Here is a 114,066-nt window from a genome sequence, read left to right on the forward strand (position 1 = left end):
GAATTTAGCTGTTTGATCGACCATGACGTCCCCCTAACTTTAAGTTCGCTATGTATCTTTACTCTGCGAAATAAATATAGACAGTCGTGTAAAGCAAGCCCTGAGTATTCGTTGTAGAGTAAAGGTGCTTGCTGCTTCGAAGGAAAAGCGGAGATCATTAAAATGATGCTGGCACATTAGTCGTAAACAGCAAGCACATACCTGAACACTATTGAGTATAAGTGACCAGGGTCGAATGACTATACCTGGCACAAAGCTGAAGGTCAGCCATGTGCCAAGAACGCACCTCTCAGCTTTATCTCCTCTTCGCTCTTAGCCAACTAACCGAAAAATGTGGCTAGCGAAAAGTTTCAACTTTACGTTCAACCGATCATGGCGGTTTAACCAAATTGTCCGACTACCAAGCCATGATTTGTTGCTAATTTCGTGTTATTTGTAGTTGTTATCAAGTCAGTGGTCTTGGACCAACTATTAAATGTGATAGGCAATGAAGCGAAGATCGTATAGCGAAACTATTCACTACATCCTTGGCGTTAGCGGCTGTTTGACAGCCATTGCTTTACTTAAATCTATTACACAGTCAAAGCCGCTAGCGGTTATCGTTGTTGTGAGCACTGCATTGATTTTGATCGTTGCGGCACTTTTAATACCATTGGGTGAACCCAACGCCTCGGAAGTGGATGGTCAGCCGATATATTCAGCGGAGCAAACCAGTCAAACTATTGCCAGAGTTGACAGCAAATGGCGGTTCGATAAACGACCAAGATACTATTAAGCTTGGTCACTATATATGTAGCCAACGGCGTTGCCGCTTCGGGGGGCGTCAGTTTGTATCTGGCCGGTGTAAATCGATCGGTAGGTGAGGGTGCTCACGTCGGCGTCACATAACTCAATTTACTGGCTATCTGAGCGCGATCTCGAACGCTTCAAAATCACCAACAAGCATTTATCGACCAACTTGCGTATACCTTTTCCCGAGCAGTTCAAGGATGAATACGAATCGACTTGCCATAACTGCCCTTAATGGATGAGAGTTTGGGTTCAAGTTTATCGTTTAGCTAATACGTGCCTGTTTAAAAGGGCGAGTACACTCACGCTCTCATTCAGGCATCATGGTTAGGCTACCGGTCTGTGAACTCGTACTCGAACTCGTAAAAATGCTTGCCGCCTTCTATTTTAATAAGCATCGTTCCTGAGAGGCCCGTTAATTCACCAGAACCAGAGTCTGGAACAACTTCAAGTACTAAACGATTCTTACCTCTATTCATGGTGCCAAAATGCTGAAGTACAAAGCTGCCTTTTTTCCCCGACAACGACCCGGTGACTTGTTCAATCGCAACATAGCCTGCTGAACCTTCGGTTGGCGTCATGGCACTTAGCATCTCGCCTTTGCTTGTTGCGTCTAAAGCGCCTGAAAATGTTTTGTCGATGGACATTCTTCCAAGAGTAATCCCCTCTGCGCCTTGCGCAGAGAAATCCATTGGTTCTAATTTAACTTGAAACTCTCCAGAGACTTTCATTTTGTTTCCTATTTCAGAAGAATATGTGGCAGTCGAAATAATAAGTAAGATAGCCGAGATGAGAAATTGAATCTTGCGCATGATGGATTCCGTGTATCGAGCTAATGGCGAACTTAGGACTCTGTCTATAAACCTATGCATTGATTCTATACTAACTCATAAAGACAAAAACAATGTATAAATATTGTTTAAATGTTAAAAAATCTGATAGGTTATCACTTCGTCAAACTTAAGCAAGTTGAGCGATTCGATAATGTCAAAAACAAACTTTATTCGTTCTTTTTCTATCGGCGCTATAGGGCTTGGAGCTCTCTTTTTTGCCACCAATAGTTATGCACAAACGCAACCCGAAAAGAACGTGCAGGCTCATACTTGCGAAGACTGTAGCTTTAATGAAGCAAAAAGGCTCGTAGAAACTAAGAGTTATCCACCTTTGCGGTGCGAACCGACAGATGGTAGCCAGGTTGTCTCCATTAGTAATCAAGCTTGTTATAGTACGCCGGTTTACGCTGCTGTATTAAATGAGTCGAGCGGCGTGCTTTGGGGATTCAGGATTAGTCATTCTAATCAAGGCATGTATCCCCCTTTAATGCAGTTACAAATCAACACATATAACCATCCGCAATTCGTCCAAGAGGCGATCCGAGATGGAGTCGATTACACCAATAGCCTAATCGCACATTTAGAACGTATGGCCAATACCATAAGTGAGACTTTCGAGACCTCGCAAGAGTTCTATGATTGGATTGATGGTCGAGCACAGCAAACAGCCAGTGCACAATTAATTAATGCTCAAAAAGGCAACTCAGGCGAGTTTTCATGCGCTGAAGACAGCTCAGAGTATAATGCCGTGCAAGCTGCACTAGGCGCAGAATTTAGATTCAAATTACGAGAGCTCATTAATGAGCAATTTGCTGAGTGGGACGGTATACCAGGAGAGTCTTTTGACGAAGTCGAGTTGACTGACCTAGGTTTAGGCATACAAGTACGCGGATTTTATGTATTTCTGACTTGGGATAATAAACAGACAAAGAAAAATCTCATTTTCGACTTTCCTTTTCCAGACCAGTTAGCGGTGGAGGGCAATGGCAGACCCTCAAGGGTCACTTATACTCTAGATCCGTCGCCAGGAGCTCATGTTGACGTTTCGTTAAACCAGAGCTTGACTAATATTGGCAACAACTACTGGAAGGATTTAACCGATCCTGCGGTGGGTAAATCGGAGGTGTCACCGTGTGTAGAAGTTGCGTTCAAAGAAATTTTTGGAGCAGACAGAGTGAATAAGATCTCTACCAGCACTAGCTCTGGAGGAGGTTATAAACCGCTTACTGGAACAGGCGGAGGCGGCCGGGATAGCCAGGTGTGTGAACTCCACATTTACGATTATAATGACAAGCCTATGATGACACTAAAAGTTCGCTGCTAAATTGTAGTCCCAGCAACCTTCTCATGTGTATTAGCCTCATTTTAAAACGGACACTCATTAGTCACGCGATAGGCATAAGCCTACTTAAAAGGAGCGTCTACCGAGCTCCATAATATTGCAAATTTACATTATTGTGTCTGAATATTGACGGTACAGTGCTTTTTCCCACTATTGTATGCGTACTCTTGTAGAAACCTGAGTGTCTGCCAAGGCATTAACCTGCAGAACCTAATTATAAACACGTTTTTAAGGAAGAATAATGAAGTTAGTTGGCTTGTGTTTTGGTCTGATATTTTCCGTAGCGGCTTTAGCCAGCCCCGATTTTGTGAAGGTTAAAGGGTACGATCTCGAGTATGAGGTAGCCGGAAAGGGCAGTGAGGTTATTCTGCTGGAGGCGGGGGGCGGATCGGGCATGTCGGATTGGGATCCGGTGTTTAAAAAAATGTCGGAGCACGCCAAAGTGATTCGTTATTCGCGGGTGGGTAATGGTCATTCAACAGCTATTAAACAGCACTTTACGTCTCGGGATTATGCCGACCATGCGAGCATTCTGCTGACCGAGCTCGGGGTTCAACAGCCGGTTATATTTATCGCGCACTCATACGGCGGGAGTGTTGCCCGAGATTTTGCGGCGGCTTATCCCGAGCAGATAAAAGCGTTGATGATGCTCGATCCTTCGTCTGAGCATGATGTGGATATTTTACGCGCCATCGATTTAGAAAAGGGCAATCAAGAAATTGCTGAAATAAAGCTCGCCGACATGAAAGAGGGCATGTCTAATCAATACTTGGATTTTTGGAGTAAGCGTCCGTTACCCGACTACCCCGAAATTAAGGATATGCCTGTCACGGTGATTGCTTCGGTGAGAACAATGGAGAACCCGCCTAACTTGTTCTTTACCGATCAAGGACGAAAAATGTGGGGTGAGTTATGGCAAGCGTGGGCGAATGCTTTTCCGCAGGGCAAGTCGGTTTTGACCGAAAAAAGTGGCCACTTTGTGCAATTTGATGAGCCTGAATTAGTCATGAGCGAGCTTTTGGCGTTGATGCAGCGGCTTTAGGTGTCGCGCTAAGTTCTGCTAAGGCTTTTGTATCTTTATCAATTAACGCTCGCATGGCGGAGGTCAGTGCATCGTAATCGGTGTACTTTTTGCCGTATGTAAGATTGAAGTTATAGTCGAAGTCGTCTGGGTTTTTGCCCTGTGTGTGCTGCAACATGGTTTCAATTTTATCAAACGCCTTTGCCAGCTTGGCTTCCTCGGATGATGCGTTCTCATAGTCGTCCCACAGCGCGAGGATTTCTGAGCGGAGATCTTCTGGCAGTGGCTGTATAAGTTTTTGAAGATCGCTTCGCTCCTGAGCGCCCTTATCCATGCCTTCTACTTGGTCAACGGCGGCGATATCTCCACTTATTGCCTCGCCTAGATCATGAATAATGCATATCTTGATAAGTTTTAGAATATCGAGCTCGGGGTACTGCTTTTCAAACAATAATACCATTAGGCATAAGCGCCAGGTGTGCTCAGCCGTGCTTTCCTGTCGACCATTTGATGTTCTTGATGAACGAAGTGTATTTTTTAGATCTTCTGCGGCCCGAAGAAAATTTAGGATGCCTTCTAAGTCTTTATCTTTCATCTTGGGTTCTCCTTTGAGCGCGTGATTATTTGTTATTCTTTTTATCAATTAAACTTATTTCAGCGGCTATAATCGCATAATTCTGTCGTTTGTTGATATGGATTTAATGAGGGCGGGTTATGGAAAACGGGTTAAGTGAAGTTGAGTTAAAGGGTGAGCGTGTGACGTTGTTGCCGATGCGGGCTGAGCACGCGGCTTCGTTGGCTGAGGCGGCTGCAGATGGTGCGTTGTGGAATTTGTGGTACACATCGGTGCCTGATCCGAGCTCGGTTGATAAGTATATTGAAGATGCTTTGGCAGAAAAGCAAAAGGGTACGGCGCTACCTTTTGTTGTGTTTCACAATCACGCTCAGAAAATTATTGGTACAACGCGCTTTTGTGCGATTGAAGCCGCCCATAAACGGGTCGAGATTGGATACACCTGGTATAGCGAGTCTTTTCAGGGCACTGGGGTGAATACCGAATGCAAATTGTTGTTACTGTCGCATGCTTTTGAGCATTTAGATGCGATTGCGGTGGAGTTTAGAACGCACTGGCACAATCAGAAGTCGCGCGCGGCTATTGCTAAATTAGGTGCCAAGCAAGACGGTGTGCTGCGGAATCACCGTCTTGCGGCGGATGGTAGTTATCGCGACACGGTTGTGTTTTCTATCATTGAACACGAATGGCCGGCTGTGAAGGTCGCGTTACGTCACAAACTGAATCGATAGCGTGACCGGCATTGGCTTTACGCGGTAGGCACGGTGCCGCCATCAATGACAAACTCGGCACCAGTAATGGATGCCGCGCGTGGCGATGAGAGAAATGCGATAAGATTTGCCACTTCGATGGGTTTTGACGGTCGTCCGAGCGGAATACCGCCCAGTGATTCCATGATGATCTGCTTGCCGCCTTCGTAGTCTGTGTCTGCTTGTTCGGCAAGGCGTTCGGCGAGGGCGACAGAGGCTTCGGTTTCGACCCATCCGGGTGATACGCGTAAAACGCGTACGCCATTTGGCGCTACTTCTTTAGACAAGCTTTTGCTATACGTGGATAGTGCGGCTTTCGCGGCTGCATAGGCGGTCGTTGATTCGGGGAGCGGTAATTCGCGTTGAATTGATGTCACATGAATAATGACGCCGTCACCCCGTGCCTGCATATCGGGAAGCAACGCGCGGTCTAAACGAACGGCGGGGAGTAGGTTTAGGTTGAGCTCGTGTTGCCAGATGTCCTCGCTGAGTGCTGCGAAGCCGCCTGCTGGCGCGCTTGAACCGCCCAATACGTGAACAATAATATCGACGCCACCGAGACGTTCATTCACTGCGTCCACCACGGTATTGCAGCCTTTAATTGTGGTAAGGTCTGCCTCGACAAACAGCTCTTCGGGGAGTGAAGCGGGGCGGCTACGTGCTGTGGTTAGCACCTTTGCTCCGTGCTCCCGAAACAAGGTGACAACGGCGTGACCTATACCTTTGGTGCCGGCAGTGACCAAAATTCGTTTGTCTTTTAGCGTTAAATCCATAACCATTGTGAAACCTCCAGAGTTCGCGTTTTTTGCTTTAATCATGCACAGATGCTGTGTTGCTGTGTTGGAAGTTTCCGATTAAGCTTTCTAATAATCAAGAACGCACAAAAAAGTAAGTGGCTTACCGATGAGAAAGATTTATACGCCTGCTAGCGCAGCGGCTGAAACGCTTGAAGCAATTAAATTACTCGAAGGTCGATGGAAGTTAATTATTTTGTTTCATTTGTTTGATGGAAAAGTGCAGCGTTATTCTGATTTTGAAAAACTTATACCAGGTATTTCGCAAAAGATGCTGGCACAGCAGCTACGAAAATTAGAGGCTGACGGTATTGTCCACCGCAAGGTTTATCCGCAAGTACCACCGAAGGTTGAGTATAGATTAACTGAATGGGGCCAGGCGTTGTGCCCCGCGCTGGATGCTTTGTTAAATTGGGCGGAACAGAAAGATGTTTAGGTAGGTACGTGCGCAAAATGCGCACGTTATCGTGATTTTGGATGCTTATTCTGATTTATTGGCGACTTTTTGCAGATTTTCGTGAATTTTAAATAATACGATAAGCAATTCGCACCAGATCCTCGCACCAACAGCGCCAAAAATAATAATACCTAACCCGGCAAAAAAGCCCCCGCCAAATTCGCTGAACATTGTCGTTAACCCTGAAACTAAGCAGCCTAAAAGCATAAGCCAATAAACAAAGGTGATGATCTTAGGTGTCAGCATTGAGTCAAATACGAAAATACTTTTCATAGCGCGTTCCTTTCATCGTTATTGTTGTAATTAGCGTGGTGGTAGGTCGCGCCTTTGGCGCGACGTTGGATTTGCCCGTGCGCAAGATGCGCACGATACGGCTTGGTGATACGCGCCTTGGGCGCGACATTGGATTTGCCCGTGCGCAAAATGCGCACGTTATGTCGATGTGGTAGGTCGCGCATTTTGCGCGACATCGAAAGCTGTATTAAAAAGGATTTGTTGTGTTAAAAAATAATCGCTACATAATTATTGTTGTTTTATGTGTTGTTATTCCTCTTTTGGAAAGCTTGAGTCCAGGAACGCTTTGGGGATTAAATTTTGAGTCGCCTTTGGTGATGGCGAATCTTGGGAATATTATTCTTTTTATTAAAATTGTGAGCGTTGCTGCGGCGGCTTATTTATTGTTTTATCAGCAGCGGGCTATTGCTGATGCGTTTAACCGCACTGCTTTTAAAGTCGCCTTTTTTAGTACGTTTTATATACTCGCAGCGCTGCAATTAGCGGTACTTTTTATGGGGCTGGTTTCATTTTTAATATCACCCGCTAATGATTTTTTTCACTACGAAAAAACGATAGCGGATCAAACATTTTACGTTCACAACGATGACGCTGGCGCGTTGGGTGGCGAGCTGCATGTTTATTTGAAGTGTCCACTTGCGCTGAACCGCTACGAATTAGAGCCAATAGGCTCGGTTGAGTGGCTCAAAAACTTTGAGCTGACGGTCGTCGACAACAATGTTGTGCTACGCTCGAGCGATACCCATGACGGAGCCGAGCAGGTTCAAAAGCTGCCAATTGGCGGCGCATTGTGCGCGAAATAGGATGCCGCGCGTGCGATGTGGCCCGTGCGCAAAATGCGCACGATACGGCGAGGGTGGAGATATAAATGGATAAATATGAAGGTTCTTGTTTGTGTGGTGCTGTGACGTTTGAGGTGCAGGGGCGGTTTGATAGCTTTTATTTGTGCCATTGTCAGCATTGCCAAAAAGACAGCGGCTCGGCGCATGCTGCTAATTTGTTTTCTCAATCGGCTCAGTTAGTTTGGCATTCGGGAGCTGATGCGGTGACTTCTTTTACGTTGCCCGGCACGCGGCATCATAAAAGCTTTTGTAAGCACTGCGGATCGGCCGTACCGAACACACAAATCGCTGGTTTGCTCGTGGTCCCAGCCGGTAGCCTAGACACAGATCTCGATATATCGCCGACGGCTCATATTTTTTCATCCAGCCGCGCGCAATGGGATAACCCCAACATCGAAACCCCCGTGTTCGACCGATTACCCCGGTAGGTCGCGCCTTGGGCGCGACGATCGATACCGCCCGTGCGCAAAATGCGCACGCTACTGCTTGAAACTTTTTTACAGACTCACAGTCAGAATTTTCCCGAATACATTTAGTTAACATTGTTATTTGATAATTTAGGATGCACTGTGAATAAATTAAAAATGCTTTTGGCTGTGAGCTTGATAGCACTTGTATCTGCGTGCGGCAGTATTCCGCTAACGACCATGGTCAAATTGATGGATATGAATCCTTTAGAGGCGGACCCGAACCAGATTATCGTGGCTGTGAAATCTCCGAATGGAGTCAGTGTCAATGACGGTGATGTAGTGCTAGATTTTAGTTTTAGAACAGGGGAACCTGAGAGCAGCTTTAATCATACCTTTCCGGTTATAGTTGATTCCGATTACGCGTTACCCGCGGAGCTGAAAGACGAGCTTGAGAACGACGAACAGTTTACCGTAATGCGTTTATCTGAAGCTGACGCGAAAACCATGAGCGCTGGGCAGGAAACGATTCGTGAGTATCGCCGCCAGCACGAGGAAGGTGGCGCAGGAAGTATTAACGTTAGATTGGTCTCGGCATGCCAAAGCGACGAATTTACTTGGCATGACTCTGAATTAGACGTGTATTTAAAAATCGATCAAACCAATGAGTTTTTATTGTTTTTGGACGATATTGACCTCAACGAACTAGCGCTCAAAAACGGTTGTTCGTAGGTCGCGCCTTGAACGCGACATCAGATCTCCCCCCGTGCGCTCAAGGCGCACGGTATCTAAACCAAAAAATTACGAAAAATTGACGCCCTTCGACTATTCCATTCTAGAGATTTTACGCTGCTAAACACTAAATTCATGTGGTCTGCTCATTTAACGAGGATACTCACATGACTTGGTTTTTATTGTTTATCGGCACTGCGCTACTTGCTTATTTGGCTGTAGCGATGTTTGTCCCTGATAAGTTTTAAGGGGGGCATATGTTTGAAATTATTTTAATTATGACGATGGCTATCGCGCTAGCGTACCCCCTGGGTCGTTATATGATCGGTGTGTTTTCGAGCGAAGCGCACTTTTCTGATCGTATATTTAATCCGATAGAACGTATTATTTATCGCTGCATTGGGGTGAATCCACATACTTCAATGAACTGGAAAAGTTATGGGCTCGCATTTCTGCTCAGTAATTTAATGCTGGGTATTATCGCCTTTTTGATACTCAAGTTTCAGCACGTCCTGCCGCTGAACCCGGACAACATTGGCCCATTAAGCTGGGATTTGGCACTCCATACTGCTGTCTCTTTTCTTACCAACACCAACCAACAGCATTACTCGGGACAAGCACAGCTTTCCTACTTATCACAAGGCACACTTATCGTGACGTTGCAGTTTGTTACGCCCGCGATGGCGCTTGCGGTTTGTGTGGCGATACTTCGTGGCATGATGGGTGGACGTAACGAAAAATTAGCGAAAGAGGGCGCCGAGCGTGATTTAGGTAACTATTACGTGGATACCGTGCGAGGTATTGTGCGCGTGCTGATTCCGCTCGCTGCTGTTGTCGCATTGATACTGTCTTCGCAAGGTGTACCTAGCACGTTTAAAGAGGCCCAAACCGTCACAACGCTTGACCAAAGTAGCGCTGTTATCGAGCAAACCATTCCCGTTGGTCCTGTTGCTTCTATGGTCGCAATAAAACAACTCGGAACCAATGGTGGGGGCTGGTACGGTCCCAACAGTAGCAACCCTCTTGAGAATCCAACGCCGTTTTCAAATGCGATAGAGACCATTGCTATCGTGCTAATACCAATCGCCATTGTTTTTATGGCGGGCGGAATGCTTCGACGCAAGGGCTTCACTGCGATGTCGTTTGCGGTGATGGCGCTGTTTAGTGCCAGCTTTATTGGGTTTACTGTCTACAGCGAACTGCAGCCTAATGCAGCCTTTAACGAGCTCGCCGCATCTGGACCCAATATGGAGGGTAAAGAGACTCGTTTTGGTCCGGAATTATCAGCACTCTGGGGAACACTCACTACACAAACCTCAAATGGCTCAGTTAATGCCATGCACGACTCGTTTAACCCGGTTGGCGGTTTAATAACGCGTTCTGGAATGTTGATTAACGGCATTTGGGGGGGCGTTGGCTGTGGTTTTGTGAACTTTATTGTTTATATCTGGATTGCTGTGTTCCTCTCTGGGCTCATGATAGGTCGCACCCCCGAGTTGTTTGGCAAAAAAATAGAAACCCGCGAGATTACATTGTTAGGGACACTCATCGTTTTACCTACGCTTGTGATTTTAGGGTTTACAGCGATTACCGTAGCTTTACCGTCGCTCACAGGCAACAGTAATCCAGGTTTCCATGCTATTTCGCAAGTGTTCTATGAATACACGTCCGCGTTTGCCAATAACGGCTCGGGTTTTGAGGGCTTGGGTGATAACACCGTGTGGTGGAATGTGAGTTGCGTAATCACTTTATTGTTGGGTCGTTACTTACCCTTGGTTATTCCCCTCGCCATTGCCGGAATGATGGCAAAGAAAAGAACCGTTCCTACAGGTGTCGGCAGCCTGAGTGTGGGTAACGTCACATTCGCTGTAACGCTAATTGCCGTAATTTTAATTCTCAATTTCCTTTCTTTTCTTCCTGCTGCAGTAATTGGCCCGATTGGTGAGGCATTACAGTTGGCAACTACTGGAGTGGAGGGCTAATCATGACTAAGCAAGTAAAAACGCTCACCGCAGATACTGTGAAAGATTCACTCATTGATGCATTGAAAAAAATGACGCCAACCAACATGGCTAAGAATCCTGTCATGTTTGTCGTTTGGGTGGGTACGGTTATTAGTATTTTGCTCACTGTTTTTCATATCAGTGCTGGCGAACCTTTTGGCTTTGAACTTTGCACAAGCTTTATTCTATTTATCACACTTTGGTTTGCTAACTTTTCCGAATCAATTGCTGAGGCGCGAGGTCGTGGACAAGCTTCTAGTCTGCGAGCCACAAAAGCATCACTTGTCGCCTTTAAGAAGAACGGAGAAGACTTTGTCGAAACCGATGCGGCGAACCTTAAAAAGGATGATGTCGTAAGCGTACGACAAGGCCAGTACATCCCCGCAGATGGAGAAATCATTAAAGGTGTTGCAACCGTGAATGAGTCTGCAGTAACGGGCGAATCGGCAGCGGTTTTGCGTGAAGCCAATACTGATCACTCGGGTGTCATTGGTGGTACAAAGCTGCTTACTGGCGAAGTACTTGTGCGTGTATCCGATGATCCCGGTAATAGCTTTCTGGATAAAATGATTGGTTTGGTAGAAGGTGCTGAGCGTAAAAAAACACCTAACGAAGTTGCTTTAACGGTGCTTTTGGCTGCACTCACTGCGGTATTCTTGCTCGTTGTAATGACGCTACCGGCGTTGGCATCCTTTGTTAATGTTGAGCTCAATTATGTGATGCTTATTGCATTACTCGTGTGCTTAATACCCACTACCATCGGGGGCTTATTGCCGGCTATTGGCATTGCTGGCATGAACCGTGCGCTCAGTGCGAATATTATCGCTAAATCGGGTAAAGCCGTTGAGGTTGCGGGTGATATCGACATCCTTCTACTCGATAAAACGGGCACGATTACCTATGGCGATAGGCAAGCGACTGATTTTATCCCGGCTCATGGGGTGAGCAAAGACACGCTGGTTCAAGCCGCTTATTGGGCCTCAGTCGAAGATCCAACCCCGGAAGGCAAATCTATTGTTGAGCTTGCTCGAGAAACTGGAGGGCTTGACGAGACCTATCCTGAGAACGCTGAATTTATTCCTTTTTCACCTTCGACACGACTTTCGGGGCTTAAAATCAGCGAGAGCAAATACTATGTAAAAGGCTCCGGTGACGCGGTTCGACTCCTTGAAGAGGAGCGTGGCGTTGCTTGGTCTGATGGGATGAATGCTCATATTGGCGCGGTCGCAAAGCAAGGTGGAACACCACTGGTGGTTGCCGATCACGAGCGCGTACTGGGTGTTGTCGCGTTGACTGACGTTATAAAGCCCGGCGTTGCCGAGCGTTTCGCTCGCTTGCGTTCACTGGGTGTAAAAACTGTGATGGTAACGGGTGATAACAAAATTACCGCAGGTGCCATCGCGGCTGAAGCCGGGGTTGATGATTTTATCGCTGAAGCTAAGCCTGAGGACAAACTGAGTCTGATCCGCGAAGAGCAAGCAAAAGGGCATTTAGTCGCTATGGTCGGTGATGGTACCAACGATGCTCCGGCACTTGCGCAGGCGGATGTTGGATTGGCAATGAACTCGGGCACTCAAGCGGCAAAAGAGGCCGGCAACATGGTCGACTTAGACTCCGACCCGACAAAACTTTTACAAGTCGTTGAAGTGGGTAAGCAACTGTTGATTACCCGTGGTGCTATGACCACATTCTCGTTAGCCAACGATGTCGCTAAATACTTCGCTATTATCCCTGCTGTTTTTGCTAGCGCACTACCGTTTATGTCGGTCCTTGATGTGATGCGACTTGGAAGCCCTCAGTCTGCTGTGATTTCGGCTCTTATTTTTAACGCCTTGATTATCCCTGCGTTGGTACCGCTGGCTTTACGTGGAGTGAAGTTAAAAGCCGAGCGTGCAGAGAAGATCTTACGTAACAATATGCTGATTTTTGGGTTAGGCGGTGTGGTACTACCGTTCGTCATTATCAAGCTGATTGACATGCTCGTCAGTGCGTTTATTTAAAAGGGGATCGTCATGGGTATTAACGAATCTGTAACTAAAAACATATGGATTGGACTGCGTTTTGGCATTGGCTTTTTAGTACTGTGTGGTGGGCTTTATACCGCTGTGATTACGTTCGTCGGAGAACAACTATTTCCTCACCAAGCACGAGGGAGTGTCATTGTCCATGATGGCCAAGCGGTTGGTTCGACTTTGGTGGCACAAGCGTTTGCCGATCCTCGCTATTTCTATGCTCGACCCAGTGCGGCTGGTTATGATCCGACGGCCACCGGAGGCAGTAACCTTGCGCCTTCAAATCCTGAACTGCGTGTTCAAGCACGCGCTCGCAGTGAGCAAATCCAAAGCAAGGAGCAAGTTATCGCGGCTGCGATACCTGTTGAATTAATTGCGGCTTCTGGAGCAGGGCTTGATCCTCATATTAGCCCCGACGCTGCGCTATTTCAGGCAGAACGTGTTGCTGCGCAACGAAACCTGACAAACGAATCTGTCACCGCTTTGATCGCGCAGTACACAGAGAAAAAGCAATTTGGTGTTTTTGGTCAAGCCCGAGTCAATGTGCTCAAGCTCAATTTAGCACTTGACCAAATGAAAGATAAATAAGGAATTTGTGATGAAACATTTAATTCGAAGCGGTGTAGTGGTCTGTGTGGCATTGTCAGTACAAAGTACGGTTGTTGCTGCCGAAATTGAAACCTCGAGTAACGTAACACTGGTTAGCGATTATATATTCCGAGGTATCTCCCAAACAAATGAAGACCCTGCTATTCAAGGAGGCATCGATTTAACGAGTAACGCGGGTTGGTATGCTGGTGTGTGGGGATCCAATATCGGGTTTGGAGACGGTAGCCTTGAAGCGGATATCTATGGCGGCTGGCGCTACATAAGCGATGCCTCTTGGTCGTTTGATGTAGGCGCGATACGCTATATCTATCCAGGCGGCAATAACGCAGATAGCGAGTTCAATTACAATGAGGTTTATACTCACCTTAGCTACCAGGACGCCACACTCTCGGTCGTTTATTCTGATGATTATTTTGGTGCGGGAGTCAATCAATTTGTCTATGTTGCAGTCGCCTACAGTTATCCGATAGCCGAACAACTGAGTCTTGAACTGAGTACTGGTTTTAATAAATTTGAATCAGGCGCAGAGTTAACTCGATTTTTAGGCGGTGAGCCCACATCAGATGACTCGTATTGGGATGGCTCTTTAGGAATTAATTATCAACTCAGTGATAAGTTAAGCGTTAATTTAACGTATATTGCTACAGATATGAGTGATTCAGCATGCAGCGAAGTCTGCGATAATCGACTGGTGTTTGGCGTGCGTTCAAGTTTCTAATCTGAGTAGGACCGATAGATGATGGATTCCCAGCGCGATAAAAAAGCAGATGCCATTTTACGGCAAGTTGCTGAGTCACACAGTGGTAAACTGACTGTGTTTTTAGGGGCTGCGCCAGGTGTGGGTAAGACCTATGCAATGTTAGCTGCTGCTAAGGAACGACAACAGGCCGGTGTTGATGTCGCTATCGGTCTTTTAGAAACCCATGGGCGCTCTGATACGCAGGCGATGGCAGATGGCTTTGAACAGCTGTCGTTGCAGCACATCGAGTATCATGGAACTCAACTCAATGAATTTGATATTGATGGCGCATTGAATCGACAGCCTCAACTTCTATTGGTCGATGAGCTAGCTCATACCAATACGCCGGGGAGTCGTAACAAGCGGCGTTACCAAGATATCGAAGAGCTGTTAAAAGCGGGTATTGATGTTTATACAACAGTAAATATTCAGCACATGGAAAGCGTCAATGATCTCGTACTGCAAATGACCGGTGTGAGAGTTAAAGAGACCGTGCCAGATCACTTCGTTGATAATGCGTTTGAAATTCGTTTTATTGATTTACCGCCCGCAACGTTAATTGAGCGCCTGCAACAAGGCAAAGTGTATCTACCGGAGTACGCGCGTTCGGCGTTGTCTTCGTTCTTTTCTTCCTCGAACTTGACTGCACTGCGTGAGCTAGCGATGAAAAAGGCGCTCGAGCGTGTTGATGCCTCGATGCTTAAAGAATGCTCTATAGAGCAAACGTCGGGCCTGGGTGTTTACATGGATAAGTTGCTAGTGCTGGTTAGTGCTAATAGTGACCACCGTTATTTGGTTCGAGTCGGCCGACAGATTGCCGAGCGGCGTCAGATACCCTGGGTGGTTGTATGGGTCGATACAGGTAAAACACGAAGCCCTGAAAAGTCACAACGGCTTGATGCAACGTTGTCGCTGGCAAAGGAGTTGGGTGCTGAAACCAAGGTTTTAAATGGACCGACGACCTTTAGTGTTGTCGCGGACTTTATAGAGAGCAATGCGGTTTGCACGGTACTAGTGGGGGCAGGTAGTCGAGGACGTTTTACGTGGCGACGTAAGCGGTTGTATCAGCAATTAATAGAGCTTGAACTACCTTTTGAGGTTACGGTATTCCCCGAGCGAGAGCGATCCTCTGAGTCGAGCCTTTTTTCTTTTGACTTGAAGGGTCTTAAGGGCTTGGGTTACTGGCATGGGTACTTCGGTGGGATTATCGGAGTTACTATCGCTTCGTTGGTTGCGGTCGCGTTGGAAAACTTTTTGGATGTTGGCAACTTAGTCTTAGTTTACACCTTGGCGATTATTACGGTGGGACTTAAATTTGGATCCCGCTCAGCGCTGTTCACTGCGTTAATCTCATTCTTAAGCTTTAACTTTTTTCTGACTGAGCCTCTCTATACATTTACAGTTTACAGTCAAAACGATGTGACGACACTGATGTTTTTGTCAGTGATAGGCTTGATCTGCGGCCCCGCAGCCTCGCGCATACGGCATCAATTTATTCTTCTTAAGCAAGCAAATAGCTATGCCGAAACGTTACGCGAGCTAGCACAAGAACTGGCTACCGTGAACGAAGAAAGAGCGATGTGGGAGCGGTTAATACGGCTATTGAGTCGCCTAACTCATACAGAATGCACAATAGCGGTGAGAGGTGATGGGACGGAACTGGATTTTATCAATGAGGTCGCTGCGATTAAGCACAAACTGACTGAAGCCACGGTACGTTGGAGTTTCAAGAACAAGGCGCAAGCGGGGGCTCATACAGAGACGCTCTCGAGTGCACTGGTAACCACGTTTCCTATTATTGTTGATGGTGATGTGGTGGCAGTGGCCGGCGTCCCAAACGTATTTGATAACACCGAGAGTGAGCCTTACAACGTCAGCCTTATATTGGCAATGCTGAATCAAGCTTCGGGAGCCTGGCGGCGCATTAAACTTGCTGCCGATTTAGAAAGCGCGCGCGTTAAGACAGAAATGGAGCAGTTACGATCGGCATTGTTATCCTCAGTGTCTCATGACTTAAAATCGCCACTATCAGCGATGATGGGCGCGGCGGAAAGTTTAAAGCTACTTGATGATAAGTTATCGGCGGATGATCGAGTAGAGTTGATGGATACTATTATTTCTGAAAGCCGTCGGCTCGATAGCTATATTCAAAACCTGCTTGATATGACGCGGCTTGGTCATGGCACTCTAAAAATAGAGCGTGATTGGGTGTCGATCGAAGATATCGTGGGGAGTGCACTGAGGCGTTTAAGGCGTTATTGGCCTAACACGCACGTGCAGATCGAGCACACTAACGCCGTGCCTTTGCTTTACGCGCATGCAGCCCTTGTTGAGCAGGCTATTTTTAATATTCTTGAAAACGCAGCAAAATATAGTCCGGAGACGGCGCCTATCTTTGTTGAAATGCAGGTGCAGCAAGGTGACTGCGTTATAGCAATTGAAGACCGTGGTCCGGGTATTCCCGAGGACCAACGTGACAAAATTTTTGATATGTTTTACATCGTCGCAGATGGTGATAAGAAGAAGCAAAACACAGGCATGGGCTTGGCGATTTGCAAAGGCATGATTGGCGCGCACGGTGGTAATGTGGTTGCGCGAGCTGGACTCGGCGGCGTGGGTACGCGCTTCGAAATTAGCTTGCCGATTGAACAGGGCAATGACCAGAAGAAGGATAATTAGGGTTGTGGCAACACGCATTGTGGTAATTGACGATGAAAAACAGATTCGACGGATGCTTAAAATCGCACTGTCGAGTGCGGGTCATGAGGTGACTGAGGCAGAGAATGGTGAACAAGGACTAAATAGTGTAGCTCGCCAGCAGCCTGATTTAGTGATCTTGGATTTAGGCTTACCCGATATGGACGGCAAAGAGGTACTTCAGCAGTTGCGCGAATGGTCGTCTGTACCGGTAATCGTGCTATCAGTGCGAAGCCAAGATCGGGAGAAGGTTATTGCGTTGGATTATGGTGCGCAGGACTACGTCACTAAGCCCTTTAGCGTTGAAGAATTACTGGCGCGGGTACGAGCTAACTTACGCGATCGTCTCAAGACGACCAGCAATCCGATTATTGAAGTGGACGATTTGGTATTTGATTTATCACGCCGACTTGTAAAAAAGGCAGGCAAAGTGATTGAACTGACCCCGAAAGAGTATGCTGTTGTTTCAACATTAGTGAAGCAACCCAACTGTGTGATTACTCAAAGCCAGCTTTTGCTCGAAATATGGGGGCCTAGTCACAAAGAGGATACTCATTATCTTCGTAATGTGATTAGCCATCTCCGCCAAAAGTTGGGTGATAACCCCACCGAACCCAAATACCTTCGCACCGAACCCGGCATCGGCTATCGCTTTTGCATCGAGTAGGTCGCGCCTGTGGCGCGACATCGGGTTTGGTCCGTGCGCAAAATGCGCACGTTACGGTGAAACGGTTAAAATTTATACCGGAAATTCGCCATGATGGTGCGTTGTTGACCGTAGAAACAGTCGCCGCGACTTAAGCATGACGTAAGCACCGTTTTGTCGGTCAGGTTATCGATGTCGACACTGACCGAATATTGGTCCCAGTCGTAGCCGATCATCGCATCGACAAGCGTGTAGGTTGGGGTCTCGAGTAACACGTTGTTGCCGTTGTAAACGCCATAGCCACCGGAGGTATGTCCCACATACCGTGCGCCTGCGCCGATTTTAAAGCCACCCCAGCTATCTGGGCGGTATGTTGCCCAAACAGATGCCTGATGGTCGGGCGTGGCTGTCAGAATATCGGCGGCATCGTTATAAGCGTAGCTCGCATAAACATCCATAAAGTCCCACGCTAACTGCGCTTCGAGCTCGACACCTTCAATCTCGACTTCGCCCATTTGCACTTGACCACTTGGATTAGGTGCCTCGGGATCGTTGACTTGTACCTGTAGGTTTTCTTGCTTGATACGATAGACCGATGCGGTAATTAAATGCTCCGTGCCTTGCGGCTGGTATTTCACTCCCGCCTCCCATTGCTTACCTTCGATAGGTACGAATGGGTTGTTATACGCATCGCGACCGAACACTGGTTGAAAGGATTCGCTGTAGCTTACGTACGGCGAAATACCACCGTCAAACAGGTACATTAATCCTAAACGACCCGTCGTAGCATATTGCTCATTGGCGGCGCTGTTTTCGGGATTGGTGGTTGCGCGATCACGACGTAACGCGGCTGAAACGAGCCATTTGTCGTCAATGCGCATGTTGTCTTGTACGTATAAGCCAAGTTGGTAATTCTTAGTTGACGCAAAATCAGTGATATCCGCCTCGGTGGGTAAGCCCGTGGCTTCACCGTAGACCGGGTCGTACACGTCAAGCGTGTTATTAGCACCGTAAGCGTAGTCGTTATCGGTGTAGGCATCTTGGAAATCGAGACCAAACACTAAATCGTGCTCGATGAAGCCCGTTGTGATGGAGCCGTGAAGTTGAAGATCCGATGTCCAGGCACGCGCATTGGCTCGTGAGAGGTACGAGACTCGGTCGACAGTACGGTTATCTTCTGCAAATTTAGGGGGCCAGCCGTACATTGTGTTGTATTCGGCGTTGCTCTCGCTGTAACGACTGGCTAATCGAATATGCCAGTTCAAGTTGATGTCATGTTCGATGATTGCAGTCAATGCGTCTTGTTCGGTGTCGTATTTGTCGAAACCCGGCTCTGAAACAAAGGTTGAGCTATCAATTTGACCAAACTCATTGGGAAACAGGGTGCCTTGCCAAGGGAAGAACTGCGTGCTTGAGCCTGATTCATTACGTTGAATATTGGCAATTAAAGTGACTTTAGTCTCGTCTGATGCGTGCCAAGTCAGCGATGGATTCAATACGAGGCTATTATCCGGAACATAGTCGGTTTGTGTGTCGCTGTCACGATAAAGTCCAACTAAACGGCCTGTGAGTGAGGCATCGGAATTAAGTGCGCCTGTAATGTCTCCAGCGACTTGCTTGCGAGAGTAATTACCGAGTTGACCCCAGAGCTCGCCTTGAGTCTCGGCTTGGGGACGTTTACTGACCAGGTTGATAATACCACCGGTTGAGCCCTGACCGTAGAGTACAGAGCTCGGGCCTTTTAAAATTTCAATCTGGCTGAGTGAATAAGGATTAATGCGGACGTTGTTGTAGTAGCCAAAGAGTGATTTTAAGCCATCTAAGTATTGTACCGGCGAGACACCACGTATTTGTGCCCAGTCGCCTCGTGTATCAACGCCGTATGGGCCATTGTAAAGTCCTGCCACATAACCAATGGCGTCCTGAACGGTGACAGCGCCTAAGTCTTCAATACGCGCCTCCGTCAATACGGAAACTGAGAGGGGAGTTTCGATGATAGGTGTATCGGACTTGGATCCGGTCGCACTGACGTATGAAATCAGCCCGCGTGAGCTTACTTCAATCGTCTCCATCATGTCTTCTTTTTCTTTTTTTGTTTGCTGCTCTTCAGCTACAGCATAGCTGCTTGCTAATGCAATGAGAATGCTTGATGCCAATACTGTTTTTTGAATCGTCATATCCCTGTCCACTCCTGAATGTGTATTCACGAGTGAATCATAAATGAAAACAATTCGCATTTAAACAAAAGTTTTTATTTCGTCCGTAGGTTGCGCATTGTGCGCGACATCAGATCTCGGCCCGTGCGGTAGGTCGCGCATTGTGCGCGACATCAGATATCGCCCCATGGCGTAGGTCGCGCCTTTGGCGCGACAATCAATCCCACCCGTGCGCCAAAGGCGCACGCTACCACATGTCGTAATCGGCGAAATTGTCGTCCACCCATGCGTCGGTGATGTGCCGCCACGATTCTGGATAACGACCTTGTTTTAAATAGGCATTGAGGGTGGAGTACGGCCATTCCAATGCATTGTTAACGTAACCGTGTTTGACAGGGTTAAAGCAGCAATACAGGGTATACATGTAGAGCTCTTGTTCATTACGAATGATGCGATCGTAGAATCGATTGTGCCAAAGGCTGCCTTGACGTCGACGGCGTTTGGAAAAGTTAGGCTGTGAGTTCTTATAAGAGAACTCGGGTAAGGCACGTGTGGTAAGGGCTTTAATCTTTCTAACGCGCAGATCGACTTTTTGGTCGGCAACGCCAATCAAAAGATGCATATGATCGGGCAATACAACCCACGCCTGGATATCAAACGGATGCGACGCCATGGTCGTGCGCACAGCATTGCGCAGCGCCTGAATAACCGGCTGGCGCGTCAGGTGGGGCTTACGACCTTGAGTAGCGACGGTAATAAAAAAATAATAACCGTCTTCGAAATAGCGGCGAACATTTTTCATGCCGGCTATTTAAGACCAAAAACCGCATTACAGCATTTTAAAATCGTGTACGTAGGTCGCGCATTGTGCGCGACGATGGGGTTGGCCGCGTGCGCCCAAGGCGCACGTTACGTCGGTGCGTAGGTCGCGCATTGTGCGCGACGTGGGGTTGGCCCCGTGCGCCCAAGGCGCATGTTACGGATAGGCTTTATATTGGTAATCGGTTTTGTCCATGTGTTTTGTGAAAATGTCACGTGAGATGGCGATTATTTCGGCGCCTTTTTTGTCGCTTATTTCGTCCGGAAGCTTCATAACCACCGCGCCTAAGCCACTACCACAGTCGTTGTCGTTGGTGTTAAAGCTTACACCAAAGCCTGGACGACTATCTGTTCTTACCCGATATTCGCGCAGCATATCGTTCACGACTTTTGAACCTGCGGCGACGGCAGCTTGCTCTGTTGCATAACAATAGGTTGCCACAACATTTTCTTTAGTTGTTGTGCAAGCTACTAAATTGGTTAATAGTAAACTGATAATAAAAATACGTAGTTTGAATTGATTAATCATTATATTGGGTCACTTATATAACAAATATAATTTTTAACATAGCAACTTTGTGTGGCTATTAAAATAAGTGGAGTTTATACATTGAAAAAATATTTACTGTTTTTTTTCTTGGTGAGTTATTCGGCATGGAGTGACGTAATTCCAGAGGCTCCACATATATACGTAGAGGGCTATGCTGAACAAAGTGTTAAACCAGAAATTATCGTATTAAGCGCTTATTTAGCGCATACCGACAAAGACGCTTCAATTGCCAAAAATGAAATCGATCGACGGTCAGTTGAACTGTTTGAAGTGGTCAAAAATATGGGGATTGCCCGAGAGGATATTCGAGCGACGCCACTTCGAATTTCGCCTCACACTGAGTATAAGAATGGTGAGGAAGTTAATTTAGGCACGCGCGTCGTGCGCAGTATTGATATTACGTTACGCGATCTTTCCTTATATAGCGAACTCAATCAATCGCTGGTTGATGCAGGGGTGTCAGAGACTTTAGATGCAGAAGTTAAGGTTGAGAACCCGCGCGAGATTAAGAAACAAGTACTGTTTGAGGCACTAAAAAACGCGCGCGAGAAAGCCGAACAACTTGCCGAGCTTAATGGTAAAAAGATAAAGGATGTGTACTCAATCTCAGAGTTTAAAACACGTGATGAAAGTGCTTACGATTTAATACCTTCTCAAGAAATTTATGGTCAATCGTCTAGCGAGCTCGCTGGTTTATCGGTACGACGTCGTGTTCCACCCCCGCAAAGTGGGCTGTTAGAAATAGGTGAAATGACCGCATCCGCCACGGTATATGTTGTCTTCACCATACAGTAGGTCGCGCATTGTGCGCGACACCAAATGCATTAGGGGGCAGATAAGCTTATGTTTCGAAAATTGACTTTGATTTGCTGTGTTTTAGTGTCTTCAATTGGTTTAGCCCAAACTCAGGCTGAAAGCCAATTGAATGCTCTAAATGAGTTTATAACTGCTTTTAACAATCACGATGCCACACTGATGGCTCAGTATGTCTCTGACGATGTTCAGTGGCTGTCGGTGAGTGGTGATGAGCTGTCTGTAGAAGTAGAGGGTAAGCAGGCGCTCATTGATTCGATGCAAGGCTACTTCAAGTCATGTTCTTCCTGCCAAAGCCAAATTGGTTCTCCTATCATCACCGGAAGCCGGATCAGCGTTGTTGAACACGCGCACTGGCAACAGAATGGGAAGAAGCAATCGCAACAGAGCCTCGCTGTTTACGAATTTGACAACCACCTCATTTCGCGAGTTTATTATTTTCCCACAACAAAGTAGGTCGCGCATTGTGCGCGACGTTGGGGTTTGCCCCGTGCGCCTGTGTTGGCTATATGCTCGCACGTCGAACTTTTTATGTTGGGTATGCGTATTTAGTTGAGGTTCCTGATTCGAGGTGTGCGATGTTCGGTCTATTTAAATCAAATCCAACTAAAAAAATGCGCAAAGAGCTGCAGCAGTTACAGCAAAAGGCGATGGAAATGCAGCGTAATGGCAATATCCGAGATAGTTCGCATATTAGCCAGCAAGCCGATGAATTGTGGAAGAAGATCCAAGAAATGGAGAAGAAGTAGGTCGCGCCTTTGTGCGCGAGGTGGCTATTTAATCGGTTTTTCCATGATGAAGTTTTGTAGTTCTTCGCCGCGCACTTTGACGTGTTTTGATGTGGTTATAATAAAACCGAAGCGCTCGAAAAATGGGCGCGCGGTGATGCTAACGTGTGAGTAAATCTTAATGAGTCCTCGTGTCTGCGCGTTAACTATTATGTGCTGCATGAGCGCGCCGCCTAAGCCCTTTCCCTGATATTTGTGGTGACAGAAGAAATGGTCGATAAGGCCGTCTTGCTGAAGATCTGCGTAACCTGCGATATCGTCGTTTAACTCTGCAACGTATGGCGCGATTTTATTCATCTTGTGTTCCCACTCTTGTGAATCGTAATCGCTTGGTGCCCATGCTTCGACTTGTGCTTGTGAGTAGTCTCTGATGTTGATGTTTCTCACGGTGCAGAAAAATATATCTCGTAGTGCTGCCGCATCGGTCGGTTTATAGCTTCGTATTTTGATGTCATACATGTGTGTGTTGTCCGTTTTCAATGGATACCGCCGCCGTGGTAGGTCGCGCATTGTGCGCGACACTAGATATCGCCCCGTGCGCCCAAGGCGCACGTTACGCCGGTGGTTGATACCGCCGCCGTGGTAGGTCGCGCATTGTGCGCGACGTCAGATGCCGCCCGTGCGCCAAAGGCGCACGCTACGCCGGTGCTCGATACCGCCGGTGTGTAGGTCGCGCATTGTGCGCGACGTTGGGGATTGTCCCGTGCGCCCAAGGCGCACGTTACGCCGGTGGTTGATACCGCCGCCGTGGTAGGTCGCGCATGGTGCGCGACGGCCGATTTCGCCCCGTGCGCCAAAGGCGCACGTTACACCGGTGGTCGGTACGGCCGTCATACGTAGGTCGCGCATGGTGCGCGACGTCAGATATCGCCCCGTGCGCAAAATGCGCACGTTACGCCGGTGTTCGATACCGCCGCCGTGGTAGGTCGCGCATGGTGCGCGACGTCAGATATCGCCCGTGCGCCCAAGGCGCACGCTACGCGATCGATCCAATCGGTGGATGGTGCCGTAGGAATATGTGTACGAAATTTAAAGGAAGGAGGAATCATGAGCAATACTGAGAATGCAAAAGTCGCTGGATTTACTGCACCTGGTTTAAAAGAGGATGCTGCTCAAAAGGCTATCGCTCTACTCGATGACCGCTTAGTTGCGCTTATCGATCTTCAGCTTACTTTAAAGCATGTTCACTGGAACGTGGTGGGTCCGAACTTTATCGGCGTGCATGAGATGCTCGACCCGCAGGTCGATGCGGTACGCGAGATGACGGATACGATCGCGGAGCGGATCGCGACCTTAGGTGGTGTGCCAGAAGGAACACCCGAAGCGATTGTTAAAAAGCGTTCGTGGAAAGATTATTCTATCGGTAAGGGCTTGGTCGCTGAGCATTTATCGGAACTCGATAAGGTTTACAACGGCGTAAATGGCGATCACCGCAAAGCGATTGAAGCGCTGAGCGAAATTGATCCTGTATCGGAAGATGTGCTGACTGGCCAACTTGGTGATTTAGAGCAGTTCCAATGGTTCGTACGTGCGCACATCGAATCGTCTTCGGGTGAGTTGAAGCGGTAACGCAGCGTGCGCATTTTGCGCACGGGGCAATCCGCGTGTCGCGCCAAAGGCGCGACGTACGTCGACGGGCGGCGCGACCTACTCGTAATATTGGACGCCGATTTCGATGCGCTTGCGGTCGTTTTTCACGCGCCAACGATTGGTGTCGCGTAGTGAATATATGCAACCGCAGTATTCTTGCTGGTAAAAGCGTTCGCGCTTTGCCAGCTCTACCATTCTGCTCGAACCGCCTTGCTTGCGCCAGTTGAAAGTCCAGTAAGTGACGTCGTCATAACGGGCTGCCGCGCGCTCGCCGCAGTCGTTGATTTGTTGCATGTTTTTCCAGCGCGAGATACCTAAGCAACTAGTGATCACATCAAAACCATGTTCATGAGCGTACAAGGCTGTACGTTCAAATCGCATGTCAAAACAGACGGTGCAACGCTCCCCACGCTCTGGCTCCCACTCTAATCCACGCACGCGCTCAAACCAGTTTTGGCTATCATAGTCGGCGTCAATAAATGGAATGCCAAGCTTTTCGGCAAAGCGAATGTTTTCTTCTTTACGAATTAAATACTCTTTCTCTGGATGAATATTGGGGTTGTAGAAGAAGATCGTGATGTCGATACCGGCATCAACCATGCGTTGCATGACGTCGCCGGCGCAAGGTGCGCAGCATGAATGTAGCAATACTTTATTGGATTCGGTGGGTGCTTCGAGCACGATGCTTTCTTGCTTTGCCATGAGGGCTTCCGTTATTTTGAGCAGATGCCCTGTATTGTGCATTTTTTTGCGAAAAAAGAAAGTTTGGGCTGTCGCGCCGAAGATGGGCTGTCGCGCCAAAGGCGCGACTTACGCCGGGCGGTGATATGGAGCATGGGCTGTCGCGCCAAAGGCGCGACCTACAGTTCTGCTTCGAGTTCTTTCATTGCTTTTTGGGCGCGGAACTCTTCGTAGAGTGCTTCTTTTGATTGGGGATCGATGGTGCGTTTTGAGGCGTCGATAATTGCATCAAAGGTATCGCGTGTTTCGTCGAGTACGACTAAGGCACAGAGGTATTTTTTGCCATCAATGCGCGCCATTGACATCTCTTCGGGTGTGCTACCAACAAGCGTCTCGCTGGCGACTTGTTTTGAGACCTGCTCAAACGTAGCGCCTACTGAACTGCCATCTTCGGCTTGCACTTTACGGTTGTAGAGCTTATCCAATACGCTGGCTTTAACTTGAATCTGTTGTGTCAGATCGGCACGTGCAGCGGCGATCGCCTGCGGTTTATCAACGGCCATATTGCCCGACCAATCAACACATGAAGAAGCGGCGAGCCCTTTATCCGATTGAGGGTTGAAAACCCAGCCTGGCGCAGTGTCATTGACGTTGCCTGTAACTTTTTGCACATCGCGATTGGTTTGCTGTTGTGCTTGTTGCTGCATTTGCTGCTCGGTGGGTTGTTGCGGTTGTGATGAACAGGCTGCTAATAGTCCTGTTACGCTAAGTACAAGTAGAGTCTTTTTCATTAGAAGGCTTCCATCATTTGTTGATAATTGATTTGGCGCTGCGTAATTTTACGCAGATAATTTTTAGTTTCTTGTGCGGGCAAGTATGTCATTAAATGTTGATAAGCTTGCTCGCGCGTCATTTGATTAGCGGCTGCACTCGCCTCAGCAAGAGAATAGTCGCTGCCAAAAGTGCGGGCGACGTTGCCCGGGCCTGTATTGTAGGCGGCAATAGATAAGAGTTCTCGCACTTCGTCGTTGCGCACGGCTTTAAAATAACGGCGACTGAGCAAATAATAATACACACTACCCGCTTGGATATTATTATCGGGATCAAACAAATAGGCAGGGCTGAACAGCTGCTGCTCGCCGTATAAAAAGTCACTGATATCCTTACCTGCTGAGGTTGGCACAATTTGCATCAGACCAAACGCCGGAATATGCGAGCGGGCCATTGGATTAAAGCTCGATTCGGTATGAATAATCGCCAAAATTAACGCAGGTGATAAGCCATGCTTTTGTGCGTAGACCTCGACTGTTGGCAATACGCGCTTGATGCGTGCTTGTTGACTCGTGGGTGGCAACTGAACAGTGATTTTGCTGGTGCTAGCCGTGGTCTCGAGTTGGTCTTGAGCGGGTTCTTCGCGACTCGCTTCGGCTTCGGTTTCGGTTTCGATGATTGGCGTACTGTTTTCGACTGTGATCTGTTGTTGTACGGGCTTTGGTAACTGTTTAATCACCGGGTCTGACTTAAGCGCGCTGCTCACGGTGGTACGCGCGAGTTTAGTGAGCTGCTGTTGCAGTTTTTGGCGAAGTTGTGCCTGAGTTAGGCGACCTTGCACCTCGACGGTTACCGTGTTGGCTTCATAATCGACGACTGTGCGTTCTGAGACGTCGTCGCTGTACTGAATATAACGCGTTCTATCGCTGAGTTCGGGATCTTCCCAAACTTCCGCAAGTTGCTCTTTGTAGGCTGCCTCAGCCTCACGCCACTCGTTGACGAACTGTTCAAAGGCTTGCCAATGCTCACGCTCAAATTGCTCGAACTCGGCTTGCTGCTGTGCGGCAAATTGTGCGAATGCATCCTCTTCAGCCGCCGTGTCTTGTGCTAACGCGGAGAGTGCAAGCGGATTAAGGATTAAAATAGCTGTCCAAGTCGAACGCTTTATCGGCATCTTGTTGTTCCTTCTTTTGCTCTGCTTGCACGCGTAACCGCTGACAGTCGATACTTTCGCAGGTCGATGCGATAGTGATACTTTGCCCGTAGTCTTGCTGATTAAAATATAATCGTGCGGCACTGTATTTGGCAGTATCCAAGGTAAGCTGCTCGGGCTGTAAGTTCTGTTGTAGATAAGCAAACTGACGCGGCTCGGGGGCGAGGTGTGCAATCAGAGCCACGGCATCGGCACTGCTGTACGACTCACTTAAACTTAATTGTAATAGCTGCTTTAATTGCGTCTGATCCAATTGACCTTGCATTTGCCAGGCGGCGCGCACGGCGAGTGCAGCTAAGTTAAGTGCCTTATTTTCAACCACCACGTTGCCACTGCAATGTTGCCAGCCATCGGCTGTCCAGAGCTTTTCGTTATCGATACGACCGGCAAAAAAACTTACATTGTCGGCAATTTCAAAGCCCAGCGTCTCGCTGAGTTCGGCTTTTAACTGAAGGCGTTGAGGTTTACTTAACAGCAAACGGCAGGCTTTTTGGTCAACTTGTGCCGGAAGATCTTGTTCAGCCTTGACTGCCACGCCATCCGATGTCGTTTGTTGTTGATAACGGTTTAAAAGGGTTAGCTCATTGGCAGTGGCGGATGAGCTGCTAAGCGCAACCCACCCGCAAACCGCAAATATCGCTGGTTTTATCAAACAATTCGCCATTACAAGTTATCGTCGTCAGAAACTTTACCTGACGCGCCTTGTGGGTTGGCTGCTTTGTCGTTATCACCACCATAAACGTTGATAGCGCGACCTGAACTGTCCTTCTGCGCACTACCGCGTCCTTGCATTTCGCGTTGTGCTTCTTTTGCGATCGCTTCAAAGGTGGGTGAGTGCACCGCAACGGTGTATTGCCAATGACCGTCGGCGCTGACAAAGTTACGTGTTTGCACGCCAGCAGGGAGAGTACCTCGAGCAATCGCTTGGTATTCATCACTTGCTTTTAATTGGTTCATGAATTGTGTGCGATCATTGTCGAGCTTTTTCACACGTGTTGGATCGTCTAAGTTGGGATCGGTATACTCAAATTGTTGAGTGCTTTCGAGCTGCTCCTCGTTAAAGCCACCTTGCCAATAGACTTCTTCACCTTTCATGGTGCCGAGTAAGGCCGCACGTGCGCGGGTTTCCGATTGACGCTTAGCAACATCTTTAAGACGTTTTGCAACACGAGGGTTATCGTTGTTGCGAACGATCGCTGAGCCGTAGCCCATCAAAATGACTTCGCCCGTGTCAGCGTGCGTCAGGATCTTTGCGCCCATGGGGGGCAACACACCGGTGTTAATATCGGTAACGATCTGCTTGAACAGTTCGTTAGGATCACTGGTCACAATCGCTGCGCCTGCATTTTCACGCACTTGCGAACGCGTTTTGGGTGTTGAAATTAAGCTAATGCGTACTTGGTTGCTCTCGACATCATCGTATACGTCATATGTCACGTAGCCTGCCAATGAACCGTTGACTGATTCGACACATCGTTCTTTCATCGCGGATGTTTCGTTCGCCACTGAATCGGTGCCGGTATCGATAGCGTCCATGGTCAGTTCAGCTAAGTTATTACAGGTTACGTCGACGCCTTTACCGTTAGATACGAGCTGACGTTTCGCAATGAGTGCCGCTTGGTTGTATGCTGCTCGCTTAGACAACAAGGTGGCGTTCATATTGTCGTACGTTTGGTAAAACGCGCTACCAATCGACAAAATGCCTGTGCCACTACCGACTTGGATTAGACGGATACCATCTTCGCTATTATCGACTAATTGTTGGTGTGCGACAGCAACGGCTTCTTTTTCGTCACTCCCCACCACGACATTGCCTTCGGTGACTGTTGATGTGCTCTCAACTTCTTGCCCAGGGCGTGCTGGCGTTAAGTCGGTTAAGTCAAAATCTTGTGCTTGGGCGGCGCCGCTGATGCCTGCGATAATCGCGAGGCCAAGTAAGGTGCGTTTCATATATTGTCCTTTATGGTCTTACTAATTAAATCGTATGGTGAATTCATTGGCGATAACCGCCTTGGGCAATTCTGTCGCGGTGATAGGCTGCAAAGATTGCTGTAAGGCAGCAACCAGGTCACCCGTTTTACCGCTAAAACGCAGTTGCGCTTTATAGAATTCACCGTTGTTGGAGATGCTGACATCCTGCGCGCCTCCAAGTGTTGATAGCACGCCAGATAAACGTTCGGGCTGAGCTAAATAGCGACTGTTGATGTACACATCATGTACGAGTCCGCCTTCTTGTACGACACGCATGAATGCATCACCTAGTTGTTTGCTCAGAGCTTGTTGTTGTGGCTCTAAAGCGAGATGAACATCGATGAGGTCGTACAAAGCGTTCGGTCCGTTTGGCAGTGACAATAAAGCGGGGTCATTTTGCCACTCACCGTAAACATTTCCTGCTTGGTCGGTTACTTGCACACGCAGATCAAGACGCGCTGTTCCGGCACGCTCTATCAAGCGAGGCTTGGCACGCAGTATGAGGTTGGCATTGTCGCTCAACTCCACTCCTTGCTGCGACAACCAGCGCTTGAGTTCACTGTCGAGCGGCGCCGGGGCTGCTACAGCGACACGCGGAGAGCCGATTTGCTGCATGATATGGGACGTGGCGAGTTCAACTTTTTGTTTTTCGACATCGGCACGGATGGTGACCTCAATGCCGTTATTGGCGAGTTGTTTTGAATCGATTAACTGCCATTGTTTGACCATTCCGGCGGATTTTGTTTGCAACTGACGGGCTACAAAATCATTCATGGCGAAGTTGTCACTGGTATTGTTCGTGTGACTCACGGTATTTGAGTACTGTGTGCGTTGCTCTGTAAGCCATACGCCGACAACCTGTGAGATGGCACGACGCAGTGCGTCTAGCTCAGCGACTTCGCGTGCGCTCATACCTTGTTTATCATCGCGCCAGCCCTCACCAACGACAGTCACTGAGACGGTGGTTTGCGCATCATCCCAGCTACCGCTGTCGGTGCTTGCGGTGCCCAGTGGTTGCTTGTTGAGGCTCACGGTTACACACGTATCTGAACCTTCTAAGCGGGGCTTTGAGGTATTGGTTCGCAGACCGCGCATATCATAGCCTGCTTGTGCCATGTCGCTTAACTGTTGAAGCCAAGTTGAGCTTGCCGTATCCATTTGTTCATAGGTATTAGCAATGCTAAGCACTTTACCTGACTGAACTGCGCGAGCAATTTCAGCCAGCGCTTCGGTTTTTGCTTGCTCAATGGCACTCGCACCGCGCCCGTAGGCACAGTGCTCTGCCTCAATGGCGCCGTTGAGCAGCACATTTAGATCTTGCGCCTGTACACTCACCGCAGGCAAGCCAACGGCGAGTGTCAGCAACGCGGATTTAACTCCGGTTGCTTTAATCATGTACGGTTCTCCAAGAAGTTCGCTGGCGTACCGACGGATACAGCAAAAATCTTAGCACTATTGGAGGGGCGATAAATGCCGGCTTCTGCCTGCGCAGAAATCGTGTCGGCGAGCGAGGAGTCCTTCCATAATGTCATTTCGCCCATTGCACTGTTGCGTGATGGGTTAACGTTGGCAACCCCGATAGGCTCAACAAACCCGGCGCTGTATTGAAAGATGATCATGGTTTCATTAGGGAGCACACCCGCGTTTTGACCGCGATCGAGGCTGATTTGATTGCCCTTGATCCCGAGTACTTGGGCGGTTGCCGGCATTTCTGACAGCATACGTGTGAGCAAAATATCGATGCCGCGAGATGCCATATCGTTGATCACCGCGTTGACATGTGCGCTATCGAAGTAGCGGTAACCACTGACATAGCGGTTGTTTGCCATGACATACTTGAGCTCGCTGCGGTCACGCACATCCTCGGATTTAACGCGGATTTTGCCAAGGTTCGGGTAAGACAACATTTCACGTGTGTAGGGGTCGATGGTTGCTGCCGTTAATTCGAGGGTGTAGTCCATCCAACCTGTGATGCTGCCCTCATTTTTTACCGTACGAAGGGTATCGAGTTTAACCACATAGTCAGGTTGTAAAACACGACGTTCAGCAGCTCTGTTCGCCACCGACGTAGCGCCTTGCTGCTCAAGTTGAAGTTGTTTTTCTTCGCTTATAACGCTGTCATCTCGAGTCACGATGCGGAAGCGGTTGATGCCTGCGAATTGGTTTTCGAGCATTTTGAGTAGCTGACTGTCATCGTATTCGCGCAGGGCATCAACGCCTTGACCTTCGCCGCCAACATCGGTGCCGCTAAAGTACATGCGTACGATGGGTTTTTTTAGCGGGCAATTGTCGTTTTCGTTGCTGCGATCAAACGTACAGTTCGCTAATCCTTGAGTATCAAAGTAAGCGGGTACTTTGATGTCGTCATCTTCAAACCGATAAGCACTTTTTGCGATGATCGCGTTGGAAGCACGATTACTGACTTGACCTGTTTGCGTTTGTTGCGCGGGTTGGGTGGTTTGGCAGGCCGATAACACCGCGACAGCTGCAAGGGATAAGGCAATTTTTAACGTGTTCTTCATGAGGTTTTCCTATTCTATACTGGCGTCGAACAACCAGTTTGAAACGGGTTGTGCGACCATTGCTTTAAGTTGATTCTGAGCATCGGTAGCCGCGTCTTCGGGAGTCGCTCCGGTGCCGATGACTTCGATAATTTGTTGGTGTAACTGACGAAAGGGCGACTGTGGCTCGGTAACCGACGCAATTAACTGTTGGCGGTGTAAATAACCCGTATTGCTTTGGCGTTGTTGTGCCTGTTGCTCAAGTTGCAGCCATAAGTCAGGTTGACTCTGCGATGGGGTGTTTCGCTGAATCACGCCCGCTATGACGTTTAAATCTCGGCTCGCTATCACTCGCAGTCCCAGTGATTGTTCAACGCGTGTTAACTCAACCAGCTGCTGGTTAAATGGGTTATCTGTTTGCGAGGGGTCGAGCTGTGCTAACGCAAGGGCGTAAGCGTTGGCCGTCTGCAACGGCTGCTTGTAGCGAAGCAACCATAATAACTGTTGTTGCGAATCGGCTTGTGTCGGGAATCGTAATTCGCTGTATTGATCAATTTGGTTCTTCAGGAAATCGTGAACAGCGGCTTTTTTAACTGCCACTTTGACACTGACTGTGCCGTCGGCGTGGCGGTAGCTTTGTTCGGGCGCTATATTACTGAACTGCAGCGGCACTGATTGTCCAGCCACCGTCAGGCTGAATTGGCTTTGCGTATCCGTGCCCTGTGCGCTGGTTTGCTTGTCGTATACACTCAATGACTCGCTGCGCAAGGACACGGCAACCTGCTCTGCAATTGCAGCGAGCGCGGTTTGTGTTGCTTGCGCATGAGTTTCAGCGGTCGCCACAGCCCGATAAGTGTCACGATCAGAAGAAGGCAGCTCAGTGACCCACTGCGGTTGATCTTGCGCATGCAGTGGCGTACTGAACGCTAACAGTGACACCACTGCTAGCGTTAACGCAGATATACGCACGTTTAGCCTTTGGCTTCGAGTTCTTCTTGCAAGCCATCGATAGCCTCGATGGTTTCTTGCTCTAACGAAATTAATTCGTTTGCATCCGAAGCCAGCTCTAACTGGTCTTTAGCACGCAATATCGCCAAGGCAACATCATTGTCAGCGGTGCGCTCGTCATCTGCTTTCATCATACCGCCAAGCCAATTGGCCGCGGTCGCTTTAGCAATTTCACCACCGTACTGACTGGTTAGATAACCCAATTTGATTAGCTGTGCAGTAAGCTCGATACCTAATTGGGTATTACGCTGAGTGACCTCATCAATCGAGGCTTGATATGCCACAATTTTAGGACCAATTTTGTCTTCCTCTGAAGTCGCTCCCGCATCGAACTCGGTGATAGCTAATTGCAGCTGTTCGGGGGTTTTGCCTTGGTGAGCATACAAAAAGGCTTGTACATCAGCGTGATTTTCTGCTTGTGTGCGGTATTCATCCATCACACTGTATTGGCGCTCTAAAATTGACGCGCAAATATTTAGCACTTCATCGACACCAGGACTGACCTCGACCCGATTGAAGCCAACTTTCTCAATGTTTTCAGATAATGTAGCGATAGCATCAACACGGTTCATTGTTGCTGCCTGTTCGTTACCTGACCCGTTAGACATACAGCCGGAAGTTGCAAGAATTGCGGCAAGCGTAGGCGCCAAGATCCATTTGTTCATAATTAATCCCTCGGGGTTAAAGAAACTAGCAATAGGTGTTTATTAATAAGTTGTTATCTAATATTTTTGGCTAATGTAAATTTTATGTAAAGATAGTTCAACAGTTTTTTATGAACTTTTTGATACATTAAAAAGACAGATTGGTTGTTGTGCTCGCCTGTAAGCTTTGATAAAAGTTACGTTGTTGACATAGGTCAATCATTTTTTGGCAACTTTAGATTTTGCTTGTATACTTCTCGATCCCAAAAGGATTTGGGAATTAGCGATATGTTGATAGATGTATCTGCTGACCTCGGGAAATAGCAACGGACTGGACGTTGGAGTTGGATGAGTTACGAGAAAAAATTATTGGATATTGCTGACGAATTTGTCGCTTACATTGATAAAGACAAAATTTATCGCTATATCAACCCCGCTTATGAAAAGTTTTTAGACCTCGAAGAGCCTATCGAAGGAAAACACGTCGCTGATATTTTTAGTGAGGACTCACTTGGCGATGTATTTGAATTTCAGAATCGAGCCTTAGCCGGCGATAAATGCCATTTTTCTAAGCACATTCGTTTGCGTGATGGGCGTGTACGCTATTGGAGTGCCCGATATATTCCTTATATTGATCACGACGCGGGTGTGGTCAACGGTTTTTTTGTACTCATCTCTGACGAGACGGCTAATAATGCGGTGCTGCATTTATTGAAGCGAGTGTATACCGCAGCAACCCACGAAAACCGAGGGCCCGATCGCAGCGAGGCGATCAATATGGTACTGCAAGAAGGTTGCGACTATTTGGGGCTGGATGTTGGTTTGGTCAGCAAGGCGATCGACGACTGCTATATCATTAAATGGGTCCACTCTCGCTTAGCTCCGATTGACCCCGAAACAGAATTAAGCTTGGGGCAAACCTATTGTTCAGTGACGCTAAATAACAAGGCAACTACCTACACGGTAAAAGCCTCTGAGTGCCCAGTGTATCGTAACCACCCGAGCTATCAGCAGTTTAATTTTGAAACTTACATTGGTGCACCCTTGTATTTAAATGGTCATTTATGGGGCACCTTGAGTTTTTCGAGCCCATCGGCTCGCGAAAATGAGTTTAGTTCGCTCGAGTTAGAAACGTTTCAGATCCTGACTAAGTCGATACAAATGCTGTTGAATGAACATAAGCTCGTGAAGTCGTTGCACGCGGAAAAGTCGGAATTGGAGGTTTTTGCTCAAACCGATGAGTTAACAGGTTTAGCGAACCGTTCGTTTATTACCCGTTACGTAACGAAGCAGCTGTTTATCATGCAACCTGGTGAGTTTGTATTTGCGCTTATCGATATTGATTATTTTAAGCGTGTTAATGACAGTTACGGCCATGAGGCGGGTGATGAAGTGTTAATGCAGCTGGCGCAACGTGTAAAAGAGGGCTTGCGTAAAACGGACATTATTGCGCGGCTGGGTGGGGAGGAGTTCGTGGTTATTTTGAACGAGAGTAACACCACCCGTGCTCATGCTACGCTTAATCGTCTCCGTCAGTTGGTTCAACAAAAGCCGTTTAAGCTCTGCCAAACAGAAATAACCACCACGGTGAGTATTGGTGCTACATTCAACGTCGAGGGCGATGATTTTCGTGCCATTTACAACCGCGCCGACGAACAGCTTTACAAAGCAAAATATCGCGGCCGTGATTGTTTAAGCAGCGATTTCGCGTAGGTCGCGCATTGTGCGCGACGTGGGGCTCTTTTCGTGCGCAGGATGCGCACGCTACGTCGGTGTGGTAGGTCGCGCATTGTGCGCGACGTGCAGATCTTTTCGTGCGCAAAATGCGCACGTTACGTCGGTGTGGTAGGTCGCGCATTGTGCGCGACGTGGGGATCGGACCGTGCGCAAAATGCGCACGCTACGCGCGACGTGCAGATTGGACCGTGCGCAAAATGCGCACGTTACGCGCGACGTGCGTATCTTTTCGTGCGCAAAATGCGCACGCTACGCGATGTTGAGGTCTGCCAGGGGCATGGGTTTGTAGAATTTAAAGCCTTGTAAATAATGGCATCCTCGGGCACTAAAATAATCGTGCTGCACTGCATCCTCTATGCCTTCCACAACAATTGTTTTGTTGAGCTGTTGCGCCATATAAATTATCGAGTCAACTAGCGGATACTCGGTATTTGCCTGTGTGACTTGGTCTGTGAACGATTTATCGATTTTGAGAATGTCGATAGGTAAATCGCTCAGGTAGGACAAACTGCTATACCCCGTACCGAAATCATCAATCGCAATTTGAATACCCGCCTCATTTAAGGTTGTGAGCTTCTGTTTTACAAGTTTGATGTCTTTGGCGACTACACTTTCGGTGAGCTCAGCGCACAGATCTGACGGATTGAAGTGATATGTTTTGCACAGATTAATCAGGTCTTGTGCTATATCGGTCTGATGAAACTGCTGCACAGACAGGTTGAGTGACAGACGGATACCGTGCTTTCGGCACATAGGTGCCATATCGCGAATGGCTTTTGACATCACGAATTGACTCAGTTGTGTGATCTGTCCTGTTTGCTCGGCAACCGGTATAAACTTACCTGGCGAGATAAAGCTGCCGTCTTGTTGCGGCCAACGCGCCAGTGCCTCAACGGCTTTAATTCCTCCCGACTGGGCATCGATAATGGGCTGATAGTGCACATCTAACTGGTTGTTATCGAGAGCTATCTGCAAGCGATTACGTAAACAGAGGGCTTCGTGGTAGTGCTTCGCCATTTTATCCTGATAGAGCACAAAGTTATTGCCACCTAATTTTTTAGCTGAACTCATCGCAACATCGGCGCGTTGAATGGCGTCTTCGGCACTGGTTTCACGGTTTTCGATGCGATAAACACCCAAACTTGCGGTGACATGCAGGTAAAACTCATCGATGGCGATTTTTTCACGGATGAGGTTTATTAACTGTTGGCAGTAGTCTTCAACTTTAAAGTCTTTAACGGTTTTTACGAAGATGATGAACTCATCACTGCTAAAACGAGCGACTTTGGCAAAATGAGGTTTGTCGTCGAGCAGCCGCTTTGCGATGGTTGTAAGAACAATGTTTCCGGTGCTTTGCCCGAGGCTATCATTGATTGGTTTGAAGCCATCTAAGTCGATAAATATTACCCAGCCGGAGTGACCGTGATTATCTAAGTGGTTTTGAATGTACTGTTCGAGATAGGAGCGTCGGTACAGGCCTGTAGTGCTGTCATGTTGCGCGATATAACTAATTTTGTCTTTTTCTACGCGAAGACGTGTGTTGGTAAAAAATGCGAAGGTGAGCACGATAGAAAACACGAAGCCGACGAAGTAAACCATTAAGCTGGTTTGCGCGGCAATCAGAATCGGGTCGCTCATGGTGATGAAGTCGCCGACCTCTAAAATCTTGTTGATTTGGCTCGTTGATACGTAAGTCCAAAGACATGCGACGGTGAACTGTGTCAGTGAGATGGTCAGCCAACTGGTCGGTGAAAGCATGGTGTAGTTATATTCGTCTGACCATTCCATCGCCAGCAGTGTCGCGGATACGACCGTGATGACAAACGCACATAAGGAGACCTCGAACACATTTAGCTGGCTGGCGAGGGTGGCGTCCATGGTGAACAGACAGTACAAGTCGAATACACCGACGACAAGACCGTAGATACTGGTTGCCAGACCGAGCGCGCGATAAAGTCCGGCGACTTTAAATACGCAAAACGTGGCGCCCGCCATTAACACAAATAACCGCATGGTGAGCGGCGGCATACCGTTGGATAGGGCGAGGGTGATGGGCTCAACGAACAGTAGAATTATCCCAAAGACAAACAGCGCGGCGCCTGCCAGTCGGGTAAGCCAATATTTTTGCAATACATAACCGAAGTAAATGGCGCTGACCATAAAGCCTGCAATAACGCACGTGGCGGATAGCAGTGGAAGTTGGCTGGGGGGCAGGAAGTAGGGTTGCACCAGCGTTGCTATTGCGCCGAATAACGTCGCTACCGCAACGTTAATAATGACCGAAGCTGAAATCGTCCGTTTTAGTTGCATAGTCACATCAAATTAACGCCAAACCTAAATGCTAATCGATTTTATCCAATATGACTATACAAATGTTATCGCAACGTGCAGATTGGATCGTGCGCAGGATGCGCACGTTACGTCGGTGTGGTAGGTCGCGCATTGTGCGCGACATGCAGATTGGACCGTGCGCAGGATGCGCACGCTACGTCGGTGCCGGATATCGTCCCATGGGCGTAGGTCGCGCATTGTGCGCGACATGCAGATTGGACCGTGCGCAGGATGCGCACGCTACGTCGGTGCCGGATATCGTCCCATGGGCGTAAGTCGCGCATTGTGCGCGACGTGCAGATCGGACCGTGCGCAAAATGCGCACGTTACGCGCGACGTGCAGATTGGACCGTGCGCAAAATGCGCACGTTACGCGCGACATGCAGATCGGACCGTGCGCACAATGCGCACGCTACCGGGTGAATTGTGGGGTGTTTTGGTCTAGCACGTGGCGGGGGGCTTTGCCGAGCACATCGCCTTCGACGATAATTTTGTGGTCGGGGAGTTCTTGCCACACGCCATCAATTGCGAGTTGTGAAAAGGCATCCGCTTGGCAGTTGCCGTTTAGCGACAGGACAATATACTGTTCGCGGGCAAAGGTTATGGTCGACCAAGGTGATTCATCACTGAGCTCAAGTTGACACCGATCGGAACCCGCTTGTAACACCAACATTTGCTGCGCAAAGCGTTGTAGCTGATCGAGATTATTGTTGAGTAGCTCGCCACTGATTCCGGCTTCGGGCATCCACGCCTGATTCAATGCGACGAGATCGTGAAAGGTCAGTTGCCAGCGAATAGTGAGGCCTTCGGCTTGCGCTCTAATGTTAATAAACGACGTGCTGAAGGTGTGCGCTTGCGTTGTCGGTAGTGCGCCAGTGAGCAATACCAGTGCAAAGAAAACCCTGCGAACAGCATTCATGGTGCGGACTCCTGGTTGGGTTGCAGCGCTTCGGCCGCTGAGAGTAGACGATAATCGAAGGGCTCCTGTGCCACATCGATGTTTTGTTGCGCCCAGTACATTGCTTGTTCAGCGTCGGGCTCAACATACGTAAAGTAGTAAGCAATGTCGGCGCTGTGCAGTTTTTCGCCGCGCATTACACGCAATTGCATACGCTCGCGCGCATAATCTTGCCAACACTCACCGTGTTGGTTGCGTTTTTCAGCCCAGGCTAAACGGATAGTAATGCTATCTACCGGAGTGTGTTGGCAATCGGCGATGAGCGATTGAGGCACCTGCGCATCGGCGTCCCAGAGGTAACTGTCTAAGCGGCGTTTTTGATCCACCACATGCAAGGGTGCCGGCATCGCTGCTGTCCATTGTTGTGCCGCCTCGTAGTCACCTAATAATAAGGCTTGCTCGGTTAAAATCTGTAAACGCCAGTGAGCGATCGCTGATTGAGCCGCCTTCGGTTGTTGCTGATGTAATTGTTTGAGTTGCGTGTAGGCACGTTCAAGATCGCCAGCGCGTCCTTGAACCTCAAGCAAGCAGGTCGAAACAATCCCTAACGCCGTGCTACCTAGCAATGCGGTACAGTGTTGTTGAGCGACATCGGTTTCGTTAAGGGTGAGTGCGATGCGTGCCAGCATCAGGTGTGCACGGGTATCGCGGGGCGTCTCGCTCAGCACGCGATCCAGCACGTTACGCGCCTGTGCGAAATTATGTTGGTACTGCAACGTATCGGCGACGGCAATCAACCAATCGCGATCCGTGTGTGTTGAACCGACGTCAGTAATCAATTCATTGGCACGATTAAGAAAATAGTGCCCTTGTTCTATCCGCGCCTCGCGCAAGTATTTATCAAGCAAATCGGCCGCCAAATCGATATTATCGGGTTGTTGCTGGTAGGCCGTTTCAGCCTGCGAGATATCGGTAGGCACTGTGGCAGCCTCAGGCTGCCACAGTAATTCGCTTTGATCCGATGGTGCGCTGATAAGGCCCGTCATCAAAATCAAGGCACTTAACATCATTGCTGACCCTCCGACACCAGATCGGCAAACTCAGCGGTATCGGCGACATCATCGGTAAACTCACGTCCGTTAACGGATAATGGTTCATCACGAGGATCTTGGGTAAACGCATCACGCACATAGTTGGCGGTTGATACAGTTTGTGCTTCAACCGTGATGGTGACATTACCGGTATCACTAAACTCACCGTCGGTTACGCTGTAACTAAACATCGCCGCGCCAGTGTATTCAAGCGGCGGAGTGTAGCTAAACGAACCGTCTTGGCTCACCGTTAATTCGCCAACATCAACATCGGAAGCGACAGAGTAGGTCAGTTCATCGTCATTACCGTCAAAGCCATTCAACTGCTCCATCAATGTGGTGTCGGCTTCGACCGTATAGTTAGCGTCGCGTGCTGCCGGTGGCAGGTTATCGTCGCTATCGCCGCCGCAGCTGGCAAGAAGCACAGCTGCAGCCGCGAGAGAGAGCGTATATAACGTTTTCATAATTTATCCCTCCTCAGCTTACTGGTTAGGTGAGCCAGCAATCGGGGTTTTTAAGTACGGGAACTGCGTATCGATATAGCTCGCATCAATCGGGGCACCATCGGTAAAGGGTACGTTGCCGACAGGCGCTTGATCCGGTGTACAGAAGCCTAGATTGGTTGGTTCGCCGTTAACCGGGATGTCGTGACACAAGGCACCCATAACCACACGTAAGGCGATATCCACCACGTCATCACCCGGGCGACGACCATTTGGGAAGCCTGCTAAGTCATCACCAGCAACACCGAACGCGGATTGTTGATCGGCCGGTGTGGCTGGAATCGCGGTGTTTAAGCGCAACATCTCTGATGCCGTGACCGATGCTTGTTGGTTCACACCTTCAAAGCCGGTTAAAAACGCCGCCACTAGATCGGTACGTGGGTAATTGCTAGGTGCAAGCGACTCAATACTGGTTCCCAATGTGGCGTTCACTGGCTCGTTGAACAGCACATCTAAAATAACCGGTAAGGTAGGATGGGTGACGTAATCGGCAAATTGACCGTCTTCGCTCGGATGTGCAGAGTTGAATGTGTCTTTATCATCAATGCCGATGACGAGTTCGTTGACCAACGGCGAGCTCAAGCGTGAAACTTGCACCAGTGCACCCCCGTTTACTTCGGGTTTTTCGAAGTTGGCATTTGGGTTTTGTAAACGTGCTTGTGGAACATGAGCGGTGGTCCACGCACCGACAACACCGTTGCCGTCGCCTGTCACACAGCTTTTAGGCAGTTCAAGTGCAATGGTATTGACGTTTTTGTCGGCGAGGTCGTCGTTGGCGTCACTTTGCTCGATACCACCCGGGAAGGCGCCCGCTTCGATTGGAACATAGTTGACCAAGTCGAAGGTTTCACCCAAGTTAACCACAAAGGGGTCTTTGCGTTGACCAACAAATAGACGGCCCGGAGCTGAACAGTTAGGCACGTTAATTTCATACACGTACTGGTTCGCGTAATCTGCGTAACCGGCTGCACTGCCAAAGGTTTTCTCACCGACAAAGGCAATCGGCTTAGTGAATGATTCTGCGCCGCCGGTGGTCGTTACCGGTGCTGAGGTACCCGACATTTGGCCACCACTGATGACATTAACCTGATACTGCTCATTAAAGTTCAGTGCGCTTTGGTCCATCGCCGATACTTGACCGATTAATTTGAGTGGAACGCTGACGGTTTTATCACCGACAGGCAATTTGACGCCGCCATTAGGTAAGGTGTGGTCAAATCGGAACTCAAACGTGAGGTCTTCTTGTGCGTCGCCATCACTGTCAAAGTGGATCGCATAAACCGCAGCAGGATCCATCGCGAAGTAGTTAGGACCGCCATAGGCGTCTTGCAAAGGGACATAGTTGGCGATCGCTGTGATGTAGTCCTCGCGTCCAGGTTCATAGCTGTTGAATAAATAGAAGTCGGTTGAATCGAGTGCTGGAAAGCGCGAAATGTTAGGTGCTTCGCGGTGACTGGATGCATTTACGTTAAAAGTAGCAACAACGCCCACGGCGGATACGGTCAGTGCGATAGCGCCGGCGAGTGCAGACTGTTTAAATACTGTGTTTTTCATAACAACCCTCTCTGATTTTTATAGGTATTCATTACCTATCCGAACCAGAGAGGGCTTTGGATGCAAAAAATCTAAATTATTTTTACAAAGTTATGATATCTGTTGTGTAGAGCACGGGTCCCGTGGGTGCGCCGGTGGTCGAGCCGCCGGTAGGCTCAAGACTGACCGCTAAAGCGCCCACTTGTGCTAGCTGAAATTCCGCTGGTGGGTCCAACGCCTTTGCCGTCGACGATTCGGGTAGTAGCCCCAGTGAAACGGGGGCGCTGCCGTCTTTAGGCAACATCCATAGCTCGTAATCTTTATCGTTACGTGCCTCGACATTGGGCTGCGGGGTTACCTTGATGCTGTCGGGCTTTACGTTGAGTACCCATAATGTGAGCTGCTGCTCGTCTTTGATCAGGGCAATGCGATCAACTACTGGTACTTCTGGGATTTGCGTTTGTAGCTGAATCACTACAATTAATAAAACAGCAGCGGTGACGGCGGCGAGACCGCCAAAGATACGCCAAAACGGATTACTTGTGCGCGTTGTAGTAAACAACCGTTGCTGAATGTTTTGCCAAACCTTCGGTTGTGGCTGCATTGGTTTGAGCTGATCGGCAAGCCCATTGAGGTGCTGTTCCCAGAGGGTGACTTGCTGTGCGATACGCGGGTACTCGCTGACTAGACTACGAAAGCGTGCGCGTGCTTGACCACGCATCAATCCGGTCACGTAGCGCTGAGCGAGCCCTTCGATGAGTTCATCATTATGGTGATAGTTCATGATTGCAGGCACCTCTTTAAACTCTCGAGACCTCGGCGTATCCAACTTTTTATCGAGCCCAGCGCTTCACCTAAGTAATCACTGACTTCGCGATGACTGAGTCCATACAAAAATGCCAGATGAATGGACTGGCGTTGCGTGCCATCAAGGTCGGACATGCAATGTTCCAGTTTATCGGTGTCAGCGGCGGTTACTGGCAGCGCGTCGCCACCCTGTTGATCGAGCAGTTGCTCGATATCCTGACTGGTTAACGGCTGGCGGCGGGCGTGTCTGAGCATATCAATGGCGCGGTAACGCACCATGCTGGTGATCCAACACATCACTGAACCGGCATCACTGCGGTAATCGGATGCGGCATGCCAGATTTTTAAGTAGGTATCTTGTAACGCTTCTTCTGCTAATGTGCGCTCGCGCAATATTGCATAACTGACGCTCATGAGCCGCGGAGACGTTGCTTGATAAAATCGTTCGAACGCTGAATTATCACCGAGCGCGATGCGGTGTAAATCCTTTGAAAGCTGATATTCAGTCATAACAATCCAAATGAAGTTAACATTCAAATAACAACATAGCAGATAATTATGTATAGATCGCGTTTTTTACGCGCTAGCCGTTATGGCTCGTTGTTTTTCTCAACTTGTATACGTTGATAGACTTCTTCGCGGTGAACTCGGACCTCTTTGGGGGCTTCAATACCCAAGCTTACTTGAGAGTCTGTGGCATTCACAACGGTGATTTTTACATTATCGTTTATGATTAAGGTTTCGCCAGCACGTCTACTTAAAATTAGCATGATCGAGTCAGTCTTCTGAATGATTGTGAAAATGTACTATAAAGAAAAACTAAACAAAACATGATGAATAACTGCTATAAAAATGACTAACGTGTCAATTAACGTCACAAAATGTTCATAAAGTGTTATTAAGACTTCTATTTGACTATGACGGCTGGTAATGTAATCACTACTATATGTTTATTTTTTTGGGGCTCTCATGACCGATGATTGTCGGGATGTAACTGTTATTGCAGGTAAAGTGGCAAAACGCCAATTGATTATCTTTCTCCTACGCAGCGTAGGTGTGGGCATCTTCTCGCTGTTCCTTTTGGTCGGATTTTTCTCGCTATTTGGGTTTGGATATATTGATTTCTTTGGTACTCGCTATAGGGGATTCAGTGGGTTTCTAATGTCACTACCCGCGGGATTAATCGCCGGTGTCGGACTCACTCTTTTCTTCGGTTGCGTGGGGTTACTCGGGCTTTGGGTGACAACGCGGTTAAAGCCGCTAAAACTGTCGTTTAGAGATGTGGTGCGATCAACCAGTGATAACTCATCTAATTAAGGCGTCGCGGGCGCTGGATGCATCATTATAAGTATTTTTACGTATAGTGCTTGGCTGATATTTTTTTTATCCTTTATCAATATTGAATGTTTATACTTTTAGATAAAGGAATATGCAGTGCGGTATTACGTTTTGGGCATTGGCCAATTAGATAATGGACAAGTGATGCGGTTGGTGCACCAGCAGGGTTGTGCTAAAACCAAAGATAAGGTCGGAGTCGTTTCGTTGGGCAAGCAAATGACGATTCAGCACGCAATGATTGAAGCGCAAAAGCTTTACCGCGACATAGAAAAGTGCGATCAATGTGCGTTTAAGTGAGCATAAAACAGCCTGTTTTTATTCTAGCCATTGGGCTATGATGCTGAATAGGTTGTTTTAACGCCATGGAAACGATTGACGGGATGTCTAAAATTTATAAGCATCAGCAGCGAATGATTTCGTCTCAGCTGATTATTGTCGCTATCGGCTTCTCAATATTCGTGTTGTTGTTGGTCGGGCTTCACGTCAATAAAGAACGCGAAGTGGCCTATCGCATTCAAACGCTTGAGCTTCTTGATGTAGCCGCAGATGACTTTGGCAGCGGTTTGCTTGGGTTGTCGATGACGCCTGATTCTAATCCCCTTCGGCAAGCGTATTATGTCGATCGTATTCAATCTGCGCTTTATAGCTTCACCACGGTAAGCGAGCGGCTCAACAACATTGACCTAAGAGATAAATTTCGTGCCTTGTTGCGTGACTTTCAGTCAGAACTGAATGATGAAGATGACTCCCTCCACCTAAACGACGAAGCGTATAGCTTCCAAGCGCAAGTTCATCTCCTCGAACGTCAACTCATGCGCAACCTGATAAAAGACCGTGAAAACCAGCAGCTTTGGTTTTTCGTATCATTGCTCGGTACGATTTTGGTCATGTCCTTTATTATTCTTGCCATGCTGCGCTCAGAGTACCGACGTAATCGCGTGGAATTACAACTGCGGCAAAGCGAAGGTCGGTTCTTGGAGCTCGCTGAGCGAATTAATGAGATCTTTTGGTTGGAAGATTTGCAGCTAAAGAAGCTCATTTATCTCTCACCTGCGTTTGAGCGTGTGTATGGGCGTCCTGTTGCTGACGTTGTTAAAAATACCAATAGTTGGTTTGACAGTGTGCATCCTGATGATAAAGACACTGTATCGGCGTTACGCGAGCAGAGTTTATACAAGCCTGTCGTCATGGAGTACCGAATTGTTCGTCCCGATGGCTCGGTGCGGTGGATCAGTGATCGCGTGTTTCCGATTCACCTTGAGAGAGATGACCCGAATGGTAAAGCAAGCCGTTTGGCTGCCGTGGCGTCCGATATCACCGAGCATAAAGAACTGACTCAGCAGTTATTTGTATCACAAAAGATGGAGGCATTAGGTCAATTAACGGGCGGTATTTCGCACGACTTTAATAATCTGTTAACGGTGATAATGAATAATGCGGAGCTGCTAGCTTGGCAACTCGCGGATGATGATCGTTTAAAGCGTACAGCTCAGCTCATAATAAAGGCCTCAGAGCGAGGCGCGCGGCTTAACCAACAACTGCTGGCCTTTGCCCGAAAACAAGATCTGCACCCAGAAATAATCGAAATGCGAGGGTTGTTAGAAGAAACGGTTGAGTTACTTGAGCGTACCCTGCCTGCGCGTATTTTGGTTAATGTCGACATTGATTACGATACGGCCTATCTATACGTTGATGCAGCACAATTTCAGTCAGCGCTGATGAACTTATGTTTTAATAGTCGAGATGCGATGTCCGAAGGTGGTGAGCTCACGATTTCGAGCACAATCCTGACAAACTCACATTGTGTAGAATATTTATCTATTTCAGTTTCTGACACCGGTCACGGCATCGATGAGACCGAGATAAATAAGGTTGTCGAGCCATTTTATACCACCAAATGTTCGGATAAAGGCACTGGACTCGGCTTAAGTATGGTGTACGGCTTTGTTACTCAATCTGGCGGGTCTCTTGATATTAAGAGCGAGTTGGGAGCCGGAACACGAGTCCATTTGACGTTTCCCTTATCTGCGAACACACATCAATTATTGCAGGCAACCGAGCCTGATGAACAGCTGCTAAGCGTTGACTTGCGCGGAAAACGCATCCTCGTTGTTGAAGATGAAGAACTGTTACTTGAGACCACGGCTAAAACATTGTTGCGCTATGGCTATGACGTTGCGACCGCATCTACTGGAGCAGAGGCGCTGCAGCTGTTGCAGACCGATAATCAGTTTGACTTAGTCTTTTCAGATGTCGTGATGCCAGGCGGTGTTTCTGGGTTTGACTTAAAACGCCACTGTGATCAATTTTATCCGCACCTTAAAGTTGTATTGACCAGTGGTTACAATGACTTCAATAACCCTGAGGCAATAGATGTGCTGCAAAAACCGTACACGCAAGAACAATTGAGCCAAGTGGTGCATCAACAACTAGCGAGTTGAGGCATTTATTGGGTGCGGCTTTAACGCTGTTAACTGGGTTTGGATATTGGTCAGCTCAATGCCGCTAAAGGTTGCATACTCGGTCTGCTCCAGCTTTTCTGCTAGTTCAGTATGGGCGAAAAGACGTTCGCATAGGGCGTTAATTTCTGGCGCCATGACTCGATGTTGAAGCGTAACCAGTAACGTGGTTTCCGATAGCGGTGTGATAATGTCCCACGGTCGTATTTGCTGGTTAAGTACCTTACTATTGAGCTGATTCGCCTCGGATGTGGCGAAGGTCAGGCGGATCATTGTTAAATGAAGCCTCAGTTGCTTGGCAATATCTATGATTTTGTTAAGTCGCTTAACAGCGATCGCAAGCTGTGCTGGCTGTCCTGCTGTGGATAGTGTTCTATGCGCTACATCAAACTCAACTAATCGTGCCAAGCTATCGAGTACGCTGAGCTCCCGTTGAGTGAGTTGATAAGGCTCAGAGCCCATGACGCAGACCGAACCAATAAACAATCTATTGTCGCCCCAGAACGGAAAGCCCGCGTAGAATTTAACTTTATCACGCATCGAGGAAAGCATACTCTGGGTGACATCAGGGCGTTGCGTTAGGTCCTCGAATACGGTCACCGCATTATTGTTCATCACATGAAGGCAAAGGCTGTTTTCCACTGCGACACACTGATGATCCAGCCCGACAGGCGCTTTGATATATACGCTATTCTGCTCGAGCAACGACACTAGGGCGATTTCAAAGCCCATAAATTGATGAATAAACGCGGTAATATAGTTAAACTGAATGGTTTGGTTTTCGGTGATCTCACTGAAAATATCACTGCGGCGTGCTGATTCGCTACCGAGCTTCTTACTGAACCAATCTTCGGCTTGCGCTGGCTGCATCGGCTTGGCGTAGTAAAAATCCTGTAGCAACTCGCAACCGAGTGCTTTTAACTGCTGTATGGTCTGATGATGCTCCGTCTCATCGCTCACCTTCGGTAGGTCAAGAGCAACTTGAAACCCGTTTTGACGCAATCTGGTCAGGTGTTCTAGTGCCGATACATGGTTGGCGATAGTTATCGGCGCCTCGATGACAATTTGTTCGGGTTTAAGTTTATGTCGAACGCAGGTTGAGTGTAATACGTTACCTAGTTCAGCCTTGGCGAGTACATGAATGGAGATACTAATAGCCATGGTCATTGACGTGTTGGCGATGCGAGACTGCAGGTTAGCCAACCATGCGAGTGACTCGTTGATTTCATAATAGGTTAACGAATCGACGACTGCGAGCGTTTCGGCGATAGCAAGAAAGTCCTCTGAATGCAGCACGCCATTGTCCGGACGCTGCCATCGTAGCAGGCTCTTAAAGCCGATCGTTTTATCGGTCAAAAGACATATCTTAGGTTGATATACGCAATAAAACTGCCGTGCTGATAAAGCAAATTTAATATCCACTGCATCAAAACTCAGGGTATTTGATGAACTTAATGTTGGCGCTAAATTGGGGCGAGATTTGTGCTTAATGATCGCCAACAATGCCTCTTTTGAAAACGGCTTGCTCAGTGTTCCTAGTACCTGTAAACCTTGTTCTTGGGCGTTGACGGCAGCCGTTTGCAGAATAGAGGCATCGCCACCGCTCATAATAATAATTGGTAACTTACAGCGCATCCGTGTGAGCATCATGATGACTTGTTCGCTCGCCATATCAGGCATTAACAGGTCGATCAGCAAATGAGTAAACTGTCCACTGGCGATGAGACCAAAAAACTTACACGGTTTAGTGGTGAACTCACACTCGCATTCACAGCCCGATAAAATATGCTTGATCGCTTGACCAATGAAAGCCTGGTCGTCGAGGACTAAGAGGCGAGGGGGCTGGGACATAACATGCAAACTCCATTTGTTAACCCCTCTATATTACCTGTAAAAATGATTTTCGGATATTCGTGAAAATACCGAATTTTAGTGGTGGGTGTCTGCTAACGCAAAGTACTGAGCCAAGGAAGCGACGGAGTTGATGCCAAGTTTATTAAAAATATTTGATTTGTGAGCCTCGGCAGTACGCGGACTTATAAACAATGTTTCGGCTATTTTTTGTGCTGACAACCCTTGAGCGGCAAGCCTAGCCACATCACACTCACGCTTTGAAAGTTTATTGATCTGCTCTTGTGCCTGTTTGACGCGTTGACGTTGCCGCTGTGCTGTCGAAAACTCGGCGACCGCTTTTTGTACTGTTTTAACCAGCGTCGTTATTGATACCGGCTTTTGTAGCAAGGTGTAGGCACCTTGAGTCAGCGCTTTGACGGTATGGGGAACATCCGCGGTTCCTGAGTAAATAATAATGGGTATCGCCACGCCGAGCTGAGTTAACTGAGTTTGGACTTCTAGCCCATGCATATCCGGTAGGCTTAAATCTAATACCAGAGCCGCTTGGTCGGGCAGTTCGTGATGTTGTGAGTGTGATAAAAAATCTTGAGCGGTAGAGAAGCAAGCGACTGCAAAGTCGTGTTGTTCAAATGCCAGACTGAGAGATTCTTGAATAAGCTCGTCGTCGTCCACGACGTACACGGTCTGCTGCATAGTTTCGTCCATTGGTTATGCGTTAACGTCCTTTTTAGCAAGTATACAACACCTGTGCAACATTCGATAAAGTTTTAAAAATAGGTATTTTCACGAGTAGGACAACTGCGCTGCGCTGGGTACTATTTGCCAAGCTTCTAAGACAGGGCATTGCTATGGTAATTAGACGTTTTCTTTTTTTATTTGTACTCAGCGCAGGTATTTGCGCGCTGCTGATCGAAGCGCCATTGAGTTCAGCACTGGTGCTTGCATTAGCGGGTGTTGCGCTTGTATCGCTATTCTGGTTAATGGAGCTGGATCATTTGACGGCGCAGAGTCATGTCTCAACGCTTTGCGAATTGCGTGAAGAAAACCAAACGCTGCGCGCGGCGCAAATTAACGAAGATGAGTTTAAAGCCTATGAGACAGGTTTGGTCGATTCGCTGAGCTATATCCTTAAAACGCTGGAAGCCTGTCAAACAGATATTGATAAGTCGGGTAACTCGTTGAGTGTCAACTTCTCGCAGATGCACCAGATGTTATCAGACGTCTCCGAGTCAATCGATGAATCGTCGGTCAACGCAAGACATAACAGCATCACTCAGGTGCTACGCGGGCTGTCTACTGCATTTAGTGACCTTTGGCAAAAGCTCGAGGAAGCCTCGCGGCATGAACATCAGGTGATAGGCGCTTTGGAGAGCATTGATAACCGCCTCAGTTCATTGTCCAGTTCATCTGCTGAAGTAACAAAGATTGCCGAACAAATTAACCTACTGGCACTCAATGCGGCTATCGAGGCTGCCAGAGCTGGCGAGGCGGGACGCGGCTTCTCAGTTGTTGCTGATGAGGTGCGCGTGTTAGCGAACCGTTCGGCGCAAGTAGGGGACAGTATTGATCGGTCGGTCGCGCAGTTCTCAGATACGATTGATAACCTCAGCTCGATGGTTAAAGCCGAGTTTGCCGCTGCGCGAGACAGTCGTGAAGCGTTAAAAAGCGAGCTCGATAGCCTTTTGGCGGATGTGAAAGGCGGCTTGACGAGTATGGAAAACGATACGCAAGTACTTTTGCAGACCCAGAGCCAAGTTGATCACGCTATCGCCGACGTGACTTATCACCTGCAATTTCAAGACCGTGTGAGTCAGATTCTTGATCATCTGATGTTAACGCAACGCGATTTAATCGGCGTGATACGGCGGTCACATAGTTTTGTCGACGGTGCTGTGCCGGATGTTCGGTATATCCGTCAACGCTGTATTGAGCGCGCGACAACAGATATTGAGCGCGAGTTACTCGGTGTGCGTGCTACAGCAGGTAACCCATCATCTAATGAAGTTGAATTTTTTTAGGAGTGAGTCGTTATGAGTAAATCAATTTTGGTAGTTGATGATTCTCCTTCAGTTCGTCAAGTTGTTGGTCTATCGCTTAAAAATGCGGGCTATCAAGTGGTCGAAGCCGAAGATGGTATGAAGGCTTTAGAGGCGCTTGATGGTCGTCGGTTTCATTTGATTATCTCCGACGTCAATATGCCAATCATGGATGGTTTGAGCTTTGTAAAGCAGCTTAAGCAAAAAGATGCCTACCGTTTTACCCCAGTGTTAATGCTAACCACTGAATCGGGCGACGACATGAAGCAAGCAGGCAAAGCGGCCGGTGTAAAAGCCTGGCTAGTCAAGCCTTTCAAGCCTGATGTATTGCTAAGTGCCGTGAGCAAGCTGGCTTAGGGGTTGTCTATGAAACATTGGGTCGCGCCTCTACAACTGACCATTTTTGATGTTCGTCGTGTGCAAACAGAGCTTGAAGAGCACCAGCTACTCGTGGCTGATTGTGCTGTTGATTTGAGCACTATCGAAGAACTTGATACCAGCGGTGCACAACTGCTGTTGTACTGGATACAAACAGCTGCTCGATTACAAAAGCGGTGGAAGCTAATCGGTCACAACACCTTGGTGGATAGTACCTTTGAACTACTGGGTGGTTATCCCGCCAATATGGAGCATGCGACTCATGTCTGATGCTGGTCAAGACATCTTTCAGCTCGAGGCGCGAGAGCACCTACAACAGATAGAGCGTTCATTGCTTGAGTTGGAGCGTGATCCATCGCAACGCGATGAGCTTGACGCGCTGTTTCGGTCGATGCACACCATCAAGGGTTCGGGGGGCATGATGGGTTATCAGCACTTAGCTGACTTTTCCCATCATTTTGAGTCGGTACTCGATAAAGCGCGCAAAGGGACAGTGAAATTTACGGAGTCGCTTGCTTCTGTGCTTTTGCTGGCGAGCGACCATATCAACCACTTACTCGACGATCCGCAGCCAAGCGCGGATATCCGGCAGCACAGCGATAAGTTGTTAGCAGAGCTTAATCGGTTAGTGGGGGATAGTAGTCACTCCCATGCGTGTGACGATAGCGATACTGAGCATCCGACTGCGCGACTGTGGCATATCGGTATTAAACCCAGTGAGTCTAGCTTTCGAGATGGCTTTGATTGTGTACCGGTGTTGCGCGAGTTAGCGAGCTTAGGGCACTTGTCTGTTACTCGAACCTTAACAGCGCCGGAGCACGGCTTTGATGCTGAATCCTGTTATTTGCAATTTGTTTGTGTGCTGAGCGCGGAAACGACTGAGGCAGCGATACGGGATGCGTTTATTTTTGTAGCTGATGACTGGCAAATCGACATATCGGCGGCTGCTCCTGAAAGCGCGAGTGAAGTGGCAGCACCGTCAGCTGGACAGAGCGAGTTACCGCAATCAAGCAGCACCCGTAAAACTAAAAAAGTTGAAGATCAACTGATCCGCGTGCCTTCAACTAAGCTCGACTATTTAATGTCGTTAGTTGGTGAATTAGTGATCGTGAAGGCTCGACTAGAGCAACTGGCGAGTCAGTCTCATGATGAACACCTAACGGAGGTTTCAGAAGAGCTTACACGGTTGAGTTTAGAGTTACGCGATAACGCCTTTGATATTCGCATGCTGCCGATAGGTTCAATTTTTGGTCGGTTTCAGCGCTTGGTGCGCGACTTATCAAAGAGTTTAGGTAAGCAGGTTGAGTTTATCACCGAAGGTGAGGAGACCGAGTTGGATAAAGTGGTACTCGATAAGTTGAGTGACCCTTTAATTCACTTGATCCGAAATAGTCTTGATCACGGACTTGAAACACCGCAGCAGCGGCTATCTGCAGGTAAACCAGAAGCGGGCACAATAAAGCTGAAAGCGAGCCACTTAAATGGCCAAATTTTGCTTGAAGTGAGCGATGACGGTGCAGGCATCAATACTCAACGAGTGCTTGAAAAGGCACGTGCGAATGGCCTTTTAAGTGAGGGCAATGAGCTTACTAATGAACAAATTTATGGCTTGATATTTGAGCCAGGGTTCTCTACCGCTGCGACGGTCTCTGACGTTTCAGGGCGTGGTGTCGGTATGGATGTTGTGAAACGGTCAATTGAAAGTTTACAAGGACGCCTCTCGGTACATAGCGAGAGTGGTCAAGGAACGACCATCCGTATTCTTTTGCCAATGACCTTAGCAATCATCGAAGGCTTGATGGTGAAGGTTTCAGACAGCCAGTTTGTCATTCCTTTGGTTGCTGTCGAGGAGTGCATAGAGACTTCCTCTACCCAAGATTCAGGGCAAGATGGTGCACGATTAGTGGAGTATCGTGAGCGCTTAACACCGTGCTTACGGCTCAGAGACACGTTTGCGATTGCGGGCGCACGTCCAAAATATGAGCAAACTATTGTTATCAAGACTGACGATAAACCTTTTGGCATTACCGTTGATGAGGTTGTCGGACAGTACCAAACGGTTATTAAAAACTTAGGTCCACTTTACCAAATGACGCCTGGGGTGATGGGGGCGACCATTACTGGTGACGGTGGAGTCGCAATGATTTTAGATGTTAACCAACTCGCAGAAGACGCACGTCCGATGCAATTCGAGGCATAACCCAGTAGGTATACTATGTTAAAACGAATTAACCTTAAAACCATGGTGATCGCGGCGTTCTTCGTGTTGATCGCCTCGCTCATATTGACCAGCTTTCAAGGGCTTCGAGCAACGGACAATATTAACAGCTCGATGACTCGTCTTGTGAACGGACCTGCCGAGCAAGCGCGTAAATCGGCTCGCCTAGAACGCGATATGCAAGAGCTTTCGAGTCTTGCTAAAAGTTTCATCTTGGAACGCGATTTATATGCCATGCAGCAGCTTAAAAGCGATATCGCGACTAAAGCGGATAGTATGCAGGAACGTGCGGCAAGCATTAAACCCTTGCTATCAACTGAAGAGCTGAATCAATTTAGCTTGACTGAGCAGAGCATTGCACGGTATCGCGAGGTGGTTGAACAAGTCATATCGTTATCGTTATTGAACTCTAATGTCCGTGCGAGAGCCATTTCTAACGAGCAAATCGAACCGCTTATGGCGTTTTTTAAACGCAACATCGGTACGCTTGATCTGAATCTAGAACAGCAGCGGTTAATGTTGGTGGCGTTAGGTGATATTCAGGCGTTACAAAAAGAAGTGATTCTAGCGCAACAGCAGTCCACCATGCGGGCGTTACAAGAGCGAATTAATGAAAACCTACAACGTATCAGCGATTTAATGCGCGAGTTACCAGCGTCAACTTCAGTCACGCAATACAACGAGCAGCTCGGCGTGTTGGCAGAGCAACTCGAACTGTTGGCAGCAGCGAGTCAAGAGAACGGCAACAATCGTGCATTTGATATGTTAACCGGTGAAGGCGCTCAACTACTAAACGAAGCTCAGGCCCAGTTGGCGCAATTAGTCGAGCGCAGTAACGGGAAAATGAGCCAAGCGGTTGCTCAGACCGACGCAGATTATCAACAAACGCGAGCAGTTCTGCTTACTTCGGTGATTACAGCCATCAGTTTGGGCATATTCGCAGCCATTATTGTGATCGTGCGCGTCAATGAGGTCAGTCGAATCGCGCAGGTTATTGGCAGCGGTAATTTGAACCAAACGTTTTCTAGCGCGGCGGGGGATGCGGATATATATGGTGTGTTACGCAATATGAACCAACGTTTGCGCGGTATTGTTGGCGAAGTAAAAGAGTCGGCAGGTAATGTTTCGTCTGGCTCGATTCAGCTATCCAGTACGAGCCAGCAGGTGGCACAAGGCGCAACCGAACAAGCGGCATCACTCGAGGAAATTTCTTCATCGATGGAGCAAATGACTGCCAACATTGGGCACAGTGCTGATAATGCTAAGCAAACGGAACAAATTGCGCGTCAGGCAGCACTTGATGCTCAAAAAACGGGTGACGCGGTTAAGCAGTCTGTCACTGCGATGCAAAATATTGCTGAAAAAATTGGCATTATTGAAGAAATAGCACGGCAAACCAATTTGTTAGCGCTTAACGCCGCTATTGAAGCGGCACGAGCTGGTGAGCATGGTAAAGGCTTTACTGTTGTCGCAGCCGAAGTCAGAAAACTGGCAGAGCGCAGTCAGATCGCCGCGGGTGAAATTGTGGAAGAGTCACGTAATAGCTTAGCGATCTCAGAACGAGCCGGCGAAATGCTATCCGCTTTAGTACCCAATATCACTCGGACGTCGGATCTGATTCAAGATATCAGCGCGTCAGCACTTGAGCAGGACAAAGGCGCTAGCGAGATTAACAAAGCCTTACAACAACTCGATGAAGTCGTGCAACAGTCGGCTGCTGCCGCAGAGGAGCTAGCAGCGACGGCAGAGGAACTCTCAGCGCAAGCGGAGCAAATGAATACAGCGATGGAGTTCTTTACCGTTGATGAGCGCTCACAAGGCGCAAACTCTGGCACCCGCACGTCATCAAGTCATGCCAAAAAGGCGATGCAAACGCGTCGGGTTCAAGCAAAGCCTGAGTCGCACGCTCAACAAGCCCCTGGCTTTGCTATCGACTTGAGCGATGATACTGAGTTCGTGCGTTACTAAGGAGAGATGCAATGTCTGCAACAAAACAGATTCTCTCGTTTATTTTACACGATGAGCACTTTGGTTTGGCGATAAGTCATATCCAAGAGGTGTTGGAGTACCGCCGTGTGACGGCGGTACCGCGCACCCCCCAGTTCTTAATCGGTGTTACCAACTTACGGGGTCAAGTTGTACCTGTGGTTGATTTGCGTGCTTTATTCGGGCTGACTCAAAACCCGCTCACCATTAATAGTTGCATCATTATTGTTGATATTACGATAGGCGATGATCAGGTTGCGGTCGGATTGCTCGCCGACCGCGTGTGTGAGGTGATAGAAATCGATGTCGCGTGTCTCAATCAACCGCCGCGACTCGGTAATCAAATTAATACCGACTATATCGAGGCGATTGCTCGACACGAAGATGATTTTATTATCTTACTCGATCTTGCACGTGTTTTTTCAGGGGATGAAATTAGTTCGGTTACACAGGCGATGGAGCTTATGGGAGTGGACATGGATGAATCTAGCGAAGTCAGCAGCTGATAAGCTCACTACCGCAACGCATGAAAAGTTAGCCCGCTTTATTGACGCTCAGGTAGGTATTCAACTGCCTGCGCATAAAAAGAGTTTGATCGAAGCTCGGCTGAGAAAACTCCAATCACAGAGCGACTTTGGTAGCTTAGGTGAATACATCGATTATGTGACTCAGCGGGGCAGTAACGCTGAGGTGCTAACGATGATTGATGCACTCACCACCAATAAAACTGATTTCTTTCGGGAGCCAGCGCATTTTAAGGTACTCACGGATGAGTTACCGCGTCTGATTCAAAAGGGCAGACCACTTAGAATTTGGAGTGCCGGATGCTCTTCGGGGGAGGAGCCGTATACCATTGCCATGGTGATGGAAGAGTTTTGTCGTAACCATAGCAGCGTGGATTTCGAAATTGTTGCTACGGATATCTCTGCGCAGTGTCTGGCGACTGCACAGCGTGGTATTTACCCGAGTGCACGTATTGAGCCGGTGTCAGAAAGCTTACGCAAGCGATACTTGTTGCGCAGCCGTGACCCAAGCAAGTCATTGATAAAAATGTCAGAGACACTTCAGCAACGGATTACCTTTAGCTCGTTTAACTTTATTACTGGGGATTTTAGTCAGTTTAAAGCCTTTGATGTGATTTTTTGTCGAAATGTGATGATTTACTTTGATGCCGCGCAGCGTGCACGGCTACTCAATTTGTTTCGTCAGCAATTAGTGATGGGAGGCGTGTTTTTTCTTGGCCTATCAGAAGGTATTTCTGCTGAACGTAATCAGTTTGAGCAACTCAGCCCAAGTGCTTATAAGCGAGTGATCTAATGAGTTCAATAATCAAAGTACTTATCGTTGATGACTCTGCACTCGTGCGACGCACGTTGGTGGAGATTTTATCTGAGCACTCGGATATTGAAATCGTTGGTGCCGCGACAGAACCGTTTGCCGCGGTCGAGATCATAAGACGCTGCGTACCGGATGTCATTATTTTAGATGTCGAAATGCCGAAAATGGATGGTCTGACGTTTCTACGTAAGATAATGGCACAGCGTCCGATTCCGGTGGTGATATGTTCAACGCTTGTGGGCGATAACAATGAAACTCATATGCGCGCGTTGGAGTACGGTGCGGTTGAGATCATACAAAAGCCAGCACTCAACACACAGCAGTTTTTACGTGATGGCGCAGTTAGATTTATTGATGCGGTTAGGGCAGCAGCACATGCCGATTTAAGAAAATTGAAGCGCCAGTTTGCCGCCCCTGCCATACGTGCAACATTTAAACCTCGTAGCGCCGCGATGGCACGTACCACGGAAAAAGTCATTGTGGTGGGGGCTTCTACGGGTGGCACCGAGGCTATTAAGCGATTTTTAGAGGCGATGCCATTAGATTGCCCCGCGATTGTGATCGTTCAACACATGCCGGAGAACTTCACGCGGAGCTTCGCACAGCGCATGAATCAGGTCTGCGGTATTGCGGTAAAAGAGGCTGAGCATGGCGACTCGTTGCTCCGAGGCCACGCACTTATTGCTCCGGGTAACTTCCACATGATGGTTGCACGGAGTGGAGCCCGCTACCATGTGGACGTAAAGCAAGGACCCTTGGTATCTCGACACCGTCCCTCGGTCGATGTGTTGTTTCGCTCGGCTGCTCAATATTTGGGTGCTAATGGGGTGGGGGTTATTTTGACAGGAATGGGTAATGATGGGGCATCAGGATTACTCGCCATGCGCCAAGCTGGCGCCACGACGTTTGGGCAGGACGAGGCGACGAGCGTTGTATACGGAATGCCTAAAGCAGCGAATGAGTTAGGGGCGGTGATGAATGAGTTGCCGCTAACACAGTTGCCGCAGGCCGTATTGAATGTCTGTTAAGTGAGGATGTAGGCTATGAACATAAAGCAAGAAGTTATTCATAGTGGTGAACTCGTTTTTGGGCGTGGACCGCGAAAAATTTCGACCCTGCTTGGCTCTTGTGTCGCGATTGTATTGTGGCACCCGCAATCGGGATACGGTGGTATGTGTCATTTCGTGCTGCCGACGCAACCAACCACTGAACCCGATAATGCACCGGCTCGTTATTGCGATAAAGCCATGGCGTTGTTTGCCAAGTTAGCCGAGGAGCGTAACTTATCATTAAGCCAGTTTGACGGGCGTATTTTTGGTGGTGGTCAATTGACAGCGGCCGAACGCATGCGGAGCGTTCTAGGTGCCGAGCAGTTGCGGCCGGTGGGACAAAAGAATGCGACCGCGGCGTTTCAAGCGCTGCTGCAGTACGGAGTTAACATAAAAGAGGCCGATGTCGGTGAGTTTGGCTACCGAAAAGTCCGTCTAAACTTATTAAATGGTGAATGTGACGTCCAGTTTGAGGCGTGTTAAGTCATTCGTTGATTTGTATAGTCTCTGTAAAGGCAAAGCCCGTGGCTTGTAGCGGGTTCGCAATGATGGTATTTTGTTGCGCCTTTTTATAGCTGTAGGTAAATAGGATGAATCAAGACTCACGGGGCTTCGCCTTTGAATCGTAAATTGATCATACTCGTAGTATTTATTACGGTGGTGGGCATATGGCTTCTCGACGATCCGAGCCAATCAACTCAATCCACATTAATACCTCAGCCTGTTCAGCCTTTCTCGGCTGAGTTAGATGCGCGCTACGGTGAGCTCAGCGCATTAGAGCGTCGATATATCCGGCCGGCGCGTACGGGGCGCATCATAAAACTCAATAATGGCCAGAACCTCACTTCCTTGTTAGGTAATCAAGGTATCTCGCAGCGCCAAGTCGCATTATTGGCGATGGCGGCGGAGCCTATTATTGACCTTGGGCAGTTACAAACAGGCGTTAACATCGAAATCAGTCATCCTCAGCCAGGTCAGCACCGTGTGCGCTTGGCGCGAGAGTACGGCGAATTAGTGCAAGCGACCTACAAAGAAGGTAGTTGGCATGTAGAATTATTGCATGTGCCTACTGAACAGCTTGCCGAAGAGCATGATTTAGTGATTCATAACAGCTTGTACCAAGATGCCGACCAAAACGGTATTCCCAATGGTGTCATTAATAGCTCGGTGATGGCACTGTCGCATTTTGTTGACTTTCAACGCCAAGTACAACCGGGTGACATTATGGAAGTGCGCTTTGAGCGTAGCGAAGTGACCTCGTTTAAATCACTGTTTAACCATCTGCAAAACCCACTGTTACTGACGTACCTACGCTTTACTAATTCGGGCGAAGATTATCGCTTAATTCGCTACAAAGGCGCGTTTTACTTTCCCGATGGGCGGTTAGCGCAGAGCTTCTTACTTAAAACCCCACTCAATGGGGCGCGGCTTTCGTCTTATTATGGCAACCGTCATCACCCCGTTTTAGGCTACGACCGTATGCATAAGGGGATCGACTTTAGTGCGCCGATTGGTACGCCGATTATGGCTGCTGGACGCGGTGTTGTGAAGCGTGCCAGTCGTTACGGTAGCTTTGGTAACGCGGTGGTGATTGATCATGGCGATGGCTATGAAACCCTCTATGCGCATTTGAATGACTTTGCCAGCGGACTCAAGCCGGGTGACCACGTGAAGCAGGGTGACGTGATTGGTTACTTGGGCAAAACCGGTTTATCGGCGGGCCGGCATTTGCATTACGAAGTGCACCATCACGGGCGCGCGATTAACCCGTTAGATATCAAAGCGCCCGCCCAAGCGCGGCTGCAAGGCGCGGCACTGGACGGGTTTAAACAGCAATTAGCGCAACTGAAGTCGATGGACAGTCAGTTGGCGAGTTTATCACCTTAGTAAGCCCCCTCGCTGTACGTTAATTCGTAGCTGTGGCTGTAAATCTCTAGGATATTACCGAACGGGTCTTCCATGTAGATCATACGGTAAGGCTTTTCACCTGGGTAATAATAGCGTGGTTTTGCCATCCGCTTCTTGCCGCCAGCTTGTACGATTCGTTCGGCTAACTCTTCGACGTTGGGGTCTTGCACACAAAAGTGGAAGATGCCTGTTTTCCAGTACTCAAAGTTATCCTCTGGATCTTGCTGGTTGTCGAACTCAAAGATCTCGACACCGATACGATCGCCAGTCGACAAGTGGGCGATTCGGAAGCGCTTCCATCCTTTGCCAAAGACGTCAGTGCACATTTCACCGATCGGGCTATCGTCTTCAGTAATTTCGGTAGGTTTCATAATTAAATACCAACCGAGCACTTCGGTGTAAAACTTCACGGCTTTATCAAGATCCGGTACGGATAAACCGATGTGAGAAAATGTTCTGGGAAATACGTGACTCATAGTGACCTCCGTTGTTTGTGACGCTTGTAGATTACAAAACAACCTGACATCATGTGAAATTATTACTTTTTATGTTTTCAAGTACAAAACATTATGGTTAATCCGGTTTGGTTACGTACCTTTGTTAGTTTGGCACGGACACAGCACTTTACCCGCACTGCCGAACAGTTATTTATGACACAGTCGGGTGTCAGCCAGCATATTAAGAAGCTTGAGCAGCAGCTCGGCGTGACATTGATTGCTCGAAATTCGTCGGCATTTGAGCTCACCGAGGCTGGACAACGGCTGTTGCAAACCGCTGAGGATCTGGTTGAGACACTGGATTCGTTAGCGACCTGGGTGGCGGACGACCCGGATGATTGTGGCGAAGTGCGCGTGATGTCACCGGGTAGCGTCGGATTAAAACTGTATGATGCGCTGCTGGGTTTACAGCTTGAGCACCCTGGGTTGGTGATTGATTATCGGTTTGCACCGAATGTTGATGTCGAAACGCGTGTTGCTGATAAACAGGTTGATATTGGGCTGATGACGCAAGCGCCTCAGCGCGAGGGTTTGCAGTTTCATCAATTGAGTCAAGAGCAGTTATTGCTGATAACACCGGCGGCCTATCCAACCGTGGATTTCATGACGTTGCGTGAACTTGGCTTTATTGATCACCCAGATGGCTATCATCATGGTAACTTACTGCTGAGTCGAAACTTTGTCGAGTTCTCGCATATGAGCGAATTTAACAAACGCGGCTTTTCTAACCAAATTAACTTGATTCTGGAGCCGGTAAAACGTGGCTTAGGCTTTACGGTATTGCCCGAGTTTGTTGTTGAGCAATCGCAACAACGCGACGCACTGCAGGTTCATCCGCTCTCCCATCCTGCGTATGAACCTGTGTATTGTGTGACACGAAAAGCGCCACAACAGCCTCGTCGAGTGGCGCGTGTTAAACACTTTATTGAGACTAGCATACAGCGACGCGTGGCTGGAGATTGGTTGGCTTGATACGCTAGACCCATGTGTCGGTTAATCAATCACGCGCAGCGAACGGTATTCATCGTATGCAAATTGGTCGGTCATACCGCTGATGTAATCTTGAATGAGACGGCAGCGGTGATAGCGCTCCCATAACGGCGAGCACCCGTTATCAGTGGCTTTAATGTAGGCGCGAATGTGCTTGCCTGATAGCTTGTGGCATAAGCGGCTTGCCAGCGGGTGAGCCCGTTGTATCTTTGGTTGCTCTAAGACAAGTCCTCGAAAGTCAGTCAATGATAGTTTAAGTAATGGCGCATAAATATCGAGCAAGCCAAGAATAATCGTATGTCCACGTAGCTCCTGTTGCTCGACTTCGGGCTGGTTAAAGACGCGTGTTAATGCCAGTTTTTGCAACGCTTCACTGAGCTGATGGGCGGGGCTGTCATCCTCGAGTAGTGCTGCATTAAAGTGGCCATCGACCACCGCATCAAAGTTATCAATAAAGCGTTGTGCTGCATGGTTGACCAAAATGTTGTGGACATAGACGCGCAGCCAAATGAAAAACTGATTGTTGCTATCAATGCTGTTTTTGTCTGCGTAATCGTTGGCTATTTCGAGGATGCGGTTGACTGAGATATCGTCACCGTTGTAGCACAGGTTGGCGATCGCAGGATCGCCACCGAGTGCGCTGAATTGTTCACGAATGCCTTGCGTGACTTGTTCACGGCTGAGTATATGCTTTTCTACCGCGTCTTCTAAATCTGCTATGCCGTATGAGGTATCGTCCGCTGCTTCCATGATATAGCTAAGAAAGTGGCGGTGACCTGGCTTTAAATCGAGTTTTTTATACAGATCATCGATCAGTGATTGTTCGGCTAAGTAGTAGCCCGGCTTTTTGCCTAGATAGCTCAGTGGTTGGTCTTTACTGGGCTTGGGGTCACTGGCTAATCGTGTGTATTTTAATACCGCCGCGATCTGTGTGTAGGTTAGGTTGAGACTCATCAACGAGTGAATTAAGCGTATCGCTTGGGCGTTACCTTCAAAGCTTTGCAGTTCATTCTTAATTGCCACCGCTTCGGGTTCGTCAAAGTCGTTAAATAGTGATTCATTATGCGTTGCAAACCAGCTACTTATCGCCGCTTCACCAAAGTGTCCAAATGGTGGATTACCGATGTCGTGCATGATGCACGCCATTTCGACGCAGCTTTCGATGACGCGGAATAACTCGTGAGGGGAGGTGCCGGTTGCCTCAAGTGTTTTGAAATGACCTTTGCGTTTTAGTCGTTCGCCGATTTCACGGACAATGTAGCGCCCGTTTTGCTGCACTTCGAGTGAATGTGTGAGACGACTGCGTACCGCCGCATTGCGCTCAAGTGGGAATACCTGAGTTTTTTGTTGGAGACGTCGTACCGCCGCGGAGTTGATGATCCGTCCGCGGTCACTCTCAGCGGCGATTATCCAATTACTGGTGTTACGAGAATAGGGGCGATCGGCTCTCATTCGGTTAACAAGACGACGTAAATCCACACGCGGCTCCATTGGTCTTTAAGTAGAGCCCTGTTTTATCAGCCTGTTAAGCCTGAGGCAAGTGCCTTATTACGTTAGTTACATACATCGTCAACCAGTGCTTTTAGACGCTTAATGCGCTTTGCATCACCTGCGCTTTCGGCTTTAGCGAGGTCGATTTGTGCCTGCTGGCATGCTTCTGATTTATCCGTCTTCATGCGTTCAAGCTCGTCTTTTTGATACTGCTCCATGCCTTCTAAGCCTTTATACTCATCTCGCGATTCTTCTGTGCGATCCTTTTGATATGGCTCAGTTTGATGGCTCTCACAAGCTGATAAGCTAGCGGCTAGTGCTAATACGAACAGGATCTTTTTCATGGAGCGTCCTTGATTTTGTAATCTCGTTCGTACAATATGGATGATTGTTATTTTAATGTAAATGTCGGGTGAGGGATTCACTCAACTATTTTCCAAGTGTTTACATATTCATTTAAAAAACAAACAACAATAGTGTCGTATGTTGAACTTAAAAGTATTGCTGGTGGCGCTCAATGCCATTAGATGGGAAATCAGCTTAGTTTCAGGTGTGGTATTATTGGCACTTGCGGTCAGTGCATCACACTTGCCCCTTGTTATGTTTGTTGCATTACTGGTTGGCGTAACAGGATTTACGCTTGCTGCTTATATTTTTATCAGTTTGCTCTTGCTTCGACATAAGCTCATCAAACATAATCTCTATCAATTATTTTTGGCGCAAAGCGAACATGCCCGCGGGCAAGAGATTGCTGGCTTTTTTAAAGGCTATTAATCGCGCTTAATTGACTGGAGAATTTATGGCTGAATCGACCAAAGGTGCATGGCTTAAGCGTGCGCTGTTTGAATTATTTATTGTCTGCTTTCCGCTGATCATTTTTGGTATGGTGGTACTTGCTGATGGCTCGTTTCCGACCATGGCGGGCTACATCGTCGTGCAGCTTCTCACGTTGATGGGCTATATCGTCTTTAAAAATAAAGCGGTTAGTCGCTGATTAAACAACAACATATAACATTCTGCTGAGTATTATTATTTGTCTTTAATGAGACCTTTCGCTATTTTTGAACGTATGATTCAATATTATTGAAATATCTTACAGTCAGCGATTGGTGTCGATGTGAAGAAAAAGCAGTATGTTTTTGGTTTCATTCTTTTTTTAATTTATTCCGTTGTTGCCGTTCAGGCGACCAATCTGATCGTTGGACTGTTGCACGAGCGCGAGCTGAATAAACAAAACGATCGCTTGCGCGAAGTGATTACACTTGCCAAATCAAAACTTGAAGCTGAACTGTATCGTGATGTTTTTTTAGCGGACAGTTTGGCGACCGTTATTACCATCGATCCCCCGTTAGCGCTTCAAAATTGGACCAACCTGGGTAAAACCTTAATGGAGAAGTCGACCCATGTGCGCAATGTGGGTGTGGCACCGGATGATATTATCCGTCTGAATTACCCCCCTGAAGGTAATGAACGCGCGATTGGTCTGGATTTTAGAACGGTACCTCAACAGTATCGTACGGTGATCAAAGCGCGTGAGCTGCAGGATGTATATCTATCGGGACCGCTTGAGCTGGTGCAGGGCGGCATGGCGGTGATCGCACGGTTTCCGGTGTTTAATGACTTTCCTACCAATAATGATTACTGGGGCAGCATCAGTATCGTGATTGACTATGATTCACTGATGCAGGCATCGGGTTTTAATGCACTTATTGATTCGCCTGTCGCTATCCGAGGGGTTGATGGCGCCGGTATGAACGGTGACGTGTTCTTTGGTGATGCGGTGATTTTTGAGCAGCCCGATTTTACCAGTGTGATCACGATTCCCAATGGCGAGTGGGTGGTGAGTGCACAATTTGATAAAACGGTGCCGAGCGGCTTAGCACGGCAGCTTTTGGCACTACGTATTAGCTTGATAACGGTCGCCCTGCTTATCTTTACCGCCGTGTTTGCTCTATGGCGCTCTTATCGGGTCGTCCGACGTTTTGCGCATGAGGACGAATTAACGGGGTTATATAACCGCAGATACGTGATGTCACACTTGGATAAACTCGCCGACACGCCGAATGGTCAGCAAATGTTTGCCGTTATCAATATCGACTTAAACGGCTTTAAGGGAGTCAACGATGATTATGGGCACGAAGCGGGCGATCAGTTATTAAAATTGGTGGCGACTGAAATCGTCAGTAGTGTGAGAATGACCGATATCGTAGCGCGTTTAGGCGGTGATGAGTTTATCGTGATTATGCACCGCATTGACAGTGAAGCACATGCCGCTCAACTGGCTGATTCATTGCGAAACAAAATAGAGAAGCAAACGCTGTTGTGGGGCAAAGCGAAAATCAGACCGTCGTTAAGTATCGGCACTGCGGTGTTTAGCACCCAAGCGCATACAGTTAAGGATGTGTTGATTCGAGCGGATCAGGCGATGTATCGGGATAAGGCGCGTTACCGAAATTAATCGCTGCGCTGAATTGACGCTGTTGCTGATTGTCGACCCATTCATTGATGTGATAACGCCATCCTAGCTGCTCGCAAATGCGCTCGATAATGATTAACCCGTAACCAAAGCCACGACGTTCATGATGGGCGTCGTGGTCGACATCATTGATGACCCGTAACTCATCATGACCTATTACCACCTGAACCTGACTATCTGCGTAATCAAAGGCATTTTTTAATACGTTTTTTAACAACACATCGACGAATGAGGGCGGTGCCTGAACTGTGGGTGATGCCTGTTGTTCAAGGTCGACACGAATCGCTTGTGCGTGGCGTAGCGGCTCGAGTTGACTGAGTTGATATGAAACGCGCGCATTCACATCAACCGATTGATAATGATCGGGTGTTAGCGAGGCTTGGCCGAGCAGCAAAAATGTCTTAATCAGTTGGTCGATATCTTCACTCGCGCCCTTAATGCGGGCCAGCGCTTTGCTCGCCATCGGCGAGGTGTCCGCTTGGTGTAAGTGCTCGAGTAACTCTGATGAGCCTTGCAAAGTCATTAACGGGGTTCGGATCTCGTGTGCCGCGAAGCGGGTAAAATCTTGCTCGCGCGCTAAGTACTGCTGTATCTGTTTTTGCCCCTCGAGCAATGCCTGCTCAATGTTATAAAGCTCACGATAGTGTGCATCGGCAACCAGTGTTGGCTGGTTAGGTGCGAGCAACGCGACTTTGTCGACCACTTTTTTGAGCGGGGTGGTAAATTGTCGGTAGAGGTAAAACATCAAGCCGGTTAATAGCACGCTGATTAACAATGCGAGCGTAAATGACAACGCGTGCAAGCGTGTCTCGTAATCATCTAAAAAGTCATCTGCATCGTCTTTAAATACCAAATAATACAGTCCTTCGCCGCTGGGTGCGGGGCTGACTTTAAAGTGTTTGTCTTCGGGACCGAGTTGATGCTCATAATGACCCGGTTCAACGTAGGATGATAGCCATAGGGGCGTGCCCGAACGCGACCAGTAAATATCAAACTGGTAAGGATTCGGTTGTTGGCCTTGCTCACCAAACCGACGATATTGCTGCTCGTACATATGGGCTTCAGTATCTAGCCAATAGCGCAGACTAATGGACTCCATTTGCTCTTGTGCGACATATGTCATGCCAAACAGCAGCGTGATAAACAGCACGCTGATGGTAAACAACAGCAGCGAAAAGCGCCGAATTAGACTAGGACGCGCGTTGGACAAGACGGTATCCTCGACCCTGCTCGGTGACGATCTCAACATCGGGTGCATAGTGAGCCAGCGCTTTGCGCAGCTTATATAAGTGGCTTCTAAACGCGTCGCTATCGGGTTCCTCATTTTGCCAGATGCGTTCGATAAACTGGTTTTTACTGACAAAGCCTGGACTGGCGTTAAGTAACGTGTGCAGTATTTGATGCTGTATCACCGGGAGACTGAACTCGCCTTGCTGAGTCTTACCGCGTTGATGCTCAATATGATAAGTCAGCGAACCTAAGGATAGCGTGGCGCTATCCGCAAGACCTCGTGAGCGTATCGTGAGTGCCTTGATACGTGCCTCGAGCTCTTGTAGAGCAAAGGGTTTCACGAGGTAGTCATCACCGCCCGCGGCGAATCCAGCTAATTTATCATCGAGCGTATCGCGTGCCGTTAAGAATAAAATGGGGGTCGACTGGTTGAGCTGTTGACGAATCGCTTTGGCGGCTTCAAGCCCATCCATTTTTGGCATCATCACGTCTAGAATAATGATGTCAAAGGCTGCGCTCTCGGCGAGCGTTAGCGCAGCCTTACCGTGGTATGCACAATCAATTTCATGGCCTTTAACGGCCAAGTAATCATGGACCGTTTCCATCACCTGCGGATCATCTTCTACCAAAAGTATATTCATTGTGCATCGCTCATTGGTGTTATTGTTTTACGATAGTGACAACATCAACGTCGATTTCCGGTGATTCCATGAACTCTTTCTCAAACTCACCTTGAATCTGGATCGTCGCGTTTTCATCGAACGGTTGACTTGGAAAGTTTTCGCTATCGATTTCGACGCGTACTTCTTGGTGACCGTCGGTAAAAATATATTTCTCGCTGCCGACTTTCTTGATTAACTGACCCTCAAGTTGGACATAGTCGTCGTCTTGGCCGGTTTCAAGTAGTTTTGCGAGATTGGTGTACTGCGCTTCGGTAGCACCGACATATTGTGCTGCTGCGACCGTAGAGAGGCTCACAGCGGCTGTTAGTAAAACAACTAAAATTGACTGTTTCATGACAACGCTCCTGTTTTGTTTTGCGATTGCCATGGCATTACAACAGAGCCGGTGTGAACGCAGTGTGAAGTCAGTCGTCGGTTTTCTGATAACTGCTTTGACTTTTGCCAAGCCCCGCACTGATGGTCAGTTGTAGCGCATCGGCGGGTTTCATATCGATTGATTGGACACAATCTTTCGGCACCATGATCATATAGCCGCCCACGTTATAGGCCATGGGCAGGAACACGGCGACATGGTCATCGGGCATTACGTTAACCAGTTTGTCATGCTTATCTTTGGTTTTGTTATCACTGCGTTTGGTAACGATACCAATGAGCTGCATTTTACTACCTGGCATGGTGACCAAAACCACAGATTCATCGGCGAAATCTTTACCTTGCATCATATCGAATACATCGTTGATGGTGCCGTACAGGTTACGTAGTAGGGGCAATTTGTTCATCAGCTTACCGGGCAACTGCCAGATGGACTGTAAAAACGACCACTGCGAGGTAAAGCCTATCAGCACGGCAAGCAACAGAAAGCTCGCAAACGCGAGACCTGGAAAGTAATAACTCTCGCCGAGGAGTGTTTTCCAGATGGGACTTAACCAGGTCTCTATGGTGACGAGCAACCAGCGCGCCAACATGATGGTGACCATGATGGGGAGTAGAATTGCTAATCCTTTTAGGAGGAACTGAAAAATGCGTTTCATAACCTTGGGGCTTCCTTAGTTTCTCAGCCATTGCATACTAATGGCTAATCAAAATCGTTTGTTATACGTAGTACACTGACACTACTTCGCTCGTTTTGGCAAATATTAAGGTGTAAATATGACACAAATTGCATTTTTAGGCTTGGGTGCAATGGGCATTCGCATGGCGCAACATCTGATCGATGCAGGACATGCGGTGACCGTTTGGAACCGCACCGAATCACGTGCGCAACCCTTGCTTGAGCAGGGCGCGCAATGGGCTGATACGCCGGCTGAGGCGGCACAAGGCGCTGAGTTCGTCATTGCCATGGTGCGCGATGATGAGGCGTCTGCCGATGTGTGGCTTGATGAACAAACGGGTGCCTTTAAGGGGATGGATGAGCAGGCTATTGCGATTGAGAGCTCAACATTGTCGGTGGATTGGATTAAAACGCTGGCACAGCACGCACACCAGCGCAATGTGAAGTTTATCGAAGCGCCGGTATCGGGCTCACGTCCGCAAGCACAGCATGCCGAGTTGGTTTATTTAGTGGGCGGTGAGGCGAGCCTGTTTGAACGCGCTGAGCCCGTGTTGTCGCTGATGGGTAAAAAAGTGAATCACACGGGCGGCATGGGCTCGGGAGCGCTTGCAAAGCTCGTGACCAACACCTTAATGGGCATTCAGGTGACTACACTTGGCGAATTGGTTGCGATGTTAAAACGGCAGGGCGAAGACCCCGATAAGATACTCGAAGCGGTATCGACAACGCCAGTATGGAGCAAAACGGCAGGGATTGTGCGTAAATCGATGGTCAACGAAGCCTATGAGCCTCAGTTTCCGGTTGACCTGATCGAGAAAGACCTTGGTTACTGCTTACAAGCCGCGAACCAAGTCGCGCCCATGACCTCGGCGGCACGCACGGTGTTTAACGAGGCGCAAACGCAACAATTGGGCGAATGGAATATGACGGTGGTGGCTAAGCTATACCAGTAGCCGTGATGTCAGCGACTTCAGTTACGAAGTCGCTGGCTGTTTTGGCAGTGCCCAGCTTTGCCATATCAGTGGTGCGACGATCATCGCTGAGCCAATGTAAAAGTTAAGCCCGGGTTGCTCGGCGAAAAACACCATACCAATCGCAACGGCGCCAATCAGACCTGTGTATTCGGCGCTGGTCACTTTCGCGCTATCAACCGCGCGGTATGCATAGATACAGGTCGCCGCGTAGACCATGATAAACAGCGTCGAACCGGTGGCAAATAGCATACGTTGCCAGTCAAATGCCGCACCTTCCCACAGCGCCAGCGCAATGCCCACGGGCAACCCCAACACATTGGTGAGAAACAAGGTTTGTAAGATACCGTGCTCACGGGGTAATTTTTTAATCAGTAGGTTGTTCAGTGCTAGGCTTCCTGCGACCAACAATGCCGCGACAGCGAACGGATTAAATTCGGTTGGGTTGACGATAACCAACACGCCGAGCATACCCAAACCAACGGTCACTGCACTGTGCCATGTCACACGCTCTTTAAACGCCATACGTGCGATGATGACGGTTAACATTGGCGCTGCATAAAACAAGGCGTTGGCGGTGGCTAACGGCAATGTGGTGAGCGATAGCACCATTAAAGCGGTGCCAAATAACCAAATGTGCGCCCGTGCTGCGTGCCAACGAAGGCCTTTGGGCGCGAGTGGCTCGCCACGTAATTTGATAAAAGGCACGAGTATCAACACGGCACTGATTTGGCGCAGCAAGACGAACTGAAAGGGTGCCTCGAAATTTCCCAGCATTTTGATCAGAGAATCCGACAAAATCGCGACGTTGTTGCCTAATACTAACCACAATACTGCAGCAATGAGTGCTTTATCCATGACGAACCCCCTCTATGACTGGTGATGATGGCGCTAGGATAAAGAGAATTGGATATTATTAAAAATTATATTAAAATGTAGTTACTATGAGAAAAATAGATATTAAGTGATGAGTGTACCCTTTCGATCGATTCACTATTTTGCCATGGTGGCGCGTCGCAGCAGCTTCTCGAAAGCGGCAGAGGAGCTGTTTGTCTCGCAAAGTGCTGTGAGTCATCAGATTAAGCTGTTAGAGGAGCGCTTGGGACAAGCGTTGTTTATTCGCAAAGGACGTCAGTTGTTGCTAACCGCAGCGGGTGAGGCGTTTTACCAGAATATTGAAGAGCCGCTTGCCCATATCGAGCGAGAATTCTCCCAGTTACAACAGGGTGATGCCGGTTTTGTGCGGTTGGCGTCCTATGGTTCACTTGCTGTTAAATGGCTGATTCCTGCGGTGGATCGATTTCGTCAACGCTATCCTAATGTTGATTTAACCCTGACCATGCTCACCGAGGACGGTGGTTTTGAACGAGCGTTAGCGGATTGCTTTATTACCACGCAACCGCCTAAAAGTGGTTTTGAGGTGACGCATTTGTACGATGAGTATTTATATCCTTACTGTTCTTATGATATTCGCTCACGCTTACAGGATCTGCGTGACCCGTCTGCATTGGCGGCGTTTCCGTTGCTCTCAGCCACCTATACCTTTGCTCACGGAACCCCCGGTTATGACTGGAAGATGTGGTTTAAACAAGGCGGTATGCGCTTGCCTAGTCAAGCTAAGGTGCATCATTTTAGCCACTTGTTATTGGCGGCTGAAGCGGCCAAACACAGCCATGGCATAGCCTTGCTTAATGAGTTTATGACGACGCAACGCGAGCGTGAGCAGGAATTAGTGCGTTTACCGATGCACGGGCTTAACACCGGCGACCGTTTTTACTTTGTCGCGCCAAGCACCTTATCAAACCGCAGTTCGATAAAGGTGCTACGCGATTGGCTGGTTGAACTGTGTCAGTCGCAACAAGCAATGAGCCGCTATTAACGACGCATCAGGTCGGGCTGGGACTCCCAGTCAATTTCTTTACCCAATTCGTTGGTGGGCACGGTTTCTCGTACCGTAAAGCGTTTGGGGAGTTCGTGTGGCTCGAGTTTATCCGCAAGCCAGGTACGGACTTGGGCAATCAGTGTTTCTGTCTGTCCTGAGCGTGAATCGGGATCGGCAATGAGTAGTGCTTTTAGCGCTCTGCTTTCCTGTTCGTGGATGAGACGCACACGCGCATCACTGATATTTGGGTGCTGCTTGATCACGCGGGCGATGGTTTCGGGGTGGACCGACTTACCACAAATTGACAGGGTGTCATCCTTGCGTTTGACGGGTTCAAACAAGCCTGGTGCATGCCACTTTAAGCTATCAGGTAGCTCAATAACTTGACGAGATACATTGTCCATTAACTCGTCATTACCTTGCTTGATCCAACGCGGCAATAATTGATAGGGCTCGTCATGGCTGTTTCTGATGCCCACGCCGCCGGTTTCTGTACAACCGTACACCTCAAATACGCGACTTAGTCCGTTATCGGTGAGCGCTTTTAGCACTTGGGGCGCGCAGGGACCTGTCGAACAGACGGCGTGAACGCCCCGCGGAAATGCGGTATCGAGTTGCGCACATTGTTCGAATACAGCAGGAAAGCCAATCAGTAGATCACCGCTTTGCAGCTGTTGCGCCTGAGTCGTTGAGAGCGCTTTTAATCCTCTGAGCACCGGGATCTGTAATAGTTCGGGTAGCAAGATGGAGAAGATAAAGCCGTAAATATGGTGTGGTGGGACAAAACTGACCACGCGTTTAATGTCGACATCATGACGATGCATAAAGTCGATGAAAAACTGTGCTTCGGCGACCAATGCCATCCAGTGATGTCGATGATGTGTGACCTGAGCTGTTGAACCCGATGAGCAAAAGGTGATGTCGAGGCGACCGTCCTCGCGACTGGTTTCAATGACCTCTGCCCATTGTTCGAGTGTCGAGAATCGCAGTAAATAGTCTTCTAATCCACTACTATTGAGTTGAAAGAACTCAACAACACGACTTGCAATCGACATCCATTCAAATGAGTCGACTACCACTTCATGTGGATCGCCTGATGCTTTGCTCGCAAACACGACATGTGACGAAGGATGCCATTGACGGCCTTTCCAAAGCTGTTCATCACCCATTCGGAGACGACCTAACTCGTCTGCGATGATTGCTCCAAGAATATCGACAATAGAGCCTGTGGTTAGTTTTGCCATCTTTTTTTACTCAATTAGGGAGCTTCCGAATGTTCGATTTTATTGTGAACAAAGCCCATTAAACTTACGGTTTTTAAGAACGATTGAGTAGATGATTAGTCGTTAAATTAATATATAGATCACCGATGGGTTAAAAACTGTTGATTTAGTTCCAACTCATTCGGTTGCGGCCGTTGCTTTTACTTTGATAGAGGGCGCTGTCGGCGCGTTTATAAGCACGGTTGAAGCTGTCCGTTTCTTGTAGCTTTGTTACACCGATGGATACGGTGGTGGAGATGCGATGTTGATCGTGTTGGATCTCGAGTGATGCGATACTTTGGCGCAGTCGCTCAATGAGTCGTGCTGTGTCGCTGTCTGCGTCGGCATGAATCAGTAACATGAACTCTTCGCCGCCGACTCGCGCGCACACGTCATCATTTCGCAAACTGTCGGTAAATTCGAGGGCGACGGCTTGCAACACGCGATCACCGGCATCATGACCAAATTCGTCATTGATACGTTTAAAGTGATCGATGTCGACTAAGGCACAATAATATTGGCTCAGCCGCTCACGGTTTTCATACACAAGGCGTTCAAAGAACTCGTTAATAAATAATCGGTTACTGAGGCCGGTGAGAAAATCCGTGTAAGCAAGGCGTTCTAGACGATCGGTTTTGGAGTTGTTGATAATTAAGGTTTCGATCGCGGAACAGAGCAACCCCATTAACTCTTTATCTAGATCGGTAAATGGAGCCCCTCGTGAAGCGGCACTCGAAAAATTAAGTGTGCCCCAGACTTTGCCATTGATACGAATGGGCAAACCCAAATAGGTTTCGAGTTTAAACGCCGCGTAGCAGGGGTGTCCGCTAAACGCCTTACTCTTTGACGCATTGCGGGTGGCGATGACGTCGCTAGCAGCGAGTGTGACTGAGCAATAGGTGTTACCGAGTTCGAATTGTGTGCCTGGCGCAATAGCATCGCCTGTTGACCAGGCATATTTGACGGTGTATTCATTGTCAATTACACGACTGACAATGCCTATGTCGGTATTTAAATATTCACAGCCAAGTTTTAATAACTTGGTGATGCGATCGGTTGATAAGCCCATCGTTTGACGGTTCATGACATCATGAACGGCTCTTAATACGTCTGCTGCGGATGCGTACAAAGTGATGTCGTTGATGATGGCGAAAAAGCCATTGATTTGTTGTGTGCGTTGATTTTGATTAGGAACGTATTTGATTTCGAGCTGTAAAACTCGACCATCACGTAAGGTGACTTTCTCACGTAACGAGATATCTTCGCCCGCAAGTACTCGCGAATGGATTTGTGAGATACGCTCATACGATTCGGCGCCCAATACTTCTGCCACTAGTTTGCCTTTGAGATCGGCAAACTTCACATCAAAAAACTGTTCGTACCGCTCGTTAACAAACTGATAGCGTCGCTCAGTGTCGATAAACGCCATCATAAACGGCAGTGTATTTGCGAGCTTTTTAAATACGCGATCGATACGCAATAGCGGGACTCTGCCTGTGAATCATATTGGCAGGTTACCCAAAAACGAGTGCGTTGGCTAGTGTATTAACACTAGCTCGTCGGAATCCATTGCGAAGGCAGTGACCAAGACTGGACGTGCTGGCTGCCATCCCAATGTTGCAGGGTAAGCCAGACCTTGTCTGCAGGCGAATATTGCGATGGAGCGATTGCGTGCACGTGTTGCAGGCTATCGCTGCCGTGCAAGATGCCGACATCGTCTTGCTCTAACTGGTTGAGAGGCAGTGGCTTAGGTCCGATATTGATATAGGCTTGGCGGATGTCTTTGACCGCACCTTCATTCACCCATACCGAGAAATCTTTTACCCAGTCTTCGTGATGCGCGTAAGGCGGCTCGTTATTGAGCGGCTGCAAGGCGAGCTCTACCGCGCCAACTGACTTGGACGCCCATACATCAGGAAACTCAGGCGGCTGCAGCGATTCATACAAGAAATAAATGGGTAATATCAGTATTAGACCTGATAGTCTGAATTTATTACGATGCCAAAATGTATTTTTGATACGCGCCATAAGATTAGGCTCCTTGCTCGGATAGCTTTTGCTCGCGCTTTGCGGCTTTTTTAGCACGCGCAGCTTGCACGATTTTAGAACTCCAAATCATAAAGCCGGTGATTGACATTGCCGACAGAATGAGACCGAAGATAAACCAAATCGCTTTGGTCCAGATACCGCCAATGGTGCCGTAGTGCAGAGGGTCAACCACGTGCATGACGGTTTGTAGGGCGGTCATGTTGTCGGGCGAGTCGGCTTGTGCCACTTCGCCGGTCCATGGGTTGATCGCTAAGCGATAGGCATACTGGTCGTAGAAGACAAAATCACCGCCGCCCATGATTTTATACATGTCACGGTTATGCTCGGGCATCATGACATAGCTGGGCTGCAAGTCACTGAACTGTGTTTGCGCAATTTGCATTGCTTGGTCAAAACTGACCGTCGGTTCGGCGGGCACTTCGCCGCGCGGCACATCGTTAATATCGACGGTGGGGGCGTGTGGCTCGATGTCGATATCAGCATGCCAGAGTACTTGTTGGGTGAAATACCATAAGCCTGTGACGCTCATGATCATGATAAACCAAATCGACCATGCGCCGGCGTGTTTGTGCAGGTCAGACAGAATTGATTTTTTGCCCTGAGTGACACGAATTTTGGGCTGAGTATAGGCACGCCAGAAGCGTTTATAGATAACCAGGCCACTGACTAATGCGCCCATCATCACAAACGACATTGCAGAAACGAGGTAATAACCGACACTGTAGCTACTTTGCCACGGGAATAGTAACCAACCATGCAATGAGCGCATGAAGTTGATAAAGGTGATGCCCTGATTAACCTCTTGCACTTGCCCAGTGTATTGGTTCACATAGGCGATGCCGGCCGGGATGTTGTCAGCAGAGAACATCACCGCGTTTGTTAGGTAAGATTCGAACGTCATCACCGTCGTGATGTGTGCTGAGGGATACATGGCTTTTACGGCTTCAACGCGCTCAGACATCGCGATGGGCGCTAAGTCATTTGGATTGAGCGCGCGCGCATTCTCGTTAAACAACCACGTTAATTCGTGACTGAATACAGCGATGGTGCCCGTGATACAGACGAAACAAAATACGATCCATATCGGTAACGAGCACCAACCGTGAATTTTAAACCATTGCCGTTGTGTCATGGGGCATTCCAATTTTCATAAACAATGCCCGAATGATATTGCTAATAAGAACAATTATCAAATGTATTTAAGTAATGTTTTTGAATAATGTGCTCAACTTAGCGCATCGAATCGCACTTAAACTGCGACACTGAACTACTCAACTCACTGGCAAAACGACTGAGCTGTTCCGCTGTCTCGGCATTCGTCCGCGCATCAGAAAGAATATCGTTGGTAGCATCTTTTATTCTTACGACATTCTGCGATGTGTCATCAACGACTTTTGATTGTTGTTCGACCGCCGTCGCAATTGATGCCGATCGATCGTTAACTTTGATTAATTGCTGATTAATCTGCGTGAATAGCTCACCTGACCGAGATGCTTCCTGACGACTCTCGTCACCCAGTTCATTACACTCCTCGAGCGATTGAACAATCACGTTTGTCTGTTCAGTCAGCTGCGTTGTGATCTGTTCAATCTCATTGATCGATTCTTGAGTGCGTTTTGCTAAGTTACGCACTTCGTCAGCCACTACCGCAAAGCCGCGTCCTTGCTCACCCGCGCGCGCTGCTTCAATTGCGGCGTTCAATGCCAACAAATTGGTTTGTTCGGCAATGCCATTAATGACCGCAACGATGTCGGTAATGCCCTGGCTGCGTTTTGCCAGCTCGGTTGCGTGTTGGTTGCTGTTTGCCAAGCGTTCGGCAAGGAAGTTGACCTTATCGACCGCCGAATTAATAACGGTGTGTCCCGTTGAGGCTTGTTTGGCAATTTCATCAACCTGCTGTGCGGTACCCTCGGCGTCTTCTGCAATGGTATGTGCCGTTGAGCCCACCTCATTGACCGCCGCTGCGACTTGCTCTATCTCGGCATTCTGTTGCGCGGTTTTGTGTGACGAGTGCGAAACGGTACTCGATAGCTGCTCCGATAGTTCGCCAACGCTGGTGCTGGTTTGACGAATGTTCTCGATAACACGTCTAAAGTATGCGAGTAATTGATTGACGTGATCGACGGCGGCGCCAAACTCGTCATCTTGATGCTTATCGAGCTGCAACGATAAGTCATTGTTTTCTTGAACCTGACTGAGTTGTGCTTTTAGTGTTTGCAGCGGTTTATTAATAGAGCGCGTTACCCAGTAGAGCATCACGATCATGGTCGCAATGATGAGCAAAGTCAGCGTGATTGGCAACCAAGTCGCTTGTTGTTGGCGCTCTTCAAGTTGCGTGTTAAGTGTCTCACTGAGTTTGCTAAGTTCCTCATTAATAAGGCTTCCCTGATTGCGCAGCTCGCCTTTCAGCCCATCGGCGAGTGTGTAGCCAATTTCACGTGATAGATCCGCAAAACTATTAAATTCAACTAAGTATCCTTGGACTTTACGCTGATCGTCGCCACTGTCGGCTAATCGGCCGTTGAGTTGTTCAGCGATACGCGCCACTTTATCGACGTAACCGTCTTCCCAGCGCAGCATGAAATCTTTCTCGGCGCGGCGTAGTTGTAAAAGAGTGACTAGAGTTGCATCGTCATCACGGTTATCGAGCACGGCCTCTAACTGATGTGTTGCATCGCGAAGTGCGCCATAGGCACCGAGCTTACGGGTCAAACCACGAGCCACCATGGCTTGCTCGAGCGCTAGGAAACGTTCCTGATAGGCACTTACAGCACTGTTTATCTGTGCAAGCTGGCGCGCGACCGTTGCGTTATCGAGGGTTTGTTCGAGTTGTTTGATGGTGGCTTGAATGCGATCGATTTCTTGTCGTGCCGCATCGCTGTAGCTCAGATTGCTATCAAGTAAGAAGTTTTTCTCGGCGATGCGTAACTCACCTATTTGGCGACTTAACTGTGATTTCTGCTGGTCAGCTAAGTTAATTGAGGCAATTTGTGTTTGTGAAAATAAAAATATCCCCATTAGCACCAGTAAGGCGACAATGACGCCCGTACCGAGTAAGTATAACTTCTGCTTAATCGACATTGAAAATCCATAGTTTAAGGGTGAGCGATGCATAATAAACAACTCAGGAAGCCATTGGTTCCTTGTTTATCGACCACTCATTATAAGGATTTAAGTTAAGGTTTTATGACATTATGGCGTTATAGCTTAATTCCTCCAAGGAAACAGGCGGTGATATGAGATAACCTTGGATTAAATGGCAGCCGAGCGACAGCAGATGGTCGGCTTGTTCTTGCGTCTCGACGCCCTCAGCGACGACCTCTCGGTTAAAACGGCGGGATAAATAAATAATACTTTCGACAATCGCCTCGTCATTGGTGTTGGTTTGCAGGTTGGTGATAAAGCTGCGATCGATTTTAATTTCATCGACGGGCAGTCGTCTGAAGTAGGTGAGTGATGAGTAATGCGTACCAAAGTCATCAAGTGCGGTACGATAGCCACAGTGGCGACAACGTTTGAGTATATCAACGGCTTCATCAAGATCGTTGATGGTGGTGGTTTCGAGAATTTCTAGCGTAATGCCATTATCTTGGTCAGTATTAGACTCTGACATAGCTTCGAGTCGGCGTCTAAATAAATCACTGTTAAAGTAATCACCGCTGATATTTACACTGATATTCAGATCGCGCCCGGACCGACGCCAATATGCTTGTAATTGATGTGCCTCGTTGAGTACGTGGTGATCTAAGGCAACAGCGGCTTGTGACCCTTGGATTTGTGGAATAAACGCGTTCGGCATGAGCAGACCACGGGTTTTATGACGCCACCGACATAGGACCTCTACGCCGACCATCTTTTGTGTTTTTAAGTTAAACTTAGGCTGGTATGCAAATTCAATTTGGCGATCCTCAATCGCGTACAGGCATTCTTTGATGAATTCGATTTTGTGCTCGCGCTCAGAAGCCTGTTTGGCATCATGAATACTGACTTGGTTTTTTCCTTCTCCTTTAGCTTGGTACATGGATTGGTCGGCAAACCGAATCAGTTGGTCGGGATTTTGAGTATCATTTGGATAGACTGCGACCCCCATACTCGCCGATACCATGATAATGATGTCATCGATAGAATAAGGCTGCGCAATAGTGTCGATGATGCGCTGGTAGTCATCGGTTTTAGCGGACCGGTTTAACAGCACCACAAACTCATCGCCGCTGATACGCGCGACTGTGTCTTTATAAGTAATGAGGTGCTTAATACGCGCGGCGACCAGTTTGAGCATTCGATCGCCGACTTCATGACCGTAATTGTCATTGATCGGTTTAAAGCCATCGAGATCGATGTAGCATACTGAAAATTGCGCAGGTTCGAGCGCTTGTGTGAGTTTTTTGATTTCTTTATCTAATTGTCGTCGATTAGGGAGTCCGGTGAGTTCATCATGAAATGCAGCGTGCTGGAGGCTCACAGTAAACTGCTTGCGCTCTTGCACCATTCGATTACGTTCGATTAACACCCCAACAACCGAAGTCAGTGCATGTAAGGAGTCAACAAAGGCTTGCGTGTATTCAACGACGCGATTGGCGAGGCCGATTAAACCAACCATAGTGTCGCCCGAATAGACGGGGATGCCCACGTAATTTTTGATCGGCGGATGACCATAGGGTGTGCCACCCGAGCGCGGGTCGGCTGTGGCATTATCGGTAATGATGACTTCGCCTGTGACCAAGGGCTTGCAGAGCAGGTTGTCGAGATTGCTAAATTCTAGCCCACTGCTTTTGCTGCGTTCATACAGTGCGTTGGTTTCGGCGCTCCACGCAATATTGGTCAAGCTGTGTACTTTTAGATAAGGCTGCTGCTGGTCGTCGTAATGCACTTCGCCGATTAAGCCAAAGGCACTGGAGGTCAGCTTCAAGATGTCATCCAGCAAAATGTCGAAAGTCAGTTTGTCATTATGCGTGGTCAACAGTAAATGTTGTGCTTTGATGATGACTTCGTTCAGTCGACTGGGTTGCACCGCATCGGCGAGTGGCGCGCGGCTGCGCCGCATGAATTCATATTCGATCATGTGTGCGAGGTGGCGCTGAATTTTGAGTTCATGGCTGCTGATGGTGCGTGGCGAGCCATGAATGAGGCAAAGTGTGCCAATACGTTGTCCATTGGGCGCATGCAGTGCGATACCGCAGTAAAAGCGAATAAATGGATAACCGGTTACTAATGGGTTATTGGCGAAGCGACTGTCGGTCAACGCGTCGTTTATTATAAAGGGTTCGTCACTTTGAATAGTAAATTGACAGATGGAGATATCTACAGGGGTTTCGCACAGGGATAATCCTATCTTTGCTTTGAACCATTGCCGCTCATCGTCGACCAAGCTGATCAGTACGATGTCGGTATTGAATGCTAGCTTGGCGATATAGGCGATGTTATCAAATGCCCGCTCGGAAACAGAGTTCATCAAACCCGTTTGATTGAGTGTGGTCGCCCGAGACGATGGCATAAACGTTACCTCTGATACTCTAGATATGATAAGCAGAGTATTTATTAAATTCCCCTTTAACAAATATAAAACAAAAGAGGTAAATGTCTAGCGTATGTTGATTGAATTTTATCCGCGTGGTGACATCTTTTGTAGTTTACGTTGAAGGGTTCTGCGGTGCATCCCCAGTGCTTTGGCGGTTGCACTGATGTTGCCGCGATGATCGAGCAGCGTTCGCTGAATGTGCTCCCATTCCAGTTGGGCGGGGGTGAGCGTTACGGCTGGTGATATCGATGTAACGGCGACTTCTGAGGCGAGCAGCCGCTGTAGCAATGTCGTCAATGCCACCGGTTTAGCAAGGTAGTCGGTGGCACCACGACGCATCGCTTCGACGGTCGTTGCAATACTTGCGTACCCAGTCAACATGATCAGATGGGTGGGTGCAAAGTGTTGCTTCAGTTGGCCAATGGCATCTAACCCTGATTCGCCCGCGAGCATCATGTCGAGAATAATGCCATGGCAGCGGAGTCGAGACGTGTGTTGTAATGCCGCGCGGGTAGAGGCAAACGTAAGTACCTCGAACTCGGTCTTTTGGGCGAGGCGACGCTGTAATACACCGCGGTAGCTCGCATCGTCATCTATGATGATAAGGGAAGTGTTATCCAAGTGACTACCTCGTTGTGGTTTTGTTGAAAGCGCAGTGTTCCGCCAAATTTCTCTAAGGTTGCGTTGCTAATGACCGCACCAGCGCCATGGCCTTGATGGCTTGGCAGGAGTCGTTGACCCAGTTGGTCGAGATGGGCTGAGTTGCCGCGGTTACGCACCTCGATGCAAAACATACGCTGACGTGAAGTGAAGTTCACCGATACCGGTTCATCGCTGACTCGCTTTTGTGCATCGCACGCATTCACGATGACATTACTAAGTGCTGGCAAAAGCGTACGGTCAGCATTGATCGACGCGGCGGCCATCAGGGCGTCAAACTGCCAGTGAATCGGGACCTCGGGTCGGGCGAGTTGCATCACATGCTGGATATCGGTTGCTAATGCCTGCAGGTTGAGGTTAACGGTTCTTTGCTGACGTACATCGTTGGTGACATGGCGCCAGTGATCGAGCTTATGTTGTATGTGTGCAAATTGCGTGTTGAGATCGTTCAACCAGGCAGGCGCTGGGTGCGTTTTTTCCAACGCTTCCTCGATGAGCCATTGCGCGGCTTGCGTTGGGGTGGCGAGCTCATGGGTGAGCTGTGCGGCGGCTGTGCCTATTGCGAGTAACTGCTCGTTTCGTAGCTGCTTCTCACGTAAATCGTGCAATTGATGTTCTTGCTGAGCCAGGCGGTGGCGTAGGTAAAAGACGACCGTCATAATCAGTACACTGGTAATGCTAAAACCGAGCAGCATACCTTGCACGTGCGCTAACATAGCGTGACTATGATCAATGGGTGTGAACTGCCATTGGGTCCATTGCGCAGCGATGCTCAACATTACAATTGCCACCGCAACGGGGCGCGGTAACCATACGCATGCCATGACAACCGGAATCAGCAAGACCGCACCAAAAGGGTTGCTGGCGCCGCCGTTTATTGCGATCAATAAGTTGAGTGCTACGATTTCGAGCAGTAGCAATGCGAACATGCCGATGACACTGAGACGCTGCCCTCTTAACACCGCCATGCAAATAAGCAGAATCATGATGTTGCCTGTCCTTTAAAACCCTTAGCAAGCTTACTTAAAATGTATAGCGGACGCCAAAGTTTATTGAACGCCCCGCACCGGCGATATTGTCGAAGCCTTGGCTTTGCTCGGCTTTTTGCGCGGCAATATTAACCCCGCCGAGTGGCTGCTGATAATACTCGTCCAGCAGGTTAGTGATGGCAAAATTAAGCTGCCAACTGTTAATCGCGTAGCTCAGCTGCCAATCGATGACTTGATACGCCTCGGTGCGATTTTCTAAGCGCTGGGGGTCAACGCGATGTTTGTCTTCGACATGTTCAACCGTTAACTTTTGCTGCCAGTTACGCCATTGCTGAGTGAGTGCCAAGCGCACGGTCAGTGGTTGAATTTGATACAGCGGTCTGCCGTTATCTTGTTCGCCATGGGTGTAACGAGCGGTCGCGTTAAGCAGCCATTCATCGGCACCGAATACCTTGGTCCAACGCTGGCGGTATTCGGCACTCACACCTTTTAATCTGGCATCGACATTGGTCATTTGTAAAATATTACGTGCGCTAGCAGGGGTTGTCCCGCGATTAAATGTACCGACGACTTCGGCATCAATATAATCATCGACTTGCGTGAAAAAGGGGCTTATGGACACGTGCCATGCGTCGTTATTCGCCTCCACTTGGTAATTGGCACTGAGGGTTTGTGCGGTTTCAGGGGCAAGATCAATACGTCCGATATAACCATTGCCATCGCCAAACCAGCCTATCATGGTGGTCGCCATGACACCTTGCCCCCAACTGTAGCGTTCGTATAGGTTAGGTGCGCGGTTCTTTTGTGCCAGCCCCCATTCAAGACTTTGTTGTGCGTTGAGTGTATGTTTAATCGCGAGGGTGTAATCGACAAGTGTGTCGGTTTGCTCGCGCTCAGACTGATTAAACACAGCAGCGGCGGCGGCATCGGGGTTAGCCATCCCCATCATGGGGTTGTCATTGTAGGGTTGAACAGGACCGGTATCGGTGCGGACATACTCGACACGCAATCCCGCATTGATAAACCAATCATTGGTCATCTGTATATCCGAATCGGCAAACACTGCAACACGTCGACGCTCGCCGTCATTGATGTTGATGTAAGGGTTAGGTCCCATCATCATTGAATCGGCCAGAGCGGGCCAATAGTCGTTCAGTTGGTAATCGACTAACTCATGTCCGAGGTTCAGCTCGCTGGCGTATTTGCCTGCCCACGTTACCGGTATCATCCAATGCAGTTTGTAACTTCGGTCGCGTGCATCGGTGATCATCGGCATCATGCCGGGCTTTTCTTCGGTGAAGAAGCCCATTTCATGCTCGACCGATTGCCAATTGAAGTAGCCCGTGAAGCGCGCGCCCTGATCTAAGTGACGTTGGTACTTAATATGCGCGCCCACACTTTGGTTATCGGTCATATCCATGTATTGGTTGGGGAAGCCTTGATAGGGGATTGCTTGCGCGGTGAGTTTGCTGATCACTTGCTGCTGACTGTCGCGCCATGCCACAGTGAGGGCATGATTGTGCGATTGATAGAGGGTATCCAATACGGTGTCACCGTGACCATCTTCATAGCTGTTGGATTCCTCATAAGCACCTTGGTAGTCAACTGACCATGTGTTGCTCGCCCAATGGGCGCCGGTCCCGGCTAGCCATTTGTCGCCATTGCTTTGGTATTCGCCTGCGAAGTAGCCTTGTTGCCAAGCGAGTTGTTCGGTATCGGCAAACTGTGCACGCATTTGTGCAAGATTAATAACCCCCGCAATATTGTCCCCCCCGCTGCGCACGGGCGTAATGCCGGCAATCACTTGGGCTGATGCGACTTGGTTCGCCGATATGTAGGACAGGGGCGGGTTCATTTGATTCGCGCAGGCGGCTGTCAGTTCGGCACCATCGATGATCACTTTGATGCGATCGCCCATCATGCCATTGATGACTGGGAGCGCAGACACCCCACCTGCGGCCGAAAACTCCACACCTTGTTCGCGCAACTGACTGGATAAATCGCCCAATGGATTTTGGCTGCGTTGACCTGTGATCTCAATGACTTCGGTTTCGACTGAAGGCGACTGCGCATAACTCGACAGTGAACTCAGAGTCGCCATCATAATCAGGCTAACAGGGGCAGGTTTAAAGGTGCTCGGCATGCGTTTAGTTCCACGTAATCAACAATGAATGTGCCGACCAGTTTACGAACTTAATGGCTGTTGACCATGTGACAAATTGTCGCACCTGTCATGAATGAATCGCTTTTACCACGTTTGTAAGTACTCACCTTTACGAACCTTTTACTGTTTCAGACCTTGTTGAATAAGGCTTCAAGGCATAGTGTTTAGAGGTCATCGGGCGGCTCGGGTGACCCCCCGAATAACTCTGAGCCGTCGGTGACACCTTCTAAGCTAAGGAGCAGATCATGACGATTGATTGGGCGTCGATAAATCGACAACTCGATGAAACTCTCAAGCGTAGAGCTCAAACCCGCTGGCATCGTCGTGCACAGCCACGCAGTGTCCAACAAATCTTGAGCAAAGATGAGCTTGATGCACTGCGCACTGAATTTGAACGGGCGCGCTCACGCTAATCATAACGCGCCAGCAAGCGATTCAACCACGGGTGTTGGAACGGCTGCTTAATGGTAATGGCATAAAATTGCTCAAATAAATTCGGCAATGTGACATAACGTTGCAATCGTTGACTGTCCAGCTCATCTTTTACCACCACGTCAGGAATCACCGCAAGCGCGCCACCATCACGTGCTAACAACCGCAACATCGCCATATCATCTGCCTCAGCGATAATCTGAGGTGACCACTGATATTGAGTCGCCAACATATCGAAACCGGAGCGCAATGGCGCGCTGGTCGGTGGCAGTACCCACGAGCGCTTGCGCAGTGCCGGATCATCGAGCGACGTTATCGGCAAACCTGGCACACCAATAATTGACACTGGCTGACGCGCGAGTAGTCGGCTTTGCCATATATCTTCATCTTGACCCGCCACATCGGTATTGGCGAGCGCTATATCAATGCGGTGCTCGGCAAGCTCGGTGAGTAATTGATGGGTCGACATGGAGTGCAAGCGAAACGGTTGGGGTGAGGGGCTCATTAAGGATGCGATGAATTGCTCAACAAAGTTACGCGACATGGTTGATGCGTGACCAATACGCACCACACTGGCTTGACTGGTCTTACCTTGCTTGAGTTGCTCGACCAAACTTTGGCCTTCTGCAAAAATGCGGTCGGCATATTGTTTAGCAATGTAGCCTGCCTGGGTTAGCTTGAGGCGACGACCTTCACGCTCAAACAAGGTTTGCCCCAACCACTCCTCAAGTTGCTTGATCTGGCTCGAAAGCGCCGATTGAGAGACGTGCAGTTGCTGTGCTGTTTGCGTTAAGTGACCGGTTTTGGCAACCGACCAAAAGTAGTACAGGTGACGATAATTCATGGCTGAACCAAATGTTCTTAAAAACAGAATAATATAATAATATATATCTATTTTACTTAATTATCACTAGTCGAGATACTAACCACAGTTAAATAGGGTAAACGATGGGAGCAACCACGTTGAACTGGATTCAGATCGATGAACTGCGAGTGACCTTGTTAGTGATGGTCGCTTTACTCAGCTGGGTAGTGCTGCGTTACACGTGGCGCAACTTTGCGCTCGAGCCGAGTCGGCCGCGTGCGATGGGGTGGATGTTGGGCTGTTTAGCCAGTGTGTTAGTCACCCTGATTGCCAATCATTTTATTTTGTTTCTGTTGAGTTGGACGAGCATCAGTATTTGCTTGCATCGCTTACTGTTGTTCTACCCTGAGCGCGCCCGCGCCGTGTTGGCTACTCACAAACGAATGATTACGGCACGTTTAACTGAGCTGTTGCTTGCGGTTAGTTTTGTTCAGTTTTACTTGTGGTCGGGCGATGCCACTATTACAGGAACGTTGGCGCATTATGCCGAAACCGGCACGGTGCCGATGGCGGCGATGCTGACTTTGGTCGTTGCCGCGTTACTCAGTTGTGCGCAAATGCCGTTTCATGGCTGGTTGATGCAAGTGGTTGAATCACCGACGTCGGTATCGTCACTATTACATGCCGGAATTGTGAATCTTGGCGGTTTCTTATTACTGAGCTTTGCTCCTTTACTGACAGAGGCTGAAGCCGCGCGTTGGTTGCTCGGTGTGTTGAGCGCTGTTTCCTGTGGTCTGGCGATTTTAATCATGTCGACGCGCATCAGCATAAAAATCCGCTTAGCGTGGTCGACTTGCGCGCAGATGGGTTTAATGTTGCTAGAGATTGCGCTGGGTTATTACAGCCTTGCCTTGCTGCATTTGGTCGCGCATTCGTTGTACAAAGCGTATGCCTTTTTATCATCGGGCACGGTCCGCCCGATTCACAACGTGCTGGTGCGTAACAGCTGGGTCACGCTGGCCTGGTTTATGTTCAGCTTAGTGCTGATTAATGGCGCGTTATGGCTGAGCTTTGGTCACTTTAAGCCGACCGCAGCGGTCCTGTTGAGCTTATCGATTACCTTATTAATGTCGCAGGCACACAAATTTAGTTGGCTGAAGAGCGTGCTTATCGCCATCGCTTGGGTGGCACTATACACCGCATTGACCCTATCTGCTGCGCAAGTGATGCAAGACGGGCGGGTGCATATTGCGCTCGATTTGGCGGTGGCGGCGTGGTTCATTGTTTTGGTCGCACTTTACTGGTGGTTAGAACAACATGTCGCGCATAAGGTCAGTCAGCGGTGGTTTATTCGGTTAAACGCGGGTTTGTATATCGATGAGTGGTTTACCCGCCTTGCGTTGTGGTTATGGCCTCGACCCGAGGAGCGGCATCGCTATGATTCTGTGCAGGAAGAGGAGTCGACGTCATGAGTGAGTTTATCCAACTGGCCCGTCAACAGTGTGCGCGTGTTGCTCCTATGTGGCCGCTGGCTGAGTCGATTGCAGTGAACCCCTGTTGGTTCTTCACCGACCAGCCGGTTGAGCGAGTGTCGGCGATTTGGAAGTATGTTTCGGACATTGATTTAGTGATGGATCGGGCGTTTTACCGTCAACAGCTTCATCAAGGCAAACTCGACGATACGCTGTTACCAACCGATGCAATAAAGCAACTTTCAGAGCCACAACGCTTACCGCGTTGGTTTAATGTCACCGATATAGTTGATCAGCTGCAGACACGACAACGCAAGATGCTCTGGCAGGATGAAGTGGTTCTGCAAATCAGCCAATTTTGCGGATTGCACACCGAGTTCCCCGAACGTTTTGTTGATGAATCGCAGCCCGATAATGGCTTGTACCTGGGGTGGTTAACGGTGGTACGCGAGGATAAGGGTATCGCCACGCTGATGGGTGAACGTCAACTGCCGCATTACTTTGATGGCTTACCAGACGATATCACTGAGCTGTATCAGGTGCTCGCCGATGACTGGTTGCAGCATTACAGTGAAGATGCGCTTAACTATTATTTGTTTGCCTTGCTGATTGATGTTCTGGGTTGGTCTTCGGCGCTGCGTTACCGCGATTGGGATCCATCTACACCACAGAATAATATCGAGCCGGTGTTGTCGTTGTTGGGTATCCGTCTGGCGTGGGATTATGTGTTATGGCAGTGGGCAAAAGATACCTCAAGCGATCTGTTTAACCGTCTGAGCCAACGCTTTGCCCAGCAGGCGGCGCGGTGTCAACGAGATTGTGCACGGGTTGAACAGTCGCAACGTATTCATTGGCAGTGCCAGCGCGCGTATGAACGTGAGCAGCTGCAAGGCTATCGTTTAGCGCCTAAAGTGGGCTCGGTGGTTGAGGAACGCCCCACCGTACAAGCGGCTTTTTGTATTGATGTGCGCTCTGAGCCATTGCGACGTGCGCTCGATACACAAAGTGGTATAAAAAGTCTGGGTGTGGCGGGCTTTTTTGGCTTGCCGATTGGGTTTAAATCGCAGCAGGGTAAACGTCCGCAATTGCCTGGGTTATTGAATCCGCAAATATGGGTGTCCGAAAAAGATGTGGCGTTACCCGGTGCCACCATCACGGCGATTGGTGAACTGCTGGATACGCCGACGTCGAGCCTAAATGCGGTTGAGGTCCTGGGCTTAGCTAAAGGTATCGGCTTATTTACTGCGCATGGTGAGGTGGAGTCAACCGATACTGCGCTCGCTCAGTTAGACATTGACGTTGCACAGGTGAAAACGCCGCTGGTTGAGGCATTAGCCGGTACGTTGACGAGCTTGGGGCTGACGCAATTTGGCGAGCATTTTGTCTGGGTTGGGCATAGTTCTCATCACGAGAATAATCCGCAACGCGCGGCGATGAACTGTGGTGCCTGTGGCGGTCAAAGTGGTGCGATTAATGCGCGACTCATGTGCCAGTTATTGAATCAAGCGGACATTCGCTCAGCTTTAGCGGAACGGGGCATAGAGATACCCGCGGATACGCAGTTTTATGCCGGTCTGCATGAAACCGTCACTGATCGTATTCTGCCTTTGAGTGGTGAGTTTCCTGATGTTGTCAAAAACGCCTTTGAGCGCGCCAGTGAGACGGTACGTGAGCATAAGCAATATCCACAAACGCGGTCCGGATTGAATCGTTTAGCAGACTTATTTAAGAAGACTAGGGACTGGGCCGAAGTTCGACCTGAGTGGGGGTTAGCGGACAACTTTATGATGGTGCTTGCACCGCGCGCGCGCAGTGCCGAGATTGATTTGGGTGGTCGTGCATTCTTGCACGATTATGATGCACAGCAGGATCCAGACGCGAGCATTTTGGCGGCGTTGATCAGTGCGCCAGGTGTTGTCGCGCACTGGATTAACTGGCAGTACTTTACATCGGTCACCGCACCGACGCGTTTGGGCAGTGGTAACAAGTTGCTGCATAACCGGGTGGCGCAGAACGTCGGTGTATTTGAGGGGAACAGTGGCGATCTGCGCATTGGCTTATCGTTACAGTCGGTGTGGGATGGTGAGCAATGGCGTCATCGTCCGTGCCGGTTACAGGTGATTATTGATGCATCTGACGAACAGATTAATCAGGCGTTGGATGCCAGTCCCAGTTTCAAGCCGCTGGTTAAAAATCGTTGGTTGTATGTGTATCGGCTGGACGAAGAAGGGCAACTTACAGAGCTTACATTATAACTGATTGCTATAACCGACCCGGCGTCGTAGTTTGTACGCTTGAACTTACAAATAAGTTCGCGTAAAAGGGGAACATCACTCGGCTTTGGAGCCATTCCATGCGTGTTGTTCCCTTTTTTCTTGCTATCATCCTATTGGGTTGGGGCAGCTTTGTCTCCGTTGGCGTTGCTGCACCCTTTGACGATTCAGTTATTAAGCAGTCGCGTTCGGGCATTTGCCACGATCCCTCCAGTCCCTACTATCAGCGTACTAAAAATTTTACCGCCTACGATAGCTTACGCGCGTGTTTAGCCAATGGTGGGCGTTTGCCCAAAGGCCACCGTCCAGCTGTTCAACCGCAGCAAACACAGCAACCACAGGATAAAGACTATGACCGTTCTGCCTTTGGGCGTTGGTTGGACGATGATAATGACTGCATGAATACGCGTCACGAGCTGCTGCAGCAGTTATCTACGCGTTCGGTGAGCTACAGCCAAGATGGTTGTCGTGTCACACGCGGTCGTTGGCTAGATCCGTACACTGATCGCACATTTTTATCATCCAGCGATTTAGATATTGATCACTTAGTGCCATTGAAGTGGGCTTGGGATAATGGTGCCAATACGTGGGATGACGAAAAACGTCAACGTTTTGCTAATGACCCGGTAAATTTGTTTGCGGTAGACAACGGTACGAATCGCAGTAAAGGAGCGCAGGGCCCCCAGCAATGGCTGCCACCTAATGCACGTTTTCACTGTCAGTATTTGACGCGCTATCAACGCGTATTAAAGATTTACGACTTTACAAATACGGTACAACAGCAGGTCGCGCAGCAACGTGAACAGATTTGTCGTTCTGACGCGGTTGCGGGTCGAACTTGGCCATAACCATAGGTTTTATAATCAATACGTATGCAAATTAAGTAGTCTTTGAGTAAGGCTTCGTTCAACATGCCGCCGTTACATGACGTCAAGTTGATGTGGTGTAAAGAATAACGAACTTATATGTTCTTATTCATAGTCCTTAGCGCATAAAATGCTTTTGCACCGACAAAATGGATTTATCGGTTAAAAAGGATTTTACGCATTATGCTTTTGAAGATTCTGGCTTGGCCCAGGAACTTGAAACGTATAGTGGCGGCTACAGCGGATGTATTAGGAATTTCACTGGCACTTTGGTTTGCTGTTAGTGTTGAAAGCCGTCAACTGTATATGACATACGATATTAAAGCTGGACTGTTTGTAATGTCCTTGGCGGGCATTTCCGTACTTCTTTTTTATCGTTTAGGGTTGTATCGTGCGGTCACGCGCCACATTGGTATCAGAGCACTATTTTCCGTGGTTCTCGGCGTCTTGGCATCGACTCTCATGCTGATATTATTTGATATGGCTTTTGAGACTAGTGCCAACTTGACCGTCATCGTCATATACAGTTTGTCGGCTTTCATTTTTATCGGTGCGTCGAGATTTGGTGTGCGCTCTGTTTTTAGGCAGATTCAAGCGCGACCCAAAGCGAATGTGATCATTTATGGTGCCGGTGAGGCCGGACGACAACTTGCGCATGCGCTAATGCATGGCAACGATTATCACCCCATTGCGTTTGTTGATGATGATCAAACCCTGCACGGTGCGTTGATTCAACACCTGACTGTCTACCCTCAAACAAAAATCGCTGAGTTAGTAAAAGAGCATAACGTTGAACGTATTTTACTCGCCTTTCCAAGTGCTGGGCGAAGTGTACGACGCAGTGTAATTGATCAACTTTCACACCTTCCTGTAACGGTTCAGACAATACCGGGTATGGCGGATATTGTTTCTGGAGAAGCGCGCATTGATGAACTGCGCGAGGTCAATATTGAAGACTTGTTAGGTCGTGATGCAGTCGCCCCGGACACAAAACTGCTAAATAAAAATATAAAAGATAAAGTTGTAATGGTTACGGGCGCCGGCGGTTCCATTGGTTCAGAGTTATGCCGCCAAGTTGCACTTCAGAAGCCAAAGGCGCTCATTTTGTTTGAGTGGTCGGAACCTGCTTTGTATTACATTGACCAAGAATTGCGTGAACAGTCGCCTGAAGTCGCGATCTATCCCTTCGTTGGCTCGGTGCAGGACGAGACGACATTAAGATCGGTGCTTAATACGCACCGAGTTGATACGATTTATCACGCAGCTGCTTACAAGCATGTCCCCATGGTCGAGATGAATATCGTACAGGCGGTAAAAAACAATGTGTTGGGCACTCTCTGTACGGCGGAAGCCGCGATAGAAGCTGGTGTTGAAAAATTTGTTCTCGTATCGACCGATAAAGCCGTGCGCCCGACCAATGTCATGGGAGCAACTAAACGGATGGCTGAACTGGTGTTGCAAGGTTTGGCTCAACACGCCAGTACCACGGCGTTTTGTATGGTGCGATTTGGCAATGTGCTGGGTTCATCAGGTTCTGTAGTGCCAAAGTTTCGCGAACAAATCAAACAAGGTGGACCCATTACGCTGACGCACAAAGATATTACCCGTTACTTTATGACGATTCCAGAGGCTGCTCAATTGGTTATCCAAGCGGGGGCGATGGGTAATAAAGGGGATGTCTTTGTTCTTGATATGGGCGAACCGATAAAAATATACGACTTAGCACAGCAAATGATTCGACTTTCGGGACTGACACCGAAGAGTGAAGCGTTTCCTGATGGTGATATTGAAATTGCTATTACCGGTCTCCGTCCCGGAGAGAAGCTGTACGAGGAACTGATTATTGGTGACAACGATCAAAACACGCAGCATCCTCGAATTCGCCGAGCATCCGAGTGGGCCGCAGACTGGTCAGAAGTTGGCTTGATATTGCGGGACATACGGCGCTGTTGTGCAGCCATGGATGGGCAAGGTTTGCGCCGTGTGCTGGAGGGGGCTCCGACCAGTTACACGCCCAATAGCCGGTGTGTCGATTTACACCGTCCGCATCATGTTAAGTTACAACTGCAGAAAAAGCTGGCGTTCTAATATATTTTTTCGCTATACAACCTACAAATTTGTGGGTTGATCCGCAGTGTATTGCAATTCTCATGCTACTCGCCATAATCGAAACTACTTATCAACGATTGCAGTGAGAAAAAGTATGAAAAAACTGTCCACGTTATTGTTAGGGATTGGCATCGTGGGTGCGACAAGCGCTGTCGCGCAGGATGCGGTTACCTACACTGATCAAGAAAAACTCCATGATATTGCTGAGGCTGTGCAAGCGGACCGTATTGAGCAAGACATCCGCAAGCTTGTCAGTTTTGGTACACGACATACTTTATCGGAAACCGAATCCGACACGCGGGGCATTGGTGCGGCGCGTCGTTGGGTGTATGAAGAGTTTCAGCGTATCTCAGACGACTGTGGTGGCTGTCTGGAAGTCATGTATGTCTCTGACATTATTGAGGGCGAGGAGCGTATCCCAAACGCCACGGAAGTGAAGAGTGTTATCGCTATTCAACGTGGTACAACCGATCCGGACCGTTATGTGCTGATGTCGGGTGATATTGATTCGCGCGTGAGTGATGTGATGGACTCGACTTCCGATGCGCCGGGTGCCAATGACAACGCCTCAGGTGTTGCGGGAACGCTTGAGGCAGCGCGCGTGTTGAGTCAATATAATTTTGATGGTTCGATTGTTTACGCAGCGCTTTCGGGCGAGGAACAAGGGCTCTTTGGCGGTAAGATTTTAGCCAGCAAAGCAAAACAAAATAAATGGCGCATCATGGCGGTATTGAACAACGACATGATTGGTAACATTGAAGGCATCAATGGCGTTATCAATAATACCACCGCGCGTATTTTTGCCGAAGGCACACGCATGGATGAATCGGATCGCGAAGCGACCATGCGTCGTTTCTATGGCGGTGAGAACGATTCACCCTCACGCAACTTAGCGCGTTATATTGATACGATGGCGGATCGCTATATTCCTAATCTGGATACCATGATCATCTATCGCTTGGATCGCTTCGGTCGCGGTGGTCATCACCGTCCGTTCAACGATTTGGGGTACCCGGGCGTGCGCATTATGGAAACCAACGAGAATTATAACCGCCAGCACCAGGATTTACGCACCGAAAACGGTATTGAATATGGTGATACCATTGATGGTGTAGACTTTGATTATGCGGCTAAGTTAACGGCGTTGAATGCGGTATCGTTGGCGGGTATGAGCTGGGCGCCGGAGCCTCCGCAGAACGTTGATATTCGTGGTGCCGTGCAGCCTTCGACCACATTAACGTGGGATGATGCCCGTGGTGAAGACAATGTCATGGGGTACAAAGTTTACTGGCGATTGACCTCTGAGCCGCAATGGCAGTGGAGTCGCTATGTCGGTGATGTGAACGAATATACGCTTGAGAACGTAGTGATTGATAACTACATTTTTGGAGTTGCCAGTGTAAGCCCCGATGGGTTCGAGAGTCCTGTCGTATTCCCTGGGCCAGCGGGCGAGTTCTCAATCGAGTTCGAGGATGACACAGACAACAACTAAGCGTTTTAAACCATTGCAGCGGCCAGAGACTGACTCTGGTCAGCTGCGCACCATTGGCTTCGAAATCGAATTCAGTGGATTATCGGTGCAGCAGACATTAGATGTGCTGCAAGCTCACCTTCAAGGTCAAGTCGACCATATTTCACTGGCTGAACGTAGCATCCAACATGAGTCGCTGGGCACCTTTCATATAGAGCTCGATTGGAGCTATCTCAAACGTATCGCGCGCGAGCGACCCACGAGCGGCACACCTGAACATATCTGGCTTGAAGAATTACACGCATTGGCTGAACGCATGGTGCCGATGGAAATCGTTTGTCCGCCAATGACGCTGGCGCAGTGCGAGTGTTTGTTTCCAATTATCAAAGCGCTGCGCGAAGCGGGTGCCAAAGGCACCGATGAATCTTGGATAGCGGCCTACGGCGTGCATGTCAATCCGCAAGTCGCGAGTGAAGATAGCACTGATGTGCTGCGTTATGTCCAGGCGTTTTCGTTATTGCAATGGTGGCTCTTTAAAGCGCTTAAAGTCGACACGACGCGTAAGCTCAGTCCTTATATTGATAAATATCCAGAGGCTTACATTCGTCATCTCTGTACGCAGTCCGAAGTCTCTCAAGGCCAGTTAATTGATGACTACTTGCGATACAACGCGTCGCGTAATCGGGCGCTGGATATGTTGCCGCTATTTTCGCACTGGCGGCCTGAAGTGGTGGCGAAGGCGGTGGGAGATGAAAAAGTAGGCGCCCGCCCAACGTTTCACTTTCGGTTGCCCAACTGTCAGATTGAGCAAAAAAACTGGCAACTGGATAGCGCTTGGCATAGTTGGTGGGTGGTTGAGCAACTGGCGAATGACAGCGACGCTTTAGCGTACTGGAAGCAAGCCTTCTTAGCGGCGGATCGGCCGCTGGTCGGCGTTGATGAATCGGCATGGATAGATAGGATAGCGTCATGGTTGCACGACCGCGCGTGGTGGTAACGGGTAATGCGCGCCGTTGGTCTCCGTCGTGGTGGTGCACGCAGCTGACACTGTGGCTGCTGGGCGCCCGCGCTGTCCGTGTCAGTACACGTCATCGCGTTTCGCGCAACGCTGATATTGATGCACTGATTATCGGTGGGGGCGATGATATTAGCCCGAACCACTATGGTCAGCCGGCTAAGCCGGATGGCGATTACGATCCTGCGCGCGATGCACTGGAGATAGAGTGGATAAAGTGGGCACTGAAAACGGACACTCCCATGCTGGGTATCTGCCGTGGAGCGCAGTTAATCAATGTCATTTTGGGAGGCGAACTGAACCAAAATATTCGTTCCCTGCGTAAAAGAACTTACAATCGGCCAGGCTTATTACCTACTAAACAAGTTTGGCTGAAGCCGTCCTCGACAGTTCGGGCTGCGGTAAAGAAAAGCAAGTTACGTGTGAATAGCCTGCATTATCAGGTGGTGACTAAACCGGGTGAACATATGGTGCCGGTGGGCTGGGATTTAGACCAATTTATCCAAGCGACGGAGCATTCGACACGCGCCATCATAGGCGTTCAGTGGCACCCCGAATATTTGTTTTACTTGCCTAGTGAGCGTCGCCTATTTGCTTGGTTGTTGAGTTGTGTTTCTGCGCGAAAGGAGCGTCCGTGAAAAAGGTTTTAGCGAGTGTATTCGCCCTCATTCTGATGGCCTGTAGCAACAGCGAGCAAATTGAAATTACGCAAGAAGCACCGCCGCATCACACTGAGGAAGGCTTTAAGAATTTACACGGACCCGAGAAGCAAAGCGGCTTTTTCGACTACTGGTACATGCGCTGGTTTGGCGATACCGAGTGGGCTGATCAAACTGAGCAAGTGGATGAAATCCCTTTTAAGCGCACTGATCGGGCACGTATTGCGCATCCTGATCCTGAACAACGGCAAGTGACGTGGATAGGGCATTCGACATTTTTATTGCAGTATCAAGGCAAGACGGTGCTGACCGATCCTATCTTCAGTGAACGTGCGTCGCCTGTGAGTTTTATGGGGCCACAACGGTTGACCGAACTTCCTGTGCAATTATCTGACTTGCCACCGATTGATGCGGTCATCATCTCGCACGATCATTATGATCATTTGGATGCTGACACCATTGAGGCACTTGGTAACTCGACTCACTATTATGTGCCGTTGGCGCTCAAGCCTTGGTTTATTGAACAAGGTATTGATGAAGAGAATGTGACGGAACTCGATTGGTGGCAGGGCGCGAGCCATACCGACTCGTTGCGTATTCATGCCGCGCCGAGTCAACATTGGTCGGGTCGTAGTTTGTGGGACCGCTTTGAGACCTTGTGGGCGAGTTATGTCGTAGATATTGGTGACTGGCGCGTATGGTTTGGTGGCGACACAGGTTATAACCCTATTCAATTTAAAGAGATCGGCAACGTATTTGATAACATTGACCTTGCGTTGATGCCGGTGGGCGCCTACTTGCCACGTTGGTTTATGAAAATGCCTCACGTTGACCCCCAACAAGCGACTTTGATTCATCGAGACATCGGCGCTAAGCGCAGCATTACGATGCATTGGGGCGCTTTTCAGCTTGCTGCAGAGGGTATCCCACAAACCCTCAATGATATTAAGCAAGCACGCACCGATGCCGGCTTAACTGATAGTGAGTTTCGGATAATGCCGGTCGGTGCGACTGAAACCCTTCCGTTCGATTCTGCTGAATAAATTTCGATAATGTTGATCTAGCAAGTCATAATCGATGTATTAGTATTCGATTTAATTGAACAATCGTTTTAACAGGATTATCTATGACCATCGCGCAGCGACTCTATGCAGGTTTTGCTTTTATCATCCTACTGATTATCGGTGTCACCATTGTGGGTACCTATCAAGTTGGGCAAATTGACCAAACACTAAGACAAGTGAATGAGGTCGGCAGCGAGAAACAACGCTACGCGATTAATTTCCGTGGGAGCGTGCATGACCGAGCGATTGCGTTGCGTGACCTTGTAATTACGAAGCAAGACGGCGAGCGAGCCGAATTTCGTGCGCTCATTGATGAACTCCAGTCTGCTTATTCGACAGCGCAACAGGGCATGGAGAGCATTATCAGTGATCCACGCTATGTAAATGACAAAGAAAAGCAATTACTTGCGCGTATCAACGATATCCAGGAACAAGCATTAGCGACCTCGGACCGACTTTATCAACTGCTCGCGCAAGGTCAGCGCCAACAAGCACAGGATTTTGTTCTGAGTGATGTATCGCCTGCGTACGCCGAGTGGTTAGTGCGCATTAACGCATTTATCGACTATCAAGAGCAGAATATTGCCGAAGGCGTAGATGGTGTATTAGAGCGTAGTAACGGCTTCGCGATTTTAATGTGGTGCGTGGCGTTGCTGTCTGCACTGGTTGCCGCTGCAATCAGCTATTACATTGTGCGTCGTCTGACTCATACGCTAGGTGGGGAGCCTGAGGCGGTGGTTGATGTATTAGAGCGAATTGCATCGGGTGATTTGACGGTTGAAACTCGCTCTAAGTTCGAAGGAAGTTTGATGGCGCAGGTTAACCGTATGGTGCGTCAGTTGCGTGCCTTGGTAAAAGAAGTCGATGAAACGTCTGACCAGCTATTGAATGCCTCGGGTGAGTTGAGTGAAACCAGCGATAACAACACCAAGATGGTTATTCGTCAGCAGGATGAGACGACTCAAGGCGCTACGGCGATTAATCAGATGTCGCAAACGGTTGCTGAAGTGGCTTCGCACACCAATGAAGCAGCACAGTTAGCCGATGAGACCGACCGCGAAACGCAAACGGGTAGTGCAGAGGTGGCGGCGACTATCCGTTCAATCGAACAACTTGCCGAAGAAGTGGAAAGTGCCGGCGCAGTGATTGTTGAACTGAGTGAAAACACCGCCGAGATTGATAAAGTGCTTGAGGTGATTGAGGGCATTGCGGATCAAACTAACTTACTGGCACTGAATGCGGCGATTGAGGCAGCACGTGCTGGTGATCATGGACGCGGATTCTCGGTGGTTGCTGATGAGGTGCGTGCTCTGGCTAACCGTACGCAGGAATCAACACAAAGCATTCAGCAGCGTATCGAAACAATGCGCACCAGTGCTTCACAAGCGGTTAATGTCATGCAACGCGGGCAAGAGCAGGCCGGCAATAGTGTTGAGCAAGCTCGCCGAGCGGGTAAGTCGTTAGACACGGTTAATCATGTGGTTAAGCAGATGACCGACATGAACGCGCAGATTGCGACAGCTGCGGAAGAACAAAGCTCTGTTGCGGAAGAGATTAATCGGAACTTTCATAAAATTACTGAAGCGACCGAAGAAACCGCGGCGGGCTCTGAGCAGGTCAGTGAGTCAAGCCGTCAGCTGAATGAGCTTGCACGTAATCTAAGCGAACGCGTCAAGCGTTTCAAAACGTCTTAGAATTAGCCACTCGGTGTTTTGGCTCTTGATTTAAGCGGCTAAAACACCTAGTATACGCGCCCTATGGAGAGGTGTCCGAGTGGCTGAAGGAGCACGCCTGGAAAGTGTGTATACGGCAACGTATCGAGGGTTCGAATCCCTCTCTCTCCGCCAAATCAAAAAAAACCGCCTTTACGGCGGTTTTTTTATGCCCGCCGTAGCTTGCGCCTTGGGCGCAAGGGCGGTGCCTGTTGTCGCGCAAGATGCGCGACCTACGCCAATACAATGGATTTGTTATCGATATGTAACTTGCGCCTTGGGCGCAAGTTGGTGAGCTGCTCGCTATGATCAATGACGATAGAAGGGCGTTGAATTCCGGCTAAGCTTTGGTTCAACATGGCGACGCTGGCTGAATCTAGACCGTTAAAGGGTTCATCAAGTAATAGCCAGTGTCCGTTGCCTGAGAGCGCCAGTATCAATTTGAGCTTTTGTTGATTTCCTTGCGAAAGCTTACCTACCGTTGCTGTTAAACAATCTGAGAACTGGAAAGCTGCAATCAATTGACTGCGCTGTGTGGTGTCGCAACGTTGATACTTATCGTATAGCGAAAACACGGTAGTTACCGTCATGTTGTCGGGGATTTGAATACTATCGGCAACGAGGTCGGGGCGATCGTCAACGTTCAACGAGCCCGAGCTGGGCATGATTAACCCGCTAAGAAGTTGTAAAAAAGTGGACTTTCCCGCACCGTTTTTACCTGTTAGCTGATACTGCCCTTCTGGCAGCGCGAGCGTAACGGAATCTAAAATTAAGTTATCACCGAGTTTTAGGCTGACATTATTCAATTCAATGTTGGTCATTTATGTGCATCTTTTAAGCGGATATCTGCCGCCATGGTACGGTAGCTTGCGCCTTTGGCGCAAGGTGCGATGGTTGATATCGCGCAGGATGCGCGACCTACGTGGGGTGGGGTGTTCAATGTCGCGTAGCTTGCGCCTTTGGCGCAAGGTGCGATGGTTGATGTCGCGCAGGATGCGCGACTTACGGCGGGTGCGGTACCCGATGCCGCGTAGCTTGCGCCTTGGCGCAAGGTGCGATGGTTGATGTCGCGCAGGATGCGCGACTTACGGCGGGTGCGGTACCCGATGCCGCGTAGCTTGCGCCTTTGGCGCAAGGTGCGATGGTTGATGTCGCGCAGGATGCGCGACTTACGGCGGGTGCGGTACCCGATGCCGCGTAGCTTGCGCCTTGGCGCAAGGTGCGATGGTTGATGTCGCGCAGGATGCGCGACCTACGTGGGGTGGGGTGTTCAATGTCGCGTAGCTTGCGCCTTTGGCGCAAGGTGCGATGGTTGATGTCGCGCAGGATGCGCGACTTACGGCGGGTGCGGTACCCGATGTCGCGTAGCTTGCGCCTTTGGCGCAAGATGCAATGGTTGATGTCGCGCAGGATGCGCGACCTACGTGGGGTGGGGTGTTCAATGTCGCGTAGCTTGCGCCTTTGGCGCAAGATGCAATGGTTGATGTCGCGCAGGATGCGCGACGTACGGCGGGTGGGGGCCAATGCCGGGATGGTTGATGTCGCGCAAAATGCGCGACGTACGTGGGGTATTGAATTTTTGTTTAGAAATAGTAAAGAGACTGTTTAGCAGAAAGCATATTGTCTATTGTAACAAAGTGTTTCAAATTGAAGTTTCATTCTGTTAGGAGATAGTCATGTTTAAACGTTCCTTACTCGTTATCGCGCTCAGTAGTGCGCTCGCGGCCTGTGGCGGGTCTGATTCAAGCACCGACTCATCAACCGGCGATAATGGCGGCGGTAATGAAACCGCATCATCTACAATTGTCACCGAAGGAGTCATCACGGGTTTTGGTAGTGTTTACGTTAATGGCGAACGTTATCGTTCTGACAACGCCACCATTGCGCTTGATAATGCTCAATCTGGCACCGAGAGTGACTTAAAGGTCGGTATGGTGGTGAAAATGAAAGCCACACGCTCCGGTAATGAAACACCTGAAGCCAGTGAGATCGAGTATGAAGAAGAAATTCAGGGTCGCGTCGACTTTATCGATATTGATAACCAAGCGTTTACGGTATTAGGTCAAACCATTAATTTTGATGATGTTACGGAATTTGTGGGAGTGACCGACAGTACGCTCGCAGTCGGCGATTTTGTTGAAATCAGTGGTTATTTAAACGAAGACGGTGAATTTTACGCGACCTTGGTGGAGCTTGAGAGCGACGAGGATGAGCTTAAAGTAAAAGGCAATATAGCTGGGCTCGATACGGACGCGCAAACGTTCATGTTGGGGGAACTCACCATCGACTATTCGCAGGCGAACTTCGAAGAGATGACGGCTGACGATTTGCAAGATGGTTTAGCCATTAAAGTTGAAGGAAGTCAGTATGACTCAACCTCAGATACGTTGATCGCTGATTCTATTGAACAAAAAGATAGTCGCTTGGACGACGATGTTGATGAGCTCGAAGTTGCCGGTGTTGTCGGTAATTATGATGCTGCGGCGGCTACTTTTGTCATCAAAGGTTACCAAGTTGCCCTCGATGACGATACTGAATTTGATGAGGGTGAAGAGGCCGATCTGAGTAACGGTGTTCGTATTAAAGTTGAAGCACGTAATGATGGCGAGTCTTGGGTTGCTGAAGAAATAGAATTTCAAGAGTACCGTGCGGTAGGACGTACCGAAGGTGCTGTCAGTGAAATTGATGCAGATAACGGATTGATTACGGTAAACGGCATTGAATTCTTAACAACCTCGCAAACTCGTTATAAAGATGATTCGGATGCTGACTTGCGCCAATTCACGTTCGACGATATTGCCGTTAACGACGTACTACGTGTGATTGCGCGTGAAGACCAACAAGGTCAAGCTATCGCTCTGAAGATCAAGCGGTTAGATGAAGAAGATCGGGACGGTGAAGTTAAGGGCGTGCCCAGTGATATTTCTGAGACGGGCTTTACCCTTGCCGGAGTCGAAGTCATCGTTAATGACGAAACGCGTTTTAAAACCGATGATTCGCGGATTTCGCTCGATGAGTTCATTGCGTTGTTCGATGGCGATACTGAGTTGCGCGTTGAGGTTGAAGGCGAGTGGGACGGTGATCAACTGATTGCGCATAAAGTCGAGGTCGATCTTGAAGACGACGATGATGCCGACGACGGTGATGACCGCCAGGGCTATACTGAATACGAAGGTGAGGTGACTGACGTCAATGGCGAAGCTTTTACGGTTAATGGTATCGAAGCACGTTTAACCACTGACAGTGAGCTGAAAATCAATGATGAAGAAGTCACACTACAAGCGTTCGTTGATGCATTGGCTGAAGGTGTGGTGGTCGAAGTCGAAGGTTAGTGGCAAGAAGAAAACTACGTGCTTGTTTACGAGGCCGAAATCGACGATTAATCGTAACTTGCGCCTTGGGCGCAAGGTGCGATACCGAGTGTCGCGCACAATGCGCGACGTACGGTGGGTGGGGTATCCGATGTCGGGTGTCGCGCAAGATGCGCGACGTACGGCGGTGGCGATGTCGGATGTGACGTAGCTTGCGCCTTGGGCGCAAGGTGCGATGGTCGATGTCGCGCAAAATGCGCGACGTACGCCGGTGGCGATGTCGGATGTGACGTAGCTTGCGCCTTTGGCGCAAGGGCGATGGTTGATGTCGCGCAAGATGCGCGACGTACGGTGGTGGGGTATCCGATGTCGGGTGTCGCGCAAAATGCGCGACCTACGGCGGGGCGATGTTTGATGTGGCGCACAATGCGCGACGCTCTTCGACCTAAGTCGAATGTTTAATTTCTATTTGCTTGCATATGCTTATCGCAACTGAACTTGGTTGCGGAGTGAGTATATGCAAGCCTATCACCAACTTTATTCTGATGCTCAGCAAGATCCTGAAGGTTTCTGGCTCGAGCAGGCGCACCGTCTACATTGGTTCAAAGCCCCCCAGCAGGCGGCTAATTTAAAAACCAATGGCTTAGCCGATTGGTTCCCCGATGGCGAGTGCAATATCAGCTACCAAGCACTCGATGCGCAGATAGAGGCGGGTCGAGGTGAACAAGTTGCCCTGTACTACGACTCTCCCGTTACGCAGACCAAACAGCAGTGGACATTTAATCAGTTGCGCGACGAAGTGGCGCGCTGTGCCGGTATGATCCAAGCGGCGGGTGTGAGTAAAGGCGACCGCGTGGTTATTTACATGCCGATGATCCCACAGGCAGCCATTGCAATGCTTGCGTGTGCACGGTTGGGCGCGATTCACTCCGTTGTGTTTGGTGGTTTCGCGGCGCACGAACTTGCAATCCGCATCGATGACGCAGAGCCGGCCTTGCTGATCACCGCGTCATGCGGCATCGAAGGACAACGAGTACTCGATTACAAACCCATTGTCGATAAAGCATTACAAGAAGCTGAACACCCGCCACAGCATGTCATTGTGTATCAACGTCCGCAGAGCCAAGCGTCGATGCAACCGCCGCGTGACATCGACTGGACAGATACGATAAAAGACGCAGTTAAGGTCGACGCTGTGCCGGTGAACGCCACCCACCCACTGTATATTCTATACACTTCGGGAACCACGGGACGTCCGAAAGGTGTAGTGCGCGACCATGGGGGATACGCGGTCGCGCTGCACTTTTCAATGCATTATGTTTACGGTTTGTCACCCGGTGAGACGATGTTCACAGCATCCGATGTGGGCTGGGTCGTGGGTCACTCGTATATCGTCTATGGTCCACTGCTATTTGGCTGTAGCTCGGTGCTTTACGAGGGGAAACCGATCAATACCCCAGATGCAGGGGCGTTTTGGCGCGTAATAGAAGACTATCAAGCCACTGCCGTATTCTCCGCACCGACAGCCTTTAGGGCGATAAAAAAAGAAGATCCGCATGGCGAGTGCTTAGGGAAGTACGATATTGGCTCACTAAAACGTATTTACATGGCGGGCGAGCGATTAGACCCGGCGACATTGGAATGGACTGAAAACCTCACAGGGCGCCCCGTTTATGACCATTGGTGGCAGACAGAGAGCGGCTGGCCGATGTGCGCTAATCCGGTTGGTGTGGGGGCGACCCCCGTTAAACCTGGCTCATCGAGCTTACCAGTACCCGGCTATGAATTTGCAATGCTTGATCCGCAGGGACGCCCGTTAGGCGCTAATGAAGAAGGTTCTGTGTGTTTACGCCTGCCACTTCCACCCGGCTGTTTGCCAACAGTGTGGGGTGATGAGCAACGCTTACAAGATAGCTACCTGAAGGCGTTTCCAGGTTACTATTGTAGTGGAGACGGTGGTTATATGGATGACGACGGCTACGTATTCATTATGGGCCGCACTGATGACGTGATTAATGTCGCGGGTCACCGACTGTCGACCGGTGAAATGGAAGAAGTATTAGCGCAACATACTGCCGTCGCTGAATGTGCTGTTGTTGGTCAACCTGATGAGCTTAAGGGTGAGTTACCTGTGGGGTTAGTGATTTTAAAAAATGACGTGCACATCACGACAGAGGAATTACAGGCGCAACTCATTGCTCAAATTCGTGAGACGATCGGTGCGATCGCGTGTTTAAAAACGCTCTACATCGTACCTAAGTTGCCCAAGACACGCTCTGGAAAAATTCTTCGCCGCTTGATTCGACAAGTGCTACAGGGCGACACTGTAGCAGTCCCCTCGACGATAGACGACCCTGATAGTGTTGAGATGATTCAAACCGTGGTAAAGCAGCAAAATGAAGCTAGGAAAGTCAGTTGAAATACCGTTAGAATAGAGGCTTTGTAAGTTAATTTAACGGGTATTGAATGACACTCTCTATTGTCGCAGTTGTTTTAGGTTTAATTGTCCTAGTCTGGAGTGCGGATCGCTTTGTCGAAGGCGCTGCCGCGGTTGCTAAAAACTTAGGTATGGCGCCGCTTGTTATTGGCATGGTGATCATTGGTTTCGGTACTTCAGCGCCAGAGATGGTGGTCTCGGCGTTGGCATCATCACAAGGTAACCCAGCACTCGCACTCGGTAATGCGTACGGTTCCAATATCACGAATATCGCTTTAGTGTTGGGCTTAACGGCCGTGTTGGCACCGATTGCAGTGCAGTCAGGGGTGATCAAACGTGAGTTGCCGGTGCTGATCGCGATTACTTTATTGACGGCTGCTTTTCTGTGGGATTATCAAATAACCGCCATTGAAGCTTGGGTCCTGTTAGCTATCTTCGCGATCTACATGGGTTGGTCTGTCTGGCTGGGAAAAAACAGTAGCGATGATAGTTTAGCCGCTGAGTTTACGCAGGAAGTCGACGCTAATCCGATGTCGATGAAGCCTGCGGTTATCTGGTTGATTATTGGCTTAGTGTTATTGGTTGTGAGCTCTCGTGCGTTGGTTTGGGGCGCCGTTAATATAGCAACCGCATTGGGCGTCAGTGATCTGGTCATTGGCTTAACGGTGGTGGCGATCGGTACCTCGTTACCGGAGTTGGCGTCTGCCATCGCTGCGACGCGCAAAAACGAACATGACTTGGCGTTGGGTAACGTGATTGGTTCAAACATGTTCAATACCTTAGCGGTCGTGGGTATTGCTGGTGCCATCCATCCGATTGATTTAGAACCGTTAGTACTGTCGCGTGACTGGGTCGCAATGGCAGGTTTAACATTATTATTGTTGCTATTTTCTTTGCGAGTCAATCGTTTAGGGCGCATCAACCGCGTACATGGCGTGACGTTTTTAGTGCTTTATGTGGCTTATACGGTTTATCTGATAAGCACGGGATTCACACCCGCGTTAACAAGTTAAATAGACTGACTATAAAAGTGAGCCGCGCGAGTCGCGGCTTTTTTATTCATTACTGTTGAAAATCGTTCGCATTAGCATTACACTCTTCATTAGTTAATTGCGAGGTGATGTTCAGTGTACGTTTGTTTATGTAAAGGCGTTTCGGATAAAACCATAGCCAAATCGGTTGCTTCAGGTGAAGTCTCGAGCATGCGAGAACTCCGTCAACAGTACGGTGTCGCTTCGCAATGCGGTTGCTGTAAGCAATGTGCTAAGGAAGTCTTGAATGAGGCTTTAGAAAAACGTAACGATCGTGTGCTTCCAGGCACTAAAATTCCTACCACTGTGTGCTACACTTAACTGAGTCTCTATTTTTAGAACCAGCTTAAGGAGCACATCCCGCATGAAAGGTGACGCAAAAGTCATTCAGCAGCTGAACAAGGTGCTGACGCTCAAATTGACCGCCATTAACCAGTACTTTTTACATGCGCGCATGTTTCGAGACTGGGGTTTTGAATCGCTCAATAATGTTGTTTACAAAGCCTCTATCGCAGAGATGAAGCACGCCGACGTGCTTATCGAGCGGTTATTGTTTTTAGAGGGTATGCCGAATTTACAAGAGCTCGGCAAGCTGTATATTGGTGAAGATCCACGCGAAATGCTAGAGATGGACCACAAGGTTCAATTTAACGATATCAATGCGATTCGTGACGCTGTGAAAGTGTGTGAAAGTCACCAAGATTACGTGAGCCGCGATGCACTGAATAAAATCTTAGATAAACAAGAAGAGCATCTCGACTGGTTAGAAACACAGATTGACTTGATGTCGCGCCTTGGCACTGAGGTGTACTTGCAGTCGACATTAAAGGAGGCCGAGTAGAATGAAGGCAGAGCATAAAGTTGTTGAACAGTTAAATCGTTTACTCGCTTTCGAATTAACTTCTATTGACCAATACACGTCACACTCACGTCAGTACGAAGACATGGGGTTAATGAAACTCTATGAACGTATTAATCACGAGATTGATGATGAGCGCGGTCATGCCGATTTACTGATACGTCGTATTCTATTTTTAGAAGGCAAGCCTAATATGTCGAATCGCGAGCCTCATAATATTGGCTCTGACGTGCGCGAGATGTTAGAGAATGACCTACAGCTCGAGTACAACAACGCGAAAACTTTGCGTGAAGTCATCGACTACTGTGAGCAAGTGGATGATTATGTCACGCGTGACATGCTTGTTGGCATTTTGCGTGATACCGAAGAAGATCATGCGTACTGGCTGCGCATTCAGTTGAATTTAATGGATCGTTTAGGCGAAGCGCTTTATTTACAAAGCATGAGATAATTGCCTGACTTATAAAAAACGCGGCTGTGATTGTCGCGTTTTTTATTATCTCAACTTGTTTGTTACCAAAACCGCAATCGTCGGAGCAGCAGAAATTCTACCACAGCGATACCGAGTAGCACCCAGCAGAAAATTTCAAAAGCACTGGCGTTTTCTACGCCTGGCATGCCGCCAATGTTGATGCCAAACACCCCCGTTAAGAAGCTTAACGGTAAAAAGACACCTGCGATAACCGATAACCAGTAAGTATTCCGGTTCATTTTTTCGGCGACCGCCTGTTGGATTTGTTCGCGCTGCATCCATACTTGTTCAAGCATCAGGTCGATTTGTTCTAGCAAACGCTGGGTGGTGTCGCGTTCGTTGAGCAGCCACTGATGCAGCTCTGAGTCGACCCATTTTTCACTCTCGCTGGTGAATTTATCAAGTGCAGCTAATTGGGGGCGAATAAAGCGATTGAGGCGCAGTAAGCGGCGGTGCAGCGTGGTCAGTGTTTGCTGTTGTGCCGCGGTGTTATCAAAGCCTTCGGCTTCGAGTCGTTCAACACCAATCTCGATATCGTCGATCACATCTTCAATCTTTTGATTTAACTGCTCGACTAAGTGGACTAAAAAGTCATGCAAGCTTTCTGGTCCTTGTTGGCGCGAGAGGTCGTCGCGGATTTGTGCGACCGCTTTAAAGTGATGCTTACGAAAGGTATAGACCGTATCTTTGTAGTATAAGATACGCAAGCTCATCATATCTTCGGGTTGTGCGCCGTCGTTCAAGTTCACTCCCCGTAGCAACAACACAAAACCGTCTTTAAGACGTTGGAAGCGCGGACGGGTGTCTTCTTCGAGCATGGCATCAATGAGTGGTTCAGGAATGTCGGCGGCTTTTAGCCACTCATGAATACCGTCGATATCACGCTGAAAATGATACCAGCAGCCAGGGCGTGCCTGGACCTGGTCATCATTCGTGATAGCCTTTGCTGGATTTTGGCTAAAATCCCATGCATCGATTAAAAACTTCATAGGGCTCTCCGTTGCAAAGCGCCCTCATTATTGAATAAGTGGTTGTTTATTGAGCGCTTAATCAGGTAACTGACATATATTCGAATCAAACACCACTAAATGGTCGAAGTCAACATTTATCCCTACCATTTGACCGGCACTCAATGGCTGATGCGATGGACCTACCGCCAGCACATGTTCGTGGTTGTCTAAGGCGAGCGTATATAAGTAGTGTGAACCACGAAAGCCACGACCAACGACTTGCGCTTGCAAGCGGTGAGGTTGATCGGTGGGCACAATCAAGACGTCGTCGGGTCGGACCAAGAAGGTGACATCGTGATCATCTTGGTCGCACAGTACTTCGTGGTCGATAACGCCTAATGCACTGTGGAGCTGATGTGATTGAATCTGACCGTTAAGTAATACACCGCGACCGATAAAGTCGGCTACCAGCTCGTGTTCGGGTTGGTGGTAGAGTTCGTAGGGTGTATTCCATTGCAGTAGCTGTCCAGCATACATAACACCGGCCTTATCAGCCATCGCGAACGCCTCTTGTTGATCGTGGGTGACCAATAAGGCGGTGATGCCTTCCTCTTTTAATAAATTACGTACGTCTTGTGCTAATAACTCGCGTAACTCCGCATCTAAGCTCGAGAACGGTTCATCTAATAGCATCAACTTAGGTTTCGGTGCCAAGGCGCGGGCGAGGGCAATCCGTTGTTGCTGTCCACCTGATAGCTCGTGTGGATAGCGGTGCTGATAACCGGCTAGATCGACGCGCTGAAGGAGTTGTTGAACTCGTTGCTTTTGATCGGTTTTTGACCATGTATTGATACCAAAGGCGATATTCTCTTCAACGGTTAAATGCGGAAATAACGCAAAATCCTGAAACATCATGCCAATTTGGCGTTGTTCGGTGGGTATCTGTGTTTTTACGGAGGCGACTTCTTCGCCATACAGACGAATGGCCCCGCTTGCGACTTCTGAGAAACCTGCAATGGTGCGCAGCAGCGTGGTTTTACCACAGCCACTGGGGCCCAATAAACAGCCGATATCGCCCTCATTTAATGAGAAGGACAGTTGCTCAACAATACGCTCTTTGCCTAATTCAATGGACACTGAATCAAGTTCTACTAACGGCTTCATTTAGTCTCCCGTTTTAATCGTTTGTGTACGCAACGCCCGTGACAACATCAGCACCGGGATTAACCCAACTAATACGATCATTAACGCTGGTGGTCCGGCATCGGCGAGTCGTTCATCGGATGCCATTTCGAATGCCTTTACCGCCAACGTATTAAAATTAAAAGGTCGTAATACCAAGGTGGCGGGAAGCTCTTTCATTACATCGACTAATACCAGTATCAATGCCGCAAGAATCGAGCTCTTAAGTAACGGCAGGTGAATACGCGTCATGATGCGGCGTGAACTCGCACCTAACGTGCGCGCACTGTCATCCATTTGTGGCGTAATTTGCTCTAAGCCGGAGCTGATGGTTTGTAATGAGATAGATAAAAAGCGCACGGTATACGCGAATATCAAGGCGACCACGGTACCGCTCAATAACAGCCCAGGATTTACATCAAATACCGACTTACTGAAATCAATAATACGATGGTCAAGCCATGCCAGTGGAATCAGAATACCGACAGCAATGACGATGCCGGGAATCGCATAACCCAACCCAGCGGTGGTTATTGCAGTACGAATTGCGCGGGTCGGGTGACGACGGCGACCATAAGCGAGCCACAATGCTAAGGCAACGGTAATGGTTGCGGCGAGTAAGCCCAACCAGAGTGTATTCAGGGTCAGTTGCCAAAACGAGGCTTGGGTCCAGATATCGGCGCGTTCAATTGACCACATAAGCAACTGGCTGGCGGGGATAATAAAGCCCAGCAGAATCGGTAACCAACACACTGCGGAGGCTAACCAAGCGGCTTTACCGCGCAGCGGTTTACGAAAGCTATTGTTTTGACTTCGGCGTTGATAAAACTTGGCTTGTCGACGCGAGTAACGCTCAATGAGGATGAGCACAATAACAAACAGCAATAAAATCGAAGCGAGTTGTAAGGCGCCTTGGGCATCGCCCATACCGTACCAGGTGCGGAAGATCCCAGTGGTAAATACGGTGACGCCAAAATACTCCATGGTGCCGTAGTCGGCGAGCGTTTCCATCAGTGCCAGGGTCACGCCTGTGGCAATGGCAGGTCGCGCCAACGGCAGTGCTACTCGGAAAAAACTACGAATGGGTCCCGCGCCTAAGGTGCGTGCGCTTTCGAATGCGGCGGTTGACTGCTGCATAAAGGCGGCACGGGTAATGAGGTAGACGTAGGGGTAGAGTACTAAACTTAAAACAAAAATAGCCCCTTCGATACTCCGTATACTGGGAAACCAGTACTCGCCAATACTGAGGTCAAAGGTATCACGCAGTGCTTGCTGTACAGGGCCGGCGTAATCGAGTAGGCCAGTGTAAGTATATGCGGATATGTAGGCGGGCATTGCGAGGGGAAGTAACAGTCCCCAACTGACCCACCGCCAGCCTGGGAAATCATACTGACTGACACACCACGCCGTGCTGACCCCGAGCAGGGTCACACCTAAACCCACCGATACAAGAAGTATCAGTGAATGCGAAATATATTCGGGTATCACCGTTTGCCATAGGTGACTTAAAATATCCCAATTAGGGTTTAACAAAGATAAGGCCACCACGATAAGTGGTAGCCCTACCAATGCCGCAACGCCGAACAGCACGAGCGGGCCGCGGGTCATAGCTGCTCCTTGACTCCTGATGCGGAATTAACGCCAGCCTGCCGAGTTCATTAAACGGACGGCTTGGGCGTTATTTTCGCCTAAAATATCCATCGAAATATCGTCTTGTTTGAAGTCACCCCATTGCTCGAGGGTTTCACTCCACTCAACGCCTTCGCGTACAGGGTACTCATAATTGGCTTCAGCATACCATTTTTGCGACGCTTCTGAGAGCAGAAATTCGATTAATTGTGTTGCTTCATCGACATGTTTCGCATGTTTGGTGATACCAATACCCGATACGTTCACGTGGGTACCATTGCCCTCTTGTGCAGGCCAGAAGATCTTAACTTTCTCAGCGGCTTCGCGTTCCTCTGCTTGGTCGGAGTTCAACATATGGCCAAAATAGTAAGTGTTCGCTACGGCGACATCACACACACCGTAGGCAACCCCTTTGATTTGGTCGCGATCACCGCCAACTGGCGTGCGCGCAAAATTCTCGACGAGACCTTGTGCCCAGGTCATCACTTTTTGCTCGCCGTGGTGGTCGAGTAGGGCTGCCACTAACGACTGGTTATAAATATTGTTCGACGAACGAATGCATACACGGTCTTGCCATTGTTCATCTGCTAGACTCATGTAATCTTCAAGTTGACTCGGGTCAACGCGCTCCGGCGAGTAAAAGATTGGGCGCGCGCGCAAGCTCAAGCCCACCCATTGGTCTTCGCTGTCGCGAAAATGAGCAGGCACGGTCTGATGCGCAAACTCCGAATCAATGGCTTGGAATACATCGGCGCTTACGGCGCGGTGCAATGCGCCGGCATCGACTGTTAAGAATAAGTCAGCGGGGGTATTTTCACCTTCGGCGGTCAAACGCGATAACAATGCATCGGAGTTACCGGTTAATAAGTTAACGTCGATGCCTGTTTGCTCGGTAAATTTATCGAGCAGGGGCTTGATCAACGCTTGCTTCCGCGATGAATAAATATTAACTTCAGCGGCTTGCACAAATGAACCTGCTAGGGTGCTCGCGCCAATTATGGTCGCTATTGCAAGCTTAAGGGGGGTAATTTTTATTGCCATATTCAAACCTCTTACTGATAATTCGCGTAGGTTACAAGCGTAAGTGTATCAAAATTAAAATTTAATGATAGCCATTCTCATTTGAGTGGCGGTCAATGTCAATTAAAATAACAGAGCTTAAGCTCATACTTTACTGGAGACCCTATGTCTGACTTATCCATGTTAGCGCTTATCGGTGTGCTGTCGATTTGCTGCCAATGGTTAGCCTGGCGCATTAAACTGCCGGCGATTCTGCCGTTGCTAGTCTGTGGCCTCTTGGTAGGACCTACGTTAGGTTGGTTGCAACCTGATCAATTGTTCGACCAACTATTATTCCCTGTGGTTTCGTTGGCTGTTGCGGTCATCCTGTTTGAGGGAAGCTTAACGCTCAAGTTTGATGAAATACGTGGTCACGGTCGCATGGTAACCAACCTCGTCAGCATCGGTATGGTGGTGACCTGGGTGACTATCAGTGTTGCGACACACTTTATTATGGATTGGCGCTGGGAGATCGCATCGCTGTTTGGCGCCTTAGTCGTGGTCACTGGGCCAACGGTCATTCAGCCGATGATCCGCTCCATCCGTCCTATCAATAAGCTGGCTAATATTTTGCGTTGGGAAGGAATTATCATCGACCCATTAGGCGCATTATTGGCGGTCTTAGTGTATGAGTTTATTATCGCCAGCCAAGATGTGGCGATGCTGCATGCTGTGCAGGCGTTTGCCAAGACTATCGGTATCGGGTTCTTCTTTGGTTGGGCGGCGGCTAAGTTGCTAGGTCTTGCATTGGGCCGCGGATGGTTCCCGCACTATTTACAAAACGTTGCCACGTTGACCATTGTACTGGGTGTGTTTGCGCTATCCAATGCGATTCAGCATGAGTCGGGTCTACTGACAGTGACCGTCATGGGTATGGCAATGGCCAACACCAAAAACCTTAATCTCGATGAAATTTTAGAGTTTAAGGAAACCCTGTCGGTGCTCCTTATTTCGGCGTTATTTATCTTGCTCGCCGCTCGCCTCGATTTTGCTGACTTTGATGCGTTAGGTGTGCCGTCTATTATCCTACTCGCCGTCATTATGTTCTTGGTGCGTCCACTGAGTGTATGGTTGTCAGCGATAGGCACTGAGTTGCGCTTTAAAGATAAGTTGTTGCTGTCCTGGATTGCGCCTCGCGGTATCGTAGCAGCCGCCGTTTCTGCGTTGTTTGCGTTAAAAATGGAGCAATCCGGTTGGACCGATGCGTCGCAGATTGTGCCGCTGGTATTCTTGGTCATCATGATGACGGTTGTATTGCAAAGCTTAACGGCTAAACCGTTAGCGCGACTGTTAGGCTTGATTGAACCCCCTGCACGGGGCTTTCTTATCTTTGGTGCCAACCAAATGGCTCGGGCGGTGGCGACCGTTTTAAAAGAGCATGATATTCCTGTACGTCTTGCTGATACCAACTGGGAAAATATTCGCTTAGCACGGATGGATAATTTACCGGTTTATTTTGGTAACCCTGCTTCAGAGCACGCATCGAATAATATCGATCTCACCGGCATCGGCCGCTTGCTCGTGATGTCGCCTTATAAACAGTTGAATCCGCTGGTTTCTGTTTATTATCAGGATTGGTTCGGTAGCGCAAAAGTCCACGGACTGAACAGTGGTGAATCAGACTTCCGTGCCAGCCATCAGCTGTCTGAAAACTACAAAAACACGCTGAACTTGTTCGGTGATAGCATCACGTACTCGAAATTGGCGAGCCTGCACTTTCAGGGCGCCAAGATGAAGTCGACGCCGATTACTGAGAACTTTGGCTTTGAAGAGTATCAGCAACAATATGGCGCACGCGCTGTGCCGATGTTTGCACTCGACGATCAGAAGAAAATTCATATCTTCACTACCGAGCGTGAGCTTAAACCTGCGCCGGGCTGGGTCGTTATCGCGATGATAACACCGGAGAAAAGTACCGATGAGGGTAACGAGTAACGTCGAAGATGTGCGCGTTTGTCCTGATTGCGACCAAGTTAACTGGGTCAGCGATCGGGCTTCGAGTCGATGTCAACGTTGTGGTCACTTTCTAGGTGGCCACACACTCAGTGCGAGTCATACGCTCGCGCTCATTATTGCTGCGCTTCTATTACTCATACCAGCGACCGAAATGACCTTCGTGAGCTACAGCGTATCGGGTCAAGGGCAACAGATGACACTGCTCGACAGCAGTCGCAAGTTGCTCGCCTTTCATGAGCAGTGGCTTGCTATCGTTGTATTGCTGTCAGTGGTGGTGTTACCTGCGCTGTTTTTAATGGCATCGGCGGCAGTGTTACTGTGGCGGCAACGCGCCCGCTCTCGCTTGGGTCGTTGGCTGGTGCGGGCAATTAAATACATTCGTGTGTGGATGATGGCGGATGTATTTCTCATTGGTGCGTTAATTAGTTTTATTAAATTGGCGGGTTATGCATCGATTGAGTTTGGTTATGGCGTAATGGCGTTTGCAGGCTTCGTAACGCTATTGTTGATTGTCGTTGAGCGAATGAAACGACACCCGCTGTGGCCGGTTGATGAAAACGCGGTCGAGTACCGACCGATGGTAGGGCAGAGTGCACGAGCACATCAGGTACTCGGCTGCCCCGTTTGTTACGCTGCGAATGGGTCCGCGCGCACTGAATGCTGGCGCTGCCACGAACCGCTTTGGACCATCCGGTTTCGACGCACTTCGCTCACCGTTGCGTTACTGTTGGCTGCGAGCGTAATGCTGATTCCTGCTCAATTATTACCTATCATGGAGACGGTGGCACTCGGGACCACAGAACCTCAGACCATTATCGGCGGCGTGTTGACGCTCTGGGAAAGTGGTGATGTGCCCATCGCGATTATCGTCTTTGTTGCCAGCTTGGTCATTCCGATTGCTAAAATTCTGGTTTTAGCTGTGTTAACCATTTTGGCTCAGCAGGATACTTCAAAGCGGCCGCAAAGCGCGCTATTGTTGTATCGGATAACGGATTGGATTGGCCGCTGGTCGATGATCGACATTTTTGTCGTCGCGGTCTTAGTGGCACTGGTACGAAATGGCGCGTTGATGTCGGTCTATCCTGGTCACGCAGCGATCGCTTTCGCCAGTACTGTGATATTAACGATGTTAGCTGCAATGAGCTTTGACACCCGACAATTTTGGGCAAGGAAACCAACTGAATGACACACTGGACACGTAAACTCGTCTCGCCGATTTGGCTTGTACCTATTCTAGCGGCTTTGGTGGCCGGTTGGATGGTATGGCAGGAGCGCGATCAGAGTGGTCCCCAAATTATCGTTGAGATAAAAGATGCGGAGGGCTTGCAGGCGGGCAAAACGGCGGTGCGTGTACGTAATGTTGATGTCGGCCAGGTCACGCAGATTAAGTTGTCGAGTAATTTTGAGTCGGCTGAGCTGCATATCGAAATGAACGCGGACACAGGTGGTATGCTTGTTGAAGATTCGCAGTTTTGGGTGGTGAAGCCGCGCATTGGGCGACGTGGTATTTCAGGTTTGAACACACTATTGTCGGGAGCCTATGTCCAACTCGAGCCCGGTGAGTCTAAGCAGCCGCGTGACCAATTTACGGCGCTCGAGCAGCCCCCGGTTACGGATGGTGACACACAAGGCAAGCGCATCGTGTTAAATAGCGATAGTGCGGCGAATATTGTGGTGGGCGATAGCGTTCAGTATCGCGGCGTTACCGTCGGTACAGTTGAACAGGTTGATTTCTCGGTTGAAGCCCGAGCGACGACTTATCACGTGTTTATCAAGTCGCCCTATGATGAGTTGTTGACCGAAAATACGCGGTTTTGGTTACAGCGTGGCGTATCGTTTCGCTGGAAGCCCGATGGTGTGGATGTTTCCGTTGGCTCCGTTGAGTCTTTGCTAGGCGCTGGCATCAGCTTTGGGGTACCCAATGGCCAGCCAGTCGGTGAGCCGCTGCAAGAGATGGCCGAGTTTAAGCTCTTCGCCAGTCAGGAAGAAGCCGAGCAACAAGGTTACGCGCGCGGTATCGAATATGTGCTCTTGCTCGATGAATCTGTCGATGGTTTGGTGGCAGGCTCGCCGGTGATGTTCAAAGGCATTCGAGTGGGTACCGTGGTTGAGGTGCCGTTCCGTTGGCAGCCAGAAGCAGGGCGTGGACAACCGTTGCGATTGATTCCTGTGTTAATTCGTTATGAACCGGATAGATTGGAGGGCTTAGTGGCTTCCACCGATCTTGAACGTTGGCGCCAATATTTGGGTCGATTCTTTGAGCAAGGCTTACGTGCCTCGATTCGTGCATCCAATATTTTAACCAACACCTTGTACGTGGATCTGCGCTTTTATCCCGATGAAGAAGCCATACAACAAGATACCTTTGCGGGTTATCCGGTGATGCCGACGATTGTGAGTAACTTTAGTCGCTTAGAAGAAAAGCTTAATTCAATCTTGGATACGTTGAATAACTTGCCACTTAACCAAAGTGTTAATCAATTTACCGAGGCGATGGCTTCGACCGATGATACGGCGGAGCAGATTCAAGCCTTGACTGAACAGGTTAAGAAAATTATTGAACAACCGGGCTGGGAGGCGTTACCGCAGTCGCTTGAACAATCGGTTAACCGATTGAATGGCATTCTCGCTGATTTTGAGTCAGGTTCAGCGAATCGCGAGCAACTCGATCGCACATTGCAGAACCTTGAGTCGATGTCGCGTGATCTGAAGCCACTGGTAGAAACCTTACGTCGTAAGCCCAATGCGTTACTATTTAATACGGAAGCAGAAGATGATCCAGAGCCTCAAGCTAAAGATTAAAGCGGTGTTTATTGTCGGCGCTACGTTATCCATGCTCGCTGCCTGCAGTGTGGAGCCTTCGGTTAACGTTAAGCACTA

Annotated in this window: 116 protein-coding genes and 1 tRNA gene (1 of these 117 only partly in view); 62 read left to right on the top strand and 55 right to left on the bottom strand. The window is 48.8% G+C overall.

What is annotated here, in order from left to right; all coding sequences use genetic code 11:
- Nucleotides 1-487: 487 nt before the first annotated feature.
- Complete coding sequence (locus DFP83_RS00005; RefSeq protein WP_110571924.1) at nucleotides 488-775, top strand: hypothetical protein; 288 nt, start codon at nucleotides 488-490, stop codon at nucleotides 773-775.
- Between the two features lie 346 nt (nucleotides 776-1,121).
- Here the strand turns inward: DFP83_RS00005 and DFP83_RS00010 are convergent, their stop codons facing one another.
- A complete protein-coding gene (locus tag DFP83_RS00010) occupies nucleotides 1,122-1,520 on the bottom strand; it encodes a DUF3224 domain-containing protein (RefSeq protein ID WP_110572848.1) in 399 nt (132 codons plus the stop codon).
- Nucleotides 1,521-1,773: 253 nt separating this feature from the next.
- On the opposite strand from DFP83_RS00010, the gene DFP83_RS00015 reads away from it, so the two are divergent.
- Both DFP83_RS00015 and DFP83_RS00020 read left to right on the top strand, forming a co-directional pair.
- On the top strand, nucleotides 1,774-2,946 hold the full coding sequence (locus DFP83_RS00015) for a hypothetical protein (protein WP_110571926.1): 1,173 nt from the start codon (nucleotides 1,774-1,776) through the stop codon (nucleotides 2,944-2,946).
- 259 nt (nucleotides 2,947-3,205) lie between these two features.
- Nucleotides 3,206-4,006, top strand: a complete 801-nt coding sequence (locus DFP83_RS00020) for an alpha/beta fold hydrolase (protein ID WP_110571928.1) — start codon at nucleotides 3,206-3,208, stop codon at nucleotides 4,004-4,006.
- On the opposite strand, the gene DFP83_RS00025 is transcribed toward DFP83_RS00020, so the two are convergent.
- Nucleotides 3,969-4,580: an HD domain-containing protein gene (locus DFP83_RS00025; RefSeq protein ID WP_110571930.1), complete on the bottom strand. Its 612-nt coding sequence runs from the start codon at nucleotides 4,578-4,580 to the stop codon at nucleotides 3,969-3,971. The genes DFP83_RS00020 and DFP83_RS00025 overlap by 38 nt on opposite strands.
- Nucleotides 4,581-4,699: 119 nt before the next feature.
- Here DFP83_RS00025 and DFP83_RS00030 point away from each other — a divergent pair, with 119 nt between their 5' ends.
- A complete protein-coding gene (locus tag DFP83_RS00030; RefSeq protein ID WP_110571932.1) occupies nucleotides 4,700-5,290 on the top strand; it encodes a GNAT family N-acetyltransferase in 591 nt (196 codons plus the stop codon).
- A 17-nt stretch (nucleotides 5,291-5,307) separates the two neighbouring features.
- On the opposite strand, the gene DFP83_RS00035 is transcribed toward DFP83_RS00030, so the two are convergent.
- Complete coding sequence (locus DFP83_RS00035; protein ID WP_110572850.1) at nucleotides 5,308-6,087, bottom strand: SDR family oxidoreductase; 780 nt, start codon at nucleotides 6,085-6,087, stop codon at nucleotides 5,308-5,310.
- A gap of 124 nt (nucleotides 6,088-6,211) precedes the next feature.
- Here DFP83_RS00035 and DFP83_RS00040 point away from each other — a divergent pair, with 124 nt between their 5' ends.
- Nucleotides 6,212-6,538 (top strand): winged helix-turn-helix transcriptional regulator, encoded by a 327-nt coding sequence (locus tag DFP83_RS00040; RefSeq protein WP_110571934.1) that lies wholly within the window; start codon nucleotides 6,212-6,214, stop codon nucleotides 6,536-6,538.
- Between the two features lie 45 nt (nucleotides 6,539-6,583).
- Here DFP83_RS00040 and DFP83_RS00045 read toward each other — a convergent pair whose 3' ends face one another.
- Nucleotides 6,584-6,832: a DUF4282 domain-containing protein gene (locus tag DFP83_RS00045; RefSeq protein WP_110571936.1), complete on the bottom strand. Its 249-nt coding sequence runs from the start codon at nucleotides 6,830-6,832 to the stop codon at nucleotides 6,584-6,586.
- Nucleotides 6,829-7,029 (bottom strand): hypothetical protein, encoded by a 201-nt coding sequence (locus DFP83_RS00050; RefSeq protein ID WP_126753122.1) that lies wholly within the window; start codon nucleotides 7,027-7,029, stop codon nucleotides 6,829-6,831. The genes DFP83_RS00045 and DFP83_RS00050 overlap by 4 nt, the downstream gene beginning before the upstream one ends.
- A 27-nt stretch (nucleotides 7,030-7,056) precedes the next feature.
- On the opposite strand from DFP83_RS00050, the gene DFP83_RS00055 reads away from it, so the two are divergent.
- From DFP83_RS00055 to DFP83_RS00100, 10 genes are all read left to right on the top strand, one after another.
- Nucleotides 7,057-7,656 carry a hypothetical protein gene (locus DFP83_RS00055; protein WP_110571940.1) on the top strand — a complete coding sequence of 200 codons (600 nt, stop codon included), beginning with the start codon at nucleotides 7,057-7,059 and terminating at the stop codon, nucleotides 7,654-7,656.
- Between the two features lie 65 nt (nucleotides 7,657-7,721).
- Complete coding sequence (locus tag DFP83_RS00060; protein WP_110571942.1) at nucleotides 7,722-8,123, top strand: GFA family protein; 402 nt, start codon at nucleotides 7,722-7,724, stop codon at nucleotides 8,121-8,123.
- Nucleotides 8,124-8,264: 141 nt separating this feature from the next.
- On the top strand, nucleotides 8,265-8,834 hold the full coding sequence (locus DFP83_RS00065; protein WP_110571944.1) for a hypothetical protein: 570 nt from the start codon (nucleotides 8,265-8,267) through the stop codon (nucleotides 8,832-8,834).
- Nucleotides 8,835-9,001: 167 nt separating this feature from the next.
- Complete coding sequence (locus DFP83_RS13770) at nucleotides 9,002-9,082, top strand: potassium-transporting ATPase subunit F (RefSeq protein ID WP_110571946.1); 81 nt, start codon at nucleotides 9,002-9,004, stop codon at nucleotides 9,080-9,082.
- Between the two features lie 9 nt (nucleotides 9,083-9,091).
- Nucleotides 9,092-10,816, top strand: coding sequence for a potassium-transporting ATPase subunit KdpA (gene kdpA / locus DFP83_RS00075; protein ID WP_110571948.1), 1,725 nt, complete (start codon nucleotides 9,092-9,094; stop codon nucleotides 10,814-10,816).
- A gap of 2 nt (nucleotides 10,817-10,818) precedes the next feature.
- A complete protein-coding gene (gene kdpB, locus DFP83_RS00080; RefSeq protein WP_110571950.1) occupies nucleotides 10,819-12,837 on the top strand; it encodes a potassium-transporting ATPase subunit KdpB in 2,019 nt (672 codons plus the stop codon).
- 12 nt (nucleotides 12,838-12,849) lie between these two features.
- On the top strand, nucleotides 12,850-13,437 hold the full coding sequence (gene kdpC, locus DFP83_RS00085; RefSeq protein WP_110571952.1) for a potassium-transporting ATPase subunit KdpC: 588 nt from the start codon (nucleotides 12,850-12,852) through the stop codon (nucleotides 13,435-13,437).
- Between the two features lie 10 nt (nucleotides 13,438-13,447).
- Entirely contained in the window at nucleotides 13,448-14,176 is a 729-nt protein-coding gene (locus tag DFP83_RS00090) for a TorF family putative porin (RefSeq protein ID WP_110571954.1), read from the top strand.
- An 18-nt stretch (nucleotides 14,177-14,194) separates the two neighbouring features.
- A complete protein-coding gene (locus DFP83_RS00095) occupies nucleotides 14,195-16,876 on the top strand; it encodes a sensor histidine kinase (RefSeq protein WP_110571956.1) in 2,682 nt (893 codons plus the stop codon).
- 4 nt (nucleotides 16,877-16,880) lie between these two features.
- Nucleotides 16,881-17,561, top strand: coding sequence for a response regulator (locus tag DFP83_RS00100; RefSeq protein WP_110571958.1), 681 nt, complete (start codon nucleotides 16,881-16,883; stop codon nucleotides 17,559-17,561).
- A 65-nt stretch (nucleotides 17,562-17,626) separates the two neighbouring features.
- Here the strand turns inward: DFP83_RS00100 and DFP83_RS00105 are convergent, their stop codons facing one another.
- From DFP83_RS00105 to DFP83_RS00115, 3 genes are all read right to left on the bottom strand, one after another.
- Entirely contained in the window at nucleotides 17,627-19,717 is a 2,091-nt protein-coding gene (locus tag DFP83_RS00105; RefSeq protein ID WP_110571960.1) for a TonB-dependent siderophore receptor, read from the bottom strand.
- 226 nt (nucleotides 19,718-19,943) lie between these two features.
- Entirely contained in the window at nucleotides 19,944-20,498 is a 555-nt protein-coding gene (locus tag DFP83_RS00110; RefSeq protein ID WP_110571962.1) for an REP-associated tyrosine transposase, read from the bottom strand.
- Nucleotides 20,499-20,672: 174 nt separating this feature from the next.
- Nucleotides 20,673-20,957, bottom strand: coding sequence for a hypothetical protein (locus tag DFP83_RS00115; protein WP_126753124.1), 285 nt, complete (start codon nucleotides 20,955-20,957; stop codon nucleotides 20,673-20,675).
- 168 nt (nucleotides 20,958-21,125) lie between these two features.
- On the opposite strand from DFP83_RS00115, the gene DFP83_RS00120 reads away from it, so the two are divergent.
- The 3 genes from DFP83_RS00120 (at nucleotide 21,126) to DFP83_RS00130 (ending at nucleotide 22,627) form a co-directional block, all read left to right on the top strand.
- Nucleotides 21,126-21,860, top strand: coding sequence for an SIMPL domain-containing protein (locus DFP83_RS00120; protein WP_241971552.1), 735 nt, complete (start codon nucleotides 21,126-21,128; stop codon nucleotides 21,858-21,860).
- A 48-nt stretch (nucleotides 21,861-21,908) separates the two neighbouring features.
- On the top strand, nucleotides 21,909-22,334 hold the full coding sequence (locus DFP83_RS00125) for a nuclear transport factor 2 family protein (RefSeq protein ID WP_110571968.1): 426 nt from the start codon (nucleotides 21,909-21,911) through the stop codon (nucleotides 22,332-22,334).
- Nucleotides 22,335-22,456: 122 nt separating this feature from the next.
- A complete protein-coding gene (locus tag DFP83_RS00130) occupies nucleotides 22,457-22,627 on the top strand; it encodes a DUF6435 family protein (protein ID WP_110571970.1) in 171 nt (56 codons plus the stop codon).
- A gap of 24 nt (nucleotides 22,628-22,651) precedes the next feature.
- Here DFP83_RS00130 and DFP83_RS00135 read toward each other — a convergent pair whose 3' ends face one another.
- Complete coding sequence (locus DFP83_RS00135) at nucleotides 22,652-23,125, bottom strand: GNAT family N-acetyltransferase (RefSeq protein WP_110571972.1); 474 nt, start codon at nucleotides 23,123-23,125, stop codon at nucleotides 22,652-22,654.
- 62 nt (nucleotides 23,126-23,187) lie between these two features.
- On the bottom strand, nucleotides 23,188-23,379 hold the full coding sequence (locus DFP83_RS00140; protein ID WP_126753125.1) for a hypothetical protein: 192 nt from the start codon (nucleotides 23,377-23,379) through the stop codon (nucleotides 23,188-23,190).
- 334 nt (nucleotides 23,380-23,713) lie between these two features.
- Here DFP83_RS00140 and dps point away from each other — a divergent pair, with 334 nt between their 5' ends.
- Nucleotides 23,714-24,235, top strand: a complete 522-nt coding sequence (gene dps / locus DFP83_RS00145) for a DNA starvation/stationary phase protection protein Dps (RefSeq protein ID WP_110571976.1) — start codon at nucleotides 23,714-23,716, stop codon at nucleotides 24,233-24,235.
- 78 nt (nucleotides 24,236-24,313) lie between these two features.
- Here the strand turns inward: dps and DFP83_RS00150 are convergent, their stop codons facing one another.
- The 9 genes from DFP83_RS00150 to DFP83_RS00190 form a co-directional block, all read right to left on the bottom strand.
- The gene (locus tag DFP83_RS00150; protein WP_110571979.1) at nucleotides 24,314-24,958 is read right to left on the bottom strand and encodes an epoxyqueuosine reductase QueH; all 645 of its coding nucleotides are present in this window, start codon (nucleotides 24,956-24,958) and stop codon (nucleotides 24,314-24,316) included.
- A 158-nt stretch (nucleotides 24,959-25,116) separates the two neighbouring features.
- Complete coding sequence (locus tag DFP83_RS00155; protein WP_220025577.1) at nucleotides 25,117-25,728, bottom strand: LPP20 family lipoprotein; 612 nt, start codon at nucleotides 25,726-25,728, stop codon at nucleotides 25,117-25,119.
- Complete coding sequence (locus DFP83_RS00160) at nucleotides 25,728-26,882, bottom strand: transglycosylase SLT domain-containing protein (RefSeq protein ID WP_110571981.1); 1,155 nt, start codon at nucleotides 26,880-26,882, stop codon at nucleotides 25,728-25,730. The genes DFP83_RS00155 and DFP83_RS00160 overlap by 1 nt, the downstream gene beginning before the upstream one ends.
- Nucleotides 26,839-27,585, bottom strand: a complete 747-nt coding sequence (locus tag DFP83_RS00165; protein ID WP_110571983.1) for a hypothetical protein — start codon at nucleotides 27,583-27,585, stop codon at nucleotides 26,839-26,841. The genes DFP83_RS00160 and DFP83_RS00165 overlap by 44 nt, the downstream gene beginning before the upstream one ends.
- Entirely contained in the window at nucleotides 27,585-28,871 is a 1,287-nt protein-coding gene (locus DFP83_RS00170) for a hypothetical protein (protein WP_110571985.1), read from the bottom strand. Before DFP83_RS00170 ends, DFP83_RS00165 begins: the two co-directional genes overlap by 1 nt.
- 21 nt (nucleotides 28,872-28,892) lie before the next feature.
- The gene (locus tag DFP83_RS00175) at nucleotides 28,893-30,287 is read right to left on the bottom strand and encodes a hypothetical protein (protein WP_110571987.1); all 1,395 of its coding nucleotides are present in this window, start codon (nucleotides 30,285-30,287) and stop codon (nucleotides 28,893-28,895) included.
- Entirely contained in the window at nucleotides 30,284-31,414 is a 1,131-nt protein-coding gene (locus DFP83_RS00180; protein WP_110571989.1) for a hypothetical protein, read from the bottom strand. The genes DFP83_RS00175 and DFP83_RS00180 overlap by 4 nt, the downstream gene beginning before the upstream one ends.
- A 9-nt stretch (nucleotides 31,415-31,423) precedes the next feature.
- On the bottom strand, nucleotides 31,424-32,362 hold the full coding sequence (locus tag DFP83_RS00185; protein WP_110571991.1) for a hypothetical protein: 939 nt from the start codon (nucleotides 32,360-32,362) through the stop codon (nucleotides 31,424-31,426).
- Between the two features lie 2 nt (nucleotides 32,363-32,364).
- On the bottom strand, nucleotides 32,365-33,066 hold the full coding sequence (locus tag DFP83_RS00190) for a hypothetical protein (protein ID WP_110571993.1): 702 nt from the start codon (nucleotides 33,064-33,066) through the stop codon (nucleotides 32,365-32,367).
- 327 nt (nucleotides 33,067-33,393) lie between these two features.
- Here DFP83_RS00190 and DFP83_RS00195 point away from each other — a divergent pair, with 327 nt between their 5' ends.
- Nucleotides 33,394-34,758: a sensor domain-containing diguanylate cyclase gene (locus DFP83_RS00195; RefSeq protein WP_110571996.1), complete on the top strand. Its 1,365-nt coding sequence runs from the start codon at nucleotides 33,394-33,396 to the stop codon at nucleotides 34,756-34,758.
- A gap of 273 nt (nucleotides 34,759-35,031) precedes the next feature.
- On the opposite strand, the gene DFP83_RS00200 is transcribed toward DFP83_RS00195, so the two are convergent.
- Entirely contained in the window at nucleotides 35,032-37,092 is a 2,061-nt protein-coding gene (locus DFP83_RS00200; protein WP_110571998.1) for a putative bifunctional diguanylate cyclase/phosphodiesterase, read from the bottom strand.
- A gap of 50 nt (nucleotides 37,093-37,142) precedes the next feature.
- Here DFP83_RS00200 and DFP83_RS13480 point away from each other — a divergent pair, with 50 nt between their 5' ends.
- Entirely contained in the window at nucleotides 37,143-37,388 is a 246-nt protein-coding gene (locus tag DFP83_RS13480) for a hypothetical protein (RefSeq protein ID WP_126753126.1), read from the top strand.
- Nucleotides 37,389-37,525: 137 nt separating this feature from the next.
- On the opposite strand, the gene DFP83_RS00205 is transcribed toward DFP83_RS13480, so the two are convergent.
- The 7 genes from DFP83_RS00205 to csrA form a co-directional block, all read right to left on the bottom strand.
- Nucleotides 37,526-38,032, bottom strand: coding sequence for a hypothetical protein (locus DFP83_RS00205; protein ID WP_110572000.1), 507 nt, complete (start codon nucleotides 38,030-38,032; stop codon nucleotides 37,526-37,528).
- Nucleotides 38,029-39,081: a tetratricopeptide repeat protein gene (locus DFP83_RS00210; protein WP_110572001.1), complete on the bottom strand. Its 1,053-nt coding sequence runs from the start codon at nucleotides 39,079-39,081 to the stop codon at nucleotides 38,029-38,031. Before DFP83_RS00210 ends, DFP83_RS00205 begins: the two co-directional genes overlap by 4 nt.
- A complete protein-coding gene (locus tag DFP83_RS00215) occupies nucleotides 39,078-39,566 on the bottom strand; it encodes an Ig-like domain-containing protein (RefSeq protein ID WP_110572003.1) in 489 nt (162 codons plus the stop codon). Before DFP83_RS00215 ends, DFP83_RS00210 begins: the two co-directional genes overlap by 4 nt.
- Before the next feature lie 18 nt (nucleotides 39,567-39,584).
- On the bottom strand, nucleotides 39,585-41,159 hold the full coding sequence (locus tag DFP83_RS00220; RefSeq protein ID WP_110572005.1) for a DUF4331 domain-containing protein: 1,575 nt from the start codon (nucleotides 41,157-41,159) through the stop codon (nucleotides 39,585-39,587).
- Nucleotides 41,160-41,241: 82 nt separating this feature from the next.
- Entirely contained in the window at nucleotides 41,242-41,922 is a 681-nt protein-coding gene (locus DFP83_RS00225) for an anti-sigma factor (protein WP_110572007.1), read from the bottom strand.
- On the bottom strand, nucleotides 41,919-42,455 hold the full coding sequence (locus tag DFP83_RS00230; protein ID WP_110572009.1) for a sigma-70 family RNA polymerase sigma factor: 537 nt from the start codon (nucleotides 42,453-42,455) through the stop codon (nucleotides 41,919-41,921). The genes DFP83_RS00225 and DFP83_RS00230 overlap by 4 nt, the downstream gene beginning before the upstream one ends.
- An 80-nt stretch (nucleotides 42,456-42,535) precedes the next feature.
- Nucleotides 42,536-42,715, bottom strand: coding sequence for a carbon storage regulator CsrA (gene csrA, locus DFP83_RS00235; RefSeq protein WP_110572011.1), 180 nt, complete (start codon nucleotides 42,713-42,715; stop codon nucleotides 42,536-42,538).
- A 199-nt stretch (nucleotides 42,716-42,914) separates the two neighbouring features.
- On the opposite strand from csrA, the gene DFP83_RS00240 reads away from it, so the two are divergent.
- The 3 genes from DFP83_RS00240 (at nucleotide 42,915) to DFP83_RS00250 (ending at nucleotide 45,724) form a co-directional block, all read left to right on the top strand.
- The gene (locus DFP83_RS00240) at nucleotides 42,915-43,262 is read left to right on the top strand and encodes a hypothetical protein (protein ID WP_110572013.1); all 348 of its coding nucleotides are present in this window, start codon (nucleotides 42,915-42,917) and stop codon (nucleotides 43,260-43,262) included.
- 117 nt (nucleotides 43,263-43,379) lie between these two features.
- Nucleotides 43,380-43,580, top strand: coding sequence for a hypothetical protein (locus DFP83_RS00245; protein WP_110572015.1), 201 nt, complete (start codon nucleotides 43,380-43,382; stop codon nucleotides 43,578-43,580).
- A gap of 83 nt (nucleotides 43,581-43,663) precedes the next feature.
- The gene (locus tag DFP83_RS00250) at nucleotides 43,664-45,724 is read left to right on the top strand and encodes an ATP-binding protein (protein ID WP_181416337.1); all 2,061 of its coding nucleotides are present in this window, start codon (nucleotides 43,664-43,666) and stop codon (nucleotides 45,722-45,724) included.
- Here the strand turns inward: DFP83_RS00250 and DFP83_RS00255 are convergent.
- Both DFP83_RS00255 and DFP83_RS00260 read right to left on the bottom strand, forming a co-directional pair.
- Entirely contained in the window at nucleotides 45,713-47,593 is a 1,881-nt protein-coding gene (locus tag DFP83_RS00255; RefSeq protein WP_110572019.1) for an EAL domain-containing response regulator, read from the bottom strand. The two genes, DFP83_RS00250 and DFP83_RS00255, sit on opposite strands and share 12 nt — an antisense overlap.
- A gap of 78 nt (nucleotides 47,594-47,671) precedes the next feature.
- The gene (locus DFP83_RS00260) at nucleotides 47,672-48,289 is read right to left on the bottom strand and encodes a response regulator transcription factor (protein WP_181416338.1); all 618 of its coding nucleotides are present in this window, start codon (nucleotides 48,287-48,289) and stop codon (nucleotides 47,672-47,674) included.
- 515 nt (nucleotides 48,290-48,804) lie between these two features.
- Here DFP83_RS00260 and DFP83_RS00265 point away from each other — a divergent pair.
- From DFP83_RS00265 to DFP83_RS00310, 10 genes are all read left to right on the top strand, one after another.
- A complete protein-coding gene (locus tag DFP83_RS00265; protein WP_476733793.1) occupies nucleotides 48,805-49,614 on the top strand; it encodes a methyl-accepting chemotaxis protein in 810 nt (269 codons plus the stop codon).
- Nucleotides 49,615-49,626: 12 nt separating this feature from the next.
- A complete protein-coding gene (locus DFP83_RS00270) occupies nucleotides 49,627-49,989 on the top strand; it encodes a response regulator (protein WP_110572026.1) in 363 nt (120 codons plus the stop codon).
- 9 nt (nucleotides 49,990-49,998) lie between these two features.
- Entirely contained in the window at nucleotides 49,999-50,280 is a 282-nt protein-coding gene (locus DFP83_RS00275; RefSeq protein ID WP_110572028.1) for an STAS domain-containing protein, read from the top strand.
- On the top strand, nucleotides 50,273-52,210 hold the full coding sequence (locus tag DFP83_RS00280) for a chemotaxis protein CheA (RefSeq protein ID WP_110572030.1): 1,938 nt from the start codon (nucleotides 50,273-50,275) through the stop codon (nucleotides 52,208-52,210). Before DFP83_RS00275 ends, DFP83_RS00280 begins: the two co-directional genes overlap by 8 nt.
- A 15-nt stretch (nucleotides 52,211-52,225) precedes the next feature.
- Entirely contained in the window at nucleotides 52,226-54,196 is a 1,971-nt protein-coding gene (locus DFP83_RS13715) for a HAMP domain-containing methyl-accepting chemotaxis protein (RefSeq protein WP_110572032.1), read from the top strand.
- 11 nt (nucleotides 54,197-54,207) lie between these two features.
- A complete protein-coding gene (locus tag DFP83_RS00290; RefSeq protein WP_110572034.1) occupies nucleotides 54,208-54,720 on the top strand; it encodes a chemotaxis protein CheW in 513 nt (170 codons plus the stop codon).
- Nucleotides 54,695-55,531, top strand: a complete 837-nt coding sequence (locus DFP83_RS00295) for a CheR family methyltransferase (RefSeq protein ID WP_181416339.1) — start codon at nucleotides 54,695-54,697, stop codon at nucleotides 55,529-55,531. The genes DFP83_RS00290 and DFP83_RS00295 overlap by 26 nt, the downstream gene beginning before the upstream one ends.
- Nucleotides 55,531-56,580 carry a protein-glutamate methylesterase/protein-glutamine glutaminase gene (locus DFP83_RS00300; protein ID WP_110572038.1) on the top strand — a complete coding sequence of 350 codons (1,050 nt, stop codon included), beginning with the start codon at nucleotides 55,531-55,533 and terminating at the stop codon, nucleotides 56,578-56,580. Before DFP83_RS00295 ends, DFP83_RS00300 begins: the two co-directional genes overlap by 1 nt.
- Before the next feature lie 15 nt (nucleotides 56,581-56,595).
- On the top strand, nucleotides 56,596-57,084 hold the full coding sequence (locus tag DFP83_RS00305; protein ID WP_110572040.1) for a chemotaxis protein CheD: 489 nt from the start codon (nucleotides 56,596-56,598) through the stop codon (nucleotides 57,082-57,084).
- 135 nt (nucleotides 57,085-57,219) lie between these two features.
- A complete protein-coding gene (locus DFP83_RS00310; RefSeq protein ID WP_110572042.1) occupies nucleotides 57,220-58,488 on the top strand; it encodes a M23 family metallopeptidase in 1,269 nt (422 codons plus the stop codon).
- Here the strand turns inward: DFP83_RS00310 and DFP83_RS00315 are convergent.
- Nucleotides 58,485-58,985, bottom strand: coding sequence for a lactoylglutathione lyase family protein (locus DFP83_RS00315; protein WP_110572044.1), 501 nt, complete (start codon nucleotides 58,983-58,985; stop codon nucleotides 58,485-58,487). The two genes, DFP83_RS00310 and DFP83_RS00315, sit on opposite strands and share 4 nt — an antisense overlap.
- Nucleotides 58,986-59,078: 93 nt before the next feature.
- Here DFP83_RS00315 and DFP83_RS00320 point away from each other — a divergent pair, with 93 nt between their 5' ends.
- Nucleotides 59,079-59,978, top strand: a complete 900-nt coding sequence (locus DFP83_RS00320) for a LysR family transcriptional regulator (RefSeq protein WP_110572046.1) — start codon at nucleotides 59,079-59,081, stop codon at nucleotides 59,976-59,978.
- A 21-nt stretch (nucleotides 59,979-59,999) separates the two neighbouring features.
- Here DFP83_RS00320 and dgt read toward each other — a convergent pair whose 3' ends face one another.
- Nucleotides 60,000-61,475 carry a dGTPase gene (dgt, locus tag DFP83_RS00325; RefSeq protein WP_275540946.1) on the bottom strand — a complete coding sequence of 492 codons (1,476 nt, stop codon included), beginning with the start codon at nucleotides 61,473-61,475 and terminating at the stop codon, nucleotides 60,000-60,002.
- Between the two features lie 74 nt (nucleotides 61,476-61,549).
- Nucleotides 61,550-61,831 carry a putative periplasmic lipoprotein gene (locus DFP83_RS00330; protein WP_110572050.1) on the bottom strand — a complete coding sequence of 94 codons (282 nt, stop codon included), beginning with the start codon at nucleotides 61,829-61,831 and terminating at the stop codon, nucleotides 61,550-61,552.
- Between the two features lie 139 nt (nucleotides 61,832-61,970).
- On the opposite strand from DFP83_RS00330, the gene DFP83_RS00335 reads away from it, so the two are divergent.
- From DFP83_RS00335 to DFP83_RS00345, 3 genes are all read left to right on the top strand, one after another.
- Complete coding sequence (locus tag DFP83_RS00335; protein WP_110572052.1) at nucleotides 61,971-62,261, top strand: hypothetical protein; 291 nt, start codon at nucleotides 61,971-61,973, stop codon at nucleotides 62,259-62,261.
- A 25-nt stretch (nucleotides 62,262-62,286) separates the two neighbouring features.
- A complete protein-coding gene (locus tag DFP83_RS00340) occupies nucleotides 62,287-62,481 on the top strand; it encodes a hypothetical protein (protein WP_110572054.1) in 195 nt (64 codons plus the stop codon).
- Between the two features lie 123 nt (nucleotides 62,482-62,604).
- Complete coding sequence (locus DFP83_RS00345; protein ID WP_110572056.1) at nucleotides 62,605-63,945, top strand: diguanylate cyclase; 1,341 nt, start codon at nucleotides 62,605-62,607, stop codon at nucleotides 63,943-63,945.
- Here DFP83_RS00345 and DFP83_RS00350 read toward each other — a convergent pair.
- From DFP83_RS00350 to DFP83_RS00365, 4 genes are all read right to left on the bottom strand, one after another.
- Nucleotides 63,881-65,173, bottom strand: a complete 1,293-nt coding sequence (locus DFP83_RS00350) for a sensor histidine kinase (protein ID WP_157981505.1) — start codon at nucleotides 65,171-65,173, stop codon at nucleotides 63,881-63,883. The two genes, DFP83_RS00345 and DFP83_RS00350, sit on opposite strands and share 65 nt — an antisense overlap.
- Entirely contained in the window at nucleotides 65,154-65,834 is a 681-nt protein-coding gene (locus DFP83_RS00355) for a response regulator transcription factor (protein ID WP_110572060.1), read from the bottom strand. Before DFP83_RS00355 ends, DFP83_RS00350 begins: the two co-directional genes overlap by 20 nt.
- Before the next feature lie 19 nt (nucleotides 65,835-65,853).
- On the bottom strand, nucleotides 65,854-66,210 hold the full coding sequence (locus tag DFP83_RS00360; protein WP_110572062.1) for a YgiW/YdeI family stress tolerance OB fold protein: 357 nt from the start codon (nucleotides 66,208-66,210) through the stop codon (nucleotides 65,854-65,856).
- 70 nt (nucleotides 66,211-66,280) lie between these two features.
- Nucleotides 66,281-66,907 carry a DUF502 domain-containing protein gene (locus tag DFP83_RS00365; RefSeq protein WP_110572064.1) on the bottom strand — a complete coding sequence of 209 codons (627 nt, stop codon included), beginning with the start codon at nucleotides 66,905-66,907 and terminating at the stop codon, nucleotides 66,281-66,283.
- Between the two features lie 118 nt (nucleotides 66,908-67,025).
- On the opposite strand from DFP83_RS00365, the gene DFP83_RS00370 reads away from it, so the two are divergent.
- A complete protein-coding gene (locus DFP83_RS00370; protein ID WP_110572066.1) occupies nucleotides 67,026-67,880 on the top strand; it encodes an NAD(P)-dependent oxidoreductase in 855 nt (284 codons plus the stop codon).
- A gap of 21 nt (nucleotides 67,881-67,901) precedes the next feature.
- Here the strand turns inward: DFP83_RS00370 and DFP83_RS00375 are convergent, their stop codons facing one another.
- Entirely contained in the window at nucleotides 67,902-68,756 is an 855-nt protein-coding gene (locus tag DFP83_RS00375) for a DMT family transporter (RefSeq protein ID WP_110572068.1), read from the bottom strand.
- 109 nt (nucleotides 68,757-68,865) lie between these two features.
- Here DFP83_RS00375 and DFP83_RS00380 point away from each other — a divergent pair, with 109 nt between their 5' ends.
- Nucleotides 68,866-69,777, top strand: a complete 912-nt coding sequence (locus tag DFP83_RS00380; RefSeq protein WP_110572069.1) for a LysR substrate-binding domain-containing protein — start codon at nucleotides 68,866-68,868, stop codon at nucleotides 69,775-69,777.
- Here DFP83_RS00380 and DFP83_RS00385 read toward each other — a convergent pair.
- From DFP83_RS00385 to DFP83_RS00425, 9 genes are all read right to left on the bottom strand, one after another.
- Nucleotides 69,774-71,024: an AMP-binding protein gene (locus tag DFP83_RS00385; RefSeq protein WP_110572071.1), complete on the bottom strand. Its 1,251-nt coding sequence runs from the start codon at nucleotides 71,022-71,024 to the stop codon at nucleotides 69,774-69,776. The genes DFP83_RS00380 and DFP83_RS00385 overlap by 4 nt on opposite strands.
- A 145-nt stretch (nucleotides 71,025-71,169) precedes the next feature.
- Nucleotides 71,170-72,522, bottom strand: a complete 1,353-nt coding sequence (locus DFP83_RS00390) for a sensor domain-containing diguanylate cyclase (protein WP_110572073.1) — start codon at nucleotides 72,520-72,522, stop codon at nucleotides 71,170-71,172.
- A gap of 71 nt (nucleotides 72,523-72,593) precedes the next feature.
- A complete protein-coding gene (locus DFP83_RS00395) occupies nucleotides 72,594-73,070 on the bottom strand; it encodes a hypothetical protein (RefSeq protein WP_110572075.1) in 477 nt (158 codons plus the stop codon).
- A 4-nt stretch (nucleotides 73,071-73,074) separates the two neighbouring features.
- A complete protein-coding gene (locus tag DFP83_RS00400) occupies nucleotides 73,075-74,223 on the bottom strand; it encodes a PepSY-associated TM helix domain-containing protein (RefSeq protein WP_110572077.1) in 1,149 nt (382 codons plus the stop codon).
- 98 nt (nucleotides 74,224-74,321) lie between these two features.
- On the bottom strand, nucleotides 74,322-76,172 hold the full coding sequence (locus tag DFP83_RS13520; protein ID WP_181416340.1) for a methyl-accepting chemotaxis protein: 1,851 nt from the start codon (nucleotides 76,170-76,172) through the stop codon (nucleotides 74,322-74,324).
- Between the two features lie 103 nt (nucleotides 76,173-76,275).
- Nucleotides 76,276-78,585, bottom strand: a complete 2,310-nt coding sequence (locus DFP83_RS00410; RefSeq protein ID WP_110572081.1) for a bifunctional diguanylate cyclase/phosphodiesterase — start codon at nucleotides 78,583-78,585, stop codon at nucleotides 76,276-76,278.
- 108 nt (nucleotides 78,586-78,693) lie between these two features.
- On the bottom strand, nucleotides 78,694-79,230 hold the full coding sequence (locus DFP83_RS00415) for a response regulator transcription factor (RefSeq protein ID WP_110572083.1): 537 nt from the start codon (nucleotides 79,228-79,230) through the stop codon (nucleotides 78,694-78,696).
- Nucleotides 79,203-80,255: a sensor histidine kinase gene (locus DFP83_RS00420; protein ID WP_110572085.1), complete on the bottom strand. Its 1,053-nt coding sequence runs from the start codon at nucleotides 80,253-80,255 to the stop codon at nucleotides 79,203-79,205. Before DFP83_RS00420 ends, DFP83_RS00415 begins: the two co-directional genes overlap by 28 nt.
- Before the next feature lie 37 nt (nucleotides 80,256-80,292).
- Entirely contained in the window at nucleotides 80,293-82,401 is a 2,109-nt protein-coding gene (locus DFP83_RS00425) for a TonB-dependent receptor plug domain-containing protein (protein WP_110572087.1), read from the bottom strand.
- Nucleotides 82,402-82,667: 266 nt separating this feature from the next.
- Here DFP83_RS00425 and DFP83_RS13525 point away from each other — a divergent pair, with 266 nt between their 5' ends.
- Nucleotides 82,668-82,835, top strand: coding sequence for a hypothetical protein (locus DFP83_RS13525; protein WP_157981506.1), 168 nt, complete (start codon nucleotides 82,668-82,670; stop codon nucleotides 82,833-82,835).
- Here the strand turns inward: DFP83_RS13525 and DFP83_RS00430 are convergent.
- Nucleotides 82,832-83,698, bottom strand: coding sequence for a LysR family transcriptional regulator (locus DFP83_RS00430; RefSeq protein WP_110572089.1), 867 nt, complete (start codon nucleotides 83,696-83,698; stop codon nucleotides 82,832-82,834). The genes DFP83_RS13525 and DFP83_RS00430 overlap by 4 nt on opposite strands.
- Before the next feature lie 104 nt (nucleotides 83,699-83,802).
- On the opposite strand from DFP83_RS00430, the gene DFP83_RS00435 reads away from it, so the two are divergent.
- The 10 genes from DFP83_RS00435 to DFP83_RS00480 all read left to right on the top strand — a co-directional run bounded on the left by DFP83_RS00435 (nucleotide 83,803) and on the right by DFP83_RS00480 (nucleotide 96,435).
- A complete protein-coding gene (locus tag DFP83_RS00435) occupies nucleotides 83,803-85,131 on the top strand; it encodes an NADH-quinone oxidoreductase subunit L (RefSeq protein ID WP_110572091.1) in 1,329 nt (442 codons plus the stop codon).
- Nucleotides 85,128-87,386, top strand: coding sequence for a putative inorganic carbon transporter subunit DabA (locus DFP83_RS00440; protein WP_110572093.1), 2,259 nt, complete (start codon nucleotides 85,128-85,130; stop codon nucleotides 87,384-87,386). The genes DFP83_RS00435 and DFP83_RS00440 overlap by 4 nt, the downstream gene beginning before the upstream one ends.
- A 98-nt stretch (nucleotides 87,387-87,484) precedes the next feature.
- Nucleotides 87,485-88,252, top strand: a complete 768-nt coding sequence (locus DFP83_RS00445; RefSeq protein ID WP_110572095.1) for an HNH endonuclease family protein — start codon at nucleotides 87,485-87,487, stop codon at nucleotides 88,250-88,252.
- A gap of 234 nt (nucleotides 88,253-88,486) precedes the next feature.
- A complete protein-coding gene (locus tag DFP83_RS00450) occupies nucleotides 88,487-90,358 on the top strand; it encodes a polysaccharide biosynthesis protein (RefSeq protein ID WP_244912971.1) in 1,872 nt (623 codons plus the stop codon).
- Between the two features lie 115 nt (nucleotides 90,359-90,473).
- Nucleotides 90,474-91,871, top strand: coding sequence for a M28 family metallopeptidase (locus DFP83_RS00455; RefSeq protein WP_110572099.1), 1,398 nt, complete (start codon nucleotides 90,474-90,476; stop codon nucleotides 91,869-91,871).
- Nucleotides 91,852-92,847 (top strand): amidoligase family protein, encoded by a 996-nt coding sequence (locus tag DFP83_RS00460; RefSeq protein ID WP_110572101.1) that lies wholly within the window; start codon nucleotides 91,852-91,854, stop codon nucleotides 92,845-92,847. The genes DFP83_RS00455 and DFP83_RS00460 overlap by 20 nt, the downstream gene beginning before the upstream one ends.
- The gene (locus DFP83_RS00465; RefSeq protein WP_110572103.1) at nucleotides 92,820-93,503 is read left to right on the top strand and encodes a gamma-glutamyl-gamma-aminobutyrate hydrolase family protein; all 684 of its coding nucleotides are present in this window, start codon (nucleotides 92,820-92,822) and stop codon (nucleotides 93,501-93,503) included. Before DFP83_RS00460 ends, DFP83_RS00465 begins: the two co-directional genes overlap by 28 nt.
- Nucleotides 93,500-94,567 (top strand): MBL fold metallo-hydrolase, encoded by a 1,068-nt coding sequence (locus tag DFP83_RS00470; RefSeq protein WP_110572105.1) that lies wholly within the window; start codon nucleotides 93,500-93,502, stop codon nucleotides 94,565-94,567. The genes DFP83_RS00465 and DFP83_RS00470 overlap by 4 nt, the downstream gene beginning before the upstream one ends.
- Before the next feature lie 83 nt (nucleotides 94,568-94,650).
- On the top strand, nucleotides 94,651-96,282 hold the full coding sequence (locus tag DFP83_RS00475) for a methyl-accepting chemotaxis protein (RefSeq protein WP_110572107.1): 1,632 nt from the start codon (nucleotides 94,651-94,653) through the stop codon (nucleotides 96,280-96,282).
- 65 nt (nucleotides 96,283-96,347) lie between these two features.
- Nucleotides 96,348-96,435, top strand: a tRNA-Ser gene (locus DFP83_RS00480).
- A gap of 98 nt (nucleotides 96,436-96,533) precedes the next feature.
- Here DFP83_RS00480 and DFP83_RS00485 read toward each other — a convergent pair.
- Genes DFP83_RS00485 through DFP83_RS13490 form a run of 3 tightly spaced genes read right to left on the bottom strand, consistent with a single transcriptional unit; the run spans nucleotide 96,534 to nucleotide 97,742 of the window.
- Nucleotides 96,534-97,121 carry an ABC transporter ATP-binding protein gene (locus tag DFP83_RS00485; RefSeq protein WP_110572109.1) on the bottom strand — a complete coding sequence of 196 codons (588 nt, stop codon included), beginning with the start codon at nucleotides 97,119-97,121 and terminating at the stop codon, nucleotides 96,534-96,536.
- Nucleotides 97,118-97,435, bottom strand: a complete 318-nt coding sequence (locus DFP83_RS00490) for a hypothetical protein (protein WP_110572111.1) — start codon at nucleotides 97,433-97,435, stop codon at nucleotides 97,118-97,120. Before DFP83_RS00490 ends, DFP83_RS00485 begins: the two co-directional genes overlap by 4 nt.
- Before the next feature lie 34 nt (nucleotides 97,436-97,469).
- Nucleotides 97,470-97,742, bottom strand: a complete 273-nt coding sequence (locus tag DFP83_RS13490; RefSeq protein ID WP_146228799.1) for a hypothetical protein — start codon at nucleotides 97,740-97,742, stop codon at nucleotides 97,470-97,472.
- Here DFP83_RS13490 and DFP83_RS13530 point away from each other — a divergent pair.
- Nucleotides 97,742-97,909 (top strand): hypothetical protein, encoded by a 168-nt coding sequence (locus tag DFP83_RS13530; RefSeq protein WP_157981507.1) that lies wholly within the window; start codon nucleotides 97,742-97,744, stop codon nucleotides 97,907-97,909. The genes DFP83_RS13490 and DFP83_RS13530 overlap by 1 nt on opposite strands.
- A 67-nt stretch (nucleotides 97,910-97,976) precedes the next feature.
- Nucleotides 97,977-99,632, top strand: a complete 1,656-nt coding sequence (locus DFP83_RS00495) for a DUF5666 domain-containing protein (RefSeq protein ID WP_110572113.1) — start codon at nucleotides 97,977-97,979, stop codon at nucleotides 99,630-99,632.
- Between the two features lie 47 nt (nucleotides 99,633-99,679).
- Here the strand turns inward: DFP83_RS00495 and DFP83_RS13495 are convergent, their stop codons facing one another.
- On the bottom strand, nucleotides 99,680-100,036 hold the full coding sequence (locus DFP83_RS13495; RefSeq protein ID WP_126753129.1) for a hypothetical protein: 357 nt from the start codon (nucleotides 100,034-100,036) through the stop codon (nucleotides 99,680-99,682).
- 92 nt (nucleotides 100,037-100,128) lie between these two features.
- On the opposite strand from DFP83_RS13495, the gene DFP83_RS00500 reads away from it, so the two are divergent.
- The 5 genes from DFP83_RS00500 to bfr (DFP83_RS00520) all read left to right on the top strand — a co-directional run bounded on the left by DFP83_RS00500 (nucleotide 100,129) and on the right by bfr (DFP83_RS00520) (nucleotide 104,389).
- Nucleotides 100,129-102,030, top strand: coding sequence for an acetate--CoA ligase (locus tag DFP83_RS00500; protein WP_110572115.1), 1,902 nt, complete (start codon nucleotides 100,129-100,131; stop codon nucleotides 102,028-102,030).
- Between the two features lie 47 nt (nucleotides 102,031-102,077).
- Nucleotides 102,078-103,061: a calcium/sodium antiporter gene (locus tag DFP83_RS00505; RefSeq protein WP_110572117.1), complete on the top strand. Its 984-nt coding sequence runs from the start codon at nucleotides 102,078-102,080 to the stop codon at nucleotides 103,059-103,061.
- Between the two features lie 114 nt (nucleotides 103,062-103,175).
- Entirely contained in the window at nucleotides 103,176-103,400 is a 225-nt protein-coding gene (locus DFP83_RS00510; protein ID WP_110572118.1) for a (2Fe-2S)-binding protein, read from the top strand.
- Between the two features lie 43 nt (nucleotides 103,401-103,443).
- Complete coding sequence (gene bfr / locus DFP83_RS00515) at nucleotides 103,444-103,920, top strand: bacterioferritin (protein ID WP_110572120.1); 477 nt, start codon at nucleotides 103,444-103,446, stop codon at nucleotides 103,918-103,920.
- Nucleotide 103,921: 1 nt separating this feature from the next.
- On the top strand, nucleotides 103,922-104,389 hold the full coding sequence (gene bfr / locus DFP83_RS00520) for a bacterioferritin (RefSeq protein ID WP_110572122.1): 468 nt from the start codon (nucleotides 103,922-103,924) through the stop codon (nucleotides 104,387-104,389).
- Between the two features lie 62 nt (nucleotides 104,390-104,451).
- Here the strand turns inward: bfr (DFP83_RS00520) and DFP83_RS00525 are convergent, their stop codons facing one another.
- The 4 genes from DFP83_RS00525 to DFP83_RS00540 are packed head-to-tail and all read right to left on the bottom strand — an operon-like array spanning nucleotide 104,452 to nucleotide 109,212.
- A complete protein-coding gene (locus DFP83_RS00525) occupies nucleotides 104,452-105,399 on the bottom strand; it encodes a CorA family divalent cation transporter (protein ID WP_110572124.1) in 948 nt (315 codons plus the stop codon).
- Nucleotides 105,400-105,456: 57 nt separating this feature from the next.
- Entirely contained in the window at nucleotides 105,457-106,524 is a 1,068-nt protein-coding gene (locus DFP83_RS00530) for an ABC transporter ATP-binding protein (protein ID WP_110572126.1), read from the bottom strand.
- Nucleotides 106,525-108,150, bottom strand: a complete 1,626-nt coding sequence (locus tag DFP83_RS00535; RefSeq protein WP_110572128.1) for an ABC transporter permease — start codon at nucleotides 108,148-108,150, stop codon at nucleotides 106,525-106,527. It lies immediately after the preceding gene.
- Between the two features lie 27 nt (nucleotides 108,151-108,177).
- Complete coding sequence (locus tag DFP83_RS00540) at nucleotides 108,178-109,212, bottom strand: Fe(3+) ABC transporter substrate-binding protein (protein ID WP_110572130.1); 1,035 nt, start codon at nucleotides 109,210-109,212, stop codon at nucleotides 108,178-108,180.
- Nucleotides 109,213-109,356: 144 nt separating this feature from the next.
- Between DFP83_RS00540 and DFP83_RS00545 the strand changes: the two genes are divergently transcribed.
- The 4 genes in view from DFP83_RS00545 to DFP83_RS00560 are tightly spaced (each overlapping or abutting the next) and all read left to right on the top strand, a layout consistent with a single transcriptional unit that may run on beyond the window.
- Nucleotides 109,357-111,165 carry a cation:proton antiporter gene (locus DFP83_RS00545; protein ID WP_110572132.1) on the top strand — a complete coding sequence of 603 codons (1,809 nt, stop codon included), beginning with the start codon at nucleotides 109,357-109,359 and terminating at the stop codon, nucleotides 111,163-111,165.
- Complete coding sequence (locus tag DFP83_RS00550) at nucleotides 111,149-112,372, top strand: paraquat-inducible protein A (protein ID WP_110572134.1); 1,224 nt, start codon at nucleotides 111,149-111,151, stop codon at nucleotides 112,370-112,372. The genes DFP83_RS00545 and DFP83_RS00550 overlap by 17 nt, the downstream gene beginning before the upstream one ends.
- Nucleotides 112,369-113,988, top strand: coding sequence for an intermembrane transport protein PqiB (pqiB, locus tag DFP83_RS00555; RefSeq protein ID WP_110572136.1), 1,620 nt, complete (start codon nucleotides 112,369-112,371; stop codon nucleotides 113,986-113,988). The genes DFP83_RS00550 and pqiB overlap by 4 nt, the downstream gene beginning before the upstream one ends.
- Nucleotides 113,960-114,066: the beginning of a PqiC family protein gene (locus DFP83_RS00560; protein ID WP_157981508.1), read on the top strand. 430 nt of this gene lie beyond the right edge of the window; 107 of the gene's 537 nt are visible here — the first part of the coding sequence; its start codon is at nucleotides 113,960-113,962; its stop codon lies off the right edge, out of view. Before pqiB ends, DFP83_RS00560 begins: the two co-directional genes overlap by 29 nt.

The sequence above is a fragment of the Idiomarina fontislapidosi genome (assembly GCF_003226255.1).
Lineage (GTDB): Bacteria > Pseudomonadota > Gammaproteobacteria > Enterobacterales > Alteromonadaceae > Idiomarina > Idiomarina fontislapidosi.

Excerpts from the sequence above, each read along its gene's own strand:
- DFP83_RS00005 (WP_110571924.1), top strand. The coding sequence starts at position 488 with ATGAAGCGAAGATCGTATAGCGAAACTATTCACTACATCCTTGGCGTT.
- DFP83_RS00010 (WP_110572848.1), bottom strand. The coding sequence starts at position 1,520 with ATGAAAGTCTCTGGAGAGTTTCAAGTTAAATTAGAACCAATGGATTTC.
- DFP83_RS00015 (WP_110571926.1), top strand. The coding sequence starts at position 1,774 with ATGTCAAAAACAAACTTTATTCGTTCTTTTTCTATCGGCGCTATAGGG.
- DFP83_RS00020 (WP_110571928.1), top strand. The coding sequence starts at position 3,206 with ATGAAGTTAGTTGGCTTGTGTTTTGGTCTGATATTTTCCGTAGCGGCT.
- DFP83_RS00025 (WP_110571930.1), bottom strand. The coding sequence starts at position 4,580 with ATGAAAGATAAAGACTTAGAAGGCATCCTAAATTTTCTTCGGGCCGCA.
- DFP83_RS00030 (WP_110571932.1), top strand. The coding sequence starts at position 4,700 with ATGGAAAACGGGTTAAGTGAAGTTGAGTTAAAGGGTGAGCGTGTGACG.
- DFP83_RS00035 (WP_110572850.1), bottom strand. The coding sequence starts at position 6,087 with ATGGTTATGGATTTAACGCTAAAAGACAAACGAATTTTGGTCACTGCC.
- DFP83_RS00040 (WP_110571934.1), top strand. The coding sequence starts at position 6,212 with ATGAGAAAGATTTATACGCCTGCTAGCGCAGCGGCTGAAACGCTTGAA.
- DFP83_RS00045 (WP_110571936.1), bottom strand. The coding sequence starts at position 6,832 with ATGAAAAGTATTTTCGTATTTGACTCAATGCTGACACCTAAGATCATC.
- DFP83_RS00050 (WP_126753122.1), bottom strand. The coding sequence starts at position 7,029 with ATGTCGCGCAAAATGCGCGACCTACCACATCGACATAACGTGCGCATT.
- DFP83_RS00060 (WP_110571942.1), top strand. The coding sequence starts at position 7,722 with ATGGATAAATATGAAGGTTCTTGTTTGTGTGGTGCTGTGACGTTTGAG.
- DFP83_RS13770 (WP_110571946.1), top strand. The coding sequence starts at position 9,002 with ATGACTTGGTTTTTATTGTTTATCGGCACTGCGCTACTTGCTTATTTG.
- kdpA (WP_110571948.1), top strand. The coding sequence starts at position 9,092 with ATGTTTGAAATTATTTTAATTATGACGATGGCTATCGCGCTAGCGTAC.
- kdpB (WP_110571950.1), top strand. The coding sequence starts at position 10,819 with ATGACTAAGCAAGTAAAAACGCTCACCGCAGATACTGTGAAAGATTCA.
- kdpC (WP_110571952.1), top strand. The coding sequence starts at position 12,850 with ATGGGTATTAACGAATCTGTAACTAAAAACATATGGATTGGACTGCGT.
- DFP83_RS00090 (WP_110571954.1), top strand. The coding sequence starts at position 13,448 with ATGAAACATTTAATTCGAAGCGGTGTAGTGGTCTGTGTGGCATTGTCA.
- DFP83_RS00095 (WP_110571956.1), top strand. The coding sequence starts at position 14,195 with ATGATGGATTCCCAGCGCGATAAAAAAGCAGATGCCATTTTACGGCAA.
- DFP83_RS00105 (WP_110571960.1), bottom strand. The coding sequence starts at position 19,717 with ATGACGATTCAAAAAACAGTATTGGCATCAAGCATTCTCATTGCATTA.
- DFP83_RS00110 (WP_110571962.1), bottom strand. The coding sequence starts at position 20,498 with ATGAAAAATGTTCGCCGCTATTTCGAAGACGGTTATTATTTTTTTATT.
- DFP83_RS00125 (WP_110571968.1), top strand. The coding sequence starts at position 21,909 with ATGTTTCGAAAATTGACTTTGATTTGCTGTGTTTTAGTGTCTTCAATT.
- DFP83_RS00130 (WP_110571970.1), top strand. The coding sequence starts at position 22,457 with ATGTTCGGTCTATTTAAATCAAATCCAACTAAAAAAATGCGCAAAGAG.
- DFP83_RS00135 (WP_110571972.1), bottom strand. The coding sequence starts at position 23,125 with ATGTATGACATCAAAATACGAAGCTATAAACCGACCGATGCGGCAGCA.
- dps (WP_110571976.1), top strand. The coding sequence starts at position 23,714 with ATGAGCAATACTGAGAATGCAAAAGTCGCTGGATTTACTGCACCTGGT.
- DFP83_RS00150 (WP_110571979.1), bottom strand. The coding sequence starts at position 24,958 with ATGGCAAAGCAAGAAAGCATCGTGCTCGAAGCACCCACCGAATCCAAT.
- DFP83_RS00155 (WP_220025577.1), bottom strand. The coding sequence starts at position 25,728 with ATGAAAAAGACTCTACTTGTACTTAGCGTAACAGGACTATTAGCAGCC.
- DFP83_RS00160 (WP_110571981.1), bottom strand. The coding sequence starts at position 26,882 with ATGCCGATAAAGCGTTCGACTTGGACAGCTATTTTAATCCTTAATCCG.
- DFP83_RS00165 (WP_110571983.1), bottom strand. The coding sequence starts at position 27,585 with ATGGCGAATTGTTTGATAAAACCAGCGATATTTGCGGTTTGCGGGTGG.
- DFP83_RS00170 (WP_110571985.1), bottom strand. The coding sequence starts at position 28,871 with ATGAAACGCACCTTACTTGGCCTCGCGATTATCGCAGGCATCAGCGGC.
- DFP83_RS00175 (WP_110571987.1), bottom strand. The coding sequence starts at position 30,287 with ATGATTAAAGCAACCGGAGTTAAATCCGCGTTGCTGACACTCGCCGTT.
- DFP83_RS00180 (WP_110571989.1), bottom strand. The coding sequence starts at position 31,414 with ATGAAGAACACGTTAAAAATTGCCTTATCCCTTGCAGCTGTCGCGGTG.
- DFP83_RS00190 (WP_110571993.1), bottom strand. The coding sequence starts at position 33,066 with ATGAACAAATGGATCTTGGCGCCTACGCTTGCCGCAATTCTTGCAACT.
- DFP83_RS00195 (WP_110571996.1), top strand. The coding sequence starts at position 33,394 with ATGAGTTACGAGAAAAAATTATTGGATATTGCTGACGAATTTGTCGCT.
- DFP83_RS00200 (WP_110571998.1), bottom strand. The coding sequence starts at position 37,092 with ATGCAACTAAAACGGACGATTTCAGCTTCGGTCATTATTAACGTTGCG.
- DFP83_RS13480 (WP_126753126.1), top strand. The coding sequence starts at position 37,143 with ATGACTATACAAATGTTATCGCAACGTGCAGATTGGATCGTGCGCAGG.
- DFP83_RS00205 (WP_110572000.1), bottom strand. The coding sequence starts at position 38,032 with ATGAATGCTGTTCGCAGGGTTTTCTTTGCACTGGTATTGCTCACTGGC.
- DFP83_RS00210 (WP_110572001.1), bottom strand. The coding sequence starts at position 39,081 with ATGATGTTAAGTGCCTTGATTTTGATGACGGGCCTTATCAGCGCACCA.
- DFP83_RS00215 (WP_110572003.1), bottom strand. The coding sequence starts at position 39,566 with ATGAAAACGTTATATACGCTCTCTCTCGCGGCTGCAGCTGTGCTTCTT.
- DFP83_RS00220 (WP_110572005.1), bottom strand. The coding sequence starts at position 41,159 with ATGAAAAACACAGTATTTAAACAGTCTGCACTCGCCGGCGCTATCGCA.
- DFP83_RS00225 (WP_110572007.1), bottom strand. The coding sequence starts at position 41,922 with ATGAACTATCACCATAATGATGAACTCATCGAAGGGCTCGCTCAGCGC.
- DFP83_RS00230 (WP_110572009.1), bottom strand. The coding sequence starts at position 42,455 with ATGACTGAATATCAGCTTTCAAAGGATTTACACCGCATCGCGCTCGGT.
- csrA (WP_110572011.1), bottom strand. The coding sequence starts at position 42,715 with ATGCTAATTTTAAGTAGACGTGCTGGCGAAACCTTAATCATAAACGAT.
- DFP83_RS00240 (WP_110572013.1), top strand. The coding sequence starts at position 42,915 with ATGACCGATGATTGTCGGGATGTAACTGTTATTGCAGGTAAAGTGGCA.
- DFP83_RS00250 (WP_181416337.1), top strand. The coding sequence starts at position 43,664 with ATGTCTAAAATTTATAAGCATCAGCAGCGAATGATTTCGTCTCAGCTG.
- DFP83_RS00255 (WP_110572019.1), bottom strand. The coding sequence starts at position 47,593 with ATGTCCCAGCCCCCTCGCCTCTTAGTCCTCGACGACCAGGCTTTCATT.
- DFP83_RS00260 (WP_181416338.1), bottom strand. The coding sequence starts at position 48,289 with ATGCAGCAGACCGTGTACGTCGTGGACGACGACGAGCTTATTCAAGAA.
- DFP83_RS00265 (WP_476733793.1), top strand. The coding sequence starts at position 48,805 with ATGTTATCAGACGTCTCCGAGTCAATCGATGAATCGTCGGTCAACGCA.
- DFP83_RS00270 (WP_110572026.1), top strand. The coding sequence starts at position 49,627 with ATGAGTAAATCAATTTTGGTAGTTGATGATTCTCCTTCAGTTCGTCAA.
- DFP83_RS00275 (WP_110572028.1), top strand. The coding sequence starts at position 49,999 with ATGAAACATTGGGTCGCGCCTCTACAACTGACCATTTTTGATGTTCGT.
- DFP83_RS00280 (WP_110572030.1), top strand. The coding sequence starts at position 50,273 with ATGTCTGATGCTGGTCAAGACATCTTTCAGCTCGAGGCGCGAGAGCAC.
- DFP83_RS13715 (WP_110572032.1), top strand. The coding sequence starts at position 52,226 with ATGTTAAAACGAATTAACCTTAAAACCATGGTGATCGCGGCGTTCTTC.
- DFP83_RS00290 (WP_110572034.1), top strand. The coding sequence starts at position 54,208 with ATGTCTGCAACAAAACAGATTCTCTCGTTTATTTTACACGATGAGCAC.
- DFP83_RS00295 (WP_181416339.1), top strand. The coding sequence starts at position 54,695 with ATGAATCTAGCGAAGTCAGCAGCTGATAAGCTCACTACCGCAACGCAT.
- DFP83_RS00300 (WP_110572038.1), top strand. The coding sequence starts at position 55,531 with ATGAGTTCAATAATCAAAGTACTTATCGTTGATGACTCTGCACTCGTG.
- DFP83_RS00305 (WP_110572040.1), top strand. The coding sequence starts at position 56,596 with ATGAACATAAAGCAAGAAGTTATTCATAGTGGTGAACTCGTTTTTGGG.
- DFP83_RS00315 (WP_110572044.1), bottom strand. The coding sequence starts at position 58,985 with ATGAGTCACGTATTTCCCAGAACATTTTCTCACATCGGTTTATCCGTA.
- DFP83_RS00320 (WP_110572046.1), top strand. The coding sequence starts at position 59,079 with ATGGTTAATCCGGTTTGGTTACGTACCTTTGTTAGTTTGGCACGGACA.
- DFP83_RS00330 (WP_110572050.1), bottom strand. The coding sequence starts at position 61,831 with ATGAAAAAGATCCTGTTCGTATTAGCACTAGCCGCTAGCTTATCAGCT.
- DFP83_RS00335 (WP_110572052.1), top strand. The coding sequence starts at position 61,971 with ATGTTGAACTTAAAAGTATTGCTGGTGGCGCTCAATGCCATTAGATGG.
- DFP83_RS00340 (WP_110572054.1), top strand. The coding sequence starts at position 62,287 with ATGGCTGAATCGACCAAAGGTGCATGGCTTAAGCGTGCGCTGTTTGAA.
- DFP83_RS00355 (WP_110572060.1), bottom strand. The coding sequence starts at position 65,834 with ATGAATATACTTTTGGTAGAAGATGATCCGCAGGTGATGGAAACGGTC.
- DFP83_RS00360 (WP_110572062.1), bottom strand. The coding sequence starts at position 66,210 with ATGAAACAGTCAATTTTAGTTGTTTTACTAACAGCCGCTGTGAGCCTC.
- DFP83_RS00365 (WP_110572064.1), bottom strand. The coding sequence starts at position 66,907 with ATGAAACGCATTTTTCAGTTCCTCCTAAAAGGATTAGCAATTCTACTC.
- DFP83_RS00370 (WP_110572066.1), top strand. The coding sequence starts at position 67,026 with ATGACACAAATTGCATTTTTAGGCTTGGGTGCAATGGGCATTCGCATG.
- DFP83_RS00375 (WP_110572068.1), bottom strand. The coding sequence starts at position 68,756 with ATGGATAAAGCACTCATTGCTGCAGTATTGTGGTTAGTATTAGGCAAC.
- DFP83_RS00380 (WP_110572069.1), top strand. The coding sequence starts at position 68,866 with ATGAGTGTACCCTTTCGATCGATTCACTATTTTGCCATGGTGGCGCGT.
- DFP83_RS00385 (WP_110572071.1), bottom strand. The coding sequence starts at position 71,024 with ATGGCAAAACTAACCACAGGCTCTATTGTCGATATTCTTGGAGCAATC.
- DFP83_RS00395 (WP_110572075.1), bottom strand. The coding sequence starts at position 73,070 with ATGGCGCGTATCAAAAATACATTTTGGCATCGTAATAAATTCAGACTA.
- DFP83_RS00400 (WP_110572077.1), bottom strand. The coding sequence starts at position 74,223 with ATGACACAACGGCAATGGTTTAAAATTCACGGTTGGTGCTCGTTACCG.
- DFP83_RS13520 (WP_181416340.1), bottom strand. The coding sequence starts at position 76,172 with ATGTCGATTAAGCAGAAGTTATACTTACTCGGTACGGGCGTCATTGTC.
- DFP83_RS00410 (WP_110572081.1), bottom strand. The coding sequence starts at position 78,585 with ATGCCATCGTCTCGGGCGACCACACTCAATCAAACGGGTTTGATGAAC.
- DFP83_RS00420 (WP_110572085.1), bottom strand. The coding sequence starts at position 80,255 with ATGATTCTGCTTATTTGCATGGCGGTGTTAAGAGGGCAGCGTCTCAGT.
- DFP83_RS00425 (WP_110572087.1), bottom strand. The coding sequence starts at position 82,401 with ATGCCGAGCACCTTTAAACCTGCCCCTGTTAGCCTGATTATGATGGCG.
- DFP83_RS13525 (WP_157981506.1), top strand. The coding sequence starts at position 82,668 with ATGACGATTGATTGGGCGTCGATAAATCGACAACTCGATGAAACTCTC.
- DFP83_RS00430 (WP_110572089.1), bottom strand. The coding sequence starts at position 83,698 with ATGAATTATCGTCACCTGTACTACTTTTGGTCGGTTGCCAAAACCGGT.
- DFP83_RS00435 (WP_110572091.1), top strand. The coding sequence starts at position 83,803 with ATGGGAGCAACCACGTTGAACTGGATTCAGATCGATGAACTGCGAGTG.
- DFP83_RS00440 (WP_110572093.1), top strand. The coding sequence starts at position 85,128 with ATGAGTGAGTTTATCCAACTGGCCCGTCAACAGTGTGCGCGTGTTGCT.
- DFP83_RS00445 (WP_110572095.1), top strand. The coding sequence starts at position 87,485 with ATGCGTGTTGTTCCCTTTTTTCTTGCTATCATCCTATTGGGTTGGGGC.
- DFP83_RS00455 (WP_110572099.1), top strand. The coding sequence starts at position 90,474 with ATGAAAAAACTGTCCACGTTATTGTTAGGGATTGGCATCGTGGGTGCG.
- DFP83_RS00460 (WP_110572101.1), top strand. The coding sequence starts at position 91,852 with ATGACACAGACAACAACTAAGCGTTTTAAACCATTGCAGCGGCCAGAG.
- DFP83_RS00465 (WP_110572103.1), top strand. The coding sequence starts at position 92,820 with ATGGTTGCACGACCGCGCGTGGTGGTAACGGGTAATGCGCGCCGTTGG.
- DFP83_RS00475 (WP_110572107.1), top strand. The coding sequence starts at position 94,651 with ATGACCATCGCGCAGCGACTCTATGCAGGTTTTGCTTTTATCATCCTA.
- DFP83_RS00485 (WP_110572109.1), bottom strand. The coding sequence starts at position 97,121 with ATGACCAACATTGAATTGAATAATGTCAGCCTAAAACTCGGTGATAAC.
- DFP83_RS13530 (WP_157981507.1), top strand. The coding sequence starts at position 97,742 with ATGTCGCGTAGCTTGCGCCTTTGGCGCAAGATGCAATGGTTGATGTCG.
- DFP83_RS00495 (WP_110572113.1), top strand. The coding sequence starts at position 97,977 with ATGTTTAAACGTTCCTTACTCGTTATCGCGCTCAGTAGTGCGCTCGCG.
- DFP83_RS00500 (WP_110572115.1), top strand. The coding sequence starts at position 100,129 with ATGCAAGCCTATCACCAACTTTATTCTGATGCTCAGCAAGATCCTGAA.
- DFP83_RS00505 (WP_110572117.1), top strand. The coding sequence starts at position 102,078 with ATGACACTCTCTATTGTCGCAGTTGTTTTAGGTTTAATTGTCCTAGTC.
- bfr (WP_110572120.1), top strand. The coding sequence starts at position 103,444 with ATGAAAGGTGACGCAAAAGTCATTCAGCAGCTGAACAAGGTGCTGACG.
- bfr (WP_110572122.1), top strand. The coding sequence starts at position 103,922 with ATGAAGGCAGAGCATAAAGTTGTTGAACAGTTAAATCGTTTACTCGCT.
- DFP83_RS00525 (WP_110572124.1), bottom strand. The coding sequence starts at position 105,399 with ATGAAGTTTTTAATCGATGCATGGGATTTTAGCCAAAATCCAGCAAAG.
- DFP83_RS00530 (WP_110572126.1), bottom strand. The coding sequence starts at position 106,524 with ATGAAGCCGTTAGTAGAACTTGATTCAGTGTCCATTGAATTAGGCAAA.
- DFP83_RS00535 (WP_110572128.1), bottom strand. The coding sequence starts at position 108,150 with ATGACCCGCGGCCCGCTCGTGCTGTTCGGCGTTGCGGCATTGGTAGGG.
- DFP83_RS00540 (WP_110572130.1), bottom strand. The coding sequence starts at position 109,212 with ATGGCAATAAAAATTACCCCCCTTAAGCTTGCAATAGCGACCATAATT.
- DFP83_RS00545 (WP_110572132.1), top strand. The coding sequence starts at position 109,357 with ATGTCTGACTTATCCATGTTAGCGCTTATCGGTGTGCTGTCGATTTGC.
- DFP83_RS00550 (WP_110572134.1), top strand. The coding sequence starts at position 111,149 with ATGAGGGTAACGAGTAACGTCGAAGATGTGCGCGTTTGTCCTGATTGC.
- pqiB (WP_110572136.1), top strand. The coding sequence starts at position 112,369 with ATGACACACTGGACACGTAAACTCGTCTCGCCGATTTGGCTTGTACCT.